Here is an 87,820-nt window from a genome sequence, read left to right as displayed (position 1 = left end):
GTTTCGGTGGTCATAGCGTGAGGGAAACGCCCGGTTACATTCCGAACCCGGAAGCTAAGCCTTACAGCGCCGATGGTACTGCAGGGGGGACCCTGTGGGAGAGTAGGACACCGCCGAACAATCTTTGGAGGACCCCTGGTCCCAGCGTTCAGCTGGGACCAGGGGTCCTTTTGTTTTTAGAATGCTTGCAGTGCCGAAGACAGGAGTCACCATGTCCACCAACTCTCCCGACGACCGACCGGAGCGCGACCAGCGACGGGACAGTGGTGACCGCGGCGATCGAGGCTCCCGGGGGGAGCGCGGCGGCTTCCGCCGCGACAACGACCGGGGTGGGAACGACCGTGGCGGCAACCGCGGTGGTGGTTACGCACGCCGTGACGACCGTCGCGACGACAACCGCAGTGGTGGTGGGGATCGCGGTGGCTTCCGCCGCGACGACCGTGGTGACAACCGTGGTGGGGATCGTGGGGCTCGTCCTCCGTTCCGTCGCGATGACCGGCCGGCTGGGCCTCGCCGGGACGACCGTGACCGTGGGTTCCGGCGTGACGATGACCGGCCTGCCTTCCGTCGTGACGACCGCGGAGAGCGTGGGGACCGTGGCGGCGAGCGCGTAGAGCGTCGTGACGACCGCGGTGGTTTCCGCCGGGACGACAACCGCGGCGGTAGCTACGCCCCGCGCCGTGACGACAACCGCGGCAGCGGCTACGCCCCGCGCCGTGACGACCGTCGCGATGACCGCCGTGGCGACGACCGCGGCGACCGCGGCGACCGCGGCGGCTTCCGCCGTGACAACGACCGCCGCAGCGACGACCGTGGTGGCTTCCGCCGTGACGACAACCGCAGTGGTGGTGGGGATCGCGGTGGCTTCCGCCGTGACGACCGTGGTGGAAGCGGTGGGCCCCGTAGGGACGACCGTGGTGGACGGCCCGGTGGCTTCCGTGGGCGGGACGACCGGCGCGGTGGCGACGACCGGCGTGGCGGTGGCAGCCGTTTCCGCGACGAGCGGGAGCGCGATCGTGAGCCGATCAAGCGGCTGCCGATCCCCGAGGACGTCACGGGCGAGGAGATCGACAAGGACGTACGGCAGGAGCTGCAGAGCCTGCCGAAGGGGCTCGCGGAGGATGTCGCCAAGAACCTGGTGATGGTCGCCCGGCTCATCGACGAGGACCCCGAGGGCGCTTACGGCTACTCCAAGGTGGCCCTGCGGCTGGCGTCGCGTGTCGCCGCCGTACGCGAGGCGGCCGGGTTCGCGGCGTACGCCAACCAGAAGTACAGCGAGGCGCTCGCCGAGTTCCGGGCCGCGCGGCGGATGACCGGGCACGTGGAGCTGTGGCCTGTCATGGCCGACTGCGAGCGGGGGCTCGGGCGGCCGGAGAAGGCGCTGGACATGGCCGGGGCGCCCGAGGTGCACAAGCTCGACAAGGCCGGCCAGGTGGAGATGCGGCTCGTCGCCGCCGGTGCCCGGCGTGACATGGGGCAGCTGGACGCGGCCATCGTGACGCTGCAGAGCCCCGAGCTGGCCTCCAACTCGGTGCAGCCGTGGACCGCGCGACTGCGGTACGCCTACGCCGACGCGCTGCTCGCGGCAGGTCGGGAGGACGAGGCGCGCGAGTGGTTCGCCAAGGCCATCGAGTCCGACAAGGACGGCAGCACGGACGCCTCCGACCGGCTCGCCGAGCTGGACGGGGTCGAGTTCGTGGACGCCTTCGCCGAGGACGAGCTTGAGGATGAGGACGAGGCTGAGACCGAGACCGAGACCGAGACCGAGGACGCGGGTGTCACTGAGGCCGCTGAGAAGGTCGTAGAGATCGACGAAGTCGACGAGGGTGACGAGGGAGACCTCAAGGACTGACCTAAGCGGTCGATGAGCCATGAGCAGGGGGCGGGATCCTGGGATCCCGCCCCTTTGTGCGTCATACGTCCAGTGCGCGCAGGACCAGGCCCGACGCCGGCTTCGGACCGAACGACGTCGACTTGCGGGGCATCGTGACGCCCTGGCGGGCGAGGTCGCGGACGACCTCCTCGCGGACCGGGTGCATCAGGACCGCCGTGCCGCCGTCGCGTTCCGCCTTCTCGACCGTGGCGGCCGTGTCGTGGATGTAGGCGATACGGGCGGGGTCGTCCTCGGGGATGTGCCAGACGTGGGCGAGGAGCGTGGCGTGCAGGACCGTGGCGTCCAGGGTGCGCCAGGCGGCGGGGCGGTCCGCGGGGATAGTGCGGGACAGCAGGTCCGGGTCCGGGCGGTCCACCAGGTGGAAGTCGCCGTCGCCGGCGAGGAGGAAGGCGTTGCCCGCACAGGCCGCGTCGGCGAGGGTGTCCAGGGCCTCGGCCAGGGGCACGTCGAGGCGTCGTACGCGGAAGAGGTCGTCGAGGAGCGCCAGGGACCGGGACACCGGGATCTCGTGCAGGAGGCGGTGGATGGCTCGGACGCGCAGGGGGTAGCGGGCCGTGTCGACCAGGAGGACCAGGCCGTGGTCCCAGGGGCTGGGGGAGGGGTGCTCCGCGCGGAGCCGGCGGTAGGTCGCCCAGCGGTGGTGGCCGTCGGCGATGAGGGCCTGGTGCAGGGTCAGGTCCGACTGGATACGGGCCACTTCGGCAGGGTCGGTGATCGACCACAGGCGGTGGCGGTAGCCGTCCTCGGTGGTGGTGGCGAGGAGCGGTTGCTGCTCGGCCGTGCGTTCGATCGCGGTCGTCGTGACGGACTCCGTGCCGTTGCCGCGGTAGGTGAGGAGCAGGGGCTCCAGGTTCGCGGAGGTGGCGCGCATGAGGGCCGCCCGGTCGGCGACGACGTGCGGCATGACGTCCTCGTGGGGCAGGACGACGCCCTCCGACGGCTCCGACAGGCGCAGGATGCCGATGATTCCGCGCTGGAGCAGGCCGGCGCCGTCCTGTTGTTCGTAGACGTACAGGCCGGGTTCCGCGTCGGCGGCCAGGATGCCCTCGGAGAGCCAGTCGCGCAGGGTGCGGGCCGCCTGTTCGTTGCGTTCGGCGGGTGTCGTCGCCTGCGGGAGGATCAGCCGGACGATGTTGTACGGGTCGTTGGACTGGAGCTGGTGCAGGCCGTCGGGGCGGACCACGACGTCGTACGGCGGTGATGTCACGGCGGCCAGGCTGCCGACCCGGTCGGGGTCGTAGCGCAGGCCTCGGAACGGGGTGAGTTCCAGGCCTCGGCGCGCTGTTGCTTCCGGGTGACCTGCTGTGTTCATCCCGGCATCGTACGGGTGTCGGTGCCATGGGGGATGATCGGGGGAAAGCCGTCGAACGAGGAGCGATGCGGAATGAGCCAGCGCGTAAGGACGAGGCCCGAGGGCAGTGGGCAGGCCCTGAGCGAGGCGTACGACACCGCGCTGCTCGATCTCGACGGGGTGGTGTACGCGGGTGGGAACGCGATCGCGCACGCCGTCGAGTCGCTCGCCACCGCGCGTGAGGGGGGTATGCACCTCGCCTACGTCACCAACAACGCGCTGCGTACGCCCGATGCCGTGGCCGAGCACCTCACCGAGCTGGGGATACCGACGGGGGCCGAGGACGTCATCACCTCCGCCCAGGCGGTGGCGCGGCTGATCAGCGAGCAGGTGCCGGCCGGGGCGCGGGTGCTCGTCATCGGTGGCGAGGGGCTGCGGGTGGCCCTGCGCGAGCGGGGGCTGGAGCCCGTGGAGTCGGCGGACGACGATCCGGCGGCCGTCGTGCAGGGCTTCGGTGGGCCGGACCTGCCCTGGGGGCGGTTCGCCGAGGCGAGTTACGCCGTCGCGCGCGGGGTGCCCTGGTTCGCCTCCAACACCGACCTGACGATTCCGAGCGGGCGGGGGATCGCGCCGGGCAACGGCGCGGCGGTGGAGGTCGTGCGGATCGCGACCGGTGCCGAGCCACAGGTCGCGGGCAAGCCGTTGCCTCCCATGCACCGGGAGACGATCCTGCGGACCGGCGCCGAGCGGCCGTTGGTGGTCGGGGACCGGCTGGACACCGACATCGAGGGCGCGTTCAACGGTGAGGTGGACTCGCTGCTCGTCCTCACCGGCGTCACCGACGGCCCCCAGCTGCTGGCCGCGCCGCCGCAGCACCGGCCGACCTATGTGGACGCCGACCTGCGGGGCATGCTCACCGGGCAGCCCGAGGTCACCGAGGCGGGAGAGGGCTTCCGGTGCGGGGGATGGATGGCGAAGGCAGGCCGGGAGCGGCTGGAACTCGACGGTGACGGCGAGGCTCTGGACGGGCTGCGGGCGCTGTGCGCGGCGGCCTGGACGGCGGCCGGAGAGGGTGTGTGCGAGCTGGACGCGGGGAAGGCGCTGGCCAGGCTGGGGCTGTGACCCACCGGTCCACTGTGAGCCACCGGTCGCGTGGGCGCCCCGGTGGGTTCGGCCCTCGGGATCGTGGCTCGTTAGCAGGGTAGGCTAACCTAACTGCGTGTTGGTCGACAGTCCTCCCGAACAGCGCGCGGAGACCGCCCCCGCGCCCCCAACCCGCCGGGCGATACGAGTCCTTGGGCTCCTGGTGTCCGTCGTGATCCTGGTACTCGTCGCGATGGCGAGCATCGCGGTCGGGGCGAAAGGGCTGTCCGCCGGGCAGGTCTGGCACGGACTGTTCCAGGACACGGGGACCTACGGCGACGTCGTGGTGGCCGACCGGCTCTCGCGGACCCTGCTCGGGCTGCTCGCGGGCGCCGCGCTCGGCCTGTCCGGGGCGGTGCTCCAGGCCCTCACCCGCAATCCGCTGGCCGACCCCGGGCTGCTCGGCATCAACGCGGGCGCGTCCGCCGCGGTCGTCACCGCGATCACCTTCTTCGGCGTCACCTCGCTCAGCGGCTATGTGTGGTTCGCCTTCCTCGGCGCGGCCGCTGTCGGCGCCCTGGTCTGGTTCCTGGGCGGCAGCCGGGGTGCCACCCCGGTGCGGCTCGCGCTGGCCGGTACGGCGATCAGCGCGGCGCTGTACGGCTATCTCCAGGCCGTGATGATCACCGACGACCAGGCGCTGAACAAGATGCGCTTCTGGACGGTCGGTTCGCTGTCCTCGGCGAACAACTCGACCATCCTCCAGGTGCTGCCGTTCCTCGCGACCGGCTCACTCCTCGCCCTCGCGCTCGCCCGGCCGCTCAACGCCATGGAGATGGGCGACGACACCGCCAAGGCCCTCGGCGCCCACCTCAACCGCACCCGGGCGCTGGCCATGCTCTCCGCGACCGTGCTGTGCGGGGCCGCGACCGCCGCGTGCGGACCGATCGTGTTCGTCGGCCTGATGGTGCCGCACATCGTGCGCTCCTTCACCGGCCCCGACCTGCGCTGGATCCTGCCGTACGCGACCATCCTGTCGCCCGTGCTGCTGCTGGGCTCCGACGTCATCGGGCGGATCGTGGCCCGGCCCGCGGAGCTCCAGGTCGGCATCGTCACCGCGCTCATAGGCGGGCCGGTCTTCATCTTTCTCGTACGACGGCGGAGGACGGCGCAGCTGTGAGGACCAACCGTGCCATCAGGACGCCCGGGGGGCTCTCCGTCCGGCTGGACGTGCGCGCCACCGTGGTCGTCGCCCTGATCCTGCTCGCCGCGCTCACCGCGAGCGTCGTGCTGATCGGTACCGGCGACTTCCCGATCCCCGCGGGGGATGTACTGAAGACGCTGTTCGGGCACGGCAACGCCGGGCAGGAGTTCATCGTCAACGAACTGCGGCTGCCGCGGGTCCTCGTCGGGCTCCTGGTCGGTGCCTCGCTCGGGCTCGGGGGTGCGCTGTTCCAGGCCGTCTCCCGGAATCCGCTGGGCAGTCCGGACGTGCTGGGCCTCAGCCAGGGGGCCACGGCCGGGGCGCTCACGATGATCGTGCTGTTCCCCGGGAGCGCGACCCAGATCACCCTGGGCGCGCTGGTGGGCGGGCTGGTGACCGGGCTCGCCATCTATCTGCTCGCCTGGAAGCAGGGGGTGCACGGATACCGGCTGGTCCTGGTCGGCATCGGCGTCTCCGCGATCGTCACGGCGGTCAACGGCTATCTGCTGACCAGGTCCACGCTCACCGAGGCGGCCCAAGCCGTCGTCTGGATGACCGGCTCCCTCAGCGGCCGGGACTGGACGCAGGTCTGGCCGCTGCTGTGGCTGTGCGCCGTCCTCGTCCCGCTCGTCCTCGCCAACAGCCGCGGCCTCCGGATGATGGAGATGGGCGACGACGTCTCGGGCGCGCTCGGGGTACGCGTCGAGCGCGTACGGCTGCTGCTCCTGGTCGCCGCCGTCCTGCTCACCGCCGCCGCCACCGCGGCCGCAGGACCGGTCAGCTTCGTCGCGCTCACCGCGCCACAGCTGGCCCGCCGCCTCACCCGCTCACCCGGCCCCAACCTGCTGCCGTCCCTGTGCATGGGCGCCACTCTCCTGGTCACCGCCGACTGGGTCTCCCAGAAGGTCTTCGGCGCGGACCAGCTGCCCGTCGGCGTGGTCACCGGAGTCCTCGGCGGCGTCTACCTGCTGTGGCTCCTGGTCACCGAGCGCAGGGCGGGTCGGATATGAGCGCCGAGACCACTCTCACCAGCGGACTGAACAACCCGAGGAGCACCGTGAACCGCCTGTCCGCCGACACCGTCACCCTCGCCTACGACCAGCGGGTCATCGCCGAGCAGTTGTCGGTGCAGATACCCGACCAGTCCTTCACGGTGATCGTCGGCCCCAACGCGTGCGGCAAGTCCACGCTTCTGCGGGCCCTCTCGCGGATGCTCAAGCCCAGCCAGGGCAAGGTCCTGCTCGACGGGCAGGTCATCCAGTCGATGCCGGCGAAGAAGGTCGCCCGCACTCTGGGTCTGCTCCCGCAGTCGTCGATCGCGCCGGACGGGATCACCGTCGCCGACCTGGTCGGCCGGGGGCGATACCCCCACCAGGGCATCCTGCGCCAGTGGTCGACCGAGGACGAGCGGGTCGTACAGGAGTCCATGCGGCAGACCGGGGTCGCGGAACTCGCCGAGCGGTACGTCGACGAGCTGTCCGGCGGTCAGCGGCAGCGGGTGTGGATCGCGATGGCGCTCGCCCAGCAGACCCCGCTGCTGCTCCTGGACGAGCCGACGACCTACCTCGACATCCAGCACCAGATCGACGTCCTGGACCTCTGTGCCGAACTGCACGAGGAGCAGGGCCGCACCCTGGTCGCCGTCCTGCACGACCTCAACCACGCGGCCCGGTACGCCACGCATCTCATCGCGCTGAAGAGCGGGAAGATCATCGCCGAGGGCGCCCCGAACGACATCGTCACGGCCGAGCTGGTCGAGGAGGTCTTCGGACTGCGCTGCCAGGTGATCGACGACCCGGAGACGGGAACCCCGCTGGTGGTGCCGGCCGCGCGCAAGGCACGCGCGCGCGTGGTCGCTACAGAAGCTTCCTGAGCTGGAACAGGTCCCTGAGTCCCGCCTCCAGCTTCAGCCGGCCCGAACCCCAGGCCTTGGCGAAGTTCAGCTCGCCGTTCACCAGCGCCACCAGGTCGTCGCCCGCCATGGTCAGTCTGATCTGGGCCTTCTCCTTCGGAGGGCCCTGGATCGTGTCCCGCACCACGATCCGGCCGCCCGTCATCCGACCGGCGAAGGTGACGTCGAGATCGGTGATACGGCAGCTCACCGAGCGGTCCATGGCCGCCGCCGTGGCGACGTCCCCCTCGGCGTTGTGCATGTTGTCGGAGAGCTTCTCGAGTGCGGCGCGGCACTCCTCGATCGTGGCCATCGCGATCGACGGTACCCCAGCGGTTCGAGGTAGCGTCTGGGCATGAGCGACGCTGTTCCAGAGCCTTCACAAGAGGTCGCGGTCGACCCCGAGCACGACCCCGCCGCCCCCGCGCCTCTGAACGTGCCCCGCACCCCCACCGGCGACGCCGAGGTCGACGCCCGGCTGGAGCGGCTCGGCGACGCCGACCACCTCGCCACGGACGGGCACATGGAGGTGTACGAGGATGTACACCGGGGGCTGCGCGACGCGCTCACCGCGCTCGACGCCCGCCCGGGACCTCCGGCGCCCTCACCCTCGTACGACCAGAGAACGCCCTCACCCTCGTATGGCACTAGGAGCTGAACCGAACGTGGCAGGAGTCGCACGCCGTCGGCTGGACGCGGAGCTGGTCCGGCGGAAGCTCGCGCGCTCGCGTGAGCACGCCAGCCAGCTGATCGCGGCCGGCCGGGTCACCGTCGGCAAGACCGTCGCGACCAAGCCCGCCACCCAGGTGGAGACGGCGGCCGCGATCGTGGTGCAGAGCGACGACGGCGATCCCGACTACGTGTCCCGGGGCGGGCACAAGCTCGCGGGCGCCCTTCAGGCGTTCGTGCCGCAGGGGCTGGCCGTCGAGGGGCGGCGGGCGCTGGACGCCGGCGCCTCCACCGGCGGCTTCACCGATGTGCTGCTGCGGGCGGGGGTCGCGCACGTGGTCGCCGTCGACGTCGGTTACGGACAACTCGCGTGGTCTCTTCAGAGCGATGAACGCGTCACCGTCAAGGACCGTACGAACGTACGCGAGTTGACGCTCGAAGCGATCGATGGGGAACCAGTGGATCTTGTCGTGGGGGATCTGTCCTTCATCCCGCTCGGACTGGTACTGCCCGCCCTGGTGCGGTGCGTGAAGCCGGACGCCGATCTGGTGATGATGGTGAAACCGCAGTTCGAGGTGGGGAAGGAACGGCTGGGCAGCGGGGGAGTCGTACGGAGCACGCAGCTGCGGGCGGAGGCCGTGCGCCAAGTGGCCGAGAAGGCGGGGGAACTCGGGCTCGGAGTGAAGGGTGTCACGGCCAGTCCGTTGCCCGGACCCTCGGGCAATGTCGAATACTTTCTGTGGCTGCGTGCCGGGGCCCCCGCCCTGGACCCGGCCGATGTCGACCGTGCAGTGGCGGAGGGGCCGCGTTGAGCCAGAACCGAGCTCGTACTGTTTTCCTGCTCGCCCACACCGGGCGGCCCGCGGCCATTCGCAGTGCCGAGCTGGTCGTGAAGGGGCTGATGCGCTCCGGGATCGGCGTGCGCGTCCTGGAGTACGAGGCCGCCGACCTGCCGCTGCCGCCCGAGGTGGAACTGGTCAAGGAGGCGACTCCGCAGTGCCTCGAAGGGTGCGAGCTGCTCATCGTGCTCGGCGGTGACGGGACGCTGCTGCGCGGCGCCGAGTTCGCCCGCGCGTCCGGGGTGCCGATGCTAGGCGTCAACCTCGGCAGTGTCGGATTCCTCGCGGAGGCCGAGCGGGACGATCTCGACAAGGTTGTCGACCGGGTGGTGACCAAGGCGTACGAGGTCGAGGAGCGGATGACCGTCGACGTCGTCGTTCACCGGAACGGGGACATCGTCCACACGGACTGGGCTCTGAACGAGGCCGCCGTGCAGAAGGCGGGTGCCGAGAAGCTCCTTGAGGTCGTGCTGGAGATCGACGGGCGGCCGGTGACGGGCTTCGGATGTGACGGGATCGTGCTGTCCACGCCCACCGGGTCCACGGCGTACGCCTTCTCGGCGGGTGGGCCTGTGGTGTGGCCCGAGGTCGAGGCGCTGTTGATGGTGCCGATCTCCGCGCATGCGCTGTTCGCGAAGCCGTTGGTTACTTCACCGAACTCTGTGCTGGCCGTGGAGTTGTTGCCGCACATTCCGCCGGGGGTGTTGTGGTGTGACGGGCGGCGGACCTTTGAGCTGCCGCCGGGGGCTCGGGTGGAGGTTCGGCGGGGGGCTGTGCCGGTGCGGTTGGCTCGGCTGCATCACGCTTCGTTCACGGATCGGCTTGTGGCGAAGTTCGCGTTGCCTGTTTCTGGGTGGCGGGGGGCGCCTCACTAGCCGACCGTGGGGGGTGGTTGCGGAGCGTGGGCCGCTGCGAGCCGGTGGGGCTTCTCGCGCCCACGCGGCGGAGCCGCAAATCGATACAGCCCCGCGCCCCTAAAAGCCTGACACTCGCCCGAGTGACAAGGGCACCTCGCACTCGCCCGCCCCGACCTCGTAAGGTCTTCACCGTGCTGGAAGAGATGCGGATACGGTCGCTCGGAGTCATCGATGACGCCGTCGTCGAGCTGTCGCCCGGGTTCACCGCTGTCACGGGTGAGACGGGTGCGGGCAAGACCATGGTGGTCACCAGCCTGGGGCTGTTGCTCGGTGGGCGGGCTGACGCGGCGCTCGTGCGGATCGGGGCCGAGAAGGCCGTCGTGGAGGGGCGCATCACCGTGTCCCCGGGCGACTCCGTCGTCGTACGGGCCGAGGAGGCCGGGGCGGAGCTCGACGACGGGGCGCTGTTGATCAGCCGTACCGTTTCCGCCGAGGGGCGGTCCCGGGCGCATCTGGGCGGACGGTCGGTGCCCGTGGGAGTGCTCGCGGAGCTCGCCGACGAGCTGGTCGCCGTCCACGGGCAGACGGACCAGCAGGGGTTGCTCAAGCTGAACCGGCAGCGGCAGGCGCTCGACCGGTACGCGGGGGACGCCGTCGCCGTGCCGTTGGCCAAGTACACGGAGGCCTACCGGCGGCTGCGGGCCGTCTCCGTCGAGCTGGACGAGATCGTCACGCGCGCGCGTGAGCGGGCCCAGGAAGCCGACATGCTGCGGTACGGGCTCGACGAGATCGCCGGCGTGGAGCCACGGGCCGGTGAGGACGTCGAGCTGGCCGAGGAGGCGGAGCGGCTGGGCCATGCCGAGGCGCTGTCGTCCGCGGCCACGGCCGCTCACTCCGCCCTCGCCGGGAACCCCGAGGACCCCGAGGGGATCGACGCGGCGACGCTCGTGGCGGGCGCTCAGCGGGCTCTGGAGGCCGTGCGGTCGTACGACCCCGCCCTGGCCGCGCTCGCCGACCGGATCGGGGAGATCGGGATCCTGCTGGGTGATGTGGCCGGGGAGCTCGCGGGATACGCCGACGACCTGGACGCCGATCCGCTGCGGCTGTCGGCCGTCGAGGAGCGGCGGGCCGCGCTCACCGCGCTGACGCGGAAGTACGGCGAGGACGTGGCCGCCGTGATCACGTGGGCCGAGCAGAGCGCCGCGCGACTCACCGAACTGGACGGCGACGACGAGCGGATCGACGAGCTGACCGCCGAGCGGGACGCGCTCAGGGCCGAACTGGGCGGGCTGGCGCAGGCGCTGACGGATGCGCGAACGGAGGCCGCGGAGAGGTTTGCGGCGGCGGTGACGGCAGAGCTGGCCTCGCTGGCGATGCCCCACGCGCGCGTGTCCTTCGCCATCCGGCAGACCGAGGACCCGGAGGGCGTGGAGGTCGGCGGCCGCGCGGTCGCCTACGGACCGGCCGGCGTGGACGAGGTCGAGTTGCTGCTCGCCCCGCATCCGGGTGCGCCGCCGCGGCCCATCGCCAAGGGCGCGTCCGGCGGTGAGCTCTCGCGCGTGATGCTGGCCGTCGAGGTCGTGTTCGCCGGGACGGACCCGGTGCCGACGTACCTCTTCGACGAGGTCGACGCCGGTGTCGGCGGCAAGGCGGCGGTCGAGATCGGGCGGCGCCTCGCGAGGCTCGCGAAGACCGCGCAGGTCGTGGTGGTGACCCACCTGCCTCAGGTCGCGGCCTTCGCCGACCGGCAGTTGCTGGTCGAGAAGACCAACGACGGGTCCGTCACCCGCTCCGGTGTGAAGGTGCTGGAGGGCGAGGAGCGGGTGCGCGAGCTGTCCCGGATGCTCGCAGGGCAGGAGGACTCGGAGACGGCCCGGGCGCACGCGGAGGAGTTGCTGGCCACCGCCAGGGCGGACGCGTGAGGGGTACGTCCCTGGGACTCACCGCCGCCCTGACGCGCGCCGGCATGGCCGCCCTGCGCGCCAAGGCGCCGGGCGGGCGGGAGCGGTGGGAGCGGAAGAACTACGCCGGGCGGACGGTCGAGTTGTACGCCGGGCCCGCGGCCGCCCTGGCGGTGGCCCTGGGCGCGGGACGGGTGCGGCCCGCAGCGGGGATGGCCGTCGCGCTCGCCGGGCTTTGCGGGGCGTACGACGACCTCGCCGGGGACCATCAACGGGGGTTCCGGGCACATCTGGGCGCGCTGCGGGACGGCGAAGTCACCAGCGGGGCCGTCAAGTTGTTCGGGATCTCGGCGGCCGGGCTGGTCGCGGGCGCGCTGATGAAGGAGAGGGTCGTCGACAAGGCGCTCGCGGGTGTGGTGATCGCCGGGGCCGCGCACTTCGTCAACCTCGTGGACGTACGGCCCGGCCGGGCGGCCGGTGCGGTGGTCGCGCTCGGGGCGCCCGGGATGGCGCGGTCGGAGCTGGCCGCCGTGGCCGTGGGCGCGGCGGTCGCCGTGCTGCCGGACGACCTCTCCGAGCGCGTGATGATCGGGGATGTGGGGGCGCACGCTCTGGGGGCGGCGTTGGGAGCGGCTGTCGTCGCCGGAAACGGGAGGGTGGGGCTTGTTCTGCACGCTGCCGCAGTGGTCGCCGCGGCTGTCTGCGGGGATCAGGTGAGTCGTGTGTCGGCTGCGGCCCACCTTGAGGTCGGAAGAGGGGTCCCGTCACTCTTGTGAGTGACCCCGACTCGCCGCACACACCCTTCCCCCATTCTCCGCATGCACGGAACACCCGTACGTCCTGGCATCCTTGGCAGAGAACCCATCACGCGTAGGAAGCGCGCGGTACACCCCTCCGCTCGACACCTTCTGTACGTTTCCTCGTGACCGCCCGACCCGAACCAGGAGCCCGGCCACGTGACCCCCGTGAGCAGCCACTCACCGCACGGCCAGTCGCCGCTGCGCACCGTGCAGGTGCTGGGCGGAGGCAATGCCGTCAGTAGCGCGCATGTGCGCTCCCTGACCTCGGGGCTCGTCGCGCGGGGCGTGCGGGTCACGGTGTGCGCCCCGGCTGAGGCGGATCGCTCCTACGACTTCTCCGGGGCCGGTGCCGAACACGTGCACGTGCCGCGCAGCAGCGACCCGACCTCCGTGGCCGTGCTGCGGGCGGCGTGCGCGGACGCCGATCTGGTGCACGCGCACGGGCTGCACGCCTCGTTCCGCGCCGTGCTCGCGCTCAGCGGGCGCCGGACCCCGCTCGTCGTCACCTGGCACGACCGGGCGTACGCCGAGGGGGCGCGGGCCCATTTCGTGCGCCTTCTGGAACGGCGGGTCGTGAAGGCGGCTTCCGTGGTGCTGGGGTCCACCTCCGCGCTCGTGGACCGGGCCCGCAGGACCGGCGCCCGGGACGCGCGGCTCGCCGCCGTCGCCCTGCCCGGGCCGCGCGCAGTCGTCGAGCAGGAGGATCCCGACCGGCTGCGGCCCAAGGTGCGGGCCGAACTCGGCGCCATCGGGCGGCCCTTGCTGGTGGCGGTGGGCGCCCTGGAGCGGCACAAGGGCTACGAGACGCTGCTGGACGCCACCCGCGCGTGGCGCCTTCTCGACCCCGTGCCCCTGGTCGTCGTCGCGGGGGAGGGACACCTGCGGGCGGTCCTGCAGGGCCGTATCGAGGACGAGGGGCTGCCGGTTCGGCTCCTCGGACGGCGCGACGACATCTCCGAACTGCTCACCGCCGCCGATCTCGCGCTCCTGCCCAGCCGTTGGGAGGCGCGCTCGGTGCTCGCCCAGGAGGCCCTCCACGCGCGTGTGCCGCTCGTCGCGACCGAGGTCGGCGGCATCCCCGAACTCGTCGGCGACGCGGCCGAACTCGTCCCGTACGGCGACCCGGAGGCGCTCGCAGACGCCGTCGTACGGCTGCTCGGTGATCCCGAGCGCCGGGAGCTGCTGAAGGAGCGAGGGGTGCGGCAGGCGGCGACCTGGCCGACCGAGGACGAGACCGTGGCGCAAGTGCTCAGTGTCTACGACGAGTTGACCCAGCCCCTGCCGCTCATCTGAAAGCCTGCCTGAAGCGAGCTAGGGGACGTGCCGGCGTGCCCGCAGTGCCAGGCTCAACGCCAGTACCGTCTGCGGGTCGTCGAGGTCCGTGCCCAGCAACTCGCCGATGCGGGCGAGGCGGTTGTAGAGGGTCTGCCGGTTGAGATGAAGCTCACGGGCCGTCTCCGCCTTCCGGCCCGCGTGCGCCAGATAGGTCTGCAGGGTCGGCAGCAGGGGCGGCTTGGAGCGGTCGTCGTGGGCGCGCAGCGGGCCGATGGCGCGGTCCACGAAGGCCGCGAGGTCCGGGTGGTCGCGCAGCCGCCACAGCAGCAGGTCGATGTCGAGGCGGCGGGCGTCGTACCAGGGGCGGTCCGACAGGCCCTGCGCCGCCGTCGCCGTCTCGGCCGCGTGCCGCAGGCTCGCCGAGGCCGCCGCCCAGCCGCCGGCGACGCCGACGACCACGACCGGCGGCTGGGCGCCCGGGCGTTGCATCCCGGCCCGCTCCACACCCGCCCGCAGCGCCGCCGCGACCCGGTCCGCGACCGCCGACCGCTCCGACTCCGAGCGCAGGCCGAGCAGGACCAGCACCCGGCCCTCGACGGGTCGTACGCCCAGCAGGACCGGCACGCCGACCGAGGCCAGCTCCTCGGACACCGCCCGGGCCAGCACCGCCCAGCCGCCGCCGGGCGCGAGAGCGTCGCCGAGCCGCATCACCACCGGCAGCAGCGGGCCGGTGCCCGGCTTGAAGCCCAGCACGCGCGCCTGTGCCGGCGCGTCCTCCGGGGTGATGCGGCCCTCGGCGAGGTCGGTCAGGAAGTCGCCGCGGCCGCGGGCCGCGAGCTCCTCCTCCTGGCGGGCCTGCATCAGGACGACGGCCAGGATGCCCGCCGCGCGCTCGGCCGCCATGCGGTGCACGGGGGCCAGCGGGGCCCGTACCGGAAGCAGGACCAGCCGCGCCCGTACCGAACCCGCACCGGGCCCGCCCCCGGGCACGTCCACGAGAGCCGAGCCGGACGGCGGGGTGTCCTTGTGCTGGCCCCGCAGCCCCTCCCAGACCTGCAGCGGGTCGGCGCCCTCGGGGCCCTCCCCGGCCGCGTACAGGAGTTGCCCGTCCGTCGTCTCCAGGAAGACCGGGTTGCCGCTGAAGTCGGCCAGGATGCCGAGGACCTGCGGGATGCCGCCACCGCCCAGCAGGGCCTCGGTACAGCGGTGGTGCACCTCCTCGGCCCGCTGGAGCAGCGCGTAGTGGCCGTTGACGATCTCGGTGTGGATCTCCTCGGTGACGGCCACGAACGGCACCTCGCGGTGCAGTTGGACGAGTGGCAGGCCGGTCGCGCGGGCCGTGTCGACGAGGGCCGCGGGCAGCCGCGTGAAACGCGGGCCGAGCTCGACGACCAGGGCCGCGATGCCGCGCTCGGCCAGGGTGCGCACGAACGCGCGCTGTTCGGCCGGACGGGTGCCGAGCCCGTAGCCGGTGGTCAGCAGCAGCTCGCCGCCCTTCAGCAGGGAGGCGATGTTCGGTACCTCGCCCGCGTGGACCCAGCGCACGGTCCGGTGCAGCCGGTCCGCGCCCGCGAGGATCTCCGGGAGCCCGCTGCGCAGACCGGGCAGCTCCAGCGCGCGCTGCACGGTGATCCCGGCGCCCTGGGTGTCGAAACCGCTGTTCGTGCCGCTGTCCATGAGCCGGACGCTACCCGAGGCGTGCGCCGTGGCGCGGCGGGGTAGCGGCCGCGCATGGACTTCAGCGTGGTGGCCGTGGCACGGGAGGACGACAGTCCGGTCGAGGAGCCGCTCAGGGTGGCGGTGACAGCCGACCGGCTCGGGTACCGGGAGGCGTGGGCGGGGGAGGGCCCGACGTGGGACTCCTTCGTCCTCGCCACCGCGATCGGACAGGCCACCGAGCGGGTCGCGCTGACCGCTGGGCCGGTCCCGGTGAACGTGCGCGACCCGTACAGCACGGCCCGCGGTGCCGCCTCGGTCGCGGCCCTGGTCGGCCGCCCGGTCGGGGTGGCCCTGGGCACGTCCAGCAAGCGGGTGGTCGAGGGCGTGCACGATCGCCCCCGGGCGCGGCCCGCCGCCGTACTGGAGGAGCAGGCGGCGGCCGTACGACGGTTTCTGCACGCTTCTCCGGGCGAACCGGTCGTGCCCGGCAGCCCCTTCCCCCGCCGTCTGCCGCCGCCCGGCGGGCCGCTCACCGTCGCCGCGTTCGGGCCGCGGGCGATCGCCACGGCCGCCGCGCACGCCGACCGCATGCTGCTGGACGTGGTCTCCCCGGAGCAGGTGCGGGCGCTCCGCGCGGAGCTGGACGCGGCGGCCCGGAAGGCGGGCCGTACGCCGCCCGTGCTCGCCGCCTGGCTGCCGGCGGCCGTCGACCCCGACCCGCGGTCGCTCGCGCAGGTCCTGGGCAGCATCGCCGGATACCTGACCGTGCCGGGCTACCGCGAGGTCTTCGCCGGGGCGGGCTTCGGGGAGGCGGTGGAGCTGGCCGCGAGCGGGGCGGACCGGGAGACCCTGGTGCGGGCCCTGCCCGCGGCGGCCGCCGGCACGGTCGGACTGGTGGGCGGCCCGGACGCCGTGAGGGTGCGTGTCTACGCCTATGCGGAGGCCGGGCTCGACGAGATCGCCCTCGTGCCCGCGACGGCGGGGGACCCGGGCGGCGAACGCACGCCGGCGGCGCTCAGGCCGGCGTGATGTTGTGGTTGAAGCGGAACACGTTGTCCGGGTCGTACCGGTGCTTCACCTCCGCCAGGCGGCGCGTGTTCTCCGTGCCGACGCCCTCCACCACGCGGTCTGTGCCCTCGTCGCCGATGAAGTTCAGGTAGACCGCGCCGGTGCTCCACGGTCGGACGTCGGCGCGGACGTTGCGCACCCATTGGACGCACCGCTCGTCGTCCGCCGGGTCCTCCCAGATCCCGAAGGGATGCACGGCCCACGACGCGTCCCGGTACGGCACCGGGAACTCGTGCGACCCCTCGGCGATCGCCCCGCCCAGCGGCAGCAGCAGGTGCTGGGTGCCGGTCGGCACCGGCAGGGAGTCCGCACGGGCGCAGAAGACATCGAGGAAGTCGTCCGGCGCGCCCGTCACGTACTCCGCGGACCAGTAGTTCCGCATCCCCGGCGGGTCGTCGATCATGCACTGGACATCGGCGTACGGCATCGTCCCGACGATCTCCGTCTCGTGCGGCAGCGCCAGCAGAGGCTCGGCCAGCTTGCGCAGGTCGGCCTCCCCGCCGACGTACGTCAGCAGGACGCCGCACACCAGGGTGCCGACCACGTGCGGCGGTACGAACTCCTCGGGCGGAGCGGTGAAGTAGAGCACTCCGCCGGACACCTCGTCGGGCCCCACAGCGATCACATCGCGGAACGTGCGCGCGACCTCGGGGCCGAACTCGGGCTGATACAGCAACAGCGCGATGGAGAACTCGGGCAACGGGTGCAGCTTCAGGGTGATCGCGGTCGCGATGCCGAAGTTGCCGCCGCCGCCGTGCAGGGCCCAGAACAGGTCCGGGTGCTCCTCGGCGCTCGCGTGGAGCCGCTCGCCGTCCGCGGTGACCAGGTCGACGCCGAGCAGGTTGTCGACGGCCAGCCCGCACCAGCGGTCCAGCCATCCGGAGCCGCCGCCCAGGACGAAGCCGCCGACCCCGGTGGTCGAGGCCCGGCCGCCGGTGGTGGCGAGGTGGTGGGGCTCGCAGGCCCGGTCCAGATCGCTCATCGTGGCACCGCCCGCGACCCGGGCCGCCTCGGCCGCGGGATTGACGACGACCGCGCGCATGTGGCGCAGATCGACGACCAGACCGCCGTCGTTGACCGCCATGCCCGCCACGCTGTGCCCGCCGCCGCGTACCGCGATCGGCAGGTCCAGGTCACGGCCGAAGCGCACGGCCCGTACGACGTCGTCCTCGTCCACGCACTGTGCGATCACCGCGGGCCTGCGGTCGATCATCGCGTTGAAGACGGTCCGGGCCTCGTCGTAGCCCGGATCGTCCGGGGCGAACACGTCGCCGGTGAGATCCTCGCGCAGCGCGGAGAGTGCCGCGCCCGCCTTCGACGGGGATGCCATGAGGCGCCCCCTTTCGTGCAGGGGCTGATGGGTCCCAGCCTAGGCGGGCAGCGGCCCGCGGTCCTGTTCGGCCGCGGGCCGTCACGGCCTCGTAAGAACTCGTGCGGGTTCAGCCGCCGTACGCCCCCGACGCCGTCAGACGCAGGGCCGTGTCGATGAGCGGGACGTGGCTGAAGGCCTGCGGGAAGTTGCCGACCTGGCGCTTGAGACGCGGGTCCCACTCCTCGGCGAGCAGACCGAGGTCGTTGCGCAGGGCCAGCAGCTTCTCGAAGAGCTTGCGGGCCTCGTCCACGCGGCCGATCATCGCGAGGTCGTCCGCCATCCAGAACGAGCAGGCCAGGAAGGCCCCTTCGTCGCCGGGGAGGCCGTCGACGTTCTCGTCGCCGCTGGTGGTCGGGTAGCGCAGGATGAAGCCGTCCGACGTGGACAGCTCGCGCTGGATCGCCTCGATGGTGCCGATGACCCGCTTGTCGTCCGGCGGCAGGAAGCCCATCTGCGGGATCAGCAGCAGGGAGGCGTCCAGCTCCTTCGAGCCGTACGACTGCGTGAAGGTGTTGCGTTCCTTGTCGTAGCCCTTCTCGCACACGTCCCGGTGGATGTCGTCGCGCAGTTCGCGCCACTTCTCCAGCGGGCCGTCCGCGTCTCCGGACTCGATCAGCTTGATGGTGCGGTCCACGGCGACCCAGGCCATCACCTTGGAGTGCACGAAGTGGCGGCGCGGGCCGCGCACCTCCCAGATGCCCTCGTCCGGCTCGTCCCAGTGCTGCTCCAGGTAGCGGATCAGCTTGAGCTGGAGCAGGGAGGCGTAGTCGTTGCGGGACAGGCCCGTCATGTGGGCCAGGTGCAGGGCCTCGGTGACCTCGCCGTACACGTCGAGCTGGAGCTGGTGTGCGGCGCCGTTGCCGACCCGGACCGGCGCGGAGTTCTCGTATCCCGGCAGCCAGTCCAGCTCGGCCTCGCCCAGTTCCCGCTCGCCCGCGATGCCGTACATGATCTGCAGGTTCTCGGGGTCGCCGGCGACGGCCCGCAGGAGCCACTCGCGCCAGGCGCGGGCCTCCTCGCGGTAGCCGGTGCGCAGCAGCGAGGACAGGGTGATGGCCGCGTCGCGCAGCCAGGTGTAGCGGTAGTCCCAGTTGCGGACGCCGCCGATGTCCTCGGGCAGGGAGGTCGTGGGGGCCGCGACGATGCCGCCGGTGGGGGCGTACGTCAGCGCCTTGAGGGTGATCAGCGAGCGGATCACCGCCTCGCGGTACGGGCCGTGGTACGTGCAGTGCTCGACCCACTCGCGCCAGAAGTCCTCGGTCGCCTCCAGCGACTGCTCGGGCTCCGGGAGCGGGGGCGGCTGCTTGTGCGAGGGCTCCCAGGAGATGGTGAACGCGATCCGGTCACCCGGGGCGACCGTGAAGTCCGAGTACGTCGTCAGGGACTTGCCGTACGTCTCGCACTCGGTGTCGAACCACACCGAGTCCGGGCCCGCCACGGCGACCGTGCGCCCCTCGTGCTTGTGGACCCACGGCACGACACGGCCGTACGAGAAGCGCATCCTCAGGGCCGAGCGCATGGGCACGCGGCCCGAGACGCCCTCCACGATCCGGATGAGCTGGGGAGCGCCGTCACGCGGGGGCATGAAATCGGTCACCCGGACCGTGCCGCGTGAGGTGTCCCACTCGGATTCCAGGATCAGGGAGTCGCCGCGGTAGGTGCGCCGGGCCGCGGTGGGTGGCTCGGCGTCGGCCGCGTGCGCGGGGCCGAGCCGCCAGAAGCCGTGTTCCTCGGTGCCCAGCAGGCCGGCGAAGATGGCATGCGAGTCGAAGCGGGGCAGGCACAGCCAGTCCACCGTGCCGTCCCGGCAGACCAGGGCTGCGGTCTGCATGTCTCCGATGAGTGCGTAGTCTTCGATGCGCCCGGCCACGTGCAACTCCAGTCGAACGGCCACGTCACCCCCTGAAGGAAAGGGGGCTGTCGCTTGGTGCGGTCAAGGGGGTCGTTGTAATGCGTCGTTGAGCGGTGAAGCAAAACAGTCCTGCCGCTGTGAGGCAAAACGACAATTGTTGCTCAACGAACTGACGAGCTCTCGTTGTTCCGGCACTTACGGGTGGGGGTGGTCCCGAGTTTCCGGCCGGGCTCGGCAGTGAGTGTCCGAGCAGGATACGACGCACGTAGATGATCTGTGTGCCGCTCCGGACAACGCGGCTGGGCCGAACGGGTGAGCAACGGGTGAGAAGCGGGTGCGTTCGTGCGGGTCCGTGTCCGTGTGTGTGCGGAGCGTGGCCGGAAGCCATCTCCCCGAGGCGCTGATACCCTGGTAGCCCGTGGACCGGTGGGCGTCTGACCCCCGAACCGCACCTCAAGATCGCGACCACGGGAGCCCCCTCTTGGCCATGACCGCTGCTTTTCGAAACAGCACAGCCACGACGACCAAGCACATCTTCGTCACTGGGGGTGTCGCCTCCTCGCTCGGCAAGGGGCTGACCGCCTCCAGCCTTGGCATGCTGCTCAAGGCGCGGGGCCTGCGCGTCGTGATGCAGAAGCTCGACCCGTACCTCAACGTCGACCCGGGCACGATGAACCCCTTCCAGCACGGTGAGGTGTTCGTCACCAACGACGGCGCCGAGACCGACCTGGACATCGGCCACTACGAGCGCTTCCTCGACCGTGACCTCGACGGCTCCGCCAACGTCACCACCGGCCAGGTCTACAACACGGTGATCGCCAAGGAGCGGCGCGGTGAGTACCTGGGCGACACCGTGCAGGTCATCCCGCACATCACCAACGAGATCAAGCACCGCATCCGGCGTATGGCGACCGACGAGGTCGATGTCGTCATCACCGAGGTCGGTGGCACGGTCGGCGACATCGAATCGCTGCCGTTCCTGGAGACGGTCCGCCAGGTCCGTCACGAGGTCGGCCGTGACAACGTCTTCGTCGTCCACATTTCCCTCCTGCCGTACATCGGCCCGTCGGGAGAGCTGAAGACGAAGCCGACCCAGCACTCGGTTGCGGCCCTGCGCAACATCGGTATCCAGCCGGACGCCATCGTGCTGCGCTGCGACCGCGAGGTCCCGACCGCCATCAAGCGCAAGATCTCGCTGATGTGCGACGTCGACGAGGCCGCCGTGGTCGCCTGCCCCGACGCCCGATCGATCTACGACATTCCGAAGACCGTGCACGGCGAGGGCCTGGACGCCTATGTCGTTCGCAAGCTGGACCTGCCGTTCCGGGACGTGGACTGGACGACCTGGGACGACCTGCTCGACCGCGTCCACAACCCCGACCACGAGATCACCCTCGCCCTGGTCGGCAAGTACATCGACCTGCCCGACGCCTACCTCTCGGTCACCGAGGCGCTGCGCGCGGGCGGCTTCGCCAACAAGGCCCGCGTCAAGATCAAGTGGGTCACCTCCGACGACTGCAAGACCCCGGCCGGCGCCAAGGCGCAGCTCGAGGACGTCGACGGCATCTGCATCCCGGGCGGCTTCGGCGACCGCGGTGTGCTCGGCAAGGTCGGCGCGATCAAGTACGCCCGCGAGAACAGGATCCCGCTGCTCGGCCTCTGCCTCGGCCTGCAGTGCATCGTGATCGAGGCCGCGCGCAACCTCGCCGACATCCCGGACGCCAACTCCACCGAGTTCGACTCGGCCACCGGCCACCCGGTCATCTCCACCATGGCCGAGCAGCTCGACATCGTCGCCGGCGAGGGCGACATGGGCGGCACCATGCGGCTCGGCATGTACCCGGCCAAGCTCGCCGAGGGCTCCATCGTCCGTGAGGTGTACGACGGCAAGGAGTACGTCGAGGAGCGGCACCGGCACCGCTACGAGGTCAACAACGCCTACCGCGCCGAGCTCGAAAAGAAGGCGGGCATCCTGTTTTCCGGCACCTCGCCGGACGGCAAGCTCGTCGAGTACGTCGAGTACCCGCGCGACGTCCACCCGTACCTGGTCGCCACGCAGGCCCACCCCGAGCTGCGCTCGCGTCCGACCAGGCCGCATCCGCTGTTCGCCGGCCTGGTGAAGGCGGCGGTGGAGCGGCAGAGTTCCAACTAGCACGACAGTTGTACGGTGGCCGGGGCGCGCGCATTCAAAGAGCGAGCGTCCCGGCTTCTTTTGCGCACGTGGGGAAGGACAGGGCATGACGATCGAGGACACCCCGGAGGAGTGGGAGATCCGGGCGACGAAGACCCCCTTCGTGGGCAACAAGACCTCCGTCCGCACGGACGAGGTGGTCATGCCCGACGGGTCGGTGGTCGGCCGCGACTACCAGGTCCACCCGGGCTCGGTGGGCGTCCTCGCCCTCGACGACGAGGACCGGGTCCTGCTCATCCGGCAGTACCGGCACCCCGTACGGCAGAAGCTGTGGGAGATCCCGGCGGGGCTGCTGGACGTGCCCGGTGAGAACCCGCTGCACGCGGCCCAGCGCGAGTTGTACGAGGAGGCCCACGTCAAGGCGGAGGACTGGCGGGTGCTGACCGATGTCTACACCTCGCCGGGCGGCTGCGACGAGGCGATCCGGATCTTCCTGGCCCGGGGGCTGTCCGAGGCCGACGGCAAGCGCTTCGAGGTCGAGCACGAGGAGATCGACCTGGAGTACGCGCGCGTGCCGGTCGCGGAGTTGGTGCGGGGAGTGCTGGCGGGGGAGCTGCACAACAACTGCCTTGTGGTGGGGGTCCTGTCGTTGGTCGCCGCGCGGGCCTCCGGCGGGTTGGACCAGTTGCGGGCGGCTGAGGCGGAGTGGCCGGCGCGGCCTTTTGAGGCTTGAGTTTCTGCGGGGTTCGCCGTTCGGGGTGCGGTCCGTCGCGGGGTGACGGTCGCGTCGTGGCTAGTCGCGCCCCGCGGCGGAGCCGCAAATCGACACAGCCCCGCGCCCCTGCCGCCGGTGCTGCCGAACCCGGCGATCCTATGAACCGTTGATCCGATCAGGGGACTCTCCGGCCCCCACCGCCGCGCTCCGCCAGGAACGTTGCAGAGCGTGAACTAGGCTTTTGGTGCCCGAACCGGGGTCACCGGCGGGCTTTGCGCGTGCGGTGGGACGGGAGTGTGGCCCGTGACGGATCAGGCGGTGGACGCAGGCGGCGTACGGTTGTCCGGCGAGGACCGATTCCTGGGTCGGACACGGGAGTTGAAGGAGTTGCGCGCCGACATCGAGCGGGCGGGACTCGACACGCTCTCCGGCAGAAAAGCCCCCCGCGCGCGCGTGCTGCTCATCGCGGGGCGCCCCGGGTCCGGCCGTACCGCACTCGCCGAAGAACTCGTCCGGGTGGTCGCTGACCGTTACGACGACGGGGTGCTGCGCGTCCGGCTGAGCGAGCCCGACGGCACCCCCGTACCGGTCGGGAACGCCGCCCGGGAACTGCTCTCAGCGCTCGACGTACGGGCACCCGCCGGAGCCGCAGAGGACGACCTCACGGCGGTGCTGCGCGAGGCCCTCGCCGAGCGTCGCGCACTGCTCCTGCTCGACGACGCGGTGGCCGCGGAACAAGTGGACGCCCTGCTTCCGGATACCCCGGAGTGCCTGGTCGTGGCCGTGTCGGGAGGTCCGCTGACCGGGATCGCGGACGTCCGCCCGTGCACCCTCGGCGGGCTCGACACCAAGTCCGCGCTGGAACTGCTGTCCCGGCACACCGGGTCGGTCCGGATCACCGTCGACCCCCGTGCCGCCGAGGGGCTCGTCGAGGAGTGCCAGGGCCACCCCGCCGCGCTGATGCTGGCCGGGGGCTGGCTCGCCGCCCGGCCCAAGGCGGCCGTCTCCGATCTGGCCAAGCAACTGCATGCGGAGAGTGACGAAGGGAGCCCGCTCAGCCGGGTCTTCAAGCTCGTCTACACCTCCCTGCCCGCCGCGGCCGCCCGGACCCTGCGCCTGCTCTCCCTCGCCCCCGCCGGCCTCCTCGACCCGCACACCGCCTCCGCGCTCGCCGGCTGCTCGGTGAGCGGTGCCCGCTCCACGCTGGACGACTTCGTCGGGCTCGGTCTGCTGCACGCCGTGGACTCACCGCTGCCGCAGTACGAGGTCCCCGGCTGTCTGTACCCCCTGCTCAAGGCCCTCGCCGACACCCAGGACCGCCCGGCCGAGCTCCAGCTGGCCCGCGCCCGCATGCTGGAGCGGACCGTACGGCTGCTGCAGTCCTCCCGCGCGATCACCGAGACGGACAGTCCCGACGCCCGCGAGAAGCTTCAGGCCATGCCGAACTCGGTGCGCTTCCCGACCCCCCGGGCCGCCGAGGACTGGCTGCGCATCCGCAGGCCGGCCCTGCTCGCCGCGGCCCGCCTCGCGGTCGCCGACGGGGAGCTGGACACCCTGGCCCGGCGCCTGATGTCGCAGCTCGTGCGCACGATGGTGGCCCACTTCGGCATGAAGGCCGCCGCCCCCGACCTCTACGGCATCCACGGCCTCGTCCTGGACGTGGCCGAGCGGCGCGGCCTGCCCCGCGAGAAGGCCGCCGCCCTGCTGAACCTCGCCGACCTGGACGCCCAGACCGGCCGCACCCGGGAGGCGCTCACGCGCTATCGGGCGGCCCTGGACGCCGGACGGGAGGCGAACGACCCGTACGCGACCTGCCGCGCGATGGAATCCGTAGGCGGCGCGCATCTGGAGCTCGGGGACTACGACCGGGCCGCCGACTGGTTCGGCCGGGCTCTCGCCCAGCGTCTGGCCCGGGACGAGCGCGCGGAGGCCGCCCGGCTGTACGGCCGTATCGCCGCCGCGCACACCTGTGCGGGCCACTACGGCGAGGCGGTCAGGAACTGGCGGGCCGCGCTCGCCGGACACCGCAAGGAGGGCGATGTCGCGGCCCACGCACGGGCGTTGAGCGAACTCGCCCGGGTCCAGGAGTACGCCGGACACCCCGAGGAGTCGCTGCGCACCTGCCAGGAGGCCGTGGAGTGCGCCCGCCGCGCCGAGGACGTCCGGCTGCTGGCCGCGCTCCAGCTGCGGCTCGCGGACACGCTGGACCGCCTCGGCGATCCCGCGGCCGCTCAGCTGCACCGCGGCGCCGCCGAGCGGCTGCTGGGGGAGGAGCTTTCCCAGGAGGAACCCGCCTCTCAGCAGGCCGAGGATCCGAAACATGATGCTGATGCCTGCGAAATCCGTAGTACATCCGCTGAAGATTGATGCAATGAAAGGCTAGACAGCGGGAACACCTTTATTAGACTGGCTCTGCCGCACCTTCTCCTGCGGTGTCTCCTGGTGTGCTCACGCATGCCCGGGTATGTGTTGTATTGCCCCACACACTCTGAGCCAAGGACCGTGATCCACGTGAAGGTCGGCATCCCCCGCGAGGTCAAGAACAACGAGTTCCGGGTGGCCATCACCCCCGCCGGTGTGCACGAGCTGGTGCGCCACGGCCACCAGGTCGTCATCGAGCGCGGCGCCGGCGTCGGCTCCTCCATCCCGGACGAGGAGTACGTCGCCGAGGGCGCACGGATCCTGGACACCGCCGACGAGGTGTGGGCCACCGCCGACCTGCTGCTGAAGGTCAAGGAGCCGGTCGCCGAGGAGTACCACCGCCTCCGCAAGGACCAGACGCTCTTCACGTACCTGCACCTGGCCGCCTCCAAGGAGTGCACCGACGCGCTCATCGAGTCCGGCACCACCGCGATCGCCTACGAGACCGTGGAGCTGCCCTCCCGCGCCCTCCCGCTGCTGGCTCCGATGTCCGAGGTCGCGGGCCGGCTCGCCCCGCAGGTCGGCGCCTACCACCTGATGCGCTCGGTCGGCGGCCGCGGTGTCCTGCCCGGCGGTGTCCCCGGCACCCAGCCCGCGCGGGCCGTCGTCATCGGCGGCGGGGTCTCCGGCTGGAACGCCACGCAGATCGCCGTCGGCATGGGCTTCCACGTCACGCTGCTCGACCGCGACATCAACAAGCTGCGCGAGGCCGACAAGGTCTTCGGCACCAAGGTCCGGGCGATCATGTCCAACGCCTTCGAGCTGGAGAAGGCCGTCCTGGACGCCGACCTCGTCATCGGTGCCGTGCTCATCCCGGGCGCCAAGGCCCCGAAGCTGGTCACCAATGAGCTCGTCTCCCGGATGAAGCCCGGAAGTGTCCTTGTCGACATCGCGATCGACCAGGGCGGCTGCTTCGAGGACTCCCGGCCCACCACCCACGCCGAGCCGACCTTCCAGGTCCACGACTCGGTCTTCTACTGCGTCGCCAACATGCCGGGCGCGGTGCCCAACACCTCGACCTACGCGCTCACCAACGCCACGCTGCCCTACATCGTCGAACTGGCCGACCGGGGCTGGGTGGAGGCGCTGCGCCGCGATCCCGCGCTGGCGAAGGGTCTCAACACCCATGACGGCAAGGTCGCTTACCGGGAGGTCGCCGAGGCGCACGGCCTGGAGCACACCGAGCTCGAGACGCTGCTCGGCTGAGTCCGTGACCTGGGCCGATAGCTAAGTCACCTTTTCGTAAAGGCGATACGTCAACAAGGCGCGTCAACGAGGCACATGCGGCCGGACCTTGCCCCACAAGGTCCGGCCGGATGTGTGTATGGTCACTTTGCGACTCTCGGTCAACTCGCGTCGAACGTAACCCTTGAACCGATTCGTACACCGGCGAAACCTGCCGTGCGACTGCCGTACGCCCTTGACAGCGGGATGTTTCATTGCCGACACATCCTGCCGGGTCCGGCGGATTGTGTTGCTGTGAACACCCGACACGCCATAGAGTCGCCAACCGTCGGCATGGTGCCACGCTGACCTTGTCTAGAAGTTTCCTGGTCACCAAGGAGGTAAGACGACTTGTGAATGAGTCGACATTTTCTCCCGGGGGTGGTCAACCAGGAATGCCTGCCGGGGCCCAGAGCCCCGCAGGGTTCGAGGCTGTCGGCTCCGTCGCGGTGCGCACCTTCGCAGCCCACCAGAGTCGTCCGCAGACCGTGCGGACAGCACACCAGAGCATGGATGGCCATCACGTGAACGCCATGGCCGGCGACGGAAGTGGCGCGCCCCACAACCACTTCGCCGACTACGACGAACTGCCCGAGGGGCACTTCTACGACCCCGACGCCGAGTACGAGCCGGATCCGGAGTACGCGGCCACGCTCGCGCCCGACGCGGCCCGTCAGCGCCGTGAGCGCGTCGGTCCGACCGGACGCCCGCTGCCGTACTTCCCGATCCCGGGCCCGCTGACCGACCACGGCCCCGCGAAGATCATCGCGATGTGCAACCAGAAGGGCGGCGTGGGCAAGACGACGTCGACCATCAACCTGGGTGCCGCGCTCGCGGAGTACGGCCGGCGCGTGCTGCTCGTGGACTTCGACCCGCAGGGCGCGCTGTCGGTGGGTCTCGGTGTCAACCCGATGGAGCTCGACCTCACCGTCTACAACCTGCTCATGGAGCGGGGCATGGCGGCCGACGAGGTCCTGCTGAAGACCGCGGTCCCCAACATGGACCTGCTGCCGAGCAATATCGACTTGTCGGCGGCGGAGGTCCAACTGGTCTCCGAGGTCGCCCGCGAGTCGACATTGCAGCGCGCCCTGAAGCCGCTCATGGCCGACTACGACTACATCGTGATCGACTGTCAGCCCTCGCTCGGCCTGCTCACGGTCAACGCCCTGACGGCCGCGCACAAGGTGATAGTGCCTCTGGAGTGCGAGTTCTTCGCCCTGCGTGGTGTCGCACTGCTGACGGAGACCATCGAGAAGGTCCAGGAGCGGCTCAACCCGGAGCTGGAGCTCGACGGGATCCTCGCCACGATGTACGACTCGCGCACGGTCCACAGCCGTGAGGTCCTGGCCCGTGTGGTCGAGGCGTTCGACGACCACGTCTACCACACGGTCATCGGGCGCACGGTGCGCTTCCCGGAGACCACGGTCGCCGGTGAGCCGATCACCACGTACGCCTCCAACTCCGTCGGTGCCGCCGCCTATCGCCAGCTCGCCAGGGAGGTGCTCGCCCGGTGTCACGCCGAGTGAGTCTGCCGGGGGCCGACGAACTGTTCCGTACGACAGGGGGGATGGCGCTCCAGGCGTCCACCCCCCGGCGGGGGGCCAACGGCGAGGCCCGGGTACCGGCTCCCGCGGGGGAGCCGGACGGGGCCGAGGACGCGCCGCACTCCGTGCCCGCACAGGGCGGGGACGGCGACGGGGCCGAGCATGTGGCGGCCGACGCCGAGTCCGCGGAGGCGGGCGAGTCCCGTCTCCGGGCGGCCGCCGCGGAGCGCTCCGCGCGACGTCAGGAGGCGCAGGAAGGTTCTGCCCAGGCCTCCGGCGGTGCGCAGCCGCGCGGCAAGCGCGGCCGGTCGCCCGCTCGGCGGCCCAGTGGGCGCGAGCGGCACGACGAGAAGATCACCGTGTACGTGTCGGCCGAGGAGCTCATGGATCTGGAGCACGCCCGTCTTGTGCTCCGGGGCGAGCACGGGCTGGCGGTGGACCGCGGGCGGATCGTGCGCGAGGCGGTCGCCGTGGTGCTGGCGGATCTGGAATCCCGCGGAGACGCGAGCATCCTCGTCCGCCGGCTGCGTGGGCGGTAGCGGTAGCCTGCGGGGGCTATGACCTCGAACGACGTTCCCCCCGGCGCCGGCGCAGCTGCCGGTCGTCGGCGTGTGCTGGGGCGGGGGCCGGGCGCTCCGCGGGTCGAGCCGGGTGCGGCGCCGGTCCCGGATGGAACGGAGACCGAGCTTCCGGAGCCTGGGACTGTGCCGGTGCCGGCATTCGCCGAGCCAGAGGCCGTTGCCGGGGCTGAGGCTGTTCCGGAGCTGGAGGCGGGCGCCGAGCTGGCCCCCGGGGCCGTCACGGAGCCTGAGCTTGTCCCTGGGGCCGAGGCTGCTCCTGTGCCTGGGGGTGTGCCTGCGGCTGAGGCCGTCCCGGAGTTCGAGACGGACGCCGAGCCGGACTCTGAGGCCGAGTTGGAGCCTGGGGTCGCGCCGGGGCCTGAGGTTGTCCCTGAGGCCGAGGCCGGCTCTGTGTCTGAGGACGTCCCCAGCTCTGAGCCCGTTCCGGAGGCGGACGCCGAGCCTGAGTTCGAGGCCGAGTTTGAGCCTGAGGTCGTCCCTGGAGCTGAGGCTGTCCTTGGGGCTGAGGCCGTCCCGGAGTCGGAGGCGAGCACTGAGTCGGAGCCGGAGTCCGAGGCGGAGCCTGAGGCTGTTCCTGGGGTCGAGGGCGGTCCTGTGGTCGGGGCTCAGGGCGAGCCCGAGGCCGACGGGGTCTTCAAGGTTCGGCTCGCCAACTTCGAGGGACCCTTCGACCTCCTCCTCCAGCTGATCTCCAAGCACAAGCTGGACGTCACCGAGGTCGCGCTCTCCAAGGTCACCGACGAGTTCATGGCGTACATCCGGGCCATGGGGCCGGACTGGGACCTCGACGAGACGACCGAGTTCCTCGTCGTCGCCGCCACCCTCCTCGACCTCAAGGCGGCCCGGCTGCTGCCCGCCGCCCAGGTGGAGGACGAGGCCGACCTGGCGCTCCTGGAGGCCCGGGACCTGCTCTTCGCGCGGCTGCTGCAGTACCGCGCCTACAAGCAGATCGCCGACATCTTCAACCGGCGGCTCGACGAGGAGGCATGGCGCTACCCCCGTACCGTCGGACTCGAACCGCACCACGCCGACCTGCTGCCCGACGTCGTCATCAGCATCGGGTCCGAGGGGTTCGCGGAGCTCGCCGTGAAGGCGATGCAGCCCAAGCCCAAGCCGCAGGTGTACGTCGACCACATCCACGCGCCCCTGGTGAGCGTCCAGGAGCAGGCCGGGATCGTGGTCGCCCGGCTCAGGGAACTCGGTGAGGCCAGCTTCCGTCTGCTGGTGGAGGATGCCGACGGCACCCTGACCGTCGTGGCCAGGTTTCTCGCGCTCCTTGAGCTGTACCGGGAGAAGGCCGTGGCGCTGGACCAGGAGACCGCCCTCGGCGAACTGCTCGTGCGGTGGACCGGCGGTGCGGGGGAGGCCGAGCCGATGGTGACCGACGAGTTCGACCGACCGCCCGAGCCGCCCAAGGAGGACAAGGCGTGAGCGAGGACACCACCGAGGCCCCGGCGGGACCGCCGAGCGTCGCCGACCTCGATCTGAAGCCGGCCCTGGAGGCCGTCCTGATGGTCGTGGACGAGCCCGCGACCGAGGAGCACCTGTCGAAGATCCTGGAGCGCCCGAAGCGGCAGATCACCAGGGCGCTGCGGGAACTGGCGGGCGAGTACGCCGCTCAGGGGCGCGGTTTCGAGCTGCGGCACGTCGCGAACGGCTGGCGGTTCTACACCCGGGCCGCGTACGCCCCGGCCGTGGAGCGGTTCGTCCTGGACGGCCAGCAGGCCCGGCTCACCCAGGCGGCGCTGGAGACGCTGGCGGTGGTCGCCTACCGTCAGCCGGTCAGCCGCAGCCGGGTCTCCGCGGTGCGCGGAGTGAACTGTGACGGTGTGATGCGCACCCTGCTCCAGCGGGGCCTGGTCGCGGAGGCGGGCACGGAACCCGAAACAGGTGCGATCCTGTACGTGACGACGAACTACTTCCTGGAGCGGATGGGCCTGCGCGGTCTGGACGAGCTCCCGGAGCTCGCGCCCTTCCTCCCGGAGGCGGAGGCGATCGAGGCCGAGACCCAGGAAGCCGTACCGTCGTTCGATCCGGACGCTCCGGATTCCGAGGACCCAGACGACGACTAGACGGAAACTTGATGCGAAGCAGCAGCGGCAGGAACAGCAGCGGAAACAACGGCGGGAGCCGTGGTGGCAACAGCGGCGGCCGCGGCGGCAGCAGCGGTGGTCGCGGCGGGAGCACCGGTGGTCGCGGTAACTACCGCGGCGCCGGCAACGACCGCGACGACAAGCAGGGCGGCCGGCCGAAGAAGCCCCGTCCCGAGGAGCGCCGCTACGACGTGGGCCCCGGCGGCACCCACGAAGGACCGAAGTCCGGGCGCGGTGCCTCCGCGCGCGGTGGCGCCAAGGGCGGCCCCAAGCAGGGACAGGGCACCGGGCGCGGCCGTTCCGTGCCGGCGACCTCCCGTGAGTACGAGGCGCGGGCCGAGGAGCGCAACCGGGAGCGGTACGCCGGCAAGAAGGACGTGAAGCTTCCGAAGACCTTCCCGGGCGCCGAGCAGGAGGGCGAGCGGCTCCAGAAGATCCTCGCGCGCGCGGGCTACGGCTCGCGGCGGGCCTGCGAGGAGCTCATCGAGCAGGCCCGGGTCGAGGTCAACGGCGAGATCGTGCTGGAGCAGGGCAAGCGGGTCGACCCGGAGAAGGACGAGGTCAAGGTCGACGGCCTGACGGTGGCGACGCAGTCGTACCAGTTCTTCTCGCTGAACAAGCCCGCCGGTGTGGTCTCGACGATGGAGGACAACGAGGGCCGGCAGTGCCTCGGCGACTACGTCACCAACCGTGAGACGCGGCTCTTCCACGTGGGGCGGCTCGACACCGAGACCGAGGGTGTGATCCTGCTCACCAACCACGGCGAGCTGGCCCACCGGCTGACCCACCCCAAGTACGGCGTGAAGAAGGTCTACCTCGCGCACATCGTGGGCCCGATCCCGCGCGACCTGGGCAAGCAGCTCAAGGACGGCATCCAGCTGGAGGACGGGTACGCGAAGGCGGACCACTTCCGGGTCGTCGAGCAGACCGGCAAGAACTACCTTGTCGAGGTCACGCTCCACGAGGGGCGCAAGCACATCGTCCGCCGGATGCTCGCCGAGGCGGGCTTCCCGGTCGACAAGCTGGTGCGGGTCGCCTTCGGGCCGATCACCCTGGGCGACCAGAAGTCGGGCTGGCTGCGGCGGCTGTCCAACACCGAGGTCGGCATGCTGATGAAGGAAGTCGACCTGTAGTCCCTCCACGCGTGTGTGTGCGGCCGGTTCCGGAATCCTCCGGGGCCGGCCGATGCGTTTTCGCCCTGCCCCTGGTCTGTATCCGTGACGGAGGGAACGGAGGGCATGGGGATGGATGCGAGGAACGGAAACCGCGGCGGGACGTGTCCGGCAGCGCTGGAGGGCCGTGTGCGGCCTTCACGGCCCGTCGGGCTCCCAGGGGTCCAGGAGGCGACTGCTAGGCCATTGAGGGGCTGTTGCGGCGGCCCGGTGGGGGCAGGCCCGGCGACGGCACGCCGGGCCCAGGTGCTGTCATGAGCGCGGGGGAGTTGTTGGAACGCTCGCTCGCCTACGCGCTGGGCAGCGTGGCGGGGGCGCAGCGCGTGGGCCTCGGCACGGGCACGCCGTGCCCCGAGTGGGATCTGGGCGAGCTGCTGGAGCATCTCGACGACTCGCTGGACGCGCTGTACGAGGGGCTCGGCGGCGGGCGGATCGGGCTGCTCCCGCACGTCGACCGGGTCTGCGGCTTCCGCACACGCGCGTGTGCCGTGCTCGGTGCCTGGGCCGCCGGGCCGCCCGAGGGGGTGCTGGTGGGTGAACGCCCGCTGGACGTGCGGGTGATGGCCGCCGTCGGCGCCGTCGAGATCGCCGTGCACGGGTGGGACGTGTCCCGGTCCCGCGGTCGGCCGCGGCCCATTCCGGAGGGCCTCGCGGCCGAACTCCTGTCCGTCGCCCAGTGCGTGGTGGGGGAGGAGGACCGGGGCGTGCGGTTCGGCGCGCCGGTCGCCGTGCCGTCCGGCGCACCCGCCGGGACACGGCTCCTCGCCTTCCTGGGGCGGCGCTGCTAGGGGCTTGTCGAACACCCCCGCCCCCTTTATAGTCGTAGTGACTATTAGTCATGCTGACCATAAAGGGGGCGGGCGCGAGTGGACTACGACAAGTACGCCCACGAACCCTTCGCCGTCACCGTCGACCTCGCCGTCCTCACCATCGCCGAAGGCGCCCTGCACGCGCTGCTCGTGGAGCGTGGCCAGGAGCCGTACGCCGGACACTGGGCGCTGCCCGGGGGGTTCGTGCACCCGGACGAGTCCGCGGAGACGGCGGCCCGGCGCGAACTCGCCGAGGAGACCGGCCTGTCGGACCTCTCCGGGCTGCATCTGGAGCAGCTGCGGACCTACAGCGAGCCCGACCGCGACCCCCGGATGCGGGTGGTCTCCGTCGCGTTCGCCGCACTGCTGCCCGACCCGCCCGAGCCGCACGGCGGCAGCGACGCGGCCGAGGCCCGCTGGGTGCCGTACGACAAGGCGGGACCGCTCGCCTTCGACCACGACCGCATCCTGGCCGACGCCCATGAACGCGTCGGCGCCAAGCTCGAGTACACCTGCCTCGCCACCGCCTTCTGCCCGCCCGAGTTCACCCTGGGCGAGCTCCAGCAGGTGTACGAGACCGTGTGGGGCACCGTCCTGGACCGGCCCAACTTCCGCCGCAAGGTGCTCGCCACGCCCGGCTTCGTCGAGGCCGTCCCCGGCGCCGCGCGGCTGACCGGAGGCCGCGGCAAACCGGCGGCGCTCTACCGCGCGGGACCGGCCGCCACCCTGCATCCCCCTCTCCTCCGACCGTCCCCGGAAGGACGCCCCGCATGACCATGATCCTGACCAAACGCGCCGCCACCGGCACTCTCGTCGGCCTCGCTCTCGGGGACGCCCTCGGCTTCCCGACCGAGTTCAATGACGTGCCGTCGATCCTCGCCAAGTGCGGGCCGTGGCGGGAGATGGAGCTGCGCACGCCGGCCGTCGTCAGCGACGACACACAGATGACCCTGGCGGTGGGCAGAGGGCTGCGGGCGGCCATGGACCGGGGAGTGCTCGGGCCCGAGATGGCGGAGCCGGTCCGGCGGGAGTTCATCGCGTGGAACCGCTCCCCGGAGAACAACCGCGCCCCCGGCAACACCTGCCTGAGGGCCTGCGACCTGCTGGAGCGCACGGATCTGCCCTGGCAGCACGCCAGCCAGATCAACTCCAAGGGCTGCGGCGCCAACATGCGCGTCGCCCCCGTCGGACTCGTCCCCGGACTGAGCGGCGAACAACGCGCGGGCGCCGCCCAGTTGCAGGCCGCGCTCACCCACGGCCACCCGACGGGGCTCGCCGCCTCCGACCTCACCGCGCGTGCCGTACGGCTGCTCGCCCAGGGCACCGCGCCGGGCGATCTGGTCGGGCAGCTGCGGTCGTACGCGCTGGTGAACCGGGGCCAGTACCACGAGCGTTGGCTCGGCGACCTGTGGACGCGGAGTCAGGACCCGACACCCGGGCAGTTCATCGCGCGCGGCTGGGACGAGTGCCTCGCTGTCCTCGACCGGCTCGACGACGCCGTGCGCACCGCCTCGCCGGAGGAGGACCCGTGCCTGGCCACCGGGGCGGGCTGGATCGCCGAAGAGGCCCTGGCGACCGGGCTGTTGTGCTTCCTGCAGTTCCCGGAGGAGCCGCTGACGGCCCTGCGGCGGGCCGCGTGCAGCTCCGGCGACTCCGACTCGATCGCCTGCCTGACGGGCGCCTTCGCGGGCGCCCACCTGGGAGCGGAGGCGTGGCCGGTCGAGTGGGCCGACCGGATCGAGTACGGCAGTGAACTGGTGACGCTCGGGGCGCTCTGGGACTCCTGAGGCCTCAGCCGGTGGACCGGGCCGGCCGGTGACCGGTCAAGCCGGTGCGGGCTACCGCCGGAGTGCCAGATCGCGCTGGTACCAGGTGCCCGGCTTGCCGCCGAGCTCTGCCGGATCGGCCGGACCGACCGGGAGGAACCCGGCCTTGAGCAGAACCTTCCGGGACGCGACGTTCTCGTGGGCGGTCGCCGCCCGCAGGGTGCGCAGTCCGTACCGCGCCGCCGACTCGCACAGCTCCAGGACGGTCGCGGTCGCCGTGCCGCGGCCGGCCACCTGCTGCGCGACCCGGTAGCCGAGTACGGCACAACCGTCCTCAAGGTCGTACAGATTGAACCGGCCCAGCACCGAGCCGTCCTCGGCGACCAGCACATGGAAAACGCAGATGCCGGCCTCCTGCTCGGCCAGCAGGGCGCTGAACCGGTCCGCGAACCGGTCGAAGTAGTCGTCACCGCGGTCGGCGACCGAGGCGGCGAAGTACGCGCGGTTCGCCAGCTCGAACGCCAGGACCGCCGGGGCATGGCCGGCACGCAGCAGTTTCAGCTCGGGCACCGCCCGACTCTAACCGGACGGTGCGCCGAGGCCGGTGCCCTAGACGAGCTCGATCGAGTCCCCGCTGACCTTGATCTGCTTCTCGGGCAGCGGCTTGCTGGCCGGCGGGTTGGCCACCGAGCCGTCCGTGATGTGGAACTTGCTGCCGTGGCACGGGCAGTTGATGGTGCCGCCGGAGACACTGGTCACCTGGCAGCCCTGGTGGGTGCAGATGTCCGAGAAGGCCTTGAACTCGCCCTTCTTCGGCTGGGTGACGACGACCTTCTCGTCCTTGAAGATCTTCCCGCCGCCGACCGGGATGTCGCTCGTCTTCGCCAGTTCGGTGTCGGCCTTGACCGAACTGGACCCGGAGTCGCTGTTCTCGTTGCCGTACTCGCTGCAGCCGACGGTCAGCGTGGCCGCGCCCGTCGCGAGAAGGATCGTGCGCCGCGTCGGGCTCTGCGTCATGTCGTGACTCCGAAGGTGCGGAAGAACCAGAGGGCGGAGGTCAGCCAGAGGATCGTGAGCGCGCTGAAGACGAGCCCGCCGACGATCGGCAGCAACCACCCGGGAAGTCGCTCCGAGCGGAGCAGCAGCATCTTGGCACTGAACACACCGAAGAAGAAGCAACCCAGAAGCGAGTGCCACAGAACGCGTGATTCGTACGACTGGAAGCCCAGCGCGTACAGGCAGTGCACCGCGACCGGCACCGCGACGAGGAACGCCACCCGGCCGGACCAGCGGTGCGCGGTGGCGGACCAACGCGGGCCCGGCAGCTTGCCGTACACCATCAGGGCCGAGACGAGCTGCACGAGCGCGAAGAAGAACGCGACCGTCGCGAGCCATGACTTCACCGCGCCGGTGCTGCTGAAGCCGGCGAGGTTGAAGGCCGTCCCCGCCGGGTCGTGGACCTTGCCGTAGACGCCCAGGGCGACCGCCACCGCGGCGGCGACCAGGGCCGGGATCAGATAGCGGGCCGCTCCGGGGCGGCGCTCGGGTTCGGGCGGGGGCCAGCTCTGGGTGGCCGCGTTCGGGTCGACGGTCATGATCGGCTCCCTCGGGAGGAGGTCAGGGGGTTACCGGGCGGGCCGTGAGCTGCTGTCCGTCGACCGTCACCGCACCGGTCTCGGGGTCGATCTCCGGTGCGGGGGAAGGCTTGCCGTCGCGCTTGAGGATGCCGACCTGCTCGCCGTCGGGCAGGACGATCCAGCCGCCTTCGATCCTCGCGCCGGCCACCGTGCTGTTCGCCCGGTAGAGCCCGGACGACTTGTTCGTCCTGCCGATGGTGAAGGCGTAACTCCCGCTGCCGACGTGGGCCGTGCCGCGGATCTCCTTGGTCCCCTTCACCTTGCCGTCCAGGCTCGCGCCGCCCTTTCCGGTAAGCCGCAGGCTGCCGTCGTCCTTCACGTCGCCCTGGAGCCACGATTCGATGTTGTGGCCGTCGCAGACGTACGCGATCGCCTTGTCGTCGCGCACCGTGATCGCGACCGCGGAGGAGTCGTCGTCGGTACGGCCCGTGTAGACGCCCCCGGGCACCGGAGTGCGGGCCGGGGAGGGGTTGGCCGGCGCGGACGTCCGTGCCGGCGGGGTGCCCGGTGACGCCTTGGTGCTGGGCGACGGGTTCCCGGATGACGGCGGCTTCACGTACGACGACGTGGACTTCTCTCCCGTGGTGGCGTTGAGCGAGAGCATGAACAGGCCGACCAGCAATCCCGCGAGCAGGGTCAGCAACGGTCCGGAACGCTTCATGAAATGGGGCCTCCCCCGAGGCGAGTTTCCTGCCATCAGAGCGGACCCGGGGTCCCGCGTCCAGAGGCGCACGGGCGTGTTTTCGCTCCTGGTAGCAAAACTGGGACATTCGGGTGACATCGGTACGGTCCGGGGAGGCCGTCTCAGGAGGCGGGCGCCCCGCACCCGCCCGACACCGGCTGACTAGGCTGGTCGTCCAAAGAGCCGGGTTGTACATCAGCGAGGAGCAATGCCGTGGCGGTACGAGCGGTCCGGGGTGCGGTCCAACTCGAACAGGACGAGGCCGGCCACATGGACGAGCAGGTCGGGGCGCTGCTCACCGCCATCATGGAGCGGAACGAGCTGACCGCGGACGACCTGATCAGCATCTGGTTCACGGCCACGCCCGACCTGCACAGCGACTTCCCGGCGGCCGCGGCCCGCAAGCTCGGCATCGTCGACGTACCGCTGATCTGCGCGCAGGAACTGGACATCGAGGGCGCCATGCCCCGGGTCGTCCGGGTGCTCGCGCACATCGAGTCCGACCGGCCCCGCGCCGACATCGCCCACGTCTACCTCGGCGCCGCGGGCGCCCTGCGCAAGGACATCGCCCAGTGAGGACCGCACTCGTCATCGGGACCGGGCTGATCGGGACCTCCGCCGCGCTGGCGCTCGCGGGGCGGGGCGTCACCGTCCACCTCGCCGACCACGACCCCGAGCAGGCCCGCACGGCCGCCGCGCTCGGCGCGGGCACGGACGAGGCGCCCGAGGGGCCGGTGGACCTCGCGATCGTCGCCGCGCCGCCCGCGCACGTGGCCGGAGTGCTGGCGGACGCGATGCGGCGGGGGGCGGCCCGCGGGTACGTCGACGTGGCCAGCGTGAAGGGCGGGCCGCGGCGGGAGCTGGAGGGGCTGGGACTCGACCTCTCCTCGTACATCGGTACGCATCCGATGTCCGGGCGGGAGAAGTCCGGGCCGCTGGCCGCCTCCGGGGACCTCTTCGAGGGGCGGCCCTGGGTGCTGACGCCCACCCGGGACACCGACACCGAGGTGCTGAACCTCGCGCTGGAGCTGGTCTCGCACTGCCGCGCCGTACCGGTGGTCATGGACGCCGACGCCCACGACCGTGCTGTGGCGCTCGTCTCGCACATGCCCCATCTGGTCTCCAGCATGGTCGCCGCGCGGCTCGAGCACGCCGCGGAGGCCGCCGTACGGCTGTGCGGCCAGGGGATCCGGGACGTGACCCGGATCGCCGGGTCCGATCCCGGAATGTGGATCGACATCCTCTCCGCGAACCCGGGTCCGGTGGCTGATCTGCTCACCGACGTCGCCGCGGACCTGGAGGAGACCGTGCGTGCGCTGCGGGCGCTCCAGTCCTCGGACGAGGCGAAGCGGGGCGAGGGCACGTCCGGGATCGAGGACATGCTGCGGCGGGGGAACGCCGGGCAGGTGCGGGTGCCGGGGAAGCACGGGTCCGCTCCTCGGGTGTACGAGGTCGTGGCCGTGCTCATCGACGACCAGCCCGGGCAGCTCGCCCGGATCTTCGCGGACGCGGGGCGGGCCGGGGTCAACATCGAGGACGTGCGGATCGAGCACGCGACGGGGCAGCAGGCCGGTCTGGTGCAGCTGATGGTGGAGCCGTCGGCCGCACCCGTGCTGGCGGCCTCGTTGCGGGAGCGAGGCTGGGCCATTCGGCAGTAGGGTCCCGCGCCGCCGCCCCCGCACGGCCCGGACCGGCGCCGACCGGGCACGCGTCCGGACGAGTGACGCGCACCCAGTAACCTGGTGCGGGGCACAGTCGCGCCCCCACACCACTCGCCAGACCGCACCCGAAAGGTGTCCCCCCGTGGAAAACGGCGCCGCCCAGCCCGTGATTGTCGCCATCGACGGCCCCGCAGGCACGGGCAAGTCGAGCACCTCGAAGGCTGTCGCCGCGCAGCTGGGGCTGAGCTACCTGGACACCGGGGCCCAGTACCGGGCGATCACCTGGTGGATGGTGACCAACGGGATCGACATCGACGACCCGACCGCGATCGCCGCCGTGGCGGGCAAGGCGGAGATCGTCTCCGGCACCGACCCGGAGAACCCGACGATCACGGTGGACGGGACGGACGTGTCCGGACCGATCCGGAGCCAGGAGGTCACCTCCAGGGTCAGCGCCGTGAGCGCCGTTCCCGAGGTGCGGGCCCGGATCACCGAGCTGCAGCGGTCCCTGGCCGCCTCGGCCGAGAAGGGGATCGTCGTCGAGGGCCGGGACATCGGTACGACCGTGCTGCCGGACGCCGACCTCAAGGTCTTCCTCACCGCCTCGCCGGAGGCCCGCGCCGCCCGCCGCAGCGGCGAGCTCAAGAGCACCGACATACAGGCCACCCGCGAGGCACTGATCAAGCGGGACGCGGTCGACTCCAGCCGCAAGACCTCGCCGCTCGCCAAGGCGGACGACGCGGTCGAGGTGGACACCACCGAGCTCACCCTCGCGCAGGTCATCGAGTGCGTCGTCACCCTCGTCGAGGAGAAGCGGGTCGGGAAGTGAGCACGGACTCCTCCGGCAGGGCTGCCGGTACGGCTCCTTCGGAGCGGGGCGCCGACGTCGGGCGCCGGATCGGCGTCGGGCTGATGTACGGGCTGTGGAAGCCGCGCGTGCTCGGCGCCTGGCGGATGCCCGCGACCGGTCCCGCGATCCTCGCCGTCAACCACTCCCACAACATCGACGGCCCGATGGTCATGGGCGTGTCACCCCGGCCGACGCACTTCCTGATCAAGAAGGAGGCGTTCGTCGGGCCGCTGGATCCCTTCCTGACCGCCATCGGGCAGGTCAAGGTCGACCGCTCCGGCGCCGACCGCGGGGCGATCACCCGGGCACTAGACGTCCTCAAGGCCGGCGGGGTCCTCGGTATCTTTCCGGAGGGCACCCGGGGCGAGGGCGACTTCGCCTCCCTGCGGGCCGGGCTCGCGTACTTCGCGGTGCGCAGCGGGGCGCCGGTCGTGCCGGTGGCGGTGCTGGGAAGCTCCGAGAGGCCGGGACGGTTGATAAAGGGGCTGCCGCCGCTGCGCACCCGGGTCGACGTCGTCTTCGGCGACCCCTTCGACGCGGGCGACGGCAGCGGACGGCGGACACGCAAGGCGCTCGACGAGGCGACCGAGCGCATCCAGAAGCAGCTCAGCGCCCACCTGGAAAACGCCAGGCGCCTGACCGGGCGCTAGGCGACACTGAGTAGTGGATCACACCGGCGGAAAACCGGGGATCCACCGATCACCACGATGAACGAGGTACGGACTTCATGAACGACCACATCCACTCCGAGGGCTCGGGCGAGGAGCACGACCACGGGGCGCTTGGCGATGCCGAGTACGCGGAGTTCATGGAGCTCGCCGCGGAAGAGGGCTTCGACCCCGAGGACGTCGAGGGTGCCATCGAGGCGGCCGGACACGGTCCGCTGCCCGTGCTCGCCGTCGTCGGCCGTCCGAATGTCGGCAAGTCGACTCTGGTGAACCGCATCATCGGGCGCCGCGAGGCCGTCGTCGAGGACAAGCCCGGCGTCACCCGCGACCGCGTCACCTACGAGGCCGAGTGGGCGGGGCGCCGCTTCAAGGTCGTCGACACCGGCGGCTGGGAGCAGGATGTCCTCGGTATCGACGCCTCCGTGGCCGCGCAGGCCGAGTACGCGATCGAGGCCGCCGACGCCGTCGTGTTCGTCGTGGACGCCAAGGTGGGTGCCACCGACACCGACGAGGCGGTCGTACGACTGCTGCGCAAGGCCGGCAAGCCCGTGGTGCTGGCCGCCAACAAGGTGGACGGCCTGAGCGGCGAGTCCGACGCGGCGTACCTGTGGTCCCTGGGGCTCGGCGAGCCGCATCCGGTCTCCGCGCTGCACGGCCGGGGGACCGGCGACATGCTGGACGCCGTCCTGGAGGCGCTGCCGGAGGCGCCGCAGCAGACCTTCGGCACCGCGATCGGCGGTCCGCGCCGGATCGCCCTCATCGGCCGTCCGAACGTCGGCAAGTCCTCGCTGCTGAACAAGGTGGCCGGCGAGGAGCGGGTCGTCGTCAACGAGATGGCCGGCACCACCCGTGACCCGGTCGACGAGCTGATCGAACTCGGCGGAGTCACCTGGAAGTTCGTCGACACGGCCGGTATCCGCAAGCGGGTCCACCTCCAGCAGGGCGCCGACTACTACGCCTCGCTGCGTACCGCCGCCGCCGTCGAGAAGGCCGAGGTGGCGGTCATCCTGATCGACGGCTCCGAGTCCATCTCGGTCCAGGACCAGCGGATCGTCACGATGGCCGTCGAGGCGGGCCGCGCGATCGTCCTCGCCTACAACAAGTGGGACACCCTCGACGAGGAGCGCCGCTACTACCTGGAGCGGGAGATCGAGACCGAGCTCGGCCAGGTCGCCTGGGCGCCGCGGGTGAACGTCTCGGCGAAGACCGGCCGTCACATGGAGAAGCTGGTCCCCGCGATCGAGACGGCTCTGGCGGGCTGGGAGACGCGGGTCCCGACCGGGCGCCTCAACGCCTTCCTCGGCGAGCTGGTCGCCGCCCACCCGCACCCGATCCGGGGCGGCAAGCAGCCGCGGATCCTCTTCGGCACCCAGGCCGGCACCAAGCCGCCGCGGTTCGTGCTCTTCGCCTCCGGGTTCATCGAGGCGGGCTACCGGCGCTTCATCGAGCGCCGGCTGCGCGAGGAGTTCGGGTTCGACGGCACCCCGATCCACATCTCGGTGCGGGTGCGCGAGAAGCGCGGCGCGAAGAAGAAGTGACGTACGCATGAGGAAGGGCGGCCCCCGCCGGGGGCCGCCCTTCCTCATGTCTCAGTTCCCTTTGCGCGGACCGGGTGGCAGCGCCGCCGGGACGTGCTGCATCCCGGTTTGCTGCTGCCCGACGTGTCCCACCCGCTGCCACTGCGACTGCTGGCGGGCACTGAACGCCCCCGCGCTGTAGGCGCTGTACGCGCTGCTGAACGAGCCCAAGGCGTGTGGGATGTTCCCGAACGCGGTGAAGCCCAGCTCCTCCTCGCCGCTGCGGTCGCCCGGCAGCGAACGGAAGGTCTTGACGTACTCGGCGTAGAGCGCGTCGTAGATCGGCGTGGCCGATGGTCCGCCGGGAAACCGGCGCGGAGCGTCGTATGGGTGCACGTATGTCCAAACGACACCGGGGACCCCGGGGATGCGGTCCGGCGTGATCCTTCAGTCGGTCTCCACGTCCGCGCGCTTCACGTCCGCGCGCTTCACGTCCCCGCGAGAGGCATCGCGGCCGCGACCAACTTCCCGTTCGCCGCCGCCTTGTCCAGCGCGTCCCGCAGCAGGTCCTCGCGGGGCTGCCGTCCGATGGACCCCACCGGTGCGGCGAACATCAGCACCTGCTGGTGCTTGTTGGCGGCCGCCCGCCAGCTCTCCGTGACCTGGAGCGGCTGGTGCGCCTGCCACCAGGCAACCGGCTGCCCGCCGTTCGCCGACGGCTGGAGCACCGCGTGCAGCTGCCCCACCGCCAGCAGCACCGACCATCCGTGCAGCACGGGCGGCACCAACTCGATCGCCGTCAGCGGCATGAACCCCTGCTCGATCAGCAGCGGCAGGAAGTCGTCGCCGCGTCCCGTCGCGCCCGGCCGCGCGATCGGCCCGGTCGGCTCCACGACCAGCGCCGGGTGCAACTCCCCGGCGATCAGGACGAGTCCGCTGGTCACCCCGAGCACCGCCTGCTCGGGTACGACCTTGTCCGGGTCCAGGTCGACGGTGTCGCCGGTGATGGACTTCACCGCTCCCCTGAGCTGCTCCTCGGTGACCTGCACGACCTGGGAGGGCAGGCAGGTGGCGTGGGCGAAGGCCAGCACGGCGGTCTCGTCGCCGATGAACAGGACGGTGCTGGTGCGCTCCTGTTCGGAGTCGCCCTGGGTGCGGCAGGACGTGCAGTCGTAGCCGCCGGGGGCGTTCTCTCCGGCGAGCAGCCGGTCGGCTTCTTCGTCGCCGATCTCAGCGCGTACCTCGTCGCTGACGTCGAGCATGCGCGGCACGGGTGGCTCCCTCGGATGTGGTGCCCGGGTGGGTCCCGGGCTCATGAAGAAGACAACGGGTGATCTGTGGCGGGAGTCACGCCCCAGGGCGAACGGAATCGAACCGAACACCGCGCAGGGTCACCTGGGGTGCGGAATCGGGCACTCAGTGTCAAGTGCATGGATATCAAAGGAAGTTGGTTGCGTGAAGTGGGTCACAGGTTACTGGCAGGACTGGTCGACAAATCAGGAAATCAATGAATGAAGTGGGTGACCGGAAATCGACGATACCCGCGGTAACGGCTAACTGGCCTGGAGCGACGAGGAGTTGGTTGCTGACGCCTCCACAGGCTCTCTACATTCCTCCGCCGTGTGCAGCGAGCACCGCTCGGGAACGTCCGCCGACGCACGAAGCCAGCACCACGCACCACCTTCCGGCGGACGGGGCGGAGCGCGACCACCCGGCCCCTGCGCCGGAAGCGCGCCCCGCCTTGGGGGACCCCGAGTCCTTCGAGAGGGAACTACATGTCCGAATGTGCCGATACCACGCGCGACAACGCTCGTAAGACCCGAACCACCGTGGCCCTCGCCGGGGCCGCCCTGCTCGCGCCCCTCGGACTGCTGGCCGCGGCCGGCAACTCGGTGGCGGCGGACGGCGGAGTGTGGGACCGCATCGCCCAGTGCGAGAGCGGCGGGAACTGGCACGTCAACACCGGGAACGGCTACTACGGAGGACTCCAGTTCTCCGCCGGCACCTGGCGCGCGTACGGCGGTACGGCCTACGCGGCCACCGCCGACCAGGCCACCAAGTCCCAGCAGATCGCGGTCGCCACCAAGGTCCAGGGCGCCCAGGGCTGGGGCGCCTGGCCGACCTGCTCGGCACGCGCCGGAGCGTACGGCGGCGCGCCCGCCGCCTCCTCCGGCTCGGCGGTCACCTCGTCCAAGACGACCAAGGCCGCTCCTGCCGAGCCGGCCAGGACCCCGACCCGTTCGGAGAACCACGCCGACCGCAGCGCCTCCCGCGGCGACTACACCGTCCGCCCCGGCGACACGCTGAGCAAGGTCGCCGCCCGGCACGGGACCACCTGGCAGAAGCTCTACGCCGTCAACAAGGACGTCATCGGCGCCGATCCCGACATGATCGTGCCCGGGCAGCGCCTCGACATCTGACAGCTGTCCGCTGACGGCTGGAGGCGTACGGGGCGGTCAGGCTCGCCCCGTACGCAGCTCCGCCGCCTCCCCGCTGAACACGACCTCACCGCGCCGCAGTTCGTACACGATCGTCGTCCGGTCCTGCAGCGCGGGAGGGAGCCGCTGCTCGGCCACGACCACGCACGCGTCCAGCCCGGCGAGGAGTTCGTATGTGCGGACCGCGACCGTGGGGGACATGCCCTGCGCGGGTTCGTCGACGAGAACCACGCGCGCGCGTGCCAGAAGCGCGCGGGAGAGGGCGAGCATGCGCTGCTCACCGCCGGAGAGGGTGCCGGCGCGGCGGGGCAGCAGGGCGGCCAGCTGCGGGTAGGCGTCCAGCGCCGGATCAGGGGCGGGGGCGGCGAGTTCGAGGTTCTCGCGGACGGTGAGGGACCCGAACACCGCCCGGCGCTCGGGGACCAGGCACAGACCGCGGCGAGCCCGCTCGTACGCCGGTACGCGGGTCACGTCGGTGCCGTCCCACACCACGCAGCCGTCGGTGAGCGGCACTGTTCCGGCCAGGGCGCGCAACGCCGTCGTACGGCCGGAGCCGTTGCGGCCCAGCAGGACGGTCAGGCCGGGGCCCGGGGCGCTGAGGGTGATGCCGTGCAGGACCTCCAGCGGGCCGTAGCGCACGCGCGCGTGGCGCAGGGAGACGGCGGTCTTCGGTGTCATACGGCGGTCTCCCGGGCGTCGAGCGTGTCCAGCACGTGGGCCGGGGGGCCGGAGGCGATGACGCGCCCCCCTGTCATGACGTGCACGACGTCCGCGAGGTCGGCGACCAGGTCGAGGTCGTGCTCGACGACGAGGAGGGCGGTGCCGTCCGCCGCGAGGGCCCTGAGGACGCGGGCCAGGGCGGTGACCTCGGCGGTGTCCAGACCGGCGGCGGGTTCGTCGAGGAGCAGGACGCTCGGAGAGCCGGCGAGTGCTCTGGCGAGTTCCACCCGGCGGAGGGTGCCGGTGGGGAGGCCGGCGGCGGGGGCGTGTCGGAGGGGGCCGTTCAGATCGAACAGTCTCAGTGCGCGGTCCGTCGCTGTCGGGTCCGGGATGTGGCCCTGTTCCGCGCCCACCTGGACGTTCTCGGCCACCGTCAAGGTCGGGAAGACGGCGAGTTGCTGGAAGGTGCGGGCGATGCCGAGGCGGGTGCGGGCGTGGGGGGACAGGTGGGTGATGTCTCGGTCGCCGTAGCGGACTTGGCCCTGGGAGGGGCGGAGGGTTCCCGCGAGGCAGTGGAAGAGGGTGGACTTCCCTGCTCCGTTGGGGCCGATGATCGCGGTGATTCTTCCGGGGTGGATGGTGAGGTCGACTCCGGCGAGGGCGGTGAAGCCGTCGTAGCGGGCGTGGAGGTCATGGGTGGTGAGAACTGCCCGCCCTTCGGCCGGGGTCGTGTTCCCACCCGCACCACCGGTGCGGGGTTCGTGGCCGGGTGCGGGCTTGGGCGTGGAGGTGTACGTGGACGTGGGTGCACGGAGGGATGTGCGCAGGCGTTGTCCCACCTCGGCTCCCAGCGGGGTCAGAACGGCCGGCCTGCTCGGCCTCAGTCGCCCCGCCACCGTCCGCACCGCCTCGTACGGCCCCCCGGGAAAGCGGCCCACCAGCACCGCCAGCACCCCGATCAGCGCCGCCGCCACCCCACCCCGGGCCCCCGCGTCCAGGCCGACCAGCAGAGCCGCCGCTCCGAGAGCACCCAGGGTGCTGTCGGCGCCCAGGACGACGACCGCGGCGAACCAGAGCAGGCCGCGGACGGGGTCGTAGGCGGTCGGGTCGAAGGCGCGCAGGCCCATGCCGAGCATTCCGCCGCCCAGGGCGGCCAACGCGGCGCCCGCGACGAAGGCGAGGAGCTTCAGGGCGGGGACCCGGACGCCCGCCGCCGAGGCTCCGGACTCGTGGTCGCGCAGGGCGGCCAGGGCCCGGCCCGTGCGGCCTCTGCGCAGCGCGTGGGTCGCCAGCAGGGCGAGGGCCAGCAGGGCCAGCTCCAGGACGTAATACGCGCGGTCGCCGTCGAAACCCTCGGGACGGTCCAGGGACAGGCCGGAGGTGGCGTAGGGCTGGGCGAAGACGAAGCGGCTCACGCCGACGCCGACCGCGAAGGTCGCGAGGGCCAGTGCCAGGCCCCGGCGGGTGATCGCCGGCCAGCCGGTCAGGAGGCCCAGGGGAGCCACCAGGACCACCGCCAGAGCCAGCGCCGCCAGTTCCGGCAGGCGGGGCAGGCCCGGGAAGCGGCCCGCCGCCAGCAGGGCCGTGAACAGGGCGCCCAGGCCCGCGTAGGCCGCTTGGCCGAGGGAGATCTGGCCGCCCCGGCCCGTCACGACCACCAGGGAGAGCAGCACCACGCCCAGCGCCGGGACCTGCACCGAGGTGTGCAGGTCCGAACCCGCGAAGCCCAACGGGAGCAGGAACAGCACCACCGCGACGATCCACGCGCCCTGAGGGGTCGGCACGCGCGCGGTGGCCGTGCGCGGGAGCGCGTCCCGGGCGCCGACGCCGGGGAGTGCCAAGGACGCGATCAGCAGGGCCACGACGAACAGGTTCGCCCCCACCGCTTGGAGCAGCGGTTCGCCCCAGCCCGAGGGGTGCAGTCTCGTCAGCTGGCTCTGTCCGACCCCGATGGCCAGCGCCACCAGCACCGCCACCGGCAGGCTGCGCATCCGCGCGGCCACCGCGACCGCCACCACCTCCATGACGAGCAGGGGCAGCCCGTACGGGTCCAGGCGCACGTAAGGGGCCAGCAGGACGCCCGTCAGGCCCGCCGTGAACGACCCGAACGCCCAGCCGGCCGCCGCCACCCGGTCGGCGTCGATCCCGCCGAGCACGGCCAGCCCGCGGTCGTCCACGACGGCCCGCAGCTCCCGCCCGAAGCGCGTCCAGCGGATCACCGCGCCCACACCCGCGGCCAGCACCAGGGCGACCGCCAGCTGTCCCCACGGGTCCGCCGACACCAGCTCCGGGACGTCGTCCCGGGCGCCCTGGCCCCACAGCAGCGCGGCCCCGCCCACCAGCAGCACGAAGACGCCGAGGGAGGCCACCAGGGTCTGGGCCGGATCGCCGCCCAGGACGGACAGGGGCCGGAAGACGAAACGCTCCAGCAGCACGCCGAGGGCCGGTGCCAGGAGCAGCAGGGTCACCGCGGCCCCGGCCCACAGCGGCCAGCCCCACTCGACCACGCACTGCCGCAGCACGTACGCGCACACCATGGCGATCGCCCCGTGCGCGAAGTTCAGCACCCCGGTCGCGCGGTACGTCACGATCAGGCCGATTCCGGTGAGCGCGGCCGCACTGCCGACCGACAACCCGGCGAGGGTCAGGTCGTAGGTCAGCGACGACATCAGTCGGTTTCCTCGACGGGCTCGCAGATCGGGCAGGGTCCCAGCTCACCGCTCGCCAGGAGCTTGGCGTCCACCGGGATCGACTCGACCTTCCCGGCGACCAGCGGGCAGTCCGCGCGGTGCCAGAGGGTGCCGCCGGGCACCATCAGCAGGTCCCCGCTGACCGCCAGGGGCGCGTCGGCCGCCGTGCCGGACTCCTCGGCCCCGGTGGGCTCCGCGGCGACCAGGAGGCCGTACAGCTCCTCCACACGCGCGGCGGCGAGCGCGCCCCGGCCGTGGGTGAGGAGCACCGCCCCGGCGACGATCAACGCGGCCCCGGGCACCGTGCAGGAGGCGAGGTAGGGCAGCTGCCGCTCGGCGTAGAGCTCGCCCGCCACGCCGTACCAGCCGAGGACGCAGAGCACCGCGCCCGCGGCGAGCGCGGCCCAGCCGGCCCACAGGACGGGGTGCACGGTCCGCAGTCGGGCTGTCCGCATCTCTGGCTCCCACATGTCGCATGCCTGTCCATGTAAGCCAATCGCTTGCACTATGCCTTCTTGAAGCTGACCCTGAAAGCACCGGGCGCACGTGGCCCGGACCGACACCCGGTGGTGAGCCAGATGGTTCTCGGGAGCGACCGCACGTGGGGGAACGGCAGCCGGGGGCTGATGGCGGTGGGGTTCGCCCTCGTCGTGGCCCTCTCGGCGTGCAGCGACGACAGCGGCGGCGGCAGCGAGAGCCCGCCGCCGACGCCGTCCGTGGAGCGGACCACGCCTTCGGCGGCACCGTCACCGAGCGGACCCGCCGACGCGGCGGCCGCCCGGCGGGAGATCAGGACGAACTGGGAGAAGTTCTTCGACCCGAAGACCTCCACCAAGGACAAGCAGGCCGTCCTGGAGAACGGCGACGAGATGGGGCCGGTGCTCCAGGCCTTCAGCGGTGACCAGCGCGGCGGACAGGTGCAGGCGAAGGTGACCAAGGTCGGGTTCACCAAGCCGACCGCGGCCGACGTGACGTACACCCTGATGCTGAACGGTGCCACCGCCCTGCCGGACGCCTCGGGTACGGCCGTCGAACAGGACGGCACCTGGAAGGTGTCGGTCAACACCTTGTGCGCGCTCGTGCAGTTGAGCGGCAATGCCACGGCCTCGGCTCTTCCGGGCTGCTGAGGCCGCCCTCGCGGTCCTGCTGCTCGTGTTGGGCACGGCGTGCGGCAGCCGGCTGCCGGAGAGCGACTTCGAGCACCGGGAGCGGGCGAGCCCCACTCAGGACAGCACCCCGATCCGCGTCGGCATCGTCACCAGCGCCACCAGCCCGGTCGGCGGCAGCGCCTTCACCGGCCCGCGCGACGGCGCCAAGGCGTACTTCGAGCGCCTCAACGCGCGCGGAGGCCTCGACGGCCGCCGGATCGAGGTGCGCGAGTGCGACGACGGGGGCAGCGGCGTCGGCAACAACACCTGTGTGCACCGGCTGATCGACGAGGACAAAGTGGTCGCCCTGGTCGCCACCACCGTCCTCGACTACGCGGGAGCCTCCCGTGTCTCCCACGCGCGCGTGCCCGACATCGGCGGCCAGCCCATTGGCGCCGCCTACGACACCTGGCCGCACCTCTACGGAATCTACGGCAGCCTCGCGCCCCGGGACGGCACGACCGGCTGGGACGGCAGGCAGTACGGCGGCACCGAGGTCTACCGCTACTTCAAGCGCGAGCACGGAGCCCGTACGGCGGCCGTCGTGTCGTACAACCAGGCCGCCTCCGCCGCCTACGCCCGGCTCGTCGAGCAGGGGCTGAAGGCCGAGGGCTACAAGGTCGTCACCGAGCAGGTCGACTTCGCGCTGCCCAACTTCCGTGCCGTCGCGGCCGACCTGAAGGAACAGGGCGCCGACCTGGTCTTCGACGCCGTCGACAGCCACGGCAACGCCCAGCTGTGCGAGGCGATGGACAAGGCCGGCGTCGAGGTCACCGCCAAGGTCACCAACGTGCAGAACTGGGCCTCCACCGTCCAGGACGACTACAAGGACGCCCCGCACTGCCGCAACGCCCTGTGGGCCACCGGGTCCAGCCGGAACTACGAGGACGTCGGCAACGCGGCCGTGCGCGAGTTCGGGGACGCCACCAAGGGCCTCAGGACGCATTCCCAGTGGCAGCTGGAGGGCTGGGCGGCCGCGAAGTGGTTCACGGACGCCGCGAAGTCGTGTGCCCCACAAGGCGTCACGCGCGCGTGCGTCGACGCCCGCATGGACCACAGTCAGGACTACACCGCGGACGGCCTGCTCGTCCCCGTCCGGTTCGAGCGGCTGGCCGAGCCGCCGAGGTCCCGGAGAACCTGTCTCTCGGTGGCCCGCTGGCAGGACGGCCGGGGCTGGGTCTCCCAGGGCGACATGGACCGCACGTGCTTCGACGTTCCGCAACTGCCGTATCAGCAGTGAGTCACCGCACGCACGCAACCAATGGGGGTGTCCGACGGTCTGACAGGGCACCATGAACCACGGGAGGACCATGCCCGCCGGGCAGGGCGTACAACTGCGCGCCGACTGTGTCGCCGACTCCGCGGGCGGACTGACCTTCGACGTCACCGCCGGCGGGGCGTGCGGGACGGCCCACCTGGTGCTGCGCCGGCGTGACGGCGACGAGGAAGTGGGACTGCCGCTGGCCCCGGCCGCCGACGGAAGGCTGCGCGCCGCTCTGCCCAGCACGGTCGCCCTGCCCGAGGGCCGCTGGGACGCGTACGCGTGCGTGGCCGACGACGAGCCGCTGCGCCTCGCGCCCGGCGCCACCGACCTGCGCGCGCTCGCCGCCCGCATTCCGAGCGGCTCCCGCGGCCATGTCGCCGTCCGCATCCCCTACGCGACCCGGCAGGGCGACCTCACCGTCCGCAGCTGGCTGCGCGCCCCGCACGCCGAGGCGGGCGAGGTCCGGGTCCAGGGCGCCGGAGTGACCGTGCGCGGGCGGCTGTTCGGTACCGGGTTCGCCCCGGGCGCCTGTGCCGAGGTGGGCCCCCGGCACTCCCCGGCCGCCGCCCGTCGCATCGAAGTCGCCGTGGACGCGACCCGGTTCGGCCTCTCGGTCGGGTACGCGGCACTCGGGCCCGGGGTCTGGGACCTGTGGCTGCGGCCGCACGGCGAGAGCGGGCCGCGGGTGCGGATCGCGCGGCTGCTCGACGACGTCGCCGACAAGAAGCCCGTCTTCACCTATCCACGCGCGCGGGTGGACACGGCGTACGGCCCGGTGGAGGCCGGGCCGTACTACACGCGGGACAACGACCTGTCGGTGTCCGTCACCGCGTGCCCCTCACCGCAGTGAACCGAAGAACTCCCTGACGTCACCGGCCAGCAGCTCGGGCACCTCCAGGGCGGCGAAGTGGCCGCCGCGGTCGAACTCCGTCCAGCGGACGAGGGTGTTGGCCTGCTCGGCCCAGCGGCGGATCGCCACGTCCTCGCCGAAGTTGGCCACCGCGGTCGGCACTCCCGAGGTCTGCGTCGGGAACCAGTCCGGCACATGGCTGTTCTCGTAGTACATGCGGGCCGCGGAACCGGCGGTGCCGGTCAGCCAGTACAGCATCACGTTCGTCAGGAGCGTGTCCCGGTTGATCGCGTCCTCGGGCAGCGCGGCCGAGGAGTGCGTCCACGCCTGGAACTTCTCCATGATCCACGCCAGTTGACCGACGGGTGAGTCGGTGAGCCCGTAGGACAGGGTCTGCGGGCGGGTCGACTGGAGGGCGTTGTAGCCGAAGCCGTCCGTGGTGAACTCGGCGATGCTCGCAAGGCTCTTCCGCTCCCGGTCGGTCAGCCCCTCCCGCGCCTGCTCGTCGACCGGGCCGAGCGGGATGAAGCCGACCGAGGCGGCGTTCACATGGACGCCGACGACGGACTCCGGCGCGATCCGGGCGAGCGCGGGGGAGATCAGCGCGCCCATGTCGCCGCCCTGGGCGCCGTAGCGCTCGTAGCCGAGCCTGCGCATCAGCTCCGCCCACGCGCGGGCCACCCGGTTGACGTTCCAGCCCTTGTCGCGCGTCGGCCCGGAGAAGCCGAAGCCCGGGATGGACGGGATCACCAGATGGAAGTCCTCGCTCAGCGAGCCGATCACGCCGAGGAACTCGATCACCGACCCCGGCCAGCCGTGCGTCAGGATCAGCGGGAGCGCGTCCGGCCGGGCGGAGCGGATGTGCAGGAAGTGCACCTGGGCGCCGTCGATCTCGGTGACGAACTGCGGGAGCTCGTTGAGGGCTGCCTCGTGCTTGCGCCAGTCGTAGGCGCTCCGCCAGTACGCGGCGAGATCGCGCAGATACGGCAGGGCGGCGCCGTACTCCCAGCCGGCCTCCGGGAGCTCGTCCGGCCAGCGGGTGAGGTCCAGGCGGGTGTGCAGGTCGTCGAGCTGCGCCTGCGGGATGTCGATCCGGAAGGGGCGGATCTCACGGTTCTTCGCGGTCGCGCTGTTGTCTGCCATGAGTCCAAGGTAGGAAGGCTTGCGGACAGCTTCTGTCCGCGATGGCTGGCAGACTCGGCATCATGTTGGAGACCTCGGCACGACTTCTGCGCCTGCTCTCGCTTCTCCAGGCCCACCGCGCATGGTCAGGCGCCGACCTCGCCGACCGCCTCGGCGTCACCGCGCGCACCGTGCGCCGGGACGTGGACCGGCTGCGCGAGCTGGGCTACCCCGTCAACGCCAGCCCCGGCACCGGCGGCGGCTACCAGCTGGGCGCGGGCGCCGAGCTGCCCCCGCTGCTCCTGGACGACGACGAGGCCGTCGCGGTCGCCGTCGGCCTGCGCACGGCCGCGGGCCAGGGCATCGAGGGCATCGGCGAGACCTCGGTACGTGCCCTGTCCAAGCTGGAGCAGGTCCTGCCGAGCCGGCTGCGCCGCCGCGTGGGCGCCCTGAACGCCTTCACCGTGCCGATGCTGCGCGGTCCCCAGCCCTCCGCCGTCAACCCGGGCGTCCTCACCGAGCTCGCCGACCTCTGCCGGGACGCCGAGCGGCTGCGCTTCGAGTACAGCGACCGCCCCCAGTCTCGAACAAACTCGACCGGGGGGACCCCCATCGGCGCCGCCAGCCGCCGTACCGTCGAACCGCACCGTCTGGTGTGCAGCGAGCGGCGCTGGTACCTGGTCGCCTGGGACCTGGACCGGGACGACTGGCGGACCTTCCGCGTCGACCGGATCACCCCGAAGCCGCCGCACGGCCCCCGGTTCGCGCCGCGCACCCCGCCCGCCGAGGACCTCGCCGCCTACGTCTCGCGAGGGGTCTCCACGCGCGCGTACGCCTCGCACGCGGTCGTACGGCTGCTGGTGCCGAAGGAACGGGCCGCCGAGCGGATCTCACCGAGCGCCGGGGTCCTGGAGGCGGAGGGACCCGACAGCTGCGTCCTGCGCACCGGGGCGTCGAGCCTCGACGTGATGGTGATCCACGTGATGATGACGGGCTTCGACTTCGAGGTGCTGGAGCCGGCCGAGCTGACCGAGGCGATCAGGACGGCTCACGACCGCCTCGCTCGCTCGCTTGCTCGCTCTTCGGCTCGGGCTGCGGAGCCAGCGCCGCGTACTCCGGATGGTGCAGGTCGAACGCCGGGGACTCGGAGCGGATCCGCGGCAGGGTCGTGAAGTTGTGGCGGGGCGGCGGGCAGGAGGTGGCCCACTCCAGGGAGCGGCCGTAGCCCCAGGGGTCGTCGGTCTCCACCTTCACGCCGTACTTCGCGGTCTTCCAGACGTTGTAGAGGAACGGCAGCGTCGAGGCGCCGAGCAGGAACGCGCCGATCGTCGAGATGGTGTTCAGGGCCGTGAAGCCGTCGGCCGCGAGGTAGTCGGCGTACCGGCGGGGCATGCCCTCGGCCCCCAGCCAGTGCTGCACCAGGAACGTGGTGTGGAAGCCGACGAACAGCGTCCAGAACTGGATCTTGCCCAGCCGCTCGTCGAGCATCTTCCCGGTGAACTTCGGCCACCAGAAGTACAGCCCGCCGAAGATCGCGAAGACGACCGTGCCGAACACTACGTAGTGGAAGTGCGCCACGACGAAATAGGTGTCCGAGACGTGGAAGTCCAGCGGCGGCGAGGCCAGCAGCACCCCGGTCAGGCCGCCGAACAGGAACGTCACCAGGAAGCCGGTCGCCCACAGCATCGGCGTCTCGAAGGACAGGGAGCCCTTGATCATCGTCCCGGTCCAGTTGAAGAACTTCACGCCCGTCGGGACGGCGATCAGGAAGCTCATGAAGGAGAAGAACGGCAGCAGGACCGCGCCGGTGACGAACATGTGGTGCGCCCACACCACGATCGACAGACCGGTGATCGACATCGTCGCCGCGACCAGCGTCAGATAGCCGAAGATCGGCTTGCGGCTGAAGACCGGGATGATCTCCGTGATGATCCCGAAGAACGGCAGCGCGATGATGTAGACCTCGGGATGCCCGAAGAACCAGAACAGGTGCTGCCACAGCAGCGCCCCGCCGTTGTCCGCCTCGAAGACCTGTGAGCCGAAGCGCCGGTCGGCCTCCAGGACCAGCAGCGCGGCCGCCAGCACCGGGAACGCCAGCAGGACCAGGATCGACGTGAACAGCGTGTTCCAGGTGAAGATCGGCATCCGGAACATCGTCATTCCGGGCGCGCGCATCCCGATGATCGTGGTGATGAAGTTGACCGCGCCGAGGATCGTGCCGAAGCCGGCCAGCGCGAGGCCCATGATCCACAGGTCGGGGCCGACGCCGGGGGAGTGCGCGGAGTTGTTCAGCGGCGCGTAGGCGAACCAGCCGAAAGCGGCCGGACCGGTCGGCACCAGCAGCGATCCCATCACGATCAGGCCGCCGAACAGGAAGAACCAGTACGACAGCATGTTCAGCCGGGGGAACGCCACGTCCGGGGCGCCGATCTGGAGCGGCATCAGCTCGTTGGCGAAGCCCGCGAAGCTCGGCGTCGCGAACAGCAGCAGCATGACCGTGCCGTGCATCGTGAACAGCTGGTTGTACTGCTGGTTGTCCACGATCTGGAGCCCAGGCCGGGCGAGTTCCGCGCGCATCAGCAGCGCCATGACCCCGCCGACCAGGAAGAACAGGAACGACGTGATCAGATAGAGGTGACCGATCTTCTTGTGGTCGGTGGTGGTCAGCCAGTCCACGACCAGCCGCCCGTGCCGCTTGGTCCGCACGGGTCGTGCCGTCGCCTGCACGGTCTGCGTCCCCATCGCTCGCCCCTTCGCTCGGCTCACGCCATGATGCTCGCGCGGGCGTGCGCGGCGACAGGGGGCGTAAGGGGGTTCTGTGTCGGAACCGTGTATTTCCTATGCGGTGTCAGCCAGCGTGGCCCTGTCCGGAATCGGTGGACAAAGGGGCCCGGGCCAGTTCTCGGACAAGCCTTCTCACGGGGCATTCGCAGAAGTCGTACGACACGCGGGAATTGCGTTCGAATACCTGCGGAAGGGCTAGGGAAACGCCCGTCCGTGTGACGCAGCGCGAGGGAAACGGGTGAGGCGATCCTGTGACAGAAGCGTGACAGGGGGCGTGCGGGATCCGGACTTCCGCGGCCGCCGGGCAGGGCCTAGCGTGGCCGTATGGCACCCATTCCGACACCGCCCGCCGAACCCCAGGACAGCCCGGACACCTACCTCGGCCTCGACTCCGCCGCCGCCGAGCGGCTCGCGCGTGAGCGGGGCTGGTCGACGGTCCGCTCGCTGCCGCCGGGGGCGATCATCACGATGGAGTACCGCACGGGCCGGTTGAACTTCGAGGTGAAGGACGGCCGCGTGGCGCGGGCCTGGAAGGGCTGAACCGCATGACGCGGGCCCCGGTTCCTGTCGAGGAACCGGGGCCCGAATCATGTCCGGGGCGGTGGTGCGTACCGGCCCCGCTGCCTTCGAGGTGCGGATCAGCCGCCGGAGACCGGCCGGGTGGCCGGGGAGGGCGTACCGCGCACGATCCGGTCCGGGTGGGGCGGGCGGCGGCTGCCGGCCGGGGTGACCGGGGTGCGCTCCGAGCGGGTGGTGTGCGGGCCCGGCGCCATGTGGGCGGGCGACCTGGGGCCACGCGCCGGGACGGCGGCCTCGCGGGCCGCCGTCTCGTTCTGCGGGGCCGTGAGCGGCTTGAGGCGGGCGGGCGCGGGCGCCGTGACCGGGGTGACCGGGACCGGGGCCTTCGCGCCGCCACGGGCCCGCCGGCGGTCGCGCAGCTCGAAGGCGTAGGCCTCGGTACGGGCGATCAGCGGCTCGAACCAGGGCAGCGCGAGCAGGATCAGCAGACCGGCGATCCAGCCCAGCACGACGTCGCTCAGCCAGTGCGTACCGAGGTAGACGGTGGCCATGCCGACGCCCAGCGAGGTCACCGCGGAGATCGCGGACAGCCAGCGGCGGGCCCTCGGGGTGGAGGCCAGATACGCCAGGATTCCCCAGGTCACGACGGCGTTGGCGGTGTGGCCGCTGGGAAATATATCGCCGCCCAGGCCCATCTCGTTGGAGCCGATGACGGTCGCGTAGTGAGGTCCGAGCCGTCCCATGCCGTACTTGGCGGCGCCGACCGTGATGTTCAGCAGCAGCAGTGAGGTGCCCAGTGTCAGCAGCGGGCGCAGGGTGTGCTGCCGCCAGGAACGCCAGCCCAGCCAGGCCGCGACCATCACCGCGGTCGGGCCGCGCTGGCCCAGTACCACGTAGTAGTCGACGAACCAGTGGATGGACGCCCATTGCTGGTACGGCCGGAAGAACATGACCTGCCAGTCGAGGCGGACCAGCCACGAGGCGGTCACCACCAGCCACACGATCGCCAGGTAGAACGCCAGGGCGGCGACCACGAGGACGGTCCGGTGGCGGCTCGCCCGAGGCACGCTGAGGTGGGCCGGCCGTTCCGGCTCACGGTCCAGCCTGGCGAACACCCGGTCCAGACGGGTGGGGTTTCGTTCGGTACGCACCCAAAAGACGTTACAGCGAGTGAGCTCTGATCCCCGTCGAATCAGCGGCTTTGTGATGACGATGTGATGTGGGATTCCTCTCAGACGGGGCTTTATTTCCAGTGATTCCGCAAAGGGTGGCGGCTGCGTCCTTCAATTCCTTTGATCATTCCGGGTTCCGGTTTTATGGGCCTTATGAATTCGTTCACCGAATCATGGGGTGGAATTCTCCGGGCGCTCATCGGCGGCCCGGGGCGATCATGGTGGACCGGAGCCGTTCAGCCAGAAGGCGCCGTACAGGGCGGAGGCGATGGCGATCAGGGTCACGATCGCGGTTGACCTGCGGGTCCTTGAGCGGGCGAGGGTCAGGGCGAGGGGGAGCAACAGAGGGAAAGCGGGCATCAGCAGGCGCGGTTTCGAGCCGAAGTAGCTCGACGCGCACAGGGCGAGGGCGGTGACGACGCCGGCGTACACCAGGAGGGGGAGCGGCTGGCCCTGCCGTGCGCAGACGACGTACAGCCACACCACCAGCCCGACGCCGACGATCAGTCCGGCCCCGGCCAGGGCCGAGGGGAACGACGTGAACTTGTCGGCGACGAATCGGGCGAAGGCGTACCCGCCGTCGAAGCCGTTGCGCCAGCCCGCCTGCACGTCGAGGTAACCGAACGGGCCCTTGCCGGTGCGGTGACCGACCCACAGGACGTAGGCGGCGGCGCCGAGGGGGGCGAGGGCCATGCCCAGGGCGCGGCGGTCGGGAAGGGCCGCGGGGGTGCGCGAGGGGCCGGTGGCCTGTGCGCCGCGCTCCCCGGCCGCGCTCCGGTTCCGCACGGAAGGGCCGGCGTGCGGGGCGCTCGGGGCGCGCACGGCCGAGGCGGTTCCCTCCTCCCCGTCCGTGGCGGACGCGGACGGGTCGCGGTCCCGTCGGTCCCGCAGGTACGCGGCGATACCCGTCGCCCACACCGCCGCGACCACCGCCAGGCCCACCGGGCGGGTCAGGCCCGCCAGGGAGGCCAGCAGGCCCGCCGTCACCCAGCGGCCGGTCAGCACCGCGTACAGCGACCAGGCCGCCAGCGCCGTGAACAGCGACTCGCTGTACGCCATCGACTGGACGATTCCGACGGGCAGGACGGCCCACAGAAGCACCGCGCACACGCCCGCCCGGGGGCCGTACACCTGGTCCGTCACCGCGAAGACGCCCCAGGCCGCGGCCAGGGAGGCGAGCAGGGCCACCACGAAGCCCGCGTCGGCGTAGGACAGCGGGGCCGTCGCGTGCAGCAGCCGCTCCAGCCAGGGCAGGAGCGGGAAGAACGCCAGGTTCGAGTGCACGTCGCCGTTCGGCAGCCGCACCTCGTAGCCGTAACCGAGTTCGGCCACCCTGGTGTACCAGAGCGCGTCCCAGCGGGCGGTCAGCAGGGTGTACGCGCTCTTGTCGCGCGCGGCGCTCCACAGGGCCAGCGTGAGCAGGCCCAGGGCGCGGACGGCCGCGTAGCCGAGCAGCGCCGGGGCGGCTCGGCGCAGGGCCGGTTCGGTGCGCGTTCCAAGATCGGTCACGGGTCCGATTATCGACCGCTCGCCGTACCGGTCCGTCCGACGGGGCACGGCGACAGGCGGCGAAAGTGGCGTACGCCACACGTGTCCGTCCGAAGTCTGAGAGCTCCGCCACTGGGGGTACACGCGAACTCGCGTACGCTGACGTGTCACCCGCCGTTCGCTGCGCGGGCCGGAGACCGCCGCTCCTCTCCGGCTGAGATCATGGGGAGTCCCCACCCCGTGTGCCCGCCGAACGCCAGGGAACATCTGGGAGGTACGTACATGTCCGGGACGACCACGGCCGCCGCGATGCTGCGCCGTCGGGCGGCCGGGGCCGGTGCAAACCGCTGGGTCGTCCTCGTCGTCCTGTGCGTGAGCCTGCTCCTGGTCGCCCTCGATGCGACGGTGCTGCATGTCGCGGTGCCCGCCGTCACCGAGGACCTCAAGCCCGGCGCGATAGAACTGCTCTGGATCGTCGACGTCTATCCGCTCGTCTGCGCCTCGCTGCTGATCCTCTTCGGCACGCTCGGCGACCGCGTGGGCCGCAGGAGAGTCCTTCTCCTCGGTTACGGCCTCTTCGGCGTCGCCTCCGGGGTCGCCGCCGTCGCGGACACCGCCCAGGTACTGATCCTCGCCCGGGCGCTGCTCGGCGTCGGCGGCGCGATGATCATGCCCGCGACGCTGTCGATCCTGCGGCAGGTCTTTCCCGACCGGCGTGAGCGAGCGCTCGCCATCGGCATCTGGAGCGCCGTCGCCGCGGTCGGCGCCGCCGTCGGACCACTGCTCGGAGGCTTCCTCCTGGAGCACTTCTGGTGGGGCTCCGTCTTCCTCGTCAACATCCCGTTGATGCTGGTCAGCCTGCCGGTGGGCCGCCTGCTGCTGCCCGAGTCGAAGGGCAGCGGCGAGGGCCCCTGGGACGTCGTCGGCGCGCTGACGGCCGCCGCCGGGCTGTTCGCCCTGGTGCTCGGCGTGAAGCGGCTCGGAGGCGGCGAGCTCGACGCGTTCACCGCGATTCCGCTGGTCCTGGGCGCGGCGCTGCTCGTCCTCTTCGTGCGGCGGCAGCGACGGCGCACGCATCCCCTGGTGGACCTGCGGATGTTCGCGCGTCCCGCGTTCAGCACCTCGGTCGGCTGCATCGTGCTGGCGATGCTCGCGCTGGTGGGGCTCGAACTGATCGCGGCGCAGTATCTCCAGCTGGTCCTCGGCCTGTCCCCGCTGGAGACCGGTCTACGGCTGCTGCCGCTGACCATCGCCGCGATGGCGGCGGGACTGGCCGGGGCGCGTCTGCTGCGGCGCTTCGGGCCGCGCCTGATGGTGAGCGCCGGGTTCTGCCTGACGGCCCTGGCCGTGCTGCTGCTCACCGCCATGGGAGACGCGGACAACACGGGCCTGTTGGTGTTCGGGTTCGTGCTGCTCGGGTTCGGCCTGGAGACGACGCTCTTCGGGGCGTACGAGTCGATGCTCAGCGAGGCACCGCCGGAGCAGGCGGGCGGGGCCGCGGCGATCGGCGAGACCTCGTACCAGCTCGGGGCGGGCATCGGGATCGCGCTGCTCGGCAGTGTGATGAACGCGGCGTACACGCCCGGCCTCTCCGGTGTGCCCGGCGTCCCCGAGGCGGCGTCCAGGTCGGCGGGACACTCCCTGGGCGAGGCCTACGAGGTGGCCGGACGCCTCGGCGGACCCGCGGGCGTGGCCCTGCGCCGGGCCGCACAGGACTCCTTCGTGCACGGGCTGCACGTGACCTTGCTGGTGAGTGCGGGGTTGTTGCTGCTGGGCGCGGTGATGGCGCTGCGGCTGCCGCGCACGATGCAGTGCGGCGAGGCCCCGGAGGCGGTCGGGCTTCCGGCGCCCAGGGAAGTCGCGGAGTCACGCGTCTCCGCCTGACCGGCGTCTGGATGTGCGGCGGAGCGCGCTGTAACGTCGGCGACGGAAGCCTAAATTAGCGGTGCTAGTTTCCAGTCGCCCGCTGTTTCCAGTCGCCCGCCCGCTGGAGCCCTTCTGCCGGAGGATGTGCCATGCCCCCGTTCGACCCCGCCGACCCCCTCGGTATCGACGACCTGCTGGAGCCGGAGGACCTGGCGATCCGCGCGACCGTGCGGACCTGGGCCGCCGACCGCGTCCTGCCCCATGTCGCCGACTGGTACGAGAAGGGCGAGCTGCCGGGGATCAGGGAACTCGCCCGGGAGCTCGGGGAGATCGGCGCTCTCGGGATGTCGCTCAGCGGATACGGGTGCGCGGGAGCCTCCGCCGTGCAGTACGGGCTCGCCTGTCTGGAGCTGGAGGCCGCCGACTCCGGGATCCGCTCTCTCGTCTCCGTGCAGGGCTCGCTCGCCATGTACGCGATCCACCGCTTCGGCAGTGAGGAGCAGAAGCAGACCTGGCTGCCGCGGATGGCCGCCGGCGAGGTGATCGGCTGCTTCGGGCTCACCGAACCCGATCACGGCTCCGACCCCGGAGCGATGCGGACGTACGCCAAGAAGGACGGCACGGACTGGGTCCTCAACGGGCGCAAGATGTGGATCACCAACGGCTCGGTCGCCGGGGTCGCCGTCGTGTGGGCGCAGACCGACGACGGGATCCGCGGGTTCGTGGTGCCGGCCGGCACCCCGGGTTTCTCGGCGCCGGAGATCAAGCACAAGTGGTCGCTGCGGGCCAGCGTCACCAGCGAGCTCGTCCTGGACGACGTACGGCTGCCCGCCGACGCGGTGCTGCCGGAGGTCGTCGGGCTCAAGGGGCCGCTCAGCTGTCTCTCGCACGCCCGGTACGGGATCGTGTGGGGTGCGATGGGGGCGGCGCGGTCGTGTTTCGAGACCGCCGTCGACTACGCGAAGACACGGGAGCAGTTCGGGCGGCCCATCGGGGGCTTCCAGCTCACCCAGGCCAAACTCGCCGACATGGCGGTCGAACTGCACAAGGGGATTCTGCTCGCCCACCATCTGGGGCGGCGCATGGACGCCGGCCGCCTGCGTCCCGAGCAGGTCAGCTTCGGCAAGCTCAACAACGTCCGCGAGGCCATCGAGATCTGCCGCACGTCACGGACGATCCTCGGTGCCAACGGGATCTCCCTCGAATACCCCGTCATGCGGCACGCGACGAACCTCGAGTCGGTGCTGACGTACGAGGGCACCGTCGAGATGCATCAGTTGGTGCTGGGCAAGGCACTCACCGGGTTGGACGCCTTCCGGTGAACCCTGCCTGGGGCAGGGCCGGCGAGCGGCCCTGCCTCAGCTCTGGTTGAAGAAGCCGTCCGTGCGGTGCTGCGCGGGATCGCCGTTCACGATCTCGGTGTTGGCGGGGGTCAGCAAGAACACCCGGGTGGACACGCGCTCGATGGAACCGCGCAGCCCGAAGATCAGCCCGGCCGCGAAGTCGACGACGCGCTTGGCGTCACCGGCCTCCATCGCGGTCAGGTTCATGATGACGGGGACGCCCTCACGGAACAGTTCGCCGATGGCGCGGGCGTCTCTGAAGCTGTCGGGGGTCACCGTGCCGATCCGGCGGCCCTTTTCCTCGGCGACGTCCGAGGCCACCTTGACCCGCGGGTCGGTGACCCAGGCATCCCCGGGCTCGGTCCCTTCGGAGTATCCGTCGTCGTCGTAGTAACGCTCGTCATCGTTGTCGTCAACGAGGCCCAGCCAGGCACTCGCCTTGCGCACCGATCCCATGGACGCCTCCTCTCACAGCGGTCTGTCTTGCTCTTGTATCCCTATGGTCATCCATGATGCGGATCGCGCGCCAAGTGAATAGCCGCCGCGCGGGGGGTTTGTGACGGTACTGGTGCACAGCGAATACGTCGAGAGCCCAGGTACCCCAAGGGTCGTGTCCCATACGGCTGCTGACTGTGAGTGAAATATGATTCTTCACGGCGTACGGGTGAGTGCTGGCGCGTACGGGTGAACGGCACCGCCGGGACGAATCCGCTGCTCAACGCCGTTCCGGCCACGGGGATTCGCCGTGCGCGGATTCGCCGGGCCCGCCGCCGTCGGCTTGCGGGTATCGGTTCTGACGGCGCTTCAGGCCGCTGGAGATTCTTTTTCGGCCGCAGAGGCGGGTCGTTATCGCCGAGTCCGTCGAGAAGGGGACTCCGCGGTGATCAGGGTGAAGCGGTCTGCTGGATGCGAGGAACACCGGGTGAGGGGAGGGGCCCGTGTGAAGGCGGAGGAGGAGAACGCGAAAGGCGCCCCGCCGGAAGCAGGGCGAGCAGCGGGTCGGCTCAACAGGAAGAGGACCACACGCGACCGAAGTCGATGTGGGAGCGCTTGACCAGCCACTGCTGTGGGTGCATGAGGCAAGTGGAACAGGCATTCGGTGGGGCGTCAACCAGCCTGAGACGTACGGCTCACAGTGTGGACAACCTTGACAGTGCGGGGAAACGGCCCCGTAGTCTCGGCGGATACGGCCCTGCTGAGGGGCTCGGCCGTATCTCTTGTGTCCGTGTGAAGGCACCCGCCCGAGTTCGACCGACTCGATGTCACGGAGCCTTCGCATGTCCTCCGACACCCTTGCCCAAGCCCCCGCCGCACTCCGGCCGGCCGATGCGCCCACGGACAGACATCACACCCACGGTACGGGGCGCACCCGATGAGGCGTTCGCTGGTGATCGTCGGAGCCGGGCCGCGGGGGACCGGTCTGATCGAGCGGATCGCCGCCAACGCCCCCGAGCTCCACGACGGTTCGGGCCTCGACCTGCACCTGGTGGATCCGCATGAGCCCGGCGCCGGACGCATCTGGCGCGAGGCGCAGTCACCGCTGCTGTGGATGAACTCGCACGCCGAGGACGTCACCATGTTCACCGACGAGACGGTGGACATGGCCGGACCCGTGCGCCCCGGCCCCACCCTGCACGAGTGGGCCGGCATCGACGGCCGCACCTTCGCCGACCGGCAGCTCCAGGGCGCGTACCTGCGCTGGGTGCACGAGCAGGCGGTGGCCGCGCTGCCGCCGTCCGTGTCCGTCCACCACCACCCGCGACGTGCCCTGCGGGTGAGCGGACCGCGCGAGGGACGCCAGCAGGTCTGGCTGGAGGGCCGACCGCGCCCGCTCCTCGCCGACCTGGTCGTCCTCGCCCTCGGCCACCTCGACGCCGAACTCGACGACGAGCAGCGGGACCTGGCGGCGTACGCCCGCACCCACGACCTCGTCCACCTGCCCCCCGACTTCACCGCCGACAGCGACCTGTCCGCGCTCGCGCCGGGCGAACCGGTCCTGGTCCGCGGGTTCGGGCTCGCCTTCGTCGACCTGATGGCGCTGCTGACCGAGGGCCGGGGCGGACGGTACGACGGGGACACCTATGTCCCGTCCGGGCGCGAGCCGGTCCTGCACGTCGGATCGCGGCGCGGGGTGCCGTACCACTCGAAGATCGGCTACGACTGGACCGGCGAGCGGCCGCCGCTGCCCCGCTTCCTGGGGCCGGCCCGGATAGACGGACTGCTCGCCCGGCCGGGGGGCGTCGACTTCCGGCGGGACGTGTGGCCGCTGGTGGAGAAGGAGCTCGGATTCGCCCACTACCACCGGCTGTTCACCGTGCACCCGGAGCGGACCGCGATGTCCTGGACCGACTTCGAGGAGAAGTACGCGGCCGTCGACGTGGCCCTCGAACGGGAGACCCTGGTGGCCTCCGCCGTGCCCGATCCCCGTGACCGGCTCGACCTCGCCGCGCTCGACCGGCCGCTGGAGGGGAAGCGGTACGCGACGCACGAGGCGTTCCAGGAGGGGCTGCGGGAGTATGTCGAGGCCGATCTGAGCCGGCGGCACGATCCCCGCTACAGCCCCGACCTGGCCGTGTTCCTCGGACTCCTCTCCGTCTACGGGCAGCTGGTGCGGCTCGGGGACATCGGTGGCTGGTGGCACGGGTTCTTCAGCTATCTGGCCTCCGGGCCGCCCGGCCCCCGGCTGCGGCAGCTGCTCGCGCTGTCCCGGGCCGGGGTGCTCAGGTTCGTCGGGGCGGACATGGAGGTCCGCGCCGAGGACGGGATGTTCCGGGCGTCGAGCCCCACCGTCCCGGGCCACTCGGTCGAGGCGCGGGCCCTGGTCGAGGCCCGGCTGCCCGAGCCGACCGTCCGGCGGGCCCTCGATCCGCTGCTGCGCGCGCTGCACGACGAGGGGGCCGCCGAGAGTCCGGACGGGCTGCTGCGGGTGGACCGTGCCGACGGCCGGCTCCTGGACCGGTCCGGGCGCCCGCACCCCCGGCGCTTCGCCCTCGGGCCGCACACCGACGGCCGCACACCCGGCGCCTTCACCCGGCCGCGCACCGGCGGGCCCGCGTTCCGGCAGAACGACGCGACCGCGCGGGCCGCACTGCGGTTCCTGGGCGAGCTCGCCGGTCGTGCGGTCGCCTGAGCCGCCGGTGCGAGACGGCCGCCGGTCCGCGCGGTCGTGGTTGTTCCCCGCCGCGGCGGGCCGGATTCTCCCCCGAAAGGATTCCCCCACATGGCTTCCTCGAACGGCCGGGGGCTCGTGCACCTCGCCGCCGCCCTCGACCAGCCGTCGGCGTACGACGCGCTTCCCTACGTCGAGGCGGCGCGGCTCGCCGAGCGCGGCGGGCTCGACTTCGTGACCCTGGACGACACCCTCGCCCGGCCCGGCCTCGACGCGCTCGCGGTGCTGTCCCGGGTCGCGTCCGCCACCGGCCGGATCGGCCTGGTGCCCACCGTCACGAGCACCCACCCCGAGCTCTTCCACGTCCAGGCAGCCGTCGCGACCCTCGACCGGGTCAGCCGGGGCCGGGCCGGCTGGCGTATCGACAGCTCGGCCACCGGGGCCGAGGCCGCCGCGAGACTGTGGGACGGACGGGAGGACGACACCGAGACAGGGGACCTGCCGAACGGCGGTCCGCGGCCCCCGCACGGTCGCCCGGTCCGCGTGGTCGACGCCACCGACGAACCCGCCCGCAGAACCGCCGCCCGGTACGCCGACGTGGCCCTCGTCCGCGCCGCGAGCGCCGCGCAGGCCGCCGCTGAACGCGATCAACTCCACGCCATGGCGGCCGAGTTCGGGCGCCGCCCCGACGAACTGCGGGTCCTCGCCGGACTCCTCGTCGACCTCGGCGACGGCGAGCACGCGGCCGCGCCGGGGCACGGCGGGGGCGGACCCCGCCAGACCGCGCAGGGGCCGTTGTACCGGGGCGGCCCCGTCGACCTCGCGGCACTGATCGCCACCTGGCACGGCGAGGGCGTCGTCGACGGCTTCCACCTCACCCCCGCCGAACCGCTGCGGGACCTGGAACGGCTCGTCAACGGCACGGTGGCGCTGCTCCAGCACCGCGGACTGTTCCGCACCTTCTACCCGGGCAGCACGCTCCGGGAGCACCTGGATCTCGCCGTCCCCGCCCACCCCTGCGGGTAGCTCGCCGTAGGTTGTTTTCGGCGATGCGGCGAAGGGGAACGGCAGCCGCCGGTCCCGGGTTCCGTGGCCGTCCGTGCCGGACACCGACGGCCGTACGACGGTCTGTGCCGAGGAGGCGCCACTGGCGCCCTGTCACTTCGCCGACCACCGCATCTGCCGCTTTCCGCCCATGGGGAAGGCCCTCGATGGCGCCCTCGCGACGGGGGAGCGGGACGGGTTTCGAGGCATGGCCGTTCCCTGTGAAGCACAAAGGTCTTTCAAAGATTGACGGCCGAAAGGCGCCCTTGCGCCGACCGTCCGTTCGGCCGAATACTCCCCCTCAGCGCTTGTCAGGAGCACGGCATGTTCGAAAACCGGACGCCCGTGCCGCTGACTGCGCCTCACGGGCCCCGACCCCACGCGGGCCCCCGACTTCCCTTGGAGGGAACGAAACGTGAGGATCAAGCGCACCAACCCCCGCAGTGGCATGACGAGACGGACCCGGCTGATCGCCGGAACCACCGGCCTCGTGGCCGCGGCCGCGATCGCGGTCCCCAGCGTGAACGCGACCGCTGCGACCCCGTTCAGCACCGCCGAACTCAAGAGCGCCAGCAGTTCGGTCCTCAAGGCCGACATCCCGGGCACCGCCTGGGCCGTCGACAGCAAGACCAACCGTGTGGTCGTCACCGTGGACAGCACGGTCTCGCAGGCCGAGATCGCCAAGATCAAGGAGCAGGCGGGCAGCAACGCCGACGCGCTCACGATCAAGCACACCCCGGGCAAGTTCAACAAGCTGATCTCCGGCGGCGACGCCATCTATGCGAGTAGCTGGCGCTGCTCCCTCGGCTTCAACGTCCGCAGCGGGAGCACCTACTACTTCCTGACCGCCGGTCACTGCACCGACGGTGCGGGCACCTGGTGGTCCAACTCCGGGCACACCACCACGCTCGGTTCGACGGCGGGCTCCAGCTTCCCGACGAACGACTACGGCCTCGTCAAGTACTCGTCGAGCTACCCGACCTCGTCGATCTCCGGCACCGTCGGCAGTGTCGACATCACCAGCGCCGCCACCCCGTCCGTGAACACCACGGTCTACCGCCGCGGTTCCACCACCGGCATCCACAGCGGCCGGGTCACCGCGCTGAACGCGACCGTCAACTACGGCGGCGGTGACGTCGTCTACGGCATGATCCAGACCACGGTCTGCGCCGAGCCCGGCGACTCCGGCGGCCCGCTCTACTCCAACAGCGGTATCGCCTACGGTCTGACCTCCGGCGGCAGCGGCAACTGCTCCTCCGGCGGCACGACCTTCTTCCAGCCGGTCACCGAGGCCCTGAGCGCCTACGGCGTCAGCGTCTTCTAGGCCCGGCAGCGGCCTGAACCGCAGCCGGTACCTGGTGAGCCCCCGTACGCATCCGCCGTACGGGGGCTCGTCGCGATCAGGAGGTGGTCCGCTCCGGTGGCACGGGCCGGGTGACGGCGGCCGGGTCGAAGCCCCAGCCGCCGAGCAGGGCGAGGCCGTCGTCGAGCCGGCCGTACGACGACCCGCGCAGCGCCTCCCGGTAGGCGCGCAGCAGCATCTCGCCGACCGCCGGTCCCTCGCGTCCGGGGGTGCGGGGGACGCCAGTGCTGCCGCGTGCCGCACCCGGGAGGGCGGCAGTGCGGCGCAGGCCAGGCATGCGGGGCGCCGCCGGAGTGGCCGAGCACCGAGAAACGGCCGAGCCCGAGGGCACCGGCCGGCTTCGGCACGTCCCGGGCGGCGTCGGCCACGCGGCGGCCCGGCAGACGGTCCGAGTCGCCGCAACCGGGGCGGTCGTAGGCGATGAACCGGATGTGCGGGTGGGCGGCGACGACGTCCTGGGGGACGAGGCCGAAGCGCCAGCCCGGGTGCCGTGCAGCAGGACCACCGGGCTGCCGTCCGGGTCGCCGTACTCCTCGACCCTCAGCCGGCGGCCGTCCTGTGTCCTGATGCCGTGGACCACCCCTGTCCTCCGTCTCCCCTTTGTGTACACAGCGGAGTTACCGTCGAAGTGCACACCTTGAGCGCCTGGTTCGGACCCTGGGGGTCGTGATGGTCGAGGAGCTGTTGGCGGCGGGCGTGACGCTCGCGTGCGCCGGAGCGTTGTACGCGATGGCGGCCGCGCGGGTTGTCAAGCAGTACGAACGGGGTGTGGTCTTCCGCCTCGGAAAGCTCCGGCCGGATGTGCGCGGGCCGGGGTTCACGATGATCGTTCCGGGCGTCGACAAGCTCCGGAAGGTCAACATGCAGATCGTGACCATGCCGGTGCCCGGGCAGGAGGGCATCACCCGGGACAACGTCACGGTGCGGGTGGACGCCGTCGTCTACTTCAGGGTGACCGCGCCCGCCGAGGCGGTCGTCCGGGTGGAGGACTACCGGTTCGCTGTGGCGCAGATGGCGCAGACCTCGCTGCGGTCGATCATCGGCAAGAGCGAGCTGGACGATCTGCTGTCCAACCGCGAAAAGCTCAACCAGGGACTGGAGCTGATGATCGACAGCCCCGCGGTGGAGTGGGGTGTCACCATCGACCGGGTCGAGATCAAGGACGTCTCGCTGCCCGAGACCATGAAGCGGTCCATGGCCCGGCAGGCCGAGGCGGACCGGGAGCGGCGGGCGCGGGTCATCAACGCGGACGCGGAACTCCAGGCGTCGAAGAAGCTGGCCGAGGCGGCCAAGGAGATGTCGGAGCAGCCTGCCGCGCTGCAGCTGCGGCTGCTGCAGACGGTGGTGGCGGTGGCGGCCGAGAAGAACTCGACGCTGGTGCTGCCGTTCCCCGTCGAGCTGCTGCGGTTCCTGGAACGGGCGGCGCCGGCACCACAGCAACCGGTGCAGGAGCAACCTCCGCCTCTTGAGTCCCGGCCGGATCCGGATTCCGAGGGGTCGAATTCAGGACAGGACTAGACCTCACGGGCTGATGAGGTGTTACTCGCTCGTAGTGTTTGCAGCGTGAACGGCCTGGGCTGACCGTGAACTGTCAAAAATCGCAGGGGCGCACAACCGCGTTCTACGCGCGTCCGGAAGTCACCCTTGTGCGCCCCCTGTGGGGTTCGGAAGAGTAAGGGCTCGTCAACCAGCCTTCCGGCCCGCGAGATCCCCACAATCTCCGGGCCGACCCCCCACAGGAGGACGCGAGTTGAAGCACCGACGCATACCCAGGCGGCGGATCGTCGTGGCAGGTGCGGGTATCACCGCGCTGGTCGCCGCGGGAGTCACCTTGCAGACTGCGAACGCCAGCGAGACGCCGGCCTCGCCCCAGATCAAGACCCTCTCGGCCGGTGCGGCCGGAAAGCTCGCTTCGACGCTCGGGACGGAACTCGGCGCGGACGCGGCGGGAACGTTCTACGACGCGAAGACCAAGAGCCTCGTGGTGAACGTCCTCGACGAGGACGCGGCGCGGACCGTCTCGGCGGCCGGGGCCACGGCCAGAGTCGTTTCCCACTCCCTCGCCGAACTGAAGAGCGCGCGTACGACGCTCGCCGACGACGCGACCGTCCCGGGGACGTCCTGGGTGACCGACCCCACCACCAACAAGATCCTCGTCACCGCCGACCGCACGGTCTCCGCCGCCGAGTGGGCCAAGCTCACCAAGGTGGTGGACGGGCTGGGATCGATGGCCGAACTCCAGCGTACAAAGGGGGAGTTCAAGCCCTTCATCGCCGGCGGTGACGCGATCAGCGGATCCGGTGGCCGGTGCTCGCTCGGGTTCAACGTGGTCAAGGGCGGACAGCCGTACTTCCTCACCGCCGGGCACTGCACCGAGGCGATCTCGACGTGGTCGGACTCCAGCGGCAAGCAGATCGGCACCAACGAAGTGTCGAGCTTCCCGGACAACGACTTCGGCCTGGTCAAGTACACGGCCCAGGTCGCCCATCCCAGCGAGGTGGACCTCTACAACGGGTCCGCGCAGGCGATCACCGGGGCGGCGTCGGCGACCGTCGGCCAGTCGGTGACCCGCAGCGGGTCCACGACCCAGGTGCACTCCGGGAAGGTCACCGGCCTGGACGCGACGGTGAACTACGGCAACGGCGACATCGTGAACGGGCTGATCCAGACCGATGTGTGCGCGGAGCCGGGGGACAGCGGCGGGTCGCTGTTCTCGGGGAGCAGCGCGATCGGGCTGACGTCCGGTGGCAGCGGTGACTGCACCTCCGGTGGGGAGACGTTCTTCCAGCCGGTCACGGAGGCGCTGTCGGCGACCGGGGCGTCGATCGGCTGACGCTTCGACGGTCCGGTGGCGTGTGAAGTCCCGTCCCCCTGTGTGGGGGGCGGGGCTTTCGCGTCTCCCGCCATCGTTATCCGTTCGAGACCGCACGTCGCTCACGCTGTGCTTGGGACGGCCGTTACATTTGCGGTTCCTGGGGCTCAACTTCCCTTTGACCGACGGAAGTTGATCTCTGGTCAGGTGCCTTCACAGCCAAACGTTTCGGGGGAAACGCTGTGCAGAAGATCCAGTTGACCTATTGGTGGAACGGGCACGAGCCAGGTGACGTCGTGGACGTCGACGACCCGGCCGCGCGGGAACTGCTCGGTGTCATCGCGCGCCCCGCGGAACCCCTGGAGGGCTCCGCGGACTCTGAGGACCCCGCGGTCTCCGAAGACTCCGATGAGTGAGCCGTACATCACCTTCCCGGACGTCGAGCAACTGGTCGTCGATCTGCTCAAGGACCGCAGCGAGCTGGCAGGCGTCGTCGTCGACGTCGCGCCGCCCGCCGGGTTCGACGGCTCGCAGCGCGCCGTGCTGGTCTCCCGGATGGGCGGTGCCTGGGCGGAGGACCCCCGGCTGGACAATCCGCTGGTCGACCTGGACGTGTACGGCCCCTCCAAGTCCGCGGCCCACACCGTCTCCCTCGTGGCGCGTTCCCTGATGCTCCAGCTCCGGGGCGTGCGGTACGGCGGGGCGACCGTCGTGGACGTCGTCGAGGAGGACGGGCCGCGCTGGCTGCCCGACTACCGGCACGCCAGTGCCAACCGCTACGTCTCGACCACCCGCCTGGTGGTCCGCCCGGCCTGAACGGCCGTGTTCCCGGCTCGACTTCGCCGTACTCCCACACACCAGCACGTCATGTCCATCTCCCAGCAAGGAGCAGTGATGGCCGGAACGAACGCCAAGGAGATCCGGGTCGCGGGCAGTGGCCGTGTGCTCATCGCCCCGCTCGCCACCGCACCGCCCGCCGACACCGCCGCGGCGTGGGGTGCCGGGTGGAAGGACCTCGGCTACACCACCACCGACGGGGTCAAGATCTCCAAGAAGGACAAGCTGGACCCCGTGGACACCTGGCAGAGCGTCAGCTCGGCGAGGTACGTCTACTCCGACCGCGATCTCAGCTTCAAGTTCCAGCTGCTCCAGCTGAACGAGGACACCCTGCCGTTCTTCTTCGGCGGCGGGCAGGTGAAGGAGACGGCGACCGGGTCCGGCCTCTACAAGTACGAGCTGGCGGCCGAGCCGAAGTTCGACGAGCGGATGCTCGGGCTGGAGTTCGTGGACGGCGACGAGGTCAAGTACCGCATGATCGTCGCCCGCGGCCAGGTGACCGAGACGGAGGAGCTCGCCCTCGTCCGTACGGCGCCCGTGAAGCTCGGTGTCACCTTCACCGCGCTGGCCACGGTGGACGGTGCCCCGCTGGCGATCTTCCTGATGAAGGACCCGAGCTTCAGCGCGGCCTGACCCCTTCCTCGTCCACCTCGCGTACCTCGTCCACCTCGCGTACCTCGCGGCACTCATGCCGTCCAGCAGCAAGGAGCCCCACCGACATGGCCCCCTTCAACGTCAACGCCGCCCGTGCCCAGCGGCTCGAAGCAGTCGGAAAGAACTGGGAGTTCGAGGTGGACGGAGAGGTGTTCCGGCTGCCCACCGAGTTCCCGCGCAGTATCGCCAAGCAGATCGCCGAGCTGGACGACAACGACATCGACGGGCTGCTGGCGCTGCTGCTCGGGGCGGAGCAGTTCGAGCGCTTCTGCAAGTACGACACCAGTGTCCAGGACGTGTCCGCGATTCTGGAGGCGTACGGCAACGACACCGGCATGTCGTTGGGGGAAGGCTGAGCCTCGGCGCGCTGGTCGACGAGCACGCCGAGGCTCTGGAGGCGGACCTGCTCCGCCACTACGGGGTCGACCTCCTCGACTGGCACCGGGGCCGCCTCTCCTCGCGCCGTCTGCGGGTCCTCGTCGAACACCTTCCCGCGGACTCGTCCTACGCCCGGGCGGTCCACGGCGAACAGGCGGACTGGACGGTCACGGACCATCTGCTGGCGGCGGTGGTCGACCATCTCGCCGTAGCCAACTGGATGTTCGCGACGGTCCACCGGGACGAGGACGCGGAGCCGGCGGAGTATCCGGAGGCGGTGCCGCGGCCGGGAGACGGCCCGACTGCGACTGACCCTTCGCTCGTCGATCTGGCGCCCGGCGGAGAGCGACGCGCCGCGGGCCCGGCCGAGATCGTGGCGTTTTTGAGTTCGCCCGGTTGAGAGGGAGTGGGACGTGACCGTGCCGACTGACCCGATGTGGCCCGTCGAACTGGCGAGAAAGCTCTTCGACCAGGAAATGGGCAAGGCGAGAGCGACCATTGACGAGCTGGCGCGGGCTGCCGTCAAAAAAAGCTTCGAAAAAGAGGCGGTGGTCGCCGCAGGGCCTGCCAAGGCCGAGGCGCTCGGAATTTTCGCCGCGGTCAACGCCGCGAAGCTGGAGTTCAACCTGTGGGATCCAGGAAAAAAGATTCAGGAAGCCTATGACAATTTTCTGCTGGACCGGAAGCTGAAAAAAGAGGGCGCGGACTACAGATCGGCCGACCTGGCCCCGGAGACCCTGCTCGGACGGATTCGCTCCACCGAGCAGATCGTGGCCGGTCTCAAACGCCAGATGACCGCTGTCGCGGAAACGAGGATGAGCGACCTCCGGGAGGACGCCGCTCGGAGGCAGCGGATCCTAGGAGTCATCCGTAGAGCCGTCGTACGCATAGCGGCGCTCGAGGGTGGAGCGAAGAGGGCTTCCGAGGGCACGGCGAAGGCCGCCGCGGGCACGAAAGCACTGCAGACGCAGGCGAACAGGCTCGAAAGGCAGGAGCGGAATCTGCGCCAGGCCGTGCGGCAGCTGAGCCTTGCCCTCAAGGGCGCGAATCCGGACATGCACAACTTCGAGAGAAAGATGCTGGAGATCAGGCGCAGCCTCGCCTGATTCCTGTCCATCCGAAGGGAGGTGCGGAGGATGAGAGCCGCACTGGTACAAGCCACAGGCGCACTCACCCGGTTCCGCACCGCGATGACCCAGGCGAGCAGTGCCGGGACTCGTCTGCGGACCGCCGCAGGCCAGAGCGGCGCCGAGTTCCAGAAGCTGAGGAATTCCGCCCAGCAGGCGGCCACCGGTGTGCAGGCGGCCGCGCGCAGTGCCGGCACGAGCGGAGGGCTCTTCGGACGTCTGCGGGGCGGGCTCGGCGGGGCGACGACCGCCATGCGCGGGCTCAACACCGCCATGAAGGCCAACATCCTGGGCGCGATCCTCTCCCTCATCATGCCGCTCATCACCAAGCTCATCGACATGGCGCTGCAGTCCAAGACCGTGCAGGCCGTCATGCAGGCGGCGTTCAAGATCATCGGGCAGGTGGTGGGGACCGTCATGAAGGGGGCGTCGGTCGCCATCAACTGGCTGATCGATGCCGGGAAGAATGTCGTCAACTGGTTGAAGGCCAACTGGCCGTTGCTGGTCGCCATCCTCACCGGACCCGTCGGGATCGCCGTGCTCGCGATCGTCAAGCACTGGGACCGGATCAAGGAGGCGGTCGGGTCGGTGCGGGACTGGATCGTCGACAAATGGAACGCCGTTGTTGATTTTCTGCGGGGGGTTCCCGGGAAGATCTGGGGTTTCTTCGCCGAACTGCCCAACAAGCTCATGGGGTTGGGCGGCGACCTCGTCATGGGCCTTATCAACGGCATCAAGAACTCGGCCTCGGCGCTCCTCAACACGGTGAAGAACTTCATCATCAACACCATTCCGGGACCCATCCGCAGCATTCTCGGCATCTCGTCCCCTTCCAAGGTGATGATGGGTTTCGGCGGGGATGTCGGCGAAGGGCTCGCCCTCGGTATGGAGGGCGCCGGAAACCGGGTCGCGGGCGCCGCCGGACGGCTTGCCACCGCCACCGCGCGCAATGTGATCGGGCCCGGTTACAGCCTCGCCGGAGTCGCCGGCGGCGCGTCGGCCCGGCCCCAAGGCGCCGCGGCGAGCGCCCCCGTCACGGTCAACGTCCACCCCCGCCCCGGCCAGTCCGAGTACGAGATCGGCCGGATCACCGCCCGCGAACTCGCCTGGGCGGCCAAGCGATGAGCGGGCGCCGGCTCCAGCAACCGGTGTTCGAGGTGGACGGCTGGGCCGGGAACACCGTCGACGACGACGGCGTCGAGTGGTGGGTCACCAGCGAACAGGGCTGGGCCGCCACCCCGCCCGTCCGGCTCACCCTGACCGACCGCCCCGAGCGGCACGGCGCGTTCGACGCCCCCTCCTACCGGGGACCTCGCGTGGTCACCCTGGAGGGCATGGCCATCGCCCCCGAACGCGCCGTACGGGAGGAGGCCAAGGACCGGCTGGCCGCCGTACTCGCCGACGGCAGCACTCTCGTGCCGCTCGTCGTCACCGAACCGCACCGCGTCCGGCGGGCGTTGGTCCGCCTCACCGCCGAGACGAAGATCGTCGACCGCAAGTCCGGTGCCTTCGAGTTCTCCCTGACCATGACCGCGCCGGACCCGCTGCGGTACTCGTACGGGCTGAACACCGGCACCTGCCCGCTGCCCTCCTCCAGCGGCGGTGTCGCCTTCCCGCTCACCTTCCCCCTGGACTTCGGCAGCGGCTCCTCGGGCGGCCGGCTGCTCCTGGAGAACAAGGGCACCGTCCCGACCTGGCCCGTCTGGCGGATCGTCGGGCCCTGTGTCCAGCCGGTGATCAGCAACACCGCGACCGGTGAGGAGCTCGCCTTCGAACTCACCCTCCAGGAAGGCGAGTTCCTGGTCGTCGACACCGACGCGCGCTCGGTCCTGCTCCAGGGCACGGCCTCCCGCCGGGCCACGCTGCTGCCCGGTTCGGACTGGTTCCCGCTGCCGCCGGGTGCGACGCCCGTGCTCTTCCGTGCCCGTGACTACGCCCCGGCCGCCCGGCTGACCGCGGAGTGGCGGGACGCCTGGCTCTGACACCCGCCGCCGCCCGCGGTCACCCGCACCCACCGCCGCCCCCGTCACCAGCACCCGCCCGCCCTCCGCCACCAGAAGGAACGCACCGCATGGAAAAGCTCGAGCGCGACTCCGGATGGCTCTCCGGTGGTGTCGTGGACGCCGAGGATGCCCGGCTCGCCACCGGCGTGCTCGCCTCGGCGGCGGCCGACCCCGGCAAACCGATCGCGGCCCGCACGGGCATCAAACCCGGACCCGGCAACCCCGGCAGCGTCGAGGCGTCCGAGACCCCCTCGCGCTCTGTGATGATCCAGCCCTTCCAGGGGGTCGTCCAGGGCACCCGTACGCCGTCCGCGGGCGCGTATCTGATCACGCTCGGCCAGCGGAAGAGCCTCGACGTGCTCACCGAGGCCCCGGCCCACTCGTCGTACCCCCGGATCGTCCTCGTCGTGGCCCGGCAGACCGACCGGCAGTACGGCGACGTGAGCGACGGCATGGTGGTGCAGGTGGAGGCCGGGGCGCCCGCGCCGACGCCGGTCGCGCCGAGGCTCACCGGCGATTACCTGCCGCTCGCCCAGATCACCGTGCGGGCGAACGCGGGCTCCATCACCCAGGCGGACATCCAGGACCTGCGGGTGTTCACCGTGGCCGCGGGCGGAGTGCTGCCGCTGCAGTCCTACGAGTCGCTCCCGGCCGACGGTTACTCCGGACAGCGGCTGTACGACCTCGAGACCGGTCTCGACCTGGTCCGCACCGGCACGGCCTGGCGTCCCGCGGTCACGGGCGCGGTCGAGTTCTTCGGGCCGGCGGACCCGGGCTGGCCGCTGACCACCGGCTCGGCGGGAGCCACCGGGTACACCTTCAACCAGGTGACCGTGCCTGCGGCGCCGTATCCCCGCATGCTCCTGGTCACCGGGCAGTTGACCGCGCAGACCTCGGGGGCGAACGAGCGCTGGGACCACGTGGTGCGCCTGCAGGACGGGACGCCCGTGTCCCTCGCCTGCTTCCACGGCGGCCCCACGGGGATCACCACCAGCGTCGCCCAGGGGCACCGGCTGCTGCCCGCCGCGACACAGCTCGTGCTGACGCAGTTCGTCGCCCGGGGCGGTGGGATGACGACCGGTACCGCGCTCGTGTTCTCGCCCGCCGCGCACTACACCGGCCTGCGCGTGATGGCGTTCCCCGTCCCCTGACACCCCGACCAAAAGAGGCATCCGCATGAGCACGCCCACCCCAGAACGCGACTCCGGCTGGATCTCCGGCGGGGTCGTCGACGCCGAGGACGCCCGCCTCGCCACCGGCGTGTTCGCCGCGCCCGGGGCGAGCCCGGTGCAGGCCCGCAGCGGTATCCGGCCTGCCACCGGTGACCCCGGCCGGGTCCAGGCCACCGCCACCGTCTCCGGCAAGGTCACCGTCGCTCCCTTCCAGGGGGTGATCCAGGGGACCAGAGCCAGTGCGACCGGCGCCTATCTCGTCACGCTCGGCCAGCAGAAGACCCTCGACGTCCTCGGCACGAACCCCGCGGACCCCAGCAACCCGCGCAACGATCTCGTGGTGGCCCGGCAGCGCGACGCGCAGTACGGCGACGGCGGCACCGGCATGACCGTCGAACTCGTCAAGGGAACGGTCGCCGCGACCCCCACCGACCCCCAGGTGACCGGTGACTTCATCCCGCTCGCCCGGATCAGGGTCGCGAAGAACGCCTCGTCCGTCGCCGCCGCCGACATCGACGACCTGCGCACCTGGACCTCGGCGGTCGGCGGCATCCTGCGGGTCTGGGGCGAGGGCGGCCGGCCCACGTACCCCTACTCCGGCATGTACATCCACCGCTGGGACACCAACCACCTGGAGTGGTACGACAGTTCGGCGGGCTGGCGGGCGGTCAACGACGACACCGGCTGGGTCACCCTGCCCGTTCTCACGAACTGGACCGTGTACAACAACGAGACACCGGCCCTGCGCCGGGTCGGCTCCGTCGTCCATCTGCGCGGTGCCCTCCAGACCGCTGTCGCCCTCTCGACCAACGGCACCCAGATCGTCGCCGTCCCGGCCGCGTTCCGCCCGGTGGTGGGGCACCACTGGTACACCGCGCTGGGCGGTGTGACACGAGGACTCGAACTCATGCTCCGCACCGACGGCTCCGTGGTGCTGTTCCCCCAGGGCGTCCAGCTGCCGGCCGGCCAGTTGATCTACCTCGACACCACCTGGCTGGTGGGCTAGTGACCGGCCGTCCGACCCGCTACACCTACTACACCGCCGACCTCGCCACCGGCGCCATCACCGACGAACTCCCCCTGTACGACGCCACGTTCAGCACCCAGCTCAATGAAGCCGGCGAGTTCCGCGCCCGGTTGCCGCTCGGCGACCCGCGGATCGCCGTCCACCGCCCCCGCGAACTCACCGAACCGGGCCGCGCCGCCCTCTACGTCGAGCGGGACGGCGTGCTCGTCTGGGGCGGCGTGATCTGGACCGTCAAGTACACCTCCGCCGACCAGCATCTGGAGATCGGCGCGGCCGGGTTCCTCTCCTACTTCGACCACCGCCGCGTCCTGCCCGCCGCTTTCGACCCGGCCGCCTCCGACCTGGGCTCCGTCAGCGTCACCTTCACCGACCGCGACCAGAGCGACATCGCCCGCGCCCTCGTCGCCGTCGCCCAGGAACACACCCGCGGCGACATCGGGATACGCCCCGAGTCCGACGCGCTGTCCGGCATCACCCGCACGCTGGTCTATCCCGGCGGCGACCTCAAGAGCACCGGTGAGGCGCTGCGCGAACTGGCCAGTCTGGAGGACGGCCCCGACTTCCTCTTCGACATGGCGTACGGCGGCGACGGCCGTCCCGTGCGCCGACTGCGCGTCGGCACCCCGCACCTCGGCCAGCAGGGCACCCCGCACGTGTGGGAGTACGGCGCCAACCTCATCGGCTACACCTGGCCGGCCGACGGCGCCTCCACCGCGACCCGGGTCTTCGCCCTCGGGGAGCAGGGCGAGGGCAGCCAGCTGGTCGCGATCGCCGAGGACCCCGGCACCGGGCGCCCGCTCACCGAGACCGAGGTCTCCTATGTCCATCTCACCGACATGGACCTGCTGCGCTCCCAGGCCCGCTCGGCCCTCGCCGCCGTCTCGGTGCCCGTCGTCCTGCCCGAGCTGACCGTGCGCGCGGACCGGGAGCCCGTCCTCGGCTCCTATCAGGTCGGTGACGACGCCCTCGTGGTGATCAAGGACGTGTTCTTTCCCGAGGGTGTCCGGTTCGGCGTACGGATCACCGGGATCGAGGTCACCCCGGGCAACGACGCGGGTGAGGAGCAGGTCCAGCTGACCGTCACTCCCGCCACCAGCACCCCATGAACCCGAGGAGTACTCCGTGACCAGGATCAACCGCCCCGACACCCTTCTGACCGAGCTCCGCGACATCAAACGGCGCCTGCACGCCCTGGAGACCGCGCAGCGCGCGACGACCGCCGGGGCCCGGCCGACCGCCGCCGCCGAGCCCCTTGCCGAGGAATCCGCCGAGACCGACACATCCGGGTCCGAATAGGCCGTTTCCGCAGGTGAGAGGTGACTCGAACGCTGTCGTACGCATGTTCGGTTTTTGGTCTATGGTGGAGGTGAGGCGATAGGGAACTGATGTTCGAGAGCGGGAGGTGCGGATGCCTGGCTTCACTCATCTGCACACCGTCTCCGGGTTCTCCCTGCGCTACGGCGCCTCGCATCCGGAGCGCCTCGCCGAACGCGCCTCCGAGCGGGGAATGGACGCCCTCGCCCTCACCGACCGCGACACCCTCGCGGGCACGGTCCGGTTCGCCAAGGCCTGTGCGAAGGCGGGGGTGCGACCGCTGTTCGGGGCGGACCTGGCCGTGGAGGAGGCCGAGCCCGTACGACAGGAGCGGCGCCGTGCTCCCGTGCGCGGAGGTGCCTTCGTCGACGAGTCGGCTCCCCGGGTCACCTTCCTCGCCCGGGACGGCGCCCGCGGCTGGGCCGACCTGTGCCGGCTCGTCACGGCGGCTCACGCCGACAAGGAGGAGCGGGGCACACCGCTGGTACCCCGGACGGAGAACCGGGGGGACGGACTGACCGTGCTGCTCGGGCCCGCCTCCGAGGTCGGCCGTGCCCTTGCCGCCGGCCGCCCCGACCGGGCCGCCCGGCTGCTCGCCCCCTGGCGGGAGATCTACGGCGACGCCCTGCGCCTCGAAGCCGTCTGGCACGGACGCGAGGGCACCGGCCCCGGCTCGCTGCGGCTGGCCGCCCGTACCGTCGGATTCGCCGCCGAGCAGCGGATCCGGCCCGTGCTCAGCAACGCCGTACGCTACGCCGACCCCGGACTGGGCCCGGTCGCCGACGTCCTGGACTCCGCCCGCCGTCTCGTCCCCGTCGGCGCCGTCAAGGAACTGGACTCCGGCGAGGCCTGGCTCAAGGACGAGGGCGCCATGCTGGCGGCCGCGGAGCGGATCGTCGAGGCCGCGGGCTTCCGGCGCGACACCGCGTACCGGCTGCTGGAGCAGACGCAGGCGACGGCCGCCGAGTGCCTGGTCGACCCGGAGGACGACCTCGGGATCGGCACCGCCCACTTCCCCGAACCGCACCTCGTGGGCGCGGGCCGGCGCGGCGCCCAGCGGGCCCTGGCCTCACGGGCGGCGGCCGGGATGGTGCTGAAGGGGTACGCGGGCAGGCGCGCGTACTGGGAGCGGATGCACGAGGAACTGGACATCGTCGCCCACCACGGCTTCGCCTCCTACTTTCTGACGGTCGCTCAGGTCGTCGACGACGTACGGGACATGGGCATCCGGGTCGCCGCACGCGGCTCCGGCGCCGGTTCCCTGGTCAATCACCTTCTGGGGATCGCCCACGCCGATCCCGTCGAGCACGGGCTGCTGATGGAGCGGTTCCTGTCCACCCGGCGGCTCGTCCTGCCCGACATCGACATCGACGTGGAGTCCGCGCGCCGCCTGGAGGTCTACCGGGCGATCATCGGGCGGTTCGGGACCGAGCGGGTCGCCACCGTCTCGATGCCGGAGACGTACCGGGTGCGGCACGCGATCCGGGACGTGGGGGCGGCTCTGTCCATGGACCCCGCCGACATCGACCGCATCGCCAAGTCCTTCCCGCACATCCGGGCCCGGGACGCCCGCGCGGCACTGGAGGAACTGCCCGAACTCAAGGCGCTGGCAGAGGAGAAACAGCGTCACGGCAGGCTGTGGGAGCTGGTCGAGGCTCTCGACGCCCTTCCCCGGGGGATCGCCATGCATCCGTGCGGGGTGCTGCTCTCCGACGCGTCCCTGCTCCGCCGTACCCCGGTCGTGCCGACCAGCGGTGAGGGGCTGCCCATGTCGCAGTTCGACAAGGAGGACGTCGAGGATCTCGGGCTGCTCAAGCTCGACGTGCTGGGCGTGCGGATGCAGTCGGCGATGGCGCACGCGGTCGCGGAGGTGGAGCGGGCGACGGGGGAGCGGGTCGACCTGGACGCGGTACCGCCGGGCGACCCGGCGACGTACCAACTCATCAGGTCCACCGAGACCTTGGGGTGCTTCCAGATCGAGTCGCCGGGACAGCGGGATCTGGTGGGGCGGCTCCAGCCGGCCACTTTCCACGACCTGGTCGTCGACATCTCGCTCTTCCGGCCGGGACCGGTCGCCGCCGACATGGTGCGGCCGTTCATCGAGGCACGGCACGGGCGGGCGCCCGTCAGGTATCCGCACCCGGACCTGGAGCGGCCGCTGGAGGAGACGTACGGGGTCGTCGTCTTCCACGAGCAGATCATCGACATCGTCGACATCATGACCGGGTGCGGGCGCGGCGAGGCGGACCAGGTGCGGCGCGGGCTGTCCGACCCGGAGTCGCAGGGGCGGATCCGGTTCTGGTTCGCCCAGCACGCGGCGGCGAACGGCTATGACGCGGAAACGATTCAGCGGACCTGGGAGATCGTCGAGGCCTTCGGGTCGTACGGCTTCTGCAAGGCGCACGCGGTCGCCTTCGCCGTGCCGACGTACCAGTCGGCCTGGCTGAAGGCGCATCACCCGGCGGCCTTCTACGCCGGGCTGCTCACGCACGACCCCGGCATGTACCCGAAGCGGCTGCTGCTGGCGGACGCGCGGCGGCGCGGGGTGCCGATCCTGCCGTTGGACGTGAACGAGTCGGGGGTCGCCCATCGGATCGAACTGGTGTCCGAATCTCCTTCGGTGTGGGGACTGCGCCTGGCCCTCTCCGACGTGCACGGCATCAGCGAGGCCGAGGCGGCGCGGATCGCCGAGGGGCAGCCGTACGCCTCACTGCTGGACTTCTGGGAGCGGGGGCGGCCGAGCCGTCCGGTGGCCCAAAGACTGGCCCAGGTCGGCGCGTTGGACGCCTTCGGTGCCAACCGGCGGGACCTGCAACTGCACCTGACCGAGCTGCACCGGGGCGCACGCGCCGGCCGCGGGGGCCAACTCCCCTTGTCCGGCGGGCGGAAGACGGCTCCGGCGGGACTGCCGGACCTGTCCTCCGTGGAGAAGCTCAGCGCCGAGCTGGGAGTGCTGTCGATGGACGTCTCGCGCAATCTGATGGACGACCACCAGGAGTTCCTCCAGGAGCTGGGCGTGGTCAGCGCGCGACGGCTGCGCGAGGCACGGCACGGCGAGACCGTGCTGGTCGCGGGGGCCAAGGCGGCCACCCAGACACCGCCGATCCGGTCCGGCAAACGGGTCATCTTCAGCACCCTGGACGACGGCACCGGCCTGGTCGACCTCGCCTTCTTCGACGACTCCCACGACGCCTGCGCGCACACCGTCTTCCACTCCTGGCTGCTGCTGGTGCGCGGGGTGGTGCAGCGGCGCGGCCCGCGCAGCCTCAGCGTGGTGGGCGCGGCCGCCTGGAACCTCGCCGAACTGGTCGAACTGCGGGACGGGGAAGGCCTCGACGCGGTGGCGGCACGCCTGGCCGAGCCGGTGCCGGCAAGGCGGCCCGGTGGCGAGGCCGACGATCCGACCGGCGGCAGGCGAATCCACATGCCGACGGGATACGAACTGCATCCGTGGGCCGATCTGCGTCCGGCGGGTCAAGAGGCATCACAGGTACGGAAGTTGTGGCACCAGAGTCCGGGGAGTGCGGGATGACCATCCTCTGCGTACGTTTCCAGCTGCCGCCGACGCGGGAGGCGGCCCTGCCCGAACTGCTCGGCCTCCTTGAGGAGTTCACGCCGGTCGTCGAAGCGTTGCCGCCGGACCGGGCGCTGGCCGATCTGCGGGGCGCCGAACGGTACTTCAAGCGGGACGCCGTCGAACTGGCCTCGGTGATCCGGGTCCGCGCCCTCGCCCTGCACGGCGTCGACTGCGCGATCGGCGCCGGGCCCGGGCCGATGCTGGCCCGCATGGCGCTGAAGGACGCCCGGCCCGGGGTGACCTGTGCGGTTCCCGAGGGCACGGCGGCGGACTTCCTCGCCGGCCGGCCCGTCGCCGCGCTCCCCGGCGTCGGCGCCGCGACCGCCCGCGTCTTGTGCGAGTACGGCCTCGACACCCTGGGCCGGGTCGCCGCCGCACCCCTGTCCACACTCCAGCGCCTGGTCGGCGCCAAGGCCGCCCGTGAACTGCACGAGAAGGCGAACGGCGTGGACCGCGGCCGGGTGGTCCCGAACGGCGTCTCCCGCTCCCTCGCCACCGAACGCCCCTTCATCCGCGATGAGTTGGACCCCGACCAGCACCGCCGCGCCCTGCTCTCCGCCGCCGAGGAACTGGGCTCCCGGCTGCGTGCCCTCGACAAGGTCTGCCGCACCCTGACTCTCACCGTCCGCTACGCCGACCGCACCGCGACCACCCGCAGCCGCACCCTCGGCGAACCCACCGCCCACTCGGCGGCCCTCACCAGGGCGGCCTACGGCATGTACGAGGCCCTCGGTCTCCAGCGCGCCCGGGTCCGCTCCGTCTCCCTGCGCGCCGAGGGCCTCGACCCCGCCGAACAGGCCTCCCGCCAGCTCACCTTCGACCCCACCGACGAGAAGCTCCGCCGTATCGAGGAGGCCGCGGACCGCGCCCGGGCGAGGTTCGGACCGCTGGCGGTGCTGCCGGGGACGCTGGCCGCGTAGGTCAGTTGGCCCACGGCGGGGTGATACGGGTGCCGTCCGCCAGCGTCGCCTCCAGGCCGACGGAGGTGGTGACCCAGGTGAGGGCGGTGTGATCGGTGGGGTTCTCGACGGCGAAGGTCACCCCGGGGTTGACGATCACGGTGTCACCGGCGGTGATCCGATGCGTGGCGTCGTCGAGGGTGATCCGGAGTTCGCCGATGAGCAGATGGAAGATCTCCTCGCGGTTGACGGTGTGCGCCTGCGCCTTCGTCCCCGCGGGGATCTCGCCGCGCCAGGCGCAGAGCTCCTTGGCGCCGCTGAGCGGGGTGGCGTACGAGACGAAACGGGCGCCGTGGATCTCGTGGGTGACGGCGTCGGACGAGCGGACTACGGGCATGCGGGACCTCCGAGTCGTAAATGGTCAAGCAGCTTGACTATATTTCTCCATAGTCAAGCTGCTTGACCAATTCGTCAAGGGTGTTTCAATGCCTGGGTGCAGAACTCCGAAGCCCTCGCCCTCGCCGCCACCCTGCTCGCCGCCGCCGGTGATCTGACCCAGCGCATCAACGACGGGGTGGTCGCCCGGGGGTTCGAGGCGCGGCCCGCCTGGGGTTTCGCGTTCGCGCGGCTCGCGCCGGACGGGGCCACGGTCACCGAGCTGGCCGGTCATCTCGGGGTGACCAAGCAGGCCGCGAGCCAACTGGTCGACGAGATCGTGCGCAAGGGCTACGCCGAGCGTCGGCCGCATCCCGCGGACGCGAGGGCCCGGCTCGTCGTGCTGACCGAGCGGGGGTGGGCCTGCACCCGTGCGGCCGAGGAGGCCGCAGCGGAGGCCGTGCGGGCGTGGGTCGATGTACTCGGTGAGGGTGAAGTGCGCGCGTTGCGCGAGCGATTGGGGCGTATCGCTCCCTATGGTCCCATCAGGCCCGCCTGGTGATGGTTCATCAGCAGATGCATGCGAAATGGTTAGCACTGGAAGTTTTTACTGACGCGTAACTTCACAAGTGCACTACTCCTCCGTAACTTTCGAATTGAACAGCATCCTCGTGATCCGGGTCACAGGGCGTACGGCCATCGCAACTCCCTTGAGCCGCAAGGAGATCACCCGATGCTGCCCTGGAAACGACTGCTCAGACCCCTCGCCGCCCTGCTGCTGACCGCCACGGTCGCCATCGTCCCCGCCGCCACCGCCGCCCAGGCGGCCGACGCCCCGAGCAGGGGCTGGAACGACTACTCGTGCAAGCCCTCCGCCGCCCACCCCCACCCGGTCGTCCTCGTCCACGGCACCTTCGCGAACTCCGTCGACAACTGGCTGGCCCTCGCCCCGTATCTGGAGAGCCGCGACTACTGCGTCTTCTCCTTCGACTACGGTCAGCTCTCCGGCGTCCCCCTCTTCTATGGCCTCGGCCCCATCGACAAGTCGGCGGAGCAGCTGAAGACCTTCGTCGACAAGGTGCTCACCGCCACCGGCGCCGCCGAGACCGACCTCGTCGGTCACTCGCAGGGCGGCCTGATGCCCCGCTACTACCTCAGGTTCCTCGGCGGAGCCGCCAAGGTGAACGCCCTCGTCGGCATCGCTCCCGACAACCACGGCACCACCCTGTCGGGCTTGACCAACCTGCTGCCGTACTTCCCGGATGTCGGGGACTTCCTCACCACCAACACCCCCGCCCTCGCCGACCAGGTCGTCGGCTCCGCCTTCCTCACCAAGCTCAACGAAGGGGGTGACACCGTACCCGGCGTCAAGTACACAGTCCTCGCCACCAAGTACGACGAGGTCGTGACGCCGTACCGGAGCCAGTTCCTCAGCGGGTCCGGCGTCCACAACGTCCTGCTCCAGGACCTGTGCCCGCTCGACCTCTCCGAGCACGTGGCCATCGGGCTGTTCGACCGGATCGCCTTCCACGAGGTGGCCAACGCCCTCGACCCGGCCCACGCCACCGCCACCACCTGCGCGTCGGCGCTGAGCTGAGCGCCGCCGGGGCCTGTCCGGCCTGAGCCGCCGGTCAGGCCCCGGAGTTCATTCGGTCAACGGCCGTTCCGTCCGCCGTCGTGCACCGCGCGCCGGCGCACCGAGCCGAACAGGACCGCCGCGCCGACCGCGAGCGTGGCGGCGCCGCCCATCGCGAGATACGCCGTGCTGCTGTCGCCGCCCGTCTCGGCGAGCTTCGGCGAAGTGCCCGCCGCCCGCACGTCAGGGGCCGGAAGGCTCTCCGTCCCGGCGGCCAGCGGCTCCGCCGACGTACCGGCGTCGTCGTCGCCGTGCCCGTGGTGCTCGACCGTCGACTTGCCGGTGCCGTCCTCGATCTGCTCCTCGGAGGGTGCGGAGGCGCTCGGAGCCGGCGTCGAACCGCCCGCTGTGCCACCGGAGTCGCCGCCGCCCCCGAACGTCACGTCCGAGCACGAGTAGAACGCCTCGGGACTGTCCGAGCGCTGCCAGACGGCGTACAGGAGCTGCTTCCCGGAGCGCTGGGGCAGGGTGCCGGAGAAGGTGTAGAAACCGCCCGAGGCGACCGGGTCGGTAGCCGTCGCGACCGGGTGGGACAGATCCAGGTCGTCCCAGGCCGGCGGGTGCGTCGGGTCGTAGCCCTGCTTGGTCAGGTACACCTTGAAGGTGCCCTTGTGCGGGGCGGTCACCCGGTACTTGAAGGTGTACGACCCGCTGCTCACGCTCGTCGCCGGCCAGTCGGCGCGGGCCAGGTCGAGCCCCTTGAACTCGTCGTTGTTCGCGCTGCACAGCCTGCCGTCCGGGATCAGCTCCTGGTGCCGGCCGTTCGCGTCACCGATGCGGATGCCGTTCCAGTCGTAGAGCGCCTGAGTGCCTCCCCCAGAGGGGGTACCCCCAGCCGCGACCGCCGCCCTGCACGCGTCGGACCTCGGGCTCTCGGGACCCTCCGCGTAGCACTGCGAGACCCGGCTGACCGGGTCGCCCATCGAACCGTGCGCGGACGCGGGCGCGGCGGCCAACGCGGCCAGGGCGAACGGGGCCAGGCCGACGGCGGCGACGGCTGCGGCCTTGCGGCGTGCGGGCATGGGGGATCTCCTCGGAACCGGTACTGACGGGTGCCGGATCAAAGAAACCCTGAAATCCCCAGCCTGTGAGGGCCGGTGGTGATCTTTATGGCCCTCTTAAGGGAGTGCTGAGACGGAGATCAGGTAAGTAGCGTGCGCGCATGACGAACGAGGAGATCCGACGCGCCGACGCGTCCGACGTACCGACCGTGAAGGCCGTGACCGACGCGGCGTACGAGCACTACATCGAGCGCATCGGGCGGGTGCCGCAGCCCATGGAGCGGGACCACGCGGCGAACGTGGCCGCGGGGCAGGTCTTCGTGACCGGGGATCCCGTGGTCGGGCTCGTGGTGGTCGAGGAGTACCCGGATCATCTGTACCTCGACAACATCGCCGTCCGCCCCGACGCCCAGGGGCAGGGCGTGGGAGGACGGCTGCTGCGGTTCGTCGAGGCACACGCGCGTGCGCTGGGACTGCCCGAGGTCAGGCTCTGTACCAACGCGATGATGTGGGAGAACCAGGAGATCTATCCGAAGTTCGGTTATGAGGTCGTGGAACGGCGAGTGGACGGGCCCTATGACCGCGTCCACTACCGCAAGCGACTGGTCTGACACGGAGCATGCCTGCCGCCGTCAGCCGTCGGGCCACCAGGTACGCGCGATGTCCTTGCGGACCTCGGGTCGTCCCGCGGGGCGCTCGTCGGCCTCCTCGGGGAGTCGCCGGGCGTCCGTCCTCTTCAGGGGCTTCTGCACGGTGGTGCGGCGCATGGCTGCCTCCTTCAGTGCCTACCGAGTTCCGCGTTCTCACGGAGGTAGACGCTTTCGGGGAGAGTTCCTCATCGGTCCCCGCTCTGTCAGTGGCGGCTGTCACGATTCGACTGTCAGTGGCGGGTGTCACTCTTGGGCGCATGACGCAGAACAGTGACGGTGGGGGCGTGGACGGTGTGGACTGGGACGCCGAGGCGGGATCCTTCGACGAGGAGCCGGATCACGGGTTGCGGGACCCCGAGGTGCGCGGGGCCTGGGCCGAGAGGCTGCGGGGGTGGCTACCGGAAAGAGCGTCCGACGTCCTCGACCTCGGGTGCGGGACCGGGAGCCTGTCACTCCTCGCGGCCGAGCAGGGGCACCGGGTGACCGGGGTGGATCTCTCCCCGGCCATGGTGGACCTGGCCCGCGCGAAGCTCGCCGGGCGTGACGCGGTGTTCCTCGTCGGTGACGCGGCGCTGCCCCCGGTGGGGGAGCAGCGGTTCGACGTCGTTCTGGTGCGGCATGTCCTGTGGGCGCTGCCGGATCCCGGGCGGGCGCTGCGGCAGTGGTGGGGGTTGCTGCGGCCGGGCGGCCGGCTGGTGCTGGTGGAGGGGGTGTGGGGGGCCTTCGGGATAGCTGCCGAGACGGTGACGGGGCTCGCGGAGCCGCTCGGCGGGCGGGTGCTCGTGGAGCGGCTCTCGGGGGAATCCGTGTTGTGGGGGAAGGACGTGGACGACGAGCGGTATGCGGTGGTGGTGCGGGGCGACTAAGAAATCGGGGGCCACTGCTGTGTGTGGGCCAGCTTTTCCAACTCGTCCAGAGCCGTTGTCGCCGCTGAGGCGGCCGCGGGGTCCCTCTCCGCCAGACCGCTCTCCTCGAACTCGTCCTCGTCCAGACGCAGCACCTCCGTGCCGTCCGCCGAGACCCACAGGTCCAGGTCCAGGTCCTCCACGACCAACTCGGCGCCGTCCAGTGTCGCCGGGCGGGTGATGTCGCAGTACCAGCCCTTCAGGGTGCCGTCCGAGGAGCGGACCTCCTTGACGGCGTACCAGCGGTCCCGCCAGTAGTGCTCGGTGAAGACGTTGCCCGGCTCGAAGCGGACGAAGCCGAAGTCACGGACACCCTCGCCCGCCCAGGGAGCGCGGACGGTGACGCGGTTGCCGTCGTCGGTGAGGAGCTCGGCCGCGTAGCGGATCTTCGTGCGGCCCGCCTTGAGCAGGACGACGTCCACCCGCCGCAGGGGCTCAGGTGAGTTCGCGGACATGACGTACCTCCGTGGCGCAGATCTCGTATCCGAACCACTTGTTGATCGCGAGCATGGGTTCGTTGGCGGCGTCGTTGCCGGTGAAGGCCTCCGTACAGCCGGCGGCGCGGGCGCGGTGCAGGGAGGCGTTCTTGGCGAGCTTGGCGAGGCCGCGGCCGCGGAAGGCGCGGGCGGTGCCGGTCATGGCGGTGGCGTAGCGGCCGGCGCCGTCGGTGTGGGCGGCGCTGAAGGCGGCCGGACGGCCGTCGACGAGGGCGATCGTGGTCAGGGCGCGATCGAGGAGAGGGTGTTTCCAGTTCTCCTCGACCCACACCTCGTAGTCCGTGAACTCGGTGCCCACGTCGCTCGGTTCGTCCCCCGCGGTCTCCGCGTCCAGCAGGAAGAAGGGCCGCGGGTCGTCGGCGAAGTCGGCGGCGGTGCGCAGTTCGACGCCCGGGGGAAGGGGCTGGAGCGGGGGCAGCGCGCCGTTCGCCAGGTCCAGGCGCAGGAAGTGCGCGGAGCGGCTGGGCCGGTAGCCGTGCCGCTCGGCGAACACCCGGTTCTGCGGCTCGTCCAGGACCCAGGCGAACAACGTGGTCGCCCCGTGCGCCGCCAGGTGCTCCTCGGCGGTGCGTACGAGGAGGGCGCCGGCACCGCGCCGGGTGCGGTCCGGGTGCACATAGATGTTGAGATATCCCTGGCCCGGCTCCGGGCTGTCATGGGCGAGGCCGAGCTGGGCCGTGCCGATCACCTCGCCGTCCTCCTCGGCCACGAGGGAGCGGTAGTGCGCGTCCGGGTGGGTGTGGACGAGGCGGTGCAGCACACCGGCCGGGGTCCACAGCATGAAGGGGATGGCCAGATGGCGGACATGGGCGAACTTCTCGACATCGGCCGGGTCCTGGGGGCGCAGATCGCGCACGATCACGGTCATGACGGCGCACGTTACGGGGGGAGCCTGCACCGGTGCCTCTCATTTTCCGGTGGGTGCGGGACAATCGGCTCGTGACCTTGAAGATCCACATCGACGACAGTG

At 71.3% G+C, this 87,820-nt stretch carries 85 protein-coding genes, 1 rRNA gene and 3 pseudogenes (1 of these 89 cut by a window edge); 63 read left to right on the top strand and 26 right to left on the bottom strand.

Annotation, left to right across the window (positions count from 1 at the left end):
• Positions 1–2 precede the first annotated feature (2 nt).
• From rrf to H293_RS59145, 3 genes and pseudogenes are all read left to right on the top strand, one after another.
• Positions 3–119, top strand: a 5S ribosomal RNA gene (gene rrf, locus H293_RS0110905).
• A gap of 92 nt (positions 120–211) precedes the next feature.
• Positions 212–979: pseudogene (locus tag H293_RS61600) on the top strand (tetratricopeptide repeat protein); the annotation flags it as partial.
• Positions 980–1,033: 54 nt separating this feature from the next.
• Positions 1,034–1,852: a tetratricopeptide repeat protein gene (locus H293_RS59145; RefSeq protein WP_199790150.1), complete on the top strand. Its 819-nt coding sequence runs from the start codon at positions 1,034–1,036 to the stop codon at positions 1,850–1,852.
• Between the two features lie 61 nt (positions 1,853–1,913).
• Here the strand turns inward: H293_RS59145 and H293_RS0110890 are convergent, their stop codons facing one another.
• On the bottom strand, positions 1,914–3,206 hold the full coding sequence (locus H293_RS0110890) for a DUF1015 family protein (protein ID WP_020117908.1): 1,293 nt from the start codon (positions 3,204–3,206) through the stop codon (positions 1,914–1,916).
• A gap of 72 nt (positions 3,207–3,278) precedes the next feature.
• Here H293_RS0110890 and H293_RS0110885 point away from each other — a divergent pair, with 72 nt between their 5' ends.
• From H293_RS0110885 to H293_RS0110870, 4 genes are all read left to right on the top strand, one after another.
• Positions 3,279–4,307, top strand: a complete 1,029-nt coding sequence (locus H293_RS0110885) for an HAD hydrolase-like protein (protein ID WP_020117907.1) — start codon at positions 3,279–3,281, stop codon at positions 4,305–4,307.
• A 97-nt stretch (positions 4,308–4,404) separates the two neighbouring features.
• Positions 4,405–5,448, top strand: coding sequence for a FecCD family ABC transporter permease (locus tag H293_RS0110880; protein WP_028807737.1), 1,044 nt, complete (start codon positions 4,405–4,407; stop codon positions 5,446–5,448).
• The gene (locus H293_RS0110875; protein ID WP_020117905.1) at positions 5,445–6,482 is read left to right on the top strand and encodes a FecCD family ABC transporter permease; all 1,038 of its coding nucleotides are present in this window, start codon (positions 5,445–5,447) and stop codon (positions 6,480–6,482) included. Before H293_RS0110880 ends, H293_RS0110875 begins: the two co-directional genes overlap by 4 nt.
• On the top strand, positions 6,479–7,345 hold the full coding sequence (locus H293_RS0110870; protein ID WP_020117904.1) for an ABC transporter ATP-binding protein: 867 nt from the start codon (positions 6,479–6,481) through the stop codon (positions 7,343–7,345). Before H293_RS0110875 ends, H293_RS0110870 begins: the two co-directional genes overlap by 4 nt.
• Here H293_RS0110870 and H293_RS0110865 read toward each other — a convergent pair.
• Positions 7,329–7,676 carry an SCP2 sterol-binding domain-containing protein gene (locus H293_RS0110865; RefSeq protein WP_020117903.1) on the bottom strand — a complete coding sequence of 116 codons (348 nt, stop codon included), beginning with the start codon at positions 7,674–7,676 and terminating at the stop codon, positions 7,329–7,331. The two genes, H293_RS0110870 and H293_RS0110865, sit on opposite strands and share 17 nt — an antisense overlap.
• Before the next feature lie 42 nt (positions 7,677–7,718).
• On the opposite strand from H293_RS0110865, the gene H293_RS0110860 reads away from it, so the two are divergent.
• The 6 genes from H293_RS0110860 (at position 7,719) to H293_RS0110835 (ending at position 13,722) form a co-directional block, all read left to right on the top strand.
• Entirely contained in the window at positions 7,719–8,021 is a 303-nt protein-coding gene (locus H293_RS0110860) for a hypothetical protein (RefSeq protein ID WP_020117902.1), read from the top strand.
• Between the two features lie 7 nt (positions 8,022–8,028).
• Entirely contained in the window at positions 8,029–8,844 is an 816-nt protein-coding gene (locus tag H293_RS0110855; RefSeq protein ID WP_020117901.1) for a TlyA family RNA methyltransferase, read from the top strand.
• Complete coding sequence (locus H293_RS0110850; protein ID WP_020117900.1) at positions 8,841–9,746, top strand: NAD kinase; 906 nt, start codon at positions 8,841–8,843, stop codon at positions 9,744–9,746. Before H293_RS0110855 ends, H293_RS0110850 begins: the two co-directional genes overlap by 4 nt.
• 185 nt (positions 9,747–9,931) lie before the next feature.
• A complete protein-coding gene (gene recN, locus H293_RS0110845; protein WP_033415351.1) occupies positions 9,932–11,650 on the top strand; it encodes a DNA repair protein RecN in 1,719 nt (572 codons plus the stop codon).
• Positions 11,651–11,694: 44 nt separating this feature from the next.
• Entirely contained in the window at positions 11,695–12,405 is a 711-nt protein-coding gene (locus tag H293_RS0110840) for a hypothetical protein (RefSeq protein ID WP_259294454.1), read from the top strand.
• A gap of 180 nt (positions 12,406–12,585) precedes the next feature.
• Positions 12,586–13,722 (top strand): glycosyltransferase family 4 protein, encoded by a 1,137-nt coding sequence (locus H293_RS0110835; protein ID WP_020117897.1) that lies wholly within the window; start codon positions 12,586–12,588, stop codon positions 13,720–13,722.
• 18 nt (positions 13,723–13,740) lie between these two features.
• Here the strand turns inward: H293_RS0110835 and H293_RS0110830 are convergent, their stop codons facing one another.
• The gene (locus H293_RS0110830; protein ID WP_020117896.1) at positions 13,741–15,381 is read right to left on the bottom strand and encodes a PucR family transcriptional regulator; all 1,641 of its coding nucleotides are present in this window, start codon (positions 15,379–15,381) and stop codon (positions 13,741–13,743) included.
• Between the two features lie 54 nt (positions 15,382–15,435).
• On the opposite strand from H293_RS0110830, the gene H293_RS0110825 reads away from it, so the two are divergent.
• Positions 15,436–16,392, top strand: a complete 957-nt coding sequence (locus tag H293_RS0110825) for an LLM class F420-dependent oxidoreductase (protein ID WP_020117895.1) — start codon at positions 15,436–15,438, stop codon at positions 16,390–16,392.
• Here the strand turns inward: H293_RS0110825 and H293_RS0110820 are convergent.
• Complete coding sequence (locus H293_RS0110820; RefSeq protein WP_020117894.1) at positions 16,379–17,761, bottom strand: FAD-binding oxidoreductase; 1,383 nt, start codon at positions 17,759–17,761, stop codon at positions 16,379–16,381. The two genes, H293_RS0110825 and H293_RS0110820, sit on opposite strands and share 14 nt — an antisense overlap.
• A 109-nt stretch (positions 17,762–17,870) precedes the next feature.
• The gene (locus H293_RS0110815) at positions 17,871–19,673 is read right to left on the bottom strand and encodes a glycoside hydrolase family 15 protein (protein WP_020117893.1); all 1,803 of its coding nucleotides are present in this window, start codon (positions 19,671–19,673) and stop codon (positions 17,871–17,873) included.
• 469 nt (positions 19,674–20,142) lie between these two features.
• Between H293_RS0110815 and H293_RS0110810 the strand changes: the two genes are divergently transcribed.
• The 12 genes from H293_RS0110810 to H293_RS0110755 all read left to right on the top strand — a co-directional run bounded on the left by H293_RS0110810 (position 20,143) and on the right by H293_RS0110755 (position 34,132).
• A complete protein-coding gene (locus tag H293_RS0110810; RefSeq protein WP_020117892.1) occupies positions 20,143–21,807 on the top strand; it encodes a CTP synthase in 1,665 nt (554 codons plus the stop codon).
• An 85-nt stretch (positions 21,808–21,892) separates the two neighbouring features.
• Positions 21,893–22,519, top strand: coding sequence for an NUDIX domain-containing protein (locus tag H293_RS0110805; protein ID WP_020117891.1), 627 nt, complete (start codon positions 21,893–21,895; stop codon positions 22,517–22,519).
• Positions 22,520–22,804: 285 nt separating this feature from the next.
• Entirely contained in the window at positions 22,805–24,868 is a 2,064-nt protein-coding gene (locus H293_RS0110800) for a tetratricopeptide repeat protein (RefSeq protein WP_020117890.1), read from the top strand.
• Positions 24,869–25,012: 144 nt separating this feature from the next.
• A complete protein-coding gene (gene ald, locus H293_RS0110795) occupies positions 25,013–26,128 on the top strand; it encodes an alanine dehydrogenase (RefSeq protein ID WP_106968299.1) in 1,116 nt (371 codons plus the stop codon).
• A 413-nt stretch (positions 26,129–26,541) separates the two neighbouring features.
• Positions 26,542–27,672, top strand: a complete 1,131-nt coding sequence (locus tag H293_RS0110790; RefSeq protein ID WP_020117888.1) for a ParA family protein — start codon at positions 26,542–26,544, stop codon at positions 27,670–27,672.
• Complete coding sequence (locus H293_RS0110785; protein WP_028807735.1) at positions 27,657–28,229, top strand: hypothetical protein; 573 nt, start codon at positions 27,657–27,659, stop codon at positions 28,227–28,229. Before H293_RS0110790 ends, H293_RS0110785 begins: the two co-directional genes overlap by 16 nt.
• A 636-nt stretch (positions 28,230–28,865) precedes the next feature.
• Positions 28,866–29,702: a segregation and condensation protein A gene (locus tag H293_RS60010; protein ID WP_020117886.1), complete on the top strand. Its 837-nt coding sequence runs from the start codon at positions 28,866–28,868 to the stop codon at positions 29,700–29,702.
• Entirely contained in the window at positions 29,699–30,343 is a 645-nt protein-coding gene (gene scpB / locus H293_RS0110775) for an SMC-Scp complex subunit ScpB (RefSeq protein ID WP_020117885.1), read from the top strand. The genes H293_RS60010 and scpB overlap by 4 nt, the downstream gene beginning before the upstream one ends.
• 11 nt (positions 30,344–30,354) lie before the next feature.
• A complete protein-coding gene (locus H293_RS0110770; protein WP_020117884.1) occupies positions 30,355–31,497 on the top strand; it encodes a pseudouridine synthase in 1,143 nt (380 codons plus the stop codon).
• Between the two features lie 293 nt (positions 31,498–31,790).
• Positions 31,791–32,324: a TIGR03086 family metal-binding protein gene (locus H293_RS0110765; RefSeq protein ID WP_020117883.1), complete on the top strand. Its 534-nt coding sequence runs from the start codon at positions 31,791–31,793 to the stop codon at positions 32,322–32,324.
• A 78-nt stretch (positions 32,325–32,402) separates the two neighbouring features.
• On the top strand, positions 32,403–33,119 hold the full coding sequence (locus H293_RS0110760; protein ID WP_020117882.1) for an NUDIX hydrolase: 717 nt from the start codon (positions 32,403–32,405) through the stop codon (positions 33,117–33,119).
• Positions 33,116–34,132, top strand: coding sequence for an ADP-ribosylglycohydrolase family protein (locus H293_RS0110755; protein ID WP_020117881.1), 1,017 nt, complete (start codon positions 33,116–33,118; stop codon positions 34,130–34,132). Before H293_RS0110760 ends, H293_RS0110755 begins: the two co-directional genes overlap by 4 nt.
• A gap of 51 nt (positions 34,133–34,183) precedes the next feature.
• Here H293_RS0110755 and H293_RS0110750 read toward each other — a convergent pair whose 3' ends face one another.
• From H293_RS0110750 to H293_RS0110735, 4 genes are read right to left on the bottom strand one after another with little or no spacing between them, the layout of a single operon-like run.
• Complete coding sequence (locus H293_RS0110750; protein WP_020117880.1) at positions 34,184–34,681, bottom strand: GNAT family N-acetyltransferase; 498 nt, start codon at positions 34,679–34,681, stop codon at positions 34,184–34,186.
• A gap of 39 nt (positions 34,682–34,720) precedes the next feature.
• Complete coding sequence (locus H293_RS0110745; RefSeq protein WP_020117879.1) at positions 34,721–35,128, bottom strand: Rieske (2Fe-2S) protein; 408 nt, start codon at positions 35,126–35,128, stop codon at positions 34,721–34,723.
• The gene (locus H293_RS0110740) at positions 35,125–35,706 is read right to left on the bottom strand and encodes a DUF6529 family protein (protein ID WP_020117878.1); all 582 of its coding nucleotides are present in this window, start codon (positions 35,704–35,706) and stop codon (positions 35,125–35,127) included. The genes H293_RS0110745 and H293_RS0110740 overlap by 4 nt, the downstream gene beginning before the upstream one ends.
• Before the next feature lie 22 nt (positions 35,707–35,728).
• On the bottom strand, positions 35,729–36,409 hold the full coding sequence (locus tag H293_RS0110735; RefSeq protein WP_020117877.1) for a hypothetical protein: 681 nt from the start codon (positions 36,407–36,409) through the stop codon (positions 35,729–35,731).
• A gap of 234 nt (positions 36,410–36,643) precedes the next feature.
• Here H293_RS0110735 and aroH point away from each other — a divergent pair, with 234 nt between their 5' ends.
• From aroH to der, 5 genes are all read left to right on the top strand, one after another.
• On the top strand, positions 36,644–37,006 hold the full coding sequence (aroH, locus tag H293_RS0110730; protein WP_020117876.1) for a chorismate mutase: 363 nt from the start codon (positions 36,644–36,646) through the stop codon (positions 37,004–37,006).
• Complete coding sequence (locus H293_RS0110725) at positions 37,003–38,088, top strand: prephenate dehydrogenase (protein ID WP_020117875.1); 1,086 nt, start codon at positions 37,003–37,005, stop codon at positions 38,086–38,088. Before aroH ends, H293_RS0110725 begins: the two co-directional genes overlap by 4 nt.
• A gap of 145 nt (positions 38,089–38,233) precedes the next feature.
• Positions 38,234–38,920 carry a (d)CMP kinase gene (gene cmk, locus H293_RS0110720; protein WP_020117874.1) on the top strand — a complete coding sequence of 229 codons (687 nt, stop codon included), beginning with the start codon at positions 38,234–38,236 and terminating at the stop codon, positions 38,918–38,920.
• Positions 38,878–39,591: a lysophospholipid acyltransferase family protein gene (locus tag H293_RS0110715; RefSeq protein WP_106968286.1), complete on the top strand. Its 714-nt coding sequence runs from the start codon at positions 38,878–38,880 to the stop codon at positions 39,589–39,591. Before cmk ends, H293_RS0110715 begins: the two co-directional genes overlap by 43 nt.
• 77 nt (positions 39,592–39,668) lie before the next feature.
• Positions 39,669–41,147, top strand: a complete 1,479-nt coding sequence (gene der / locus H293_RS0110710) for a ribosome biogenesis GTPase Der (protein WP_020117872.1) — start codon at positions 39,669–39,671, stop codon at positions 41,145–41,147.
• 51 nt (positions 41,148–41,198) lie between these two features.
• Here der and H293_RS0110705 read toward each other — a convergent pair whose 3' ends face one another.
• The gene (locus H293_RS0110705; RefSeq protein ID WP_020117871.1) at positions 41,199–41,522 is read right to left on the bottom strand and encodes a hypothetical protein; all 324 of its coding nucleotides are present in this window, start codon (positions 41,520–41,522) and stop codon (positions 41,199–41,201) included.
• A gap of 92 nt (positions 41,523–41,614) precedes the next feature.
• Positions 41,615–42,397, bottom strand: a complete 783-nt coding sequence (locus tag H293_RS0110700) for a hypothetical protein (RefSeq protein ID WP_020117870.1) — start codon at positions 42,395–42,397, stop codon at positions 41,615–41,617.
• Positions 42,398–42,901: 504 nt separating this feature from the next.
• Here H293_RS0110700 and H293_RS0110695 point away from each other — a divergent pair.
• Complete coding sequence (locus tag H293_RS0110695) at positions 42,902–43,546, top strand: LysM peptidoglycan-binding domain-containing protein (protein WP_020117869.1); 645 nt, start codon at positions 42,902–42,904, stop codon at positions 43,544–43,546.
• Positions 43,547–43,582: 36 nt separating this feature from the next.
• Here the strand turns inward: H293_RS0110695 and H293_RS0110690 are convergent, their stop codons facing one another.
• Genes H293_RS0110690 through H293_RS0110680 form a run of 3 tightly spaced genes read right to left on the bottom strand, consistent with a single transcriptional unit; the run spans position 43,583 to position 47,369 of the window.
• Positions 43,583–44,242 carry an ATP-binding cassette domain-containing protein gene (locus H293_RS0110690; RefSeq protein WP_020117868.1) on the bottom strand — a complete coding sequence of 220 codons (660 nt, stop codon included), beginning with the start codon at positions 44,240–44,242 and terminating at the stop codon, positions 43,583–43,585.
• Complete coding sequence (locus H293_RS0110685) at positions 44,239–46,893, bottom strand: ABC transporter permease subunit (RefSeq protein ID WP_028807734.1); 2,655 nt, start codon at positions 46,891–46,893, stop codon at positions 44,239–44,241. The genes H293_RS0110690 and H293_RS0110685 overlap by 4 nt, the downstream gene beginning before the upstream one ends.
• A complete protein-coding gene (locus H293_RS0110680; RefSeq protein WP_020117867.1) occupies positions 46,893–47,369 on the bottom strand; it encodes a hypothetical protein in 477 nt (158 codons plus the stop codon). Before H293_RS0110680 ends, H293_RS0110685 begins: the two co-directional genes overlap by 1 nt.
• A gap of 123 nt (positions 47,370–47,492) precedes the next feature.
• Between H293_RS0110680 and H293_RS0110675 the strand changes: the two genes are divergently transcribed.
• From H293_RS0110675 to H293_RS0110665, 3 genes are all read left to right on the top strand, one after another.
• A complete protein-coding gene (locus H293_RS0110675) occupies positions 47,493–48,041 on the top strand; it encodes an MTB12 C-terminal domain-containing protein (RefSeq protein ID WP_259294448.1) in 549 nt (182 codons plus the stop codon).
• Positions 48,010–49,302: an ABC transporter substrate-binding protein gene (locus tag H293_RS0110670; RefSeq protein WP_020117865.1), complete on the top strand. Its 1,293-nt coding sequence runs from the start codon at positions 48,010–48,012 to the stop codon at positions 49,300–49,302. Before H293_RS0110675 ends, H293_RS0110670 begins: the two co-directional genes overlap by 32 nt.
• A 70-nt stretch (positions 49,303–49,372) precedes the next feature.
• Complete coding sequence (locus H293_RS0110665) at positions 49,373–50,176, top strand: hypothetical protein (protein WP_020117864.1); 804 nt, start codon at positions 49,373–49,375, stop codon at positions 50,174–50,176.
• Here the strand turns inward: H293_RS0110665 and H293_RS0110660 are convergent.
• The gene (locus tag H293_RS0110660; RefSeq protein WP_020117863.1) at positions 50,165–51,319 is read right to left on the bottom strand and encodes an epoxide hydrolase family protein; all 1,155 of its coding nucleotides are present in this window, start codon (positions 51,317–51,319) and stop codon (positions 50,165–50,167) included. The genes H293_RS0110665 and H293_RS0110660 overlap by 12 nt on opposite strands.
• Positions 51,320–51,381: 62 nt before the next feature.
• Here H293_RS0110660 and H293_RS54670 point away from each other — a divergent pair, with 62 nt between their 5' ends.
• The gene (locus H293_RS54670; protein ID WP_106968298.1) at positions 51,382–52,470 is read left to right on the top strand and encodes a helix-turn-helix transcriptional regulator; all 1,089 of its coding nucleotides are present in this window, start codon (positions 51,382–51,384) and stop codon (positions 52,468–52,470) included.
• Here H293_RS54670 and ctaD read toward each other — a convergent pair.
• Positions 52,469–54,040: pseudogene (gene ctaD / locus H293_RS0110650) on the bottom strand (aa3-type cytochrome oxidase subunit I); the annotation flags it as partial. The gene H293_RS54670 and the pseudogene ctaD sit on opposite strands and share 2 nt — an antisense overlap.
• A 366-nt stretch (positions 54,041–54,406) precedes the next feature.
• Here ctaD and H293_RS0110645 point away from each other — a divergent pair.
• Complete coding sequence (locus H293_RS0110645; RefSeq protein WP_020117860.1) at positions 54,407–54,622, top strand: I78 family peptidase inhibitor; 216 nt, start codon at positions 54,407–54,409, stop codon at positions 54,620–54,622.
• Positions 54,623–54,720: 98 nt separating this feature from the next.
• Here the strand turns inward: H293_RS0110645 and H293_RS0110640 are convergent, their stop codons facing one another.
• Both H293_RS0110640 and H293_RS0110635 read right to left on the bottom strand, forming a co-directional pair.
• Positions 54,721–55,752, bottom strand: coding sequence for a phosphatase PAP2 family protein (locus H293_RS0110640; RefSeq protein WP_028807733.1), 1,032 nt, complete (start codon positions 55,750–55,752; stop codon positions 54,721–54,723).
• 237 nt (positions 55,753–55,989) lie between these two features.
• Entirely contained in the window at positions 55,990–57,282 is a 1,293-nt protein-coding gene (locus H293_RS0110635; protein ID WP_020117858.1) for a mannosyltransferase family protein, read from the bottom strand.
• 261 nt (positions 57,283–57,543) lie between these two features.
• Between H293_RS0110635 and H293_RS0110630 the strand changes: the two genes are divergently transcribed.
• Entirely contained in the window at positions 57,544–59,145 is a 1,602-nt protein-coding gene (locus tag H293_RS0110630) for an MFS transporter (RefSeq protein WP_020117857.1), read from the top strand.
• A gap of 131 nt (positions 59,146–59,276) precedes the next feature.
• Positions 59,277–60,449 carry an acyl-CoA dehydrogenase family protein gene (locus H293_RS0110625; protein WP_020117856.1) on the top strand — a complete coding sequence of 391 codons (1,173 nt, stop codon included), beginning with the start codon at positions 59,277–59,279 and terminating at the stop codon, positions 60,447–60,449.
• A gap of 36 nt (positions 60,450–60,485) precedes the next feature.
• Here H293_RS0110625 and H293_RS0110620 read toward each other — a convergent pair whose 3' ends face one another.
• Entirely contained in the window at positions 60,486–60,926 is a 441-nt protein-coding gene (locus H293_RS0110620) for a cell division protein SepF (RefSeq protein WP_020117855.1), read from the bottom strand.
• 916 nt (positions 60,927–61,842) lie between these two features.
• On the opposite strand from H293_RS0110620, the gene H293_RS0110615 reads away from it, so the two are divergent.
• The 3 genes from H293_RS0110615 (at position 61,843) to H293_RS0110605 (ending at position 65,947) form a co-directional block, all read left to right on the top strand.
• Entirely contained in the window at positions 61,843–63,600 is a 1,758-nt protein-coding gene (locus H293_RS0110615; RefSeq protein WP_028807732.1) for an FAD/NAD(P)-binding protein, read from the top strand.
• Between the two features lie 90 nt (positions 63,601–63,690).
• The gene (locus H293_RS0110610; protein WP_020117853.1) at positions 63,691–64,605 is read left to right on the top strand and encodes an LLM class flavin-dependent oxidoreductase; all 915 of its coding nucleotides are present in this window, start codon (positions 63,691–63,693) and stop codon (positions 64,603–64,605) included.
• 433 nt (positions 64,606–65,038) lie between these two features.
• On the top strand, positions 65,039–65,947 hold the full coding sequence (locus tag H293_RS0110605) for a S1 family peptidase (RefSeq protein WP_020117852.1): 909 nt from the start codon (positions 65,039–65,041) through the stop codon (positions 65,945–65,947).
• A gap of 76 nt (positions 65,948–66,023) precedes the next feature.
• Here H293_RS0110605 and H293_RS61380 read toward each other — a convergent pair whose 3' ends face one another.
• Positions 66,024–66,263: a hypothetical protein gene (locus H293_RS61380; RefSeq protein ID WP_310591877.1), complete on the bottom strand. Its 240-nt coding sequence runs from the start codon at positions 66,261–66,263 to the stop codon at positions 66,024–66,026.
• A gap of 52 nt (positions 66,264–66,315) precedes the next feature.
• Positions 66,316–66,435 (bottom strand): annotated as a pseudogene (locus tag H293_RS61595) (alpha/beta fold hydrolase); the annotation flags it as partial.
• A 220-nt stretch (positions 66,436–66,655) separates the two neighbouring features.
• Here H293_RS61595 and H293_RS0110590 point away from each other — a divergent pair.
• The 16 genes from H293_RS0110590 (at position 66,656) to H293_RS0110520 (ending at position 81,807) form a co-directional block, all read left to right on the top strand.
• Positions 66,656–67,504 (top strand): slipin family protein, encoded by an 849-nt coding sequence (locus tag H293_RS0110590; RefSeq protein WP_020117849.1) that lies wholly within the window; start codon positions 66,656–66,658, stop codon positions 67,502–67,504.
• 232 nt (positions 67,505–67,736) lie between these two features.
• Positions 67,737–68,819 (top strand): S1 family peptidase, encoded by a 1,083-nt coding sequence (locus H293_RS0110585; protein ID WP_020117848.1) that lies wholly within the window; start codon positions 67,737–67,739, stop codon positions 68,817–68,819.
• A gap of 221 nt (positions 68,820–69,040) precedes the next feature.
• Positions 69,041–69,214 (top strand): hypothetical protein, encoded by a 174-nt coding sequence (locus H293_RS59140; RefSeq protein ID WP_020117847.1) that lies wholly within the window; start codon positions 69,041–69,043, stop codon positions 69,212–69,214.
• Positions 69,207–69,614 carry a hypothetical protein gene (locus H293_RS0110575; protein ID WP_020117846.1) on the top strand — a complete coding sequence of 136 codons (408 nt, stop codon included), beginning with the start codon at positions 69,207–69,209 and terminating at the stop codon, positions 69,612–69,614. Before H293_RS59140 ends, H293_RS0110575 begins: the two co-directional genes overlap by 8 nt.
• A gap of 78 nt (positions 69,615–69,692) precedes the next feature.
• Positions 69,693–70,268 (top strand): phage tail tube protein, encoded by a 576-nt coding sequence (locus H293_RS0110570; RefSeq protein WP_020117845.1) that lies wholly within the window; start codon positions 69,693–69,695, stop codon positions 70,266–70,268.
• Positions 70,269–70,354: 86 nt separating this feature from the next.
• Positions 70,355–70,645 (top strand): hypothetical protein, encoded by a 291-nt coding sequence (locus H293_RS49320; RefSeq protein WP_020117844.1) that lies wholly within the window; start codon positions 70,355–70,357, stop codon positions 70,643–70,645.
• A 47-nt stretch (positions 70,646–70,692) separates the two neighbouring features.
• Positions 70,693–71,067 carry a hypothetical protein gene (locus H293_RS0110565; RefSeq protein WP_028807731.1) on the top strand — a complete coding sequence of 125 codons (375 nt, stop codon included), beginning with the start codon at positions 70,693–70,695 and terminating at the stop codon, positions 71,065–71,067.
• Between the two features lie 13 nt (positions 71,068–71,080).
• A complete protein-coding gene (locus tag H293_RS0110560) occupies positions 71,081–71,773 on the top strand; it encodes a hypothetical protein (protein WP_020117842.1) in 693 nt (230 codons plus the stop codon).
• 30 nt (positions 71,774–71,803) lie between these two features.
• The gene (locus tag H293_RS0110555) at positions 71,804–72,919 is read left to right on the top strand and encodes a phage tail protein (RefSeq protein WP_020117841.1); all 1,116 of its coding nucleotides are present in this window, start codon (positions 71,804–71,806) and stop codon (positions 72,917–72,919) included.
• Complete coding sequence (locus H293_RS0110550; RefSeq protein ID WP_028807730.1) at positions 72,916–73,776, top strand: phage distal tail protein; 861 nt, start codon at positions 72,916–72,918, stop codon at positions 73,774–73,776. Before H293_RS0110555 ends, H293_RS0110550 begins: the two co-directional genes overlap by 4 nt.
• A gap of 89 nt (positions 73,777–73,865) precedes the next feature.
• A complete protein-coding gene (locus H293_RS0110545; RefSeq protein ID WP_020117839.1) occupies positions 73,866–74,948 on the top strand; it encodes a hypothetical protein in 1,083 nt (360 codons plus the stop codon).
• Between the two features lie 25 nt (positions 74,949–74,973).
• Positions 74,974–75,975, top strand: a complete 1,002-nt coding sequence (locus H293_RS0110540) for a hypothetical protein (protein WP_020117838.1) — start codon at positions 74,974–74,976, stop codon at positions 75,973–75,975.
• Positions 75,975–77,102, top strand: coding sequence for a hypothetical protein (locus H293_RS0110535; protein WP_020117837.1), 1,128 nt, complete (start codon positions 75,975–75,977; stop codon positions 77,100–77,102). The genes H293_RS0110540 and H293_RS0110535 overlap by 1 nt, the downstream gene beginning before the upstream one ends.
• Before the next feature lie 16 nt (positions 77,103–77,118).
• Positions 77,119–77,292, top strand: coding sequence for a hypothetical protein (locus tag H293_RS59135; protein WP_020117836.1), 174 nt, complete (start codon positions 77,119–77,121; stop codon positions 77,290–77,292).
• Positions 77,293–77,404: 112 nt separating this feature from the next.
• Positions 77,405–80,842, top strand: a complete 3,438-nt coding sequence (locus H293_RS0110525) for a DNA polymerase III subunit alpha (RefSeq protein WP_020117835.1) — start codon at positions 77,405–77,407, stop codon at positions 80,840–80,842.
• The gene (locus H293_RS0110520) at positions 80,839–81,807 is read left to right on the top strand and encodes a DNA polymerase Y family protein (protein ID WP_020117834.1); all 969 of its coding nucleotides are present in this window, start codon (positions 80,839–80,841) and stop codon (positions 81,805–81,807) included. Before H293_RS0110525 ends, H293_RS0110520 begins: the two co-directional genes overlap by 4 nt.
• A 1-nt stretch (position 81,808) precedes the next feature.
• Here H293_RS0110520 and H293_RS0110515 read toward each other — a convergent pair whose 3' ends face one another.
• Positions 81,809–82,183 (bottom strand): cupin domain-containing protein, encoded by a 375-nt coding sequence (locus H293_RS0110515; protein ID WP_020117833.1) that lies wholly within the window; start codon positions 82,181–82,183, stop codon positions 81,809–81,811.
• Between the two features lie 96 nt (positions 82,184–82,279).
• Here H293_RS0110515 and H293_RS0110510 point away from each other — a divergent pair, with 96 nt between their 5' ends.
• Both H293_RS0110510 and H293_RS0110505 read left to right on the top strand, forming a co-directional pair.
• A complete protein-coding gene (locus tag H293_RS0110510; RefSeq protein ID WP_020117832.1) occupies positions 82,280–82,723 on the top strand; it encodes a MarR family winged helix-turn-helix transcriptional regulator in 444 nt (147 codons plus the stop codon).
• 171 nt (positions 82,724–82,894) lie between these two features.
• A complete protein-coding gene (locus H293_RS0110505) occupies positions 82,895–83,758 on the top strand; it encodes an esterase/lipase family protein (protein ID WP_020117831.1) in 864 nt (287 codons plus the stop codon).
• A gap of 56 nt (positions 83,759–83,814) precedes the next feature.
• Here H293_RS0110505 and H293_RS0110500 read toward each other — a convergent pair whose 3' ends face one another.
• Positions 83,815–84,819 carry a lytic polysaccharide monooxygenase gene (locus tag H293_RS0110500; RefSeq protein ID WP_020117830.1) on the bottom strand — a complete coding sequence of 335 codons (1,005 nt, stop codon included), beginning with the start codon at positions 84,817–84,819 and terminating at the stop codon, positions 83,815–83,817.
• A 140-nt stretch (positions 84,820–84,959) separates the two neighbouring features.
• Between H293_RS0110500 and H293_RS0110495 the strand changes: the two genes are divergently transcribed.
• On the top strand, positions 84,960–85,409 hold the full coding sequence (locus H293_RS0110495) for a GNAT family N-acetyltransferase (RefSeq protein WP_020117829.1): 450 nt from the start codon (positions 84,960–84,962) through the stop codon (positions 85,407–85,409).
• A gap of 21 nt (positions 85,410–85,430) precedes the next feature.
• Here the strand turns inward: H293_RS0110495 and H293_RS60005 are convergent, their stop codons facing one another.
• A complete protein-coding gene (locus H293_RS60005) occupies positions 85,431–85,565 on the bottom strand; it encodes a hypothetical protein (protein WP_020117828.1) in 135 nt (44 codons plus the stop codon).
• 140 nt (positions 85,566–85,705) lie between these two features.
• Between H293_RS60005 and H293_RS0110485 the strand changes: the two genes are divergently transcribed.
• A complete protein-coding gene (locus tag H293_RS0110485; RefSeq protein WP_020117827.1) occupies positions 85,706–86,314 on the top strand; it encodes a class I SAM-dependent methyltransferase in 609 nt (202 codons plus the stop codon).
• Here the strand turns inward: H293_RS0110485 and H293_RS0110480 are convergent.
• Together H293_RS0110480 and H293_RS0110475 are read right to left on the bottom strand one after the other, a co-directional pair.
• Complete coding sequence (locus H293_RS0110480; RefSeq protein ID WP_020117826.1) at positions 86,311–86,808, bottom strand: ribonuclease FAU-1 family protein; 498 nt, start codon at positions 86,806–86,808, stop codon at positions 86,311–86,313. The two genes, H293_RS0110485 and H293_RS0110480, sit on opposite strands and share 4 nt — an antisense overlap.
• Entirely contained in the window at positions 86,789–87,718 is a 930-nt protein-coding gene (locus H293_RS0110475) for a GNAT family N-acetyltransferase (protein ID WP_020117825.1), read from the bottom strand. Before H293_RS0110475 ends, H293_RS0110480 begins: the two co-directional genes overlap by 20 nt.
• A gap of 71 nt (positions 87,719–87,789) precedes the next feature.
• Between H293_RS0110475 and H293_RS0110470 the strand changes: the two genes are divergently transcribed.
• Positions 87,790–87,820 carry the 5' portion of a GntR family transcriptional regulator gene (locus tag H293_RS0110470; RefSeq protein WP_007380982.1) on the top strand. Its footprint extends 341 nt past the window's final position, so the window shows 31 of its 372 coding nt (coding positions 1–31); the start codon lies at positions 87,790–87,792; its stop codon lies beyond the right edge, outside the window.

Origin of the sequence: Streptomyces canus 299MFChir4.1, assembly GCF_000383615.1 — a bacterium.
Taxonomy (GTDB): Bacteria; Actinomycetota; Actinomycetes; order Streptomycetales; family Streptomycetaceae; genus Streptomyces; species Streptomyces canus_C.
Note: the sequence above shows the minus strand (reverse complement) of the source record. Positions and strands in the feature narration are given on the sequence as shown.

Coding starts and splice junctions, on each gene's coding strand:
- H293_RS0110590 (WP_020117849.1), top strand. CDS start 66,656: ATGGTCGAGGAGCTGTTGGCGGCGGGCGTGACGCTCGCGTGCGCCGGA.
- H293_RS0110620 (WP_020117855.1), bottom strand. CDS start 60,926: ATGGGATCGGTGCGCAAGGCGAGTGCCTGGCTGGGCCTCGTTGACGAC.
- H293_RS0110890 (WP_020117908.1), bottom strand. CDS start 3,206: ATGAACACAGCAGGTCACCCGGAAGCAACAGCGCGCCGAGGCCTGGAA.
- H293_RS0110810 (WP_020117892.1), top strand. CDS start 20,143: ATGACCGCTGCTTTTCGAAACAGCACAGCCACGACGACCAAGCACATC.
- H293_RS0110840 (WP_259294454.1), top strand. CDS start 11,695: ATGGCCGCCCTGCGCGCCAAGGCGCCGGGCGGGCGGGAGCGGTGGGAG.
- H293_RS0110575 (WP_020117846.1), top strand. CDS start 69,207: ATGAGTGAGCCGTACATCACCTTCCCGGACGTCGAGCAACTGGTCGTC.
- H293_RS60005 (WP_020117828.1), bottom strand. CDS start 85,565: ATGCGCCGCACCACCGTGCAGAAGCCCCTGAAGAGGACGGACGCCCGG.
- H293_RS0110610 (WP_020117853.1), top strand. CDS start 63,691: ATGGCTTCCTCGAACGGCCGGGGGCTCGTGCACCTCGCCGCCGCCCTC.
- H293_RS0110755 (WP_020117881.1), top strand. CDS start 33,116: ATGACCATGATCCTGACCAAACGCGCCGCCACCGGCACTCTCGTCGGC.
- H293_RS0110870 (WP_020117904.1), top strand. CDS start 6,479: ATGAGCGCCGAGACCACTCTCACCAGCGGACTGAACAACCCGAGGAGC.
- H293_RS0110545 (WP_020117839.1), top strand. CDS start 73,866: ATGGAAAAGCTCGAGCGCGACTCCGGATGGCTCTCCGGTGGTGTCGTG.
- H293_RS0110695 (WP_020117869.1), top strand. CDS start 42,902: ATGTCCGAATGTGCCGATACCACGCGCGACAACGCTCGTAAGACCCGA.
- H293_RS0110770 (WP_020117884.1), top strand. CDS start 30,355: ATGCGAAGCAGCAGCGGCAGGAACAGCAGCGGAAACAACGGCGGGAGC.
- H293_RS0110670 (WP_020117865.1), top strand. CDS start 48,010: ATGCCACGGCCTCGGCTCTTCCGGGCTGCTGAGGCCGCCCTCGCGGTC.
- H293_RS0110555 (WP_020117841.1), top strand. CDS start 71,804: ATGAGAGCCGCACTGGTACAAGCCACAGGCGCACTCACCCGGTTCCGC.
- H293_RS0110625 (WP_020117856.1), top strand. CDS start 59,277: ATGCCCCCGTTCGACCCCGCCGACCCCCTCGGTATCGACGACCTGCTG.
- H293_RS0110765 (WP_020117883.1), top strand. CDS start 31,791: ATGAGCGCGGGGGAGTTGTTGGAACGCTCGCTCGCCTACGCGCTGGGC.
- H293_RS0110525 (WP_020117835.1), top strand. CDS start 77,405: ATGCCTGGCTTCACTCATCTGCACACCGTCTCCGGGTTCTCCCTGCGC.
- H293_RS0110740 (WP_020117878.1), bottom strand. CDS start 35,706: ATGACCGTCGACCCGAACGCGGCCACCCAGAGCTGGCCCCCGCCCGAA.
- H293_RS0110675 (WP_259294448.1), top strand. CDS start 47,493: ATGGTTCTCGGGAGCGACCGCACGTGGGGGAACGGCAGCCGGGGGCTG.
- H293_RS0110660 (WP_020117863.1), bottom strand. CDS start 51,319: ATGGCAGACAACAGCGCGACCGCGAAGAACCGTGAGATCCGCCCCTTC.
- H293_RS0110645 (WP_020117860.1), top strand. CDS start 54,407: ATGGCACCCATTCCGACACCGCCCGCCGAACCCCAGGACAGCCCGGAC.
- H293_RS0110830 (WP_020117896.1), bottom strand. CDS start 15,381: ATGGACAGCGGCACGAACAGCGGTTTCGACACCCAGGGCGCCGGGATC.
- H293_RS61380 (WP_310591877.1), bottom strand. CDS start 66,263: ATGCCTGGCCTGCGCCGCACTGCCGCCCTCCCGGGTGCGGCACGCGGC.
- H293_RS0110865 (WP_020117903.1), bottom strand. CDS start 7,676: ATGGCCACGATCGAGGAGTGCCGCGCCGCACTCGAGAAGCTCTCCGAC.
- H293_RS49320 (WP_020117844.1), top strand. CDS start 70,355: ATGGCCCCCTTCAACGTCAACGCCGCCCGTGCCCAGCGGCTCGAAGCA.
- H293_RS0110885 (WP_020117907.1), top strand. CDS start 3,279: ATGAGCCAGCGCGTAAGGACGAGGCCCGAGGGCAGTGGGCAGGCCCTG.
- H293_RS0110790 (WP_020117888.1), top strand. CDS start 26,542: ATGCCTGCCGGGGCCCAGAGCCCCGCAGGGTTCGAGGCTGTCGGCTCC.
- H293_RS0110690 (WP_020117868.1), bottom strand. CDS start 44,242: ATGACACCGAAGACCGCCGTCTCCCTGCGCCACGCGCGCGTGCGCTAC.
- H293_RS0110475 (WP_020117825.1), bottom strand. CDS start 87,718: ATGACCGTGATCGTGCGCGATCTGCGCCCCCAGGACCCGGCCGATGTC.
- H293_RS0110820 (WP_020117894.1), bottom strand. CDS start 17,761: ATGGCATCCCCGTCGAAGGCGGGCGCGGCACTCTCCGCGCTGCGCGAG.
- H293_RS0110680 (WP_020117867.1), bottom strand. CDS start 47,369: ATGCGGACAGCCCGACTGCGGACCGTGCACCCCGTCCTGTGGGCCGGC.
- H293_RS0110615 (WP_028807732.1), top strand. CDS start 61,843: ATGAGGCGTTCGCTGGTGATCGTCGGAGCCGGGCCGCGGGGGACCGGT.
- H293_RS0110685 (WP_028807734.1), bottom strand. CDS start 46,893: ATGTCGTCGCTGACCTACGACCTGACCCTCGCCGGGTTGTCGGTCGGC.
- H293_RS0110745 (WP_020117879.1), bottom strand. CDS start 35,128: ATGACGCAGAGCCCGACGCGGCGCACGATCCTTCTCGCGACGGGCGCG.
- H293_RS0110805 (WP_020117891.1), top strand. CDS start 21,893: ATGACGATCGAGGACACCCCGGAGGAGTGGGAGATCCGGGCGACGAAG.
- H293_RS0110825 (WP_020117895.1), top strand. CDS start 15,436: ATGGACTTCAGCGTGGTGGCCGTGGCACGGGAGGACGACAGTCCGGTC.
- H293_RS0110570 (WP_020117845.1), top strand. CDS start 69,693: ATGGCCGGAACGAACGCCAAGGAGATCCGGGTCGCGGGCAGTGGCCGT.
- H293_RS0110735 (WP_020117877.1), bottom strand. CDS start 36,409: ATGAAGCGTTCCGGACCGTTGCTGACCCTGCTCGCGGGATTGCTGGTC.
- H293_RS0110630 (WP_020117857.1), top strand. CDS start 57,544: ATGTCCGGGACGACCACGGCCGCCGCGATGCTGCGCCGTCGGGCGGCC.
- recN (WP_033415351.1), top strand. CDS start 9,932: ATGCGGATACGGTCGCTCGGAGTCATCGATGACGCCGTCGTCGAGCTG.
- H293_RS0110520 (WP_020117834.1), top strand. CDS start 80,839: ATGACCATCCTCTGCGTACGTTTCCAGCTGCCGCCGACGCGGGAGGCG.
- H293_RS0110665 (WP_020117864.1), top strand. CDS start 49,373: ATGCCCGCCGGGCAGGGCGTACAACTGCGCGCCGACTGTGTCGCCGAC.
- H293_RS0110515 (WP_020117833.1), bottom strand. CDS start 82,183: ATGCCCGTAGTCCGCTCGTCCGACGCCGTCACCCACGAGATCCACGGC.
- H293_RS0110550 (WP_028807730.1), top strand. CDS start 72,916: ATGAGCGGGCGCCGGCTCCAGCAACCGGTGTTCGAGGTGGACGGCTGG.
- H293_RS0110495 (WP_020117829.1), top strand. CDS start 84,960: ATGACGAACGAGGAGATCCGACGCGCCGACGCGTCCGACGTACCGACC.
- H293_RS0110860 (WP_020117902.1), top strand. CDS start 7,719: ATGAGCGACGCTGTTCCAGAGCCTTCACAAGAGGTCGCGGTCGACCCC.
- H293_RS0110480 (WP_020117826.1), bottom strand. CDS start 86,808: ATGTCCGCGAACTCACCTGAGCCCCTGCGGCGGGTGGACGTCGTCCTG.
- H293_RS0110540 (WP_020117838.1), top strand. CDS start 74,974: ATGAGCACGCCCACCCCAGAACGCGACTCCGGCTGGATCTCCGGCGGG.
- der (WP_020117872.1), top strand. CDS start 39,669: ATGAACGACCACATCCACTCCGAGGGCTCGGGCGAGGAGCACGACCAC.
- H293_RS0110485 (WP_020117827.1), top strand. CDS start 85,706: ATGACGCAGAACAGTGACGGTGGGGGCGTGGACGGTGTGGACTGGGAC.
- H293_RS0110505 (WP_020117831.1), top strand. CDS start 82,895: ATGCTGCCCTGGAAACGACTGCTCAGACCCCTCGCCGCCCTGCTGCTG.
- H293_RS54670 (WP_106968298.1), top strand. CDS start 51,382: ATGTTGGAGACCTCGGCACGACTTCTGCGCCTGCTCTCGCTTCTCCAG.
- H293_RS0110500 (WP_020117830.1), bottom strand. CDS start 84,819: ATGCCCGCACGCCGCAAGGCCGCAGCCGTCGCCGCCGTCGGCCTGGCC.